Below are 115,343 nucleotides of genomic sequence, written 5' to 3'. Positions count from 1 at the left end.
CTTGCGAGTTGTGCCTGACGTGGCGATCTTGCGGCGCTGAATAGCCACTGCCATATTCTCCGCAGAAAGTGGAGGCTCCCATGATCAAGAAGGCCCTGCTTGGACTTTTCGGTGTATCCCTTTTGCTTTGCGTTTCATCGGTGCCGGCTTCCTCTGCCGCATTCAGGGCAGGAACGCTGACATGTATGAGCAACCCCCGGATTGGATTGATTATCGGTTCACGTCAGACGCTGCGATGCGTGTTCAGGGTACGAAATGCGTCACGGCAGTACATCTATGAGGGAACGGTGCGCCGTATCGGCCTGGATCTCGGGGTGACTCCGTCGAGCGCGCTGGTCTGGCGGGTCTTCGCCCGAAACTCACAGGTCGGCCGGGGTACGCTCCGTGGAAATTACGTCGGCGCGAGTGGCAGCGTGGCGTTTGGCCCGGGTCTGGGCGCGAATGTTCTGATTGGGGGATCTCGCAGGACTGTGATGCTCCAACCACTGTCGCTAGAGCGCCAGATCGGCGTGAGCCTTGCCGCGGGAATAGCGACGATGACGTTACGCTAGTGGTGGTGCCAGCTATCTTCATAGTTCCGTGGAGCCAAGCCAACGACATCACGCGATGCCGGATGGTGATCGGTCGGCGGTGGAAACCGCTAATTTAAATCCTGTCATTCAACTGATTTTTGTTGCCGGCGCAGTCGCAATTGTCGCTCGCTCGGAGGTCGCGGCATGGCGTGCAAGCGTGGTCGCCCTCTGCGGTGCAGTGTCTGTCCTTGAGTTTGCCGCGGTTGTTCGACGTTGAGCGGTGACGCTGGTGTCTTCAGGCGGTTGGTGCGGACATCGTCCCGAATTGCTTCAGAATCCAGTCTTTGACCACGTTCGACGGAATCGCGAGGGTCTGCAGTCGCGGAGAACGCAGCGCACAAGAAAATCACCCCTGAACCTGCCGCAGCAATAAAGCGCTTCATGATATCTCCTGTTGAGGATCGCTCCGAACGGAAACTCTTAAATGAGAAAGCTGCGCATCTCCATGCGGCCTAACGCAGCTGCCTGGTTTGTCAGATCTGCTAATCGTCGCTTAACCCAAGGCGCCGGCGAGCTGCTTCGATGTCCGATGTATCTTCGTCCGATGTGTCTTCGTGATCGGCAACCGGATCGCCTGGCGAAGCAGGCCGTGAAGACGCCGTTCGCGCAGGTCGACGCGTATCCGTCCGGAGCGACCAAAAAGCCATGACAAGGCCGATCACGAAGACCACAACCAGAATCAGAAAGAGTGCCGATTGCTTGATCCAGGAGATGGCGGGAACTGCCAGAGCCATCGAGAGGCCGAGAAATCCCATTTGCAGGGACATAAGGTTCAGCCCGGCGAGAAAGGTGCCGAGCGCCAGCAACATCAGAAGTACGAGACTTGTCGCAGGCGCAGGAAGGAGCTGTTGAACGCCCGCCAGCAGCATGATGTTCATCGTAACAAGAACCGCGATCCAGTGAAGCGCTTGCGTCCATACCAGTCGAACCCGGGCCTGCCTGTCATCGAGCTCGGTCCATTCGGTTACGACGCATACAACGCCAATTGCGAGGGCAAGGAACTCCCAATAGCCAATGAGCGGTTTGCCTGAAAAATTCGTATAGGCGACGCCCGCGATTGCGAGCGCGAGAATGGCAAGAAAGGGTAGCTGCCTGAGGACGATGCTTCTCGTTCTGAAGTGAAGGTCTTCAGTATGTCGACTCGGTGGCAGATCCAGTTCACTCATCGACGATCCAGTCGTAATTCTGTCCGCTGTCGCGAATTCCGAAACGGCGCGGCCTCCTTCAAAAAGCTAGCCTAAGCTTCTGCAAGGCCGCTGCGATATCGGATGATTACCTTAGTGGACTTAGGGGATTTCCCGATGAGCTCGCAGGTGCCAATTCGTTTCCCGCTTGGGTGAGGCGTCGCTGGACGCAACAAACGCGGCGCAATCGGCGTTCCCTAATCTGGATCCTGCATCTCGCCCTAGGGGAAACACCTGATTGTATTGGTGGCAGCGTCAATGATCTGCTGGGATTTCTTGGCTCGTCGGACGTTCCCTGCGACGGTCGCGCCGGCACGCTTCGTTGCTCGAAGACGATCGAGAAAGGCTTATGAGAAACGATTCGGCCGAAAGTACAGAGGTCGGGCGAATAGAAATGAAGCTTCGCAAGGTATCGCAGCTCTTCGATACGCTCGATCCGTCTCCGTTTCGCGAGACCGATCTCGCGCTACAGGCTGAGGACTACATCGTTGACCGCGCGCTGGAGTTTTCCGACCGTGTCCCAATTGAAATCGTCATCTATCTGCCGCCTGACGAACTCCGGAAAACGCATGTGTCTGATATCGCTGCCGCCGTCAGATACTACTTTGGCCTTCGAAGCCAGGCCGTCTCACGTGAACTGAGCGAGTTATTCAAGACCGGCCGGCTGTCACTCGTCGTCGGAATGGCGATCCTTTTCATTTGCCTCTTGCTCGGCTGGGTCTTCGCCCAGCGAATGACGGAGGGACCGTTTTCAAGGGTTCTGTCAGAGAGCTTTCTTATTCTGGGCTGGGTCGCGATCTGGAAGCCTTCGGAAATCTTTCTTTACGCCTGGCCACCCGTTGCAGCTCGCAGAAAACTCTTTGACCGGCTTTCCAGGGCGACTGTTCTGCTCGATGAGGACGACACCGTGTCGCCGATTGCAGAAGGTGCGAACGGATAGCCGGAACGATCTCGGAGGGACCCGGAAACGGTGCCCTCCTATTGCTGCGCCAATACCGGTCCTTCTTCATTCGACCGATCATCTTCGCGCGTCAGGTTCAATAGAAAAATGGGAACATCATCCAGTTCATCCGATCAGAAGCTCTCGCGCGGCGCGTTGATTGCGCTCGTGGTCGGCTCGATGGTCGGCTCCGGGATCTTTGCATTACCATCGGCATTCGGTCGCGCCACGGGCGGTCTCGGCGCCCTGATTGCCTGGTGCATCGCCGGCACCGGAATGCTGATGCTCGCTTTTGTCTTTCAGACGCTGTCCCGGCGTCGGCCCGATCTCGATACTGGCATTTTCGCCTATGCTGAAGCCGGGTTCGGCGACTATGCCGGCTTTGCATCTGCGGCCGGTTACTGGATCGGATGCTGCCTTGCCGATGTTGCGTGTCTTGTGCTGATCAAAGCGACACTGGGACAGTTCTTTCCGGTGTTTGGCGACGGCACCACACCCGTTGCGATCGTGGCCGCGTCGCTGCTGCTCTGGAGCGTTCACATCCTCATCCTTCGGGGTATCAAGGAAGCTGCTGCGCTCAATACGATTGCGACATTCGCGAAGATGATACCGATACTCCTGTTCATCGTCGTTGCTGCTTTTGCGTTCAAGGCCGACGTCTTCGCGCTCAATTTCTGGGGCGGTGAGGAGCCGAGCTTTGCCAGTGTGTCGAGCCAGGTTCGCAACACGATGCTCGTCACCGTATTCGTGTTCGTGGGGATCGAAGGAGCAAGCGTCTACTCGCGCTACGCAAAGGACCGCAACGATGTCGGGATCGCGACGGTTCTGGGTTTTCTTGGTGTGCTCGCTTTGCTTGTCCTGGTCACCATGCTGTCCTATGGAATTCTGCTACGCCCGGAGCTGGGCGCGCTCGCGACGCCCTCGATGGCAGGCGTATTGGAAGCGATCGTTGGATCCTGGGGCAAGATATTCATCAGCATCGGCCTGCTGATCTCCGTGCTTGGAAATTATCTGTCCTGGTCATTGCTCGCCGCCGAGGTTCTCCATTCCGCAGCCGTCAGCGGCACGATGCCGCGCTTCCTCACGCGCGAGAACGTCAACAAGGTACCCGCAGGCGCGCTGTGGCTTACCAACTGCCTTATTCAGCTGTTCCTGCTCGTCACCTATTTTGCTGAATATGCCTTCACGCTGGCATTGAAGATGACGAGTTCAATGACGCTCATTCCCTATCTGTTTGTCGCTGCATACGGACTTAAACTCGCATGGACCGGGGAAACATATCAGATAGAGCCGCGTAGCCGCGCTATCGACTGGGTGCGCGGTGCGCTTGCCACGATTTACGCGGCTGTGATGATTTACGCAGGCGGTCCCACCTTCCTGCTGCTTTCGGCGCTTCTCTATGCGCCGGTCACGATCCTGTTCGTGATCGCGCGGCGGGAGCAGAAAGCGACGGTCTTTGCATCTGCCGAAGGAATCCTGTTCGGAGCGATCCTCGTGGCAGCGGCCGCTGGCCTCTACAATCTTGCGATGGGCAATATTTCCATCTAGTCGGAGTTTCCCGCCTTTACCTAAGGTCAGGACCGTCGTTCAGGTTATCTCCCAGGCAGTCCTCCACATAGAGTCGAAGAACGGCGACGCGCCCGATCGCGAATAGGGGCATCGCAAGCGCAATTCCCAGGACGCCGAACAGAGAGCCGAGCAGGACAATGGCGACCAGCGTCCATGCGGGGGGCAGCTCCACCGCGCGCCGCTGAATGAGCGGGCCGATCACATAGCCCTCGATGGATTGAATAACGGTGTAGATCCCGATGGCCCAGATCACCATCGAGGGACCAAGCGGCATTGCGACCAATCCCACGGGGATACTGGCCAATATCGGGCCGAGATAAGGCACGAAGTTCGACAGACCGGCCTGCAGGCCGAGCAGAAAGGCGCTTGGAAGCCCGAGCAAATAAAGCGCCAGCCACACGCAGGCGGTCATCAGGACGATCCGGATCAGTTGTCCCATGAGCCATGAGCGCAGCACGGCGCCCATTTCATCCAGAACAGAGCGCATGCGCTCACGCGAGGAGGGTTTGACCAGCAATACGACGCCGTCGCGATAGGCCTGCGGATCGAGCGAAAAGAGAAGGCCGAGAAATATGATGACGAGCGTATTGGCAAGAAAGCTCGAGGCGGTCCCGACGGCCGATTGCGCGTGGCCAAAGAGCTTGTCGTGATCGGGAAACCAGCGGGAGAAGTCGCGCCCTCCGTCCGGGCCGAACAGATCCACGCCAAAAGCCAGCAGGCGTTGTTGCAGGATATCCAGTTGGGCGTCCATGACGCGCATCAGGATCCGGGCCTGCTCGGGGATTTTTCCAATCCCCCATATTGTGCCCAGCACGATCACTGCTGTCAGGATGACGATCACGATGGTTAGCCGCCACGCGCGCCCGATCGGAATGTATCGACCAAGCGACCGAGCGCAGGCATCGAGAAGTGATGCAAGCAGGATCGCCGCAAATATGATGAGAAGGCTGGACGATGCGCGCCAGGCGAGGAAGATGCCGCTGGCAACACCCAGAATAACGAGTGCTCCCCCGAGGGTCAGCCGCCGGCTGGCGTTAGCGCTTTCCGTCGGAAGATCCCGACTTCGAACGTCCTTGGCTAGGATGGCTTGATCCACTCTCGGCTCAGGCATGGTCCCCCACATTTCCTATGGCAGCTAGGGTCCAATCAGTTTCATGCGAATTGCATACCGGACCAATTCGGCAGTGGAGGAAACTCCAAGCTTGCGCATGGCGGATGCGCGGTGGGCTTCGACAGTTTTCACGCTGAGATTCAGTACCGTGCCGACGGACTTGTTGGTGTGTCCTTCGGCGATCAGCTGAACGACGTTTTGCTCGCGTAACGACAGCAGGACTTTCGATTTGTCCTTCTTGCTGGCCAGGTAGTCGTGAAGCAATTTTTCCACGACCACACCGGTGAAGTAAGGCCGGTGATTGAGTAATGCGTCGATCGCTGCAATGAGATGATGTCGCGCATCTGACTTTAACAAGAAGCCTCGTACCCCTGCCAGGAGGGATTCGGTGAGGATTTCATTGCTTTCATGCATTGTCAGGATGAGCACCTCCGTCCGGGGGTAATGCAACTTGATCTGACGGCTCACCTCCAGACCATTCAGGACGGGCATGGAATAGTCGACAATTGCTATATCGGGCTTCAACTCCCTGATCATGGCGACCGCAGCCCTGCCATCGCTCGCTTCTCCGCTCACGGCCCAGTCTGCACGGCTTTCGACGATCGCGCGCAATCCGGATCGCACGACTTCATGATCGTCTGCAATCAAGATCTGCTTCACAGTGCCGTTCCCATTCGTTGGAACCACTGGCCATATCCCAATTGACGAAAGCAGCTCGCTAGAACGACCGCCTCGAAATGATATGCGTCACGGCTGCCAAATCCGTGAAGGCCGTCGACCATGTTTGCGCAATCACGCTTCTACTAGATTGTTTCGTACGGCGTACCGAACCAGACCTGCAGTCGATTTTACGTTAAGCTTGCGCATCGCCGCAGCTCGGTGGGTCTCGGTCGTCTTGATACTCAAACTCAAGGTCTCGCTTACACGCTTGTTGCTGTAACCCTCGGCAACCAGTTTAACGATTGTCTTCTCGCGCGGCGATAGCGATCGGCTTGTGCCAATATTTCCGTCAGCCGATCCGACCATTGTGCCGCAAGTCTCGCCGGCATGAAACGATCTGTGATGCATTAGTGATTCAACGGCCGCCAGGAGCATTTTGTTGGCATCGGATTTTCGCAGGAATGCGCGAACGCCAACTTGAGATGCTTGTAGCTCGAGCGCGATCGAGTCGTGCATCGTGAATATAAGCACCTCTGTTGGAAGTTTGTACTCCTTCATCCGCCTCGCAACTTCGAGGCCGGTCATGAATGGCATCGAGTAATCAACGATAGCGACATCCGGCTGCTTCTCGATGGCGCAAGCGACTGCCTCTTTGCCATCGCGGGCCTCTGCAACAACCTCCCATCCTGGACGTCGTTCCAGAACTGCACGGATTCCGGCTCGCACCGCGTCATGATCATCGGCTATCATAATCTGCTTCATGGTCCTCAGTACTCCGATGTCATTTCCTTACAGGCGAAAAATACTTTCATCGAGAAGATCCAGCCCTTGGAGTTCATTGCCCTCGCTGAGCGTCAAATTGCTGCATCCGTTAGCTGACCTTTAGCCATGCGACGGTCGGATCTTCGCCGATCCTCGGGCGCTCTGGTGGATATCCACTGGCTTGTTTCCTTTGCGCGAGATGGCTCGTGGAATAGTCGCGTACACTGTGGTCCCGCTGCATGCCGCTGTGGATGACGAGTGGATCTCAAATATGCCTCCCATCTGATCCAGTCTCGCTCTCATGGCCGGAATTCCAACACCAAGCGGCACTGCTTTATGGCGATCTCTTGCCTGAGAAATCGGCATTCCGCAGCCGTTATCGCTAATCCGCAGCGTGACGTTGGTGTCTGTGGCCTTGATCGAGATATTCACCTGCGTCGCTTTCGCGTGCCTGAAGACGTTCGCGAGCGCTTCCTGGACAACTCTCAGCAATGAGCGCTGCGTTTCGTTAGGCAATGCATCGACCGCAGCATCGATCTTGAGACGCGTTTCCAGCGATGTTCGCGATGAAAGCCCCACCACAAACTCCTCGATCGCCGACTTCAATCCGCCGTCGAGCAAATTCTGGGGATGCAGGAGGTAGGTGAAAGCCCTGATTTCCCTAAGGGCCTCACCGATCGACGCGTCGATCTCATCACAAATGTTTATGGCGCTGCCGATGCCAGCGACGGCGCACCTCATTCGCATCATATTCAAACTCGCGGCCAGCAGATGCTGGCAAGTCGAATCGTGGAGGTCCGATGCAATCCGCTGCTGCATATCCTCTTGCAGCGCCAAAAGCTGGATACCAAGGCTTGATTTTCCAAGTTTTGATTTTGTTCGCACACTAGCAGTGCCGTCGAAAGTGTCGTGAGCCACGACCTTTGCCCGAACGTGAATTCGACACGAGTCGTCTACGTGAGCCTTGTGGGCCATCATGTAGTCCGATGCATCTTGGATCGAGTGGCGAGTAACCACTAAGGTTAAATGCCATCGTTCTCTTGCGCGAAGTTATCCTTACTAAATACCCTTGATTGAATCGGCGTCAAGTAAGATGTCGCCGATCGTCCGATGTGCGACTGACTATACTCAGTCTGAAAACACACGAAGTAACGATAGAAGTAATTTCAGTTAATTGCCGCGTTTGCTTTGCACAAGGAACCTTATCGTCTTCAACAGGGCGCATGAATCCCGCTACGGCTTGAGAGCGTCCAGCAGCGCGTCAGAGAATCGTTGGTACGATCAGTAGTTTCCCCGATACCGGGTAGATATCCGCAACTCCAGAATATTTCGAGTCATAGAAGAATTGGCGGGCAAGCGATCACGCAGGCAGAAGCCAGCTACCTGCTTTTGCAAGATGGTCGCGAATCTGGTGTGCAATTTTGCTCAGCGAGGGTTTCTTCATGCCTGCGTATGCGCGTCATGCCTACCTATGTCGAGTTACACGATATCGGACGATTATAATTATTCTAACAATTGTGCCGGCGTTTCTGCTGACGGCGTGCGGCAGAGAGTCTGATGAAGCCGCTCCTGTCGTGCGGCCCGTGCGTACGGTCACTGTTGCGAAGAGCATTGCGGGCGCGCCGCTTTCATTCACCGGCCGTATCGAAGCGGAAGACGAGGTGGCGCTGGCATTTCGCATCTCGGGCCGACTGATCGAAAACAACGGGAAAACCGGAGATCGGGTTCAGCCCGGTCAGGTCATCGCGCGGCTTGAATCCCAGAATGAGTTGAACACGTTGCGCCAGGCCCAGGCGGCAGTCGCGGCCGCGCAGGGGCAGCTGACCCAGGCACGCAACCATTTCGATCGTCAGCAGACGCTGCTTGCACAGGGCTGGACCACCCGCGTCAACTACGACCAGGCAACGCAGGCGCAACAAACCGCTCAATCGCAGGTCGATGCCGCCGAGGCGCAGCTCAAGACGGCGCATGATCTGGTGAGCTTTACCGAGCTGAAAGTGGACGCACCGGGCGTCATAACCGCTGTCGGACCTGGCGCCGGAGAAGTTGTCCAGGCCGGGCAAATGATTCTCAGGCTGGCGCGTCAGGATGGCCGCGACGCAGTCTTTGACGTACCTGCTCAATTTTTTCGATCGGCACCGAGCGATCCGCAAATAACCGTCAGCCTGACGGACGATCCCGCGGTGACGGCTCACGGTCGTGTCCGTGAGGTCGGCGCCCAGGCCGATCCCGTCACGCGCACCTTTGAAATCAAGGTTGGCCTGACGGATCCGCCGGCGGCCATGCGGCTTGGCGCGACCGTCGTGGGGCGCATGGAAATGGATGCCGCCCCCATGATCGAGATCCCGGCATCGGCATTGACGAGGGCCAATCAACAGCCCGCAGTCTGGATTGTCGATCCCGCGAGTCGCACGGTTTCGATCCGAAACGTGGACGTCTTGCGCTTCGAGCAGGCGCAGGTCGTGGTGTCTCAGGGACTCGACACGGGGGAGGTCGTCGTGACCGCGGGTGTGCAGGCGCTGCACCCCGGCCAGAAAATACGTCTTCTTGGGTCAGAGCAATGACCGGCTTCAACCTCTCCGAATGGGCACTTAAGCACCGTTCCCTGGTGGTTTATGTCATGATTGTTGCCGTTATCTTCGGTGTCCTGTCCTACTTCCGCCTCGGTCGCAGCGAGGACCCGTCATTCATCATCAAGACGATGATCGTTCAGGCGGCATGGCCCGGAGCAACGGTTGAGGAGACCATCAAACAGGTCACCGAGCGCCTCGAGCGCAAGCTGCAGGAAACACCGCATCTGGACTTCCTGCGCAGTTTCACGCGGGCAGGCGTCACCACAATCTTCGTCAACCTGCAGGGGAACGCGAACGCCAAACAAGTCTCCGACACCTGGTATCAGGTCCGCAAGAACATTGGCGACATCCGCCATACGCTGCCGGCGGGGGTGGTCGGACCCGGGTTTAACGATGATTTCGGCGATACGTTCGGAATTATCTATGGCTTCACGAGCGACGGTTTCACGCACCGCGCGCTTCGCGACTATGTGGAAGACGTCCGCTCGAAGCTTCTTCTAGTCCCCGACGTATCGAAGATCGAGTTGCTGGGAGCTCAGGACGAGCGGATCTTTGTTGAATTCTCGATGAAGGAACTGGCAAGCCTTGGCATCGACCGCACGGCACTGCTGTCCGCTCTCCAGACGCAAAATATCATAAGGCCAGCTGGCACGATTCAAACGGGCGACGAGACACTATCGCTTCGGGTGTCCGGTGCATTTCAGTCCGAGCAGGATGTTGCTGACATCAACTTCGTTGCTGGCGGGCGCATGATCCGCCTGAGTGACATCGCCCGGATTACGCGCGGCTATTCCGATCCGCCGCAGCCCTTGTTTCGCGTTAATGGCGAACCAGCCATCGGCCTGGCCATCTCGATGCGTGACGGCGGAGACATTCTCGCGCTCGGCAAGAGTCTCAAGCGGGCGATGGCTGCGATCACGGCGGATCTTCCGATTGGCATCGAACCGAAGCTCATCGCCGACCAAGCTGTCACGGTCGAGAGCGCCATCTCCGAATTCATGATGTCACTGCTGCAGGCAATTGCCATCATTCTCGTGGTGAGTTTTATCAGCCTCGGCGTGCGCCCGGGCCTGATCATTGCGCTGTCCATACCGCTGACACTCGCCATCGTGTTCCCGATCATGAAGCTTGCCGGAATCGACATGCAGCGCATATCGCTCGGCGCGCTCATTATCGCGCTCGCGCTCCTCGTCGATGATGCGATGACCACCACGGATGCCACCCTGAACCGGCTGGCTGAAGGCGACGACAAGGTTCAGGCTGCCAGCTTTGCCTTTCGCACCTACGCGTTCGCCATGCTGGCGGGAACACTGGTGACCATCGCGGGCTTCGTGCCTGTCGGCTTTGCCGCGAGTTCTGCGGGAGAATACACGTTCTCCCTCTTTGCCGTTGTCAGTATTGCGCTGATCGTCTCCTGGTTCGTTGCCGTGATCTTCGCTCCGCTGATGGGCGTTGTCATCCTCAAGCCGCCGAAGGAGCGCAAGACGGATGCCCCCGGCAGAGTTTTCAGGTGGTATCGCGGCTTTCTGATATTCGCCATGCGGGCGAGATGGCTGACCATCGCGCTCTCGCTGGTGCTTTTCTTCGGCTCGTTTCTTCTTCTCCCGTTCATCCCCCGGCAATTCTTCCCGTCGTCCGATCGTCCGGAATTGCTCGTCGATATCAGTCTGCCGCAAAACGCATCCATTTATGCCAGCCAGACAGCGGCACAGAGATTCGATGCTGCCCTGCAGGGTGATCCGGATGTTGCGCGCTGGAGCACCTATGTGGGCCGCGGTGCTATCCGGTTCTATCTTCCGCTCAATGTTCAGCTGCCAAATGATTTCTTTACCCAGTCAGTGGTCGTCGCAAAGGATGTCGCAGCGCGTGAACGCATCCGCGCAAAGCTGGAGACGCTTCTGGCGAATGATTTCCCCAATGCGATTACACGGGTCTCGCCTCTTGAGCTTGGGCCGCCGGTCGGCTGGCCCGTCCAATATCGCGTCAGTGGTCCTGACGCAGGCATGGTGCGCGAAATTGCGTTCAAGCTTGCTCAGGTCATCGCCGCCAATCCCCAGGCGAATGGTGTCAATTTCGACTGGATCGAGCCTGCAAGGCAGGTGCGTATTCGGGTCAATCAGGACAAGGCGCGTTTGCTGGGGCTGAGTTCTCAAGCCCTGGCAGGCGTGCTGAATACGGTCATCTCAGGCACCACGGTCACCCAGGTTCGCGATGATATCTATTTGATCGATATCGTTGCGCGCGCGGTCGATGACCAGCGCGTCTCGTTGCCCAACTTGCGCAATTTGCAAGTTCCGCTGCCAGGCGGGCAGACGGTTTCGCTCAGCCAGTTTGCAACCTTCGAATACGAGCAGGAATATCCCCTGATCTGGCGGCGCGACCGTGTCCCGACCCTGACGGTGCAGACGGATATCACTGCCGGTGCAATACCGGAATCCGTTGTCAATTCGCTGACGCCGGCCATTGCCGCGTTGTCGAAGACCATTCCAGCATCCTACAGGATCGTTGTTGGCGGAACGGTCGAAGAAAGTCAGAAATCGCAGGCATCGGTCATCGCCGTTGTGCCGGTGATGCTGCTGATCATGTTTACGGTCCTCATGATTCAGCTCCAGAGCTTTCAGCGGCTGTTTCTCGTCCTGAGCGTGGCGCCCCTTGGGCTCATCGGCGTGGTCGCCGCGCTTCTGCTGTCGGGCCGTCCGCTCGGGTTTGTCGCGATTCTGGGCATTCTCGCGCTGCTCGGCATGATTACAAAAAATGCGGTGATCCTGATCGGTCAGATCGACGCCGAACGCGATGAAGGGAAAAGCGTGTGGGACGCCGCGCTGGATGCCTCAAGCTCTCGTTTTCGCCCGATCATGCTGACGGCCGTATCGACCGTGCTCGGCATGATACCGATCGCCCCAACGGTGTTCTGGGGACCGATGGCTTTTGCGATCATGGGTGGGCTGTTGGTTGCGACGGTTCTCACTCTAATCTTTCTGCCCACATTGTATGTGGCATGGTTCGGCGGAAGAGAGAGGGCGCCGGAGCCGCTCCGATCGGCGCAAGCATAGTCAGATCGTATCTGTTTCACGCCGGACGCATCGGCACTTAGGGTAACTCCCCGTCTTCAACCTAGGGCATCACCCGATATCGTGGTGCATCCCGAATGTGCTCTTCTTTCCAGTAGTTGATGTTGGAAGGGGACGTCCGGTGCAGGACCTGATGTTGTTTACATCTGCCCGCGCCTTGCGCGCACCGGCGTGGCTCCTGCGCCAGCCCTATGAGGCTGCGCAACACAATCGGTGCGCGCGTCTTTCGCGGCCGAACTTTTCTCAAACCCGTCGATGCGTCTTGCAGGCTCCGGTCGCAGGTGGTCGCCTACATGTCCCATTTGCTGCAGGCCGACCGCTTCTGCACATGGGAGTGCTTTGGCCATGAGCAGTGCAGGTGACCAGAAATTGCCGCTTTGGACGCTCACGGCCATGGTGGTCGGCGGGATGGTCGGCGCTGGTGTGTTTTCGATACCGCGTAATTTTGCTCAGGCCACGGGCATCTATGGAGCGCTGATCGCGTGGGCCGTCGCCGGTGCCGGCATGCTGATGCTGGGATTTGTGTTTCAGACCCTGGCCAACCGCAAGCCGGATCTCGATGCGGGCGTCTACGCCTATGCGCGGGAGGGGTTCGGGCCCTATGTCGGCTTCTTCTCCGCCTTTGGCTACTGGGCCAGCGCCTGCGTCGGCAACGTCTCCTACTGGATTCTGATCAAGTCGACGCTCGGCGCGCTGTTCCCCGCGCTCGGTCAGGGTAACACGGTCACCGCCGTCGCAATATCATCGGTAGGCATCTGGGCGTTCCATTTCCTTGTGCTGCGCGGCGTCAAGGAGGCGGCAGCGATCAACAAGATCGTGACGATCGCTAAAGTCATTCCACTGCTGTTGTTCGTCGTCCTGGCGATCTTCTTCCTCAAGCCCGATGTGTTCGTCGGCAACCTCTGGGGCGGCGCAAGCGGGGACTACGGAAATCTTTTCGCGCAGATCAAGGCGACGATGCTGGTCACGGTCTTCGTGTTTCTTGGCATCGAAGGCGCCAGCAACTACTCCCGCTACGCACAGCGGCGCGAGGACGTCGGTATTGCGACCGTGACGGGATTTCTGGCCGTGTTGGCCTTGTTCGCGTCCGTGTCCATTCTTGCATATGGCATCCTCCCCCGCGAAGAACTGGCGCAACTGCGTCAACCCTCGGTTGGTGGCGTACTCGAAGCGGCCGTTGGTCATTGGGGTGCCGTTTTCATCGGCATCGGGGTGATTGTCTCGGTGCTCGGCGCCTATCTTGCCTGGACTCTGATGGCCGCCGAAGTCCTGTCGGTTGCGGCCAAGCGGCAGGACATGCCGGCTTTCCTGGCCCGCGAAAACGCAAACCAGGTTCCGTCAATGGCACTGCTGATGAGCAGTTTGCTCGTTCAGATCGTGCTCCTCGCCACGTTGTTTTCCGACGATGCCTTCACCTTCGCTCTGTCGCTGTGCAGTCACCTGTCGCTTATTCCGTACTTTCTCTCTGCGGCATTCGCGCTGATGCTGGTCTACCGCAAGGAGACTTACGAGACTGATCCGAGCGATCTTCGCAAGGACACGATCATCGCTGTTCTGGCGACAGCCTATACGATCTTCCTGCTGTTCGCCGGCGGTATGAAATTTCTGCTGCTCGGCTTCATCATCTACGCGCCCGGCACAATCCTGTATTTCATCACGCGGAGGGAGCTCAACAAGCAGCTCTTCACTCCCGCAGAATGGGTTCTGTTCGGCGTCGCCGTCGTCGGATGCGTTGTCGGCATCCACGGCCTCGCCACCGGCTACATCAGCATCTAGGAAATCGATGGGAGTTCATGATGGCCAGTGCAAAAAAAGTCCCGTTTGGTGTGCACTCCGAAGTCGGCCAGCTGCGCAAGGTCCTGGTCTGTGCCCCGGGCCTTGCCCATACACGCTTGACCCCGTCCAACTGCGACCAGTTGCTGTTTGACGATGTGCTCTGGGTCGATAATGCGAAGCGCGACCACTTCGATTTCGTCACCAAAATGCGGGACCGCGGCGTCGATGTCGTCGAGATGCATAACCTGCTCGCCGAGACCCTCGCAGTTCCGGAGGGCAAGGCCTGGATCCTCGATAATCAGGTGGTGCCGAACCAGGTCGGCCTTGGCTTCATCGACGAGCTCAAAAGCTACTTGTCCGGGCTGGATAACCGAAAGCTCGCGGAAACGCTGATCGGTGGCCTGTCGACTCATGACTTTCCCGAGGCCCATGGCGGCGCTGCACTCAGGATGGTGAAGGAGGCCGCGGGGGCGACTGAATACCTTCTCCCGCCGCTGCCGAACACACTCTACACGCGCGACACGACCTGCTGGATCTATGGCGGCGTCACCCTCAACGCGCTGTACTGGCCTGCGCGGCATGAGGAAACGATCCTCACCACAGCGATCTACAAGTTTCATCCCGATTTTGCCGGCAACGTCAATGTCTGGTGGGGCGACCCGACGGAGGACCATGGCCTGGCCACGCTGGAGGGGGGCGATGTGATGCCCATCGGCAAGGGGGTGGTGCTGATCGGCATGAGCGAACGCACCTCCCGTCAGGCCATCAGCCAACTTGCCGCGACCTTGTTCAAAAAGAAGGCCGCGGAGCGCGTGATCGTTGCGGCCATGCCGAAGATCCGTGCGGCCATGCATCTCGATACTGTTTTTACATTCGCCGACCGCGACTGCGTGTTGCTCGCGCCGGATTTCATGAGCCAGACCCGCACCTATTCCTATCGTCCGAGCGATCATCCGAGCGGCGTCGAACTGCATGCGGAGAAGAAGTCATTTGTCGGCGTCGTCGAGGAAGCACTGGGCCTCAAGAAGCTGCGCGTGGTCGAAGCCGGTGGCAGTGACTATCAGCGGGAGCGGACTCAATGGGACAGCGGTGCAAATCTCGTTTGCGCATCGCCGGGTGTCGTCTATGCTTACGATCGCAACACCTACACCAATACGCTGCTTCGCAAGGAAGGCATCGAGGTGATTACGATCGTCGGCGCGGAACTCGGTCGCGGCCGTGGTGGCGGTCACTGTATGACCTGTCCGATCATCCGCGATGCCGTGGATTACTGACGCAATCGGCCATTCTCCGCTCGGGGGAGCGAGATCGTGGGACTGTCATCATCGAAGCCGGAGCCATCGACCGACGGAGAGTAATTGTCTGGGGAGTGTGCAATGCGTGGATCCGGAATTGTCCTGGCAGCAACGAGCTTCCTTTATGCCAGCGGGGCAATCGCTGCCGACATAGATCTGACCGAGCTCAGAAAGGTCGAATACACGTCGATGAACCCGACATGGAGCGTTGTTGGATCCCTGTCGCCCACCTACACGGCCAATGCCCTGTTTTCGCGCGATGACCGGCGCGGGGATTTCTACTATGAGCCTGATGTCAGCCTGCGGCTGGACGGCAAACTTGCGCCGGACCTGACCTACCGTATTTTTGCACGTGCTCAGTTTGAGGCATTTTCCAGAGAGCATGACGGCAATGCCGCCATCGCGCGTCTGGGCGCGCGGCTGACGAAGAATCTGTATGGCTGGAGGATAAGCGCAACCTACGAAAACAGATATGACTACGATGGCGTCTTTCGCGATCTCGCCTTCACCTCCCACGATGTCACCGGTGCCATCGCGCGCGATTTCAGCTTCGACAATGTCACGCTCTCGCCGCTCCTCCAGCTCACTTATCGTTTCTCCGATCTCGCCGAGGCCAGGCGCTGGCGTGCCGATGCGCTGCTTGGCATCGAGGTCGAGCTGAATTCGAAATGGTCGATCGTCAGCACGCCTTTCATCGAAGCGTTCTGGTTTACAGACGGCTTGAACCGCGACCGGCAGGACCAGATCTATTCGGCGTCTCTCGGCCTGAAATACAACATCGCCAGCAACGTATCGCTCACCACGAACGTCATCTACGAGGCACGAAACTCAAACGTGGCGCTGCGTCACTATAGAGACTGGCTGATCGGCCCACGGCTCGATTTCGCGTTTTAGCGATCAGGACACAAGAGGGGATCATGCGGAATTCGATTGTGGCGGCAGGTACCGCTATTCTCTTCATCTGTACGGCGTTCGCCGCCAGTGCGGAGCCACGCGACTCCGTCGAGCGCGGCGACCGGATGGACCGGGATGCTTTGCGGGACGATGTGCGCATCGATCGTCTGAAGATTCCGCAGCACCCGATCGTCGTTGAGGAGCCGCAGCAACCCGTTTACAACACGAAGAGCAAGCAGAAATCAAAGCGGAGCTCGGACAGCAGTCGTTAGGGTGGCTTCAATGAATTTGATCAAGGCCGGCAATATTGGCGAGGCGAGTCCGGCGAGGTGGTCGGATGCCATCGGCAGTGCCGTGATCCGCGCTATCGGTTTCTTCGGCTTCTGGCTGGCGCTGACGCGCGGCGATCCCGGCGATGTGGGCCCCGGTCTGATTGCAGCTGCCGCAGCGACTTGGGCAAGCCTCAAGCTGCTGCCTGCCGAACAATGGGGCTTCCGTCCGGTCAAGTTTGCCGGATTCGTCCTGCACTTCCTCCGTCAGTCGATTGTCGCGGGAGCGGACGTTGCGCTGCGGGCGCTTCACTCACGACTGCCGCTGCAGCCAGGCTTCGTCACCTACCGGGCGCAGCAGCCGCCGGGCAGGAAGCGAAATACGTTTTGCGCGATCATGAGCCTGATGCCGGGCACGCTTCCGTGCGGGACCTCGATTGACGGCAGCCTGGCCGTTCATTGCCTCGATGTGACGCAGCCCGTCGTCGAACAATTGTCGATGGAGGAAACTCTGTGCATGCGGGCGCTCGGAGGCGCAAGATCCGATGCCTAGCCTGCTGTTGGGTGCTTCGGTCTTTGTGCTGCTGACGGTGGCGCTGGGCCTGTTCGCCATCCTTCGGCGATCGGCCGATGTGGACCGCCTGATGGCCGTCCAACTGCTGGGCACGGGAGGAGTCGCCATCCTCCTTCTGCTCGCGGTCGCAACCGAGACGCCGCCTGTCATGGATGTTGCTGTGATGCTCGCGCTGTTCGCGGCGTTTGCGGCCGTCGCATTCGTCAGAGACGCGTCCGCCGCGTCATCCGAAGCCAAAGGGGAGTGAGGCGCGCATGAGCTTCGTCATGGATATCCTGACCATTTGCGCGGTCTTCGCAGGAGCGCTGTTCTTCCTTGCGGGCACGGTGGGTCTATTGCGTTTCCCGGATACGCTGACGCGTCTGCACGCCCTGACCAAGGTTGACAATCTCGGTCTTGGCCTGATCGTTCTGGGCTTGCTGCCGCAGACGAGCAGCCTGCTGTTCGCGGTCAAATTGATGATCGTCTGGCTGCTCGTCCAGCTGTCCGGGGCGGTCGTCACCCAATTGATCGCCGGTGCGGTACGCCACCACGGAGCGGACGGATGAGCATCGCCTCCGTCTTCGATATTGCTCTCGTTGCGCTGATCCTGACGATCGGTGCTTCAGCCATCCTTGTGCGCACGGCATTCGCCGCAGTTGTCATGTTCGTCGTCTATGGGCTGCTTCTGTCCATGGCATGGGTCCGGCTCCACGCGGTCGATGTGGCGCTGACAGAGGCAGCGATCGGCGGCGGCATGACCGGCCTGTTGCTGCTCGGCGCCGTCGCGCGGTCCCGCTCCGTGAATGTCGATGGTCCGCGGATTTCGCGGCCGGCGCGCCTTGCCACCTGTGCAATGTGTGCGCTGGTCGTGGCGGTTCTTGCCATTCCCATTCTCCATCCGCCGGAGGCTATTCCGACACTCGCGCCCACCGTGATGGAAAACCTGCCGCCGAGTGGTCTCGGCAACCCCGTCGCCGGCGTGCTGTTCGTTTTCCGTGCGCTCGACACGCTGCTCGAAAAGGTGGTCCTGCTGCTCGCTTTGCTTGGGGTCTGGTCGCTGGCGCCGGATCGCGCCTGGGGCGGAACGCCGGGTCTGCAGATTTATGCAAAGCCCGATCCCACGCTGATCTTTCTGGCTCAGCTTTTGCCGCCGGTGGGAATCGTGTTCGGAATCTATATGTGCTGGGTCGGCGCGAAGGATCCTGGTGGCGCCTTTCAGGGTGGCACGGTGCTGGCTGCGATGTGGCTCCTTGTCATTGTCGCGGGATTGCAAAAAGCTCCTGCGATCGGTCGGCTCTGGCTACGTGTTCTGCTCGTCACCGGACCGGTGCTGTTCCTTGCCATTGGCCTTGCTGGATGGGTATTTGCCGACGCTTTTCTGGCTTACCCGGCAGGCTACGCCAAACCGCTGATTGTCGCCGTGGAAGCCGCTCTCACGCTGTCGATCGCTGTGGCGCTTGGCATGCTGGCCGCAGGACCGCCGGTACGGGCGCAGCAGCAATGAACGCGGCAACGCTGTTCGGCTTGTGTGGCGCAGCGCTGGTGGGCATCGGACTGTACGGGCTCATCACGAATCCCGAGCCGCTACGCAAGATCCTTGCATTCAATTTGCTCGGGAGCGGTGTGTTTCTGCTGTTCGGTGTGATCGCCAGGCGGGGGGCAGCGGCCGGGCTCGGCGGTGACCCGGTCCCCCAGGCGATGGTGATCACCGCGATTGTCGTCGCGTTCGCGGCGACGGCCATGGCTATCGCGCTGGTGCAGCGTCTTGGGGATGAGACCGCCCGCGCCTCGATCGGTTCCGACAGTTCTGAAACCGGCGAGGAAAAATCCTGATGCCGGCTGCAACGGCGCTTGGGGCGACAACTGCCGACGGGGCGCTTCTTGTTCTGGCCATCGTATTGCCGGTTGTCGGCATCCTGCTGTCGTTTGTCCTTGGCGGGCGGCACGCCGAAAGAATTGCCGCGTTTCTGTTGCCCGCCGGTCTCGGCGTGGCATGCATTGTCTTCCTGAAAGTATGGCAAAGCGAAACGTCGCTGAGCTACATTGTGGGTAATTGGCAGCCACCGCTCGGCATCACGCTGCGCGCCGACGGACTTTCAGTCGCGATGATGGTGGCCATGGCCATCGTGATCTGTCTCATCGGCGTGTTTGCGCATGCGAATTTCGACAGTCGCGCAGCGTCCGTTGAAACCCGCGCGCCGATGGTATTCTGGGTCATGCTCATGGCGATCTCGGGCGCGATGAACATGATCTTTCTCGGCGGCGATCTGTTCACACTCTACGTTGCGCTTGAGCTGCTGACTTTCGCTGCGGTGCCGCTGGTCTGTCTCGATGGTCGCGGGGAGACCTTGCAGGCAGCATTGCGCTATCTGCTCTTCGCGCTGCTGGGCTCGATCCTCTATCTGGTCGGAACGGCCTTGCTGTATGGCAGCTATGGGACCCTCGACATCGTCCTGATGTCGCAACGCGTGCAGATCGAGCCGGCGACGCTCGCTGCCGCGACGCTGATGACGGTGGGGCTGTTCGCCAAAACCGCGCTCTTTCCACTGCATCTCTGGCTTCCCCCGGCGCATGCCGGCGCACCGGCGGCGGCCAGCGCGGTTCTGTCAGCCGTCGTGGTGAAGGGATCGTTCTTTCTCATTGTGCGGCTCTGGTTCGACGCCGTGCCGGGACTCTTGAGTGTGGCTGCCGGTCAACTCATTGGGGTGCTCGGGGCGTCAGCAATTATCTGCGGCAACATTGTCGCGCTCCGACAGAAGCGGCTCAAGCTGCTGATCGCCTATTCGACGGTCGCGCAGATCGGCTATCTGTTTCTGATGTTTCCGCTCGCTGCCGACCCGTTGCATCTCCAGTATGGCGATGCCCTGACGGGCGGCATGCTCCAGGCCATCTCGCACGCCACCGCCAAGGCAGCCATGTTCATGGCTGCCGGACTTGTCTATGCCGCGCTTGGACATGACCAGATCTCGGAGCTTGGCGGGATCGCACGTGCGCTTCCCATGACGATGTTCGCCTTTGGCCTCGGTGGCCTATGCCTCATCGGGTTGCCGCCGACGGGTGGCTTTCTGGCAAAGTGGCTGTTGCTGGAGGCGACGATCGCAACGGCGCAGTGGTGGTGGGCAATCGTGATCGTCGCAGGAGGGCTGCTCACGAGCGCATATACCTTCATCGTGCTGTCGCGGGCGATGGGCCCACCAAGCGCGCCGCTGACATTGCACGCCGCGGTGCCGAAGTATCAGGAAGTGGCGGCGCTGGGGCTGGCATTGCTCTCGGTTCTGCTGGGGCTCGTGGCGCTCGGTCCGATCGATGTATTGCAAGTTGGTCGTCCGGAGGCGCCGATGGCTTGGCAGCGATGATAGAGGCATATCCCTTGCTGGCTTTCGCCTTGCTCTTTCCGCTCGGGATGCTGCTGGCTTGCCTCTGGCCAATGGCATTACTGCGAATGCCTTCGTATCTGGCGTTTGCTCCGATTCCTGCATTTGTGGCCGTGCTCCTTGTCTCCGACGATTCCCCGCTTGTCGTCGGCCCCGCCCGTCTGCATTTGACTTTCGCTCTTGATCTCCCCGGGGCGCTGCTGCTCGGCGTTGCTGCGCTGCTGTGGATCATGGCCGGTGCTTATGCGTCACCGTATCTGCAGGGCAGGCCGAATCGCGGGCGGTTCGCCGTGTGCTGGCTCACCGCACTGACGGGCTGCATCGGTGTATTTTTCGCTGCCGACATGGTGGGCTTCTATTTGTTCCTGGCGATGCTGACGCTTGGCGCCTGCGGCCTCATCATCCAGCACGAAACGGCTGATGCGTGGCGCGCCGGCGCGCTCTATATCGGCCTTGGATTGCTGGCGGAGACATTGCTGCTCATCGCCTTCGTGCTGCTCGCGATGGACATTCCCGGCGATGGGCTGTTAATCGGCGATGCCGCTGCCGCACTCCCGACGTCGCCGCACCGCGACCTCATCATCGGCCTGTTGATCGCAGGCTTTGGCATGAAGGCAGGCCTTGTTCCGTTTCATGTCTGGATGCCACGGGCCTATGCAGCAGCGCCGGCGCCGGCTGCCGCCGTTCTGAGTGGCGCAGCCGCCAAGGCAAGCATCCTCGGAATGATCCGCTTTCTCCCCCTCGATACGGCACTGCCCTATGCAGGAACGTTACTCGCAGCCACCGGCTTGTTCGCGGCGCTCTACGGGGTGGTCATTGGAATGACGCAACGCAGGCCCAAGATTGTGCTGGCCTATTCCAGCGTCAGCCAGATGGGTTTCATCGTGGCCGTCATTGGCATGGGCATGATCGCCGGAGATGGCCGCGCTGCACTAGCGGCGATCTTCTATTCTGCGAACCACGTTCTGGTCAAAGGCGCGCTGTTTCTCTCCGTCGGTGTGATCGCGGTGACCGGTCGCCGATATCTGTTGCCCATCCTTCTCCCTGTGGCGATCATCGCCGTCGGCCTTGGCGGCCTTCCGCTGACCGGCGGTGCCTTGGCAAAAATCGTGGTCGACGGACCGCTCGGGGACGGGGCCGCGAACACGGTTGCAACGCTGTCTGCTGTCGGCACGACGCTGCTCATGCTGCAATTCGTACGAGGCCTGGTGACGACGGCATCAACGGATTACGAGGCGACAGCGGCACCGAGCCTGTTCTGGCCATGGCTATCGACCGCCGTAGCGGCGCTCATCGTACCATGGGCGCTATTCCTCGCGGTCCCCGAAGGAATGTTGCCCAATCCTTTGGCGCCCGAACTGCTGTGGAAGGCCCTGTTTCCAGTTTTGCTGGGCGCCATATTGGCGGCAGTGCTGTCGCGCTGGGTGCGGCGGCTGCCACATATTCCCGAGGGAGATATTGTCGTCGTTCTGGACAGGTGTGTGAAGATCGCTCCAGCCTGGGGCAGGACCATCGAGCAAGCGGAAGGCACGCTTCGCCAATGGCATGTTGCGGGAATTTCACTGCTCGCACTGACACTGGCTCTCGGAGCGGCACTGTTGGCCCAGTGAGCATGCCGAAGATCGGCATCTCTAGGATGCGCCTGATCGCGTCAGGCTGACACCGCGGCCAAATTATTCATGCCGGCGACGACGCGCTGTCGAAGTTCAACACGCTGCCGGGACGATACGCCCAGAAGGTCTGCCGCACGCCAGATCAGATTCTCTTCAAATTCGTTGACCCGCTGATCCGCGTAAACGATCTCCCACATCAGTTGAACGATCCGTCGACGTCCATCGTCATCGAGCAGCTCATTGAGCTGCCGGGTAAAGCGATAAAGGTCGACCGCGCTACGGGCGACTGCATCTGCATCAACGAGAAGCTGAGCCGTAGCCGCGTCATCCAGCCCATAATGCGATCTGAAAATAGCGTGCAATCTGGCGCGCCTGATATCCGATAGCTCGCTATGGACGGTGGCAACGCGGATGAGCAATGCCGCGGTCACGATGAGAAGCTCTCTCTGCTCGACGTGTTTCCGTTGACTGGCGTCTTCGATCGCACGCGAGATGAACGCCTTGATTGATCCAAACATCACCCGACCATTCTCTTCAGAGACAACGACGACTGCGCTCTTGCGGCCGGCCATCCGGGCCTGCGATATCTGGGAAGTTTGAGCGGTCGCCTGAGCTGAAGATGGCGTTTGTCCATCGGCGCCGCCACTTTCTTACCGAATTTTAAAGTTTCCGGATTCGGCTAAAAGCGAGGCAAAGCAGCCGTAGTTGTGGCGCTCCGGCCTTTGCGTATGACCTGGAATTGTCCGTGGGGACAGGCGTTGCTGCGCGTACCTGAATCCAGATCAATGTTCCCCGGCAATCCGGGTACTCATCATGACCTCTTCAGGGTTTTTCCCGATTAACTATTGCGTGCTGACGGCTAGCCTCGTCCGGCAGAAGCCTGGTTATTTTGTCGCGGTTTCGAGAGGGAAGCAGATGTTCAGCATTCGCATATTGACGATGGCATGTGCCTTCCTGATCCCTCAGATGCTACCCGCACCAGCTCACGCGCAACAGCTTTTGCGCGTCGGTGGGCTGACATGCAGCACCGGTCCGAGGGTTGGGCTGGTTCTTGGCTCCCGCCAGGAGATGCAATGCGTCTTCCTGTCGAGCGTGGATGGGCGGCGATATAACTACAGGGGCACGATCAGGCGGGTTGGCCTCGATGTCGGCGTCACCCGTGGAGGAACGCTGTTTTGGGGTGTCTTTGCGCGAAACAGTAATATCGGCCGCGGCACATTGAGGGGCAGCTATGTCGGGGCAAGCGCAAATGTTGCCATCGGCCTGGGCCTTGGTGCCAACGTCCTGGTCGGCGGATCACGCCGTACGATCACGCTGCAGCCGCTCTCTGTCGAGGGTCAGATCGGACTGAATCTGGCACTGGGCATATCCAATCTCGTTCTTCGATAGTCGGCATTCATCACCGGTCATCGCTGGTATTGAATTGGGATTCCAGGGACACAGGTGATCGCGAGCGAATCTAGACATGGAGACCGATCATGCTGTTTCAGGGAGGCTTTACGTTCGCCAATTTCGTGGCCGACGTCTTTGCAGTGTTCATGTTTGTGCTGTGGTTCTGGCTCTTTATCGTTGTCACCGGTGATCTGTTTCGCCGCCACGACGTGTCCGGTATTGGCAAGGTATGCTGGGTGATCATGGTCATCGTCTTGCCCTATATCGGCATCTTCGCTTACCTGCTCGTGCACGGACGCAGTATGGCCGAGAGGGACGCAGAGCGAGCCAAGCAGGCGCGCAACGATTTACGCCAGATGGTGGGATTCAGCGCTGCCGATGAGATCGAGAAACTCGATCGCCTGAAATCGGCCGGATCTATTACAGAGGCGGAGTATACGCGCCTCAGAACCAGTCTGGTCCAATAGGTCCGATATCGCTTTACCGGGCGGGTTGGGCGGTCTTTGCGGGGGTGAGAATGCTCTCGCCGATCCGCCCGACCATATAGGGGAAGAACGGGTTTGATGACGCCCGCATCAGCGAGTCGAGGCTGGCGATCAGCACATTGCGTTCCCCGCGCGGCGCCAGGGTCCCGAGGTTCTCGCCAAAATCCTCGGACTTGTCCGGCTCCACCCCATAGAGGGAATCGCTGACCGGAAATGGCAGCGCCACGTGTGACAGCGAATAGAAGCCTCTTGGATAGTTCAGGCCGAGCGGGCGGGAATGCTCGGCGACAGTGCCGGCCTCGGTCACACGCTCGATCACGTCGTCATTGTTGTCACCGGAATTGGTAATGACGGCGAGGCGGTAGCGCCGCGGGCCGGCGGGTACGATGCGTGCCAGCGCGGTATCGGTGCTGGTGCGGAGCAGGGGGCCAAATCGCGCGGTGCGATTGACGTCGAACAGAACGAGTTCGCTCCCATTGGCCGGCAGATGGGCATAGAGGTCGGAGACGATGGCCCGGGTGCTCACCGTGAAATCCATCAGCGACTGGAATGTCAGTATGGGTGGAAACTGGTTCAGCCTGCCTTCACTCGCATAGCGCGCGAGCCGCCGTTGCAGGGCCCTGGTCAGGAGATGCGATTGGCGCGCGCCGTTCACCGGGAATGAATTGTACTTGAAGGGATTGAACTCTGGAACGATATCGAGCCATGCGGCCTTGGCGAAGGTGGGCAGAATGGCCGGAAATCCCGCGAGGCCGGCAAACCGTGCAAAGCTGGTGATGCCGACCATCGGCGAGATCAGTATCAGGCGGTCCGGTCGGGACAGTTTTTCGTCGTCGATGGCATCAAGCGCATACATGATGGCCAGTGCACCGCCATTGGAAAATCCCACCAGATGCAGCGGCACGGGCGAATCCATTCGCTTCTTCACTTCCCGCACAGCGAGCCGCGTGGCAGCCAACCAGTCTTCCCACACGACGTCGGTCAGCGCGGCCGGAACCGTGCCATGTGCCGGCAGCCTCGGAACGATCGCCAGGAAGCCCTGATCGCGATAGAAGCGCGCAATATGGCGTTGGCTGTAGGGGGAATCCGTCAGGCCATGAAGGAGCACGACCGCTCCGATCGGCTTGCCCTTCGGCTCCAGCACAAAGGATCGGTTGAAATCCTGCACGAAATGCGGGGGATAGACCGGGCTGCCTTCGAAATACCGATTGGGTGGCACACGTTCTGTCGCATCGAGCTTCTGCGATACCTCGCGCCGGACTTCGTCGAAAAGCTCCGCCTCGGCCGCCATGTATTGCGCCCAGTCGGCAGTATCCAGCTTGCTCGCATGGAGCTCATGCGGAACGTAGGTATGCCATGTCTCGAGTGGCAGTCCTCGCTGCGAATCGTAGATGCGGACAGCGAAGATCGTCATCAGCGCGATGCCGAAAAACGCCATCAGGATCTTTGCAAATCTGAAGATTCTGGCCCGCACGACCGAACCTCGCAAATGACGATGTAGTGCAGGATAGTCGGGAAAAACTGAGATGCGACGGGAGATATAGGGGAAAGCACCTGAGCGGGTATCGGGCTTTACCCTGATACTCGGCAACTTCTTCGGCGACGTCCCGATCCGCATAGACGGCGGCAGCCATATACGAAGCCGTTCAATGCGGAAAAATCTATCAAACGCGTTGGGGGAGAGCGATGCGGACTAAAAATGGTCCGTCTTGCGACTGTCGATCAGCTGGCCCGGCATCTGAAGATACGGTTGCCGTTCTCGTCCAGAACGAACACCAGATGGGACCTGCAAAGCGCGCCGGCCTTGCTCAATTCCGTAGCCAGGGCTCTAGCCTGCGTGATCGCGAGCGTCGGATTTGCAAGGCGGCTTCCGACCTCATCGGGAAAAACTTTCGGCCCGTCCAGGATATGGAAAAAGTATCGCATCGCGCTCCAATAATTCGGAAGGGCGGTGTGTCCCAGTGAATAATTAGTAAGGCGCTGGCACATGCGGTCGGCATTGGTTCCGTAACCGGATGGCGACGTACGGAGCCGCCGGGCGCGTCACGCGCACCGGCTAAGGGTTTTCCCCGATGGCTATGGTTCTGGATGTGCATTTCAAATCGGGACAGGTGAGGGGCGTCAATTGTCAGGGAGTTACGCATGCGCCGGATCTCAACCTTGCTCGTTCTACTCACGCTGTCTGCAGTGGTTCCGCTGGCGGATGCGCTTGCCCAAAGCGCAGCGGGGCGCGGCGCAGTGTCCGGTGCCATCATTGGCGGCGCTGTCGGCGGGCGACGCGGTGCGGCCATTGGTGCTGCCACCGGAGCGGTGGTGGGGAATCAGAGGCGGCATATGCACAGCCGGTATTACTGGCGCCATGGTCGTTGCTGGGTCCGGACATCGCACGGAAGATCCCACCCGGTATCGCATCGCTATTGCAGGTGAGCGATACGATTGCACCGTCGCGGCTACAATAACCATTCCAGCGCATCGCGATCTTTCGCTGTTGGCGCATGAGTAATTCCACGGCTCGGACTCAGGTCAACACCCGATATCGTCATGCAATCGCTTCCTCCATTATTTCGACGATTCAATAGGAGGATGCGATGCAGAACCTGAAGAAGCGTTTTTTATTGTCCCTGCTTGTTTCCACGATCGTGGCGAGCGCCAGCATGGTCTTCGTCACCACGCAGAGCGAGGCCAAGGGAAGGGCGTGGTGCGCCAAATCACAGTCGCGGGGCACCGATTGTAGTTATGACACGATCGACCAATGTCGTGCCGCGGTCAGCGGAACAGGTGCCTCCTGTCGCAAGCGCGTCCGTTAGGGCGTTGCGTCGTTTTGAATCGGCAGCCGTCGCCATGTCATCTGGCGACGGTACATTTATGCACAAACGAAGCGGCGGCCTCCCGGCAAGAGGGCTTCGTCAAACAGATCGTTGCTCTGGCGAGACGGAGCGGCGGATATAGTCCGCGTGTCTCAGCGTCTCGCGCTCTCTCTATTCCGCTGCGACTGCGACCTGACCCAGCCTGTCGAAGACGACGTCGCCACCGAGAATGGTGAGGTCGCAGCGGGTGTCTTTCTCGACTTCCTCGGGCGCGCAGGTGAAGACGTCGTGGCTGAGCACGGCGATATCGGCGAGCTGGCCCGGCACCAGGCGGCCGACGCGCTCTTCGGCGAACTGCGTATAGGCGCCGAAATAGGTGTAGGCGTGGATGGCTTCCGCCATCGACAGTTTCTGGCCTTCGCCCAGCAATGTGTGGCGGTTGGACATCCGCGTTGTCATTGTGAACAGGTTCTTGAACGGATCGGTGGTCGACACTGGCGCGTCCGAGCTTGCTGCCGGATGCAGACCGGCGTCGAACCACTTGCGCATGGGATAGGCGACGTTGGTGCGTGCCTGGCCGAGATTGGTGATGTAGAGGTCGCCGAATTCATACATGAAGACCGGCTGCGGCACCGGATCGATGCCCGCGGCGGCCATGCGTGCGATCTGGCTGTCGCTCAGGAAGCCGCAATGTTCGATGCGATGGCGGCGGCCGAGGATCGGATTGTCCGCCGTGCCTGCTTTCTCGATACCTGACAGCACCTGCTCGATGGCCGCATCGCCGATGGCATGGATGGCGAGCTGATAACCGAGGCCGTGATAATGCGCGAGATAGTCGTGCATTTCCTTGTCGGTGTAGCAGAAGATGCCGCGGTTATCGGGATCGCCGACCAGATAGGGTTCGCTCATCGCGGCGGTGAGGCCGCCGGCGCTGCCGTCGCCGAACACTTTCATCGCGCCATAGCGCAGCATGCCGACTTCGCGGCCGAAGCGATAGCCTGCGGCGTGTGCCTGATCGCCGATGCCGTCGGTGTTGCCGTAGATGCAGACCCAGGTGCGGATCGGCAGCGTGTTCGAATTGGCGAGATGCTCGTAGGCGTCGATCTCAGCCATGCCCGCGGTCATGCCGACCGCGGCGTCCATCACGCTGGTGAAGCCTTGCTCAAGCATGAATCGGCTGGCGCGGTCGATCGCATCGCGCAGGCGTTCGGCGCTCGGCTTCGGCGCGGCGTCGACGATCAGGCGCAGCGCGCGTTCGGCGAGCAGGCCGGTCAGCTTGTTGTCGCGGCGCTCGATCATGCCGCCGTCGGGCTGTGGCGTGTTGTGGCCGATGCCGGCCGCGCGCATCGCCTGCGTGTTGATCACGGCGACATGGCCGCAGGTGCGCTTGAGATAGACCGGATTGTTCGGCGCGACCTGATCGAGCTCTTCCGCGGTGGGATGACGCTTTTCCGCAAGCTCGTAATGGTCATAGCCGCGGCCATTGATCCATTCGCCGGGCTTGGCGGTCTTGGCCTTCTCGGCGACGCGGCGCAGGATTTCGCCGATGCTGTTGGCGCCGGTCTCCGGCCGCAGATTGATCTCGGTCATGGTCAGGCCGAGCGGCAACAGATGCATATGCGCATCGTTCAGGCCCGGGATGGCGGTGCGGCCGGCGAGTTCGACGATGCGCGTATCCGGGCCGGCAAGCTCGGCGATTGTCTCGGCTGAACCGGTCGCCAGCACGCGGCCCGATGCGATCGCGATGGCTTCGACAAAGCCCTCGTTGAGACCACAGAACACGCGTCCTCCGGTCAGGATGAGGCTTGGCTTTTCCATCTTAAGTCTACCTTTTATTCACGGGATCGAGTGCAGCGACGGGTACGCCAAAAATATTCAGCGGAGCAAGATCGCAGATTGTGCAGTGTGAGCCTGTAGACGGGGCAACGTGCCGCACATCGCGCTTTATGTTGAAGTTTTTCTCGCAGGTCAGGAATTAGACACCTGCCATGCGCGTCACGCAGCGACATTTGCGCGAGGCGCGCGTCGGTGTAGGATTCGCCTGATGTCTGGAGCCGGTGTGATGACGACCAATACTCAAGCTGCAACCCGTGCGACGGTCGAAATCCCGAGCATCCCCTGTGACGCCGAGGGACCGGTGTTTCGCGAGCCGTGGGAGGCCCAGGCCTTCGCCATGGCCGTGACGCTGCATGAGCGCGGCGTCTTCACCTGGACGGAATGGGCTGCGGCGCTCGCGGCCGAGATCAAGCGCGCGCAGGCCGGCGGTGATGCCGACACCGGCGAGACCTATTACCGGCACTGGCTGGCGACGCTGGAAAACCTGATCGCCGAGAAGGGCGTGACGACGGCGGATGCGCTGCATCGCTATCGCGACGCCTGGGACCACGCCGCCGATCGCACGCCGCATGGCCAGCCGATCGAACTGACCCCGGCGGATTTTACTTAGTTCCCTCGCCCCGCCGGGCGAAGCGAAGCTTCGCTAAGCGGGGAGAGGGTGGCGCGGACGAAATCCGCGACGGGTGAGGGGGAGTCTCCACACGCTCTGAGCTTGCGGAGACTCCCCCTCACCCAAAGCCTTCGCTGCGCTCAGGCTTCGACCTCTCCCCGCGAGCGGGGAGAGCGACTGTCTTTTTGGTCAAGCGTTTTGATGCTGCCATGGGGTCTTGTCTCGCAGGATAGCGTTGAGGATGGTGAGCAGCTTGCGGGCGACGGCGATGATAGCGACGAGCTTGGGCTTGCCGGCGGCGACGAGCTTGTCGCGGAACAGTTTGAGCTGCGGATTGAAGCGGGCGGCCACCATCGCTCCCATGAACAACACGCGGCGTACATTGGCCCGGCCGCCGCCGATGAAGCTCTTGCCGCGCCACTGGCCGGATTGCCGGGTCCATGGCGCCAAACCGGCGAGAGCCGCAATCTGACGACGATCGAGTGTGCCGAGCTCCGGCAGTTCGGCAATCAGGCTGCGCGCGATGGTCGGACCGATGCCGGGCACCGACGCCAGCAAGTCTTCTTTCTCGGCCCAGGCCGGCGATCCCCGCACGTGATCGCCGATGTCGTCGTCCAGTTCGGACAACTCCTTCTCCAGTGCCTTGTGGAGCCGGGCGATGCTCTTCTTCAGGCGCGGATTGCTGACGCGCCGCGCACGCTGGCCTTCCGCGGCCATCATCTCAACGATCTGGCGCCGACGCGCCACCAGATCGGCTAGCAGCCGCGTCGTGGCATCGGGAAGCGGCCGCAGTTGCGGTTTGGTCGCCTCGGTAAAATGCGCGATCACCATGGCATCGATCGGATCGGTCTTGGCGCGCTTGCCGAGGGCGTTGGCAAAGGCGCGCACCTGTGCCGGATTGACCACCACCACAGGCAGATCGGCGCCGGCCAATCCTGCGGCGACCACCGTCTCGAAGCCGCCGGTCGCCTCGATCGCCACCACCAGTGGCGGTCGCGCTTTCAGCCGCGCGATCAGATCATCGATCCCCGCACCATTGCGGGCAACCGCAAAACTCTCACCGCCCGGACGCATCGCCACGTCCAACCGATCTTTCGACACATCGATGCCAACATAAATCGCGTCCATCTGATCCCATCCTTGCGCAACCGGGCTTGCTGAGCGGCCCAAGCGACTGTTCGGGTTCGATGGAACGGCAAGCAAGGACCCGCGCTCTCCCACGGGCTTGGTGTCCCTCAGGTTACTCGGTCTCCCGCCTGCCACCGCTCCGCATAGCTTAGCAGAAACGGCGGGAGGCAAGTTACAAGGTGAAGCCCACGGTGCGCGCTGCGCACCACCGACCGCTTGTTTGGCATCTCCCGCAATCGCCTGGGCAATTCGATGATCCCTTCGTTGACGCTGGCCCCCGTGGCTGCCCGGCGTCGTCGGAGAAAAAGATGCTCGATACAACAAGAACAACCGGCGATTTGCAGGTGCTCGACGGCGCGCATCACGTCCATTCCTTCACCGATCCCGCCGTGATCGCCAGCGGCAAGACCCGCGTCGTGGTGCGCGGCGAGGGCTGTCAGATCTGGGACAGTGACGGGCGCAGATTCCTCGACGGCATGGCTGGGTTGTGGTGTGTCAATGTCGGCTATGGCCGGCAGGAACTGGTCGATGCCGCCACACGGCAGATGGCGGAGCTGCCATTCTACAGCAACCATTTCCAGTCGACGACGCCGGCCATGACGGAGCTCGCGCACAAGCTGTCGCAGCTGACGCCGGAGGGTCTCGACCACTTCCTGTTCACCTCGTCCGGCTCCGAGGCCAACGACACTATCGTCCGCATGGTGCGCTATTTCTGGAAGCTGCAGGGCAAGCCGGCAAAGCGCACCTTCATCAGCCGCACCATGGCCTATCACGGCAGCACGCTGGCAGCCGTGAGCCTGTGCGGAATGCCGCATATGCACGCCATGGACGGCGGCACGCTGCCCGGCTTCGCCCATATCCAGCATCCGCACTGGTACATGTTCGGTGGCGAGCTGACCAAGGAGGAATTCGGGCTGCAGGCCGCGCAGGCGCTCGAGCAGAAGATCCTCGAACTCGGGCCCGACAATGTCGCGGCCTTCATCGGCGAGCCCGTGCAGGGCGCTGGCGGGGTGATCGATCCGCCGTCGACCTACTGGCCGGAAATCCAGCGCATCTGCCGCAAATACGATGTGCTGCTGATTGCGGATGAAGTGATCTGCGGTTTCGGCCGCACCGGCGAATGGTTCGGCGCACAGACCTATGGTGTCACGCCGGACCTGATGACGCTGGCCAAGGGCCTGTCCTCCGGCTATCTGCCGATCGCCGCGGTGGCGATGAACAAGCGGGTGTTCGAGACCATCGGCGCCGCCGGGTTGCTCGCTCACGGCTATACCTATTCGGGCCATCCCGTCGCCTGCGCAGTGGCACTCGCCAATATCGACATCATTGAACGCGAAGGCCTGGTCGATCGTGTCCGCGACGATATCGGCCCCTATCTGCATCAGGCGCTGGCGCAATTCGAACAGCATCCGATCGTTGGCGAGGTGCGCGGCATCGGTACGCTGGCGGCGCTGCAACTGGTGAAGGACAAGGACACCCGTGAGATCTTCACGGTCGAGGATGGCGCCGGCATTTTCTGCCGCGAAGCCGCGTATAGCCACGGCCTGATCGTGCGCGCGGTCGGTCAGTCGATCGTGCTCAGCCCGTCGCTGGTCATCACCCATGCCGAGATCGACGAGATCATTGACAAGCTCAAGCGTGCACTCGACGAGACGGCCCGGCATTTCGGATTGTAAATACTCGGTATCATGATTTGGAGAACCGCATGAGGATGAGATCAGCTTTCGCCGCGATCGTTGCGGCCCTCGCTTTCGCAGGCCCGGCCGCCGCCGAGGAGCCGATCCGCGGCGGCACGATGCGTATCGTGATGACGGCGGATATCCGCACGCTCGACGCGTCGCGCAGCGACAATCTCACCGACCACGTCCTCAATCACATCTATGAACAGCTTGTCGCGCACAGGAACGACATGACCATCGGCCCCGCGGCGGCCGAGCGCTGGGACCTGTCGCCGGACGGCAAGACCTACAGCTTCAAGCTCCGCGATGGCATGGTCTATCACAACGGCGACAAGGTGAAGGCCGCCGACGTCAAATGGCTGTGGGACCGCCGCATGGCGGCCCCGAAGTCCGGTGCGCCATGGGTCTGCGCCGCAAGCTTCGACGGGTCGCGCGGCATGAAGGTCGAGTCGGTGGAAGCACCGGACGACGGAACGGTAGTTTTTACCCTCGACAAGCCGAACACGCTGTTCCTGGTGCGGCTCGCCGATATCGTCTGCAATTTCTGGATTGCCAGCCCGAAGAATGTCGACGCTGAGGGCAACTGGATTGCAGGATCGGCAATCGGTTCCGGCTCGTTCAAGCTGAAGGAATGGCGCAAGGAGCAATATGTTTCGCTGGAGCGCTTCGCAGACTATGTCGCGTCGAAGCAGAAGCGTGATGGCTTCGGCGGTGACCGCACCAGCTACTTCGACGAGGTCCGCTTCGTCGTCATCCCCGACAAGACCGCGGCGGAAACCGCGCTGCTCGCCGGGCAGGTCGACATCGTCACCTATCTTCAGGTCTCGCGCATCGAGGAGATGAAGAAGCGCGGCGCCATCGTGAAGACCGCGCCGGGCCTGTCGCTGTCGGCGATCCTGATCCAGACCACAGATCCCCTCATGTCGAATGTGAAGATCCGCCGCGCGCTGGCACATGCGATCGACTTCAAGGAAATGGCGGAGACCAAGCTGATGGGTCTTACCGAGTTCAATCCGTCGGGTGTTGCGGAATCCTCGGCCTATTTCGACAAGTCGTTCCAAGCCTGGCCGAAATACGATCCCGAAGCCGCGAAGAAGCTGCTGAAGGAAGCCGGCTACAAGGGCGAGCCGATCAAGATGCAGACCAACAAGCGCTATATCGGCATGTATGAGAATGCCGTCGTGGTGCAGGCCATGCTCAACGCCGCCGGCTTTAACGTGCAGCTCGATGTGATCGACTGGGCGGCGCAACTCGAGAACTGGATGAGCGGCAAGTTCCAGCTCCAGTCCTTCGGCTATTCCTCCCGCGCCGACCCGATGCTGATGTATGGTACCATCATCGGCAACAAGGCCAAGGCGCCGACCTCGCAATGGGATGATCCGGACGCGCAGGCGCTCTATCTCAAGGCGCTAAACGCCATCGGCTTTGACGAGCGCAAGGCGATCCTCAAGCAGCTCCACGCCAAAATGGCAGAGGAAGTGCCCATCCTCGGGCTTTACTACTATCCCGTAATCGAGGCGGTCTCGCCAAAACTCGTGAATTACGAGTCGTGGCCGCTCGAAAAACCGCGCGCCTGGGGTGTGTGGAAGAAGCCGTAACTGCCCGCAGCGTTACGGCAGACTTGAAGACCCGGGGCCGGCGATGGCCTCGGGTTTTTTCGTGGGGGGATACTTGGAGAAGTGGGAGGAGGGCCTGGAGATGGTGTGCACCGATCTCTCCCCACGTCATTGCCGGGCTTGACCCGGCAATCCATCTTTCAGGCGACGAGAGTGGCGTGTGGGGCAAAGATGGATACGCGGGTTGTCTAGCGAAGCTCGCTTCGCGCTGCCCGCGTATGACGGCCTGAGAAATCGGCGCTAGACGGCTGTTGCGGCCACCGCTCCCTCAAATCTCCGGTCCAGCAGCATCGCGGCATTCAGCAGCCGCTTCGTATAGTCATGCTGCGGCCGGTCGAAGATATCATCCCGGCTGCCGACCTCGACGATCTTGCCGTTCTGCATCACCGCCACACGGTCGGCCACCTGTTCGACGGCGCCGAGATCATGCGAGACGAACAAACATGCAAACCCGTAGCGGTCCTGCAACTCGCGGATCAGTTTCAGGATCTGCTTCTGCACGGTCATGTCGAGCGCCGAGACTGGCTCGTCGGCGACAACGAAAGCGGGCCGCCTTGCGATGGCGCGGGCGATGGCCACGCGCTGGCGCTGGCCGCCGGAGAGCTGGTGCGGCAGCCGGCGCAGGAAGTCCTGGGACAGGCCGACTTCGTCGAGCACCTCGCGCACGCGGGCATCGCGCGCCTTGCCGTCCATCGTGGTGTCGAGGCGCAGCGGCTCGCCCACGACATCTGCGATACGCTGGCGCGGATCGAGTGATGAATACGGATCCTGGAAGATGATCTGCATTTCCTCGCGCTGCAGCCGCGCCGCGCGGCCGCGCCAGGTCATGATCTGGCCGCCGCGGAAGGCGATGCTGCCGGAGGTTGGCGTGATCAAGCCGACAGTGGCGCGGCCGAGCGTGGTCTTGCCGGAGCCGGAGCCGCCGACCAGTGCCAGCGTCTCGCCCTCGCCGATGGCGAGATCGACGCCGTCGACGGCGCGCTTGGCCTCCGTGCGGCCGAACAGACGCGGGCGTCCCGCATAGTCGATCACCACGTCGCGCAATTCGACCAGCGGCTTGACTACGCGGACGCTGCGCAGCCCGCCGGCGCTTCGCCGCGGCAGTGCATCGACCAGCCGTTTGGTATAGTCGTGCTGCGGCGACGACAGCACATCCATACTGCGGCCCTGTTCGACGATCCGGCCCTTCAGCATCACCGCGACGTCGCGCACGTAATGCGAGACCATGCCGAGGTCGTGGCTGATGAGCAGCACCGCGGTGCCGTTTTCCTGCGTCAGCTCGACCATCAGGTCGAGCACATCGCGCTGCACCAGCGTGTCGAGCGCCGTGGTCGGCTCGTCCGCGATCAAAAGATCCGGCTTCAGCAGCATCACCGAGGCCAGCATGATGCGCTGGCGCATGCCGCCGGAGAATTCGTGCGGATAGGCATTGAGGCAGTGGACGGGATTGGGAATGCTGACGCGCTTCAGCATCGTGAGGCAGCGGTCGCGGATCTCGCCGCGCGAGAGGCGGCGATGATGCAGTTTGAGGCCTTCGGCCATCTGCCGGCCGATGGTCATCGACGGATTGAGCGATACCATCGGCTCCTGGAACACCATGCCGATATGCGCGCCGCGGATTTTGCGCAGCGCCGGCGGTGCGATGCCGACCAGTTCGGTGTGGCGGAACTTGATGCTGCTGCCCGGTGCGGCGATCAACGGCGTCGGCAACAGGCCGAGCACCGCGCGCGCGGCCATCGTCTTGCCGGAGCCGGATTCACCGACCAGCGCCAGCATGCTGCCGGGCATGATGGAGAAGCTGGCATCGTCGACGAGCTTGTTGCCGTCGGGGCCGACGGTCACGGTCAGATGCTCGGCGGCAATGACGGGCTGCGATGGATCGGGTTTCATCGTCATCGCATTACGCCTGCATCTTCGGGTCGAGCCAGTCGCGCAGCGCATCGCCCAGCATATTGATGCCGAGCAGCGTCAGCGAGATGCACAGGCCCGGCAAAATGAGGAGATACGGCGCCTGGGTGATGAACGGCCGGCCCGAGGCCAGCATGTTGCCCCAGCTCGGCGCCGGTGGCGGTACGCCGAGGCCGAGGAAGCTTAGCGCGCTCTCCGACAGGATCACCCAGCCGAACATCGTGGTGGCCAGTACCGTGATCGGTGCCATGCAGTTCGGCAGCACATGGCGCACCATGGTCACGAGTTCCGAATTGCCCATCACTCGCGATGCCTCGATGTATTCGCGTTCGCGCACCGACAGCACGCTGGCGCGTGCGACGCGCACCACGGCGGGCATATAGGCGACGCTGAGCGCCAGGATCAGCGCCTCGCGGCTGGCGCCCGAGATCGCCATGATGAACAGCGCCAGCAGCAGGCCTGGAAAGGCCAGCAGCGAGTCGTTGAGGATCATCAGGATGCGGTCGGTCCAGCCGCGCAGGAAGCCGGCGACGATGCCGAACAGCAGGCCGAGCGAGACGGCGATGGCAACGGTGGCGAGCGCGATCCAGCCGGTGGTGCGTGCGCCATAGATCAGGCGGCTCAGCACGTCACGGCCGAATTCGTCGGCGCCGAACAGATGCGATGCGGAAGGTGCTTTCAGCACGGCGCGCAGGTTGAGCTTGAGCGGATCATAGGGCGCCAGCATGGGGCCGAAGATGGCGAGCAGGGTCAGCAGCAGCACGAGGCCGCCGCCGATCAGGAGATTGGCGCGGCCGCGCGCGAGGCGGGGGTGATACCGCGTCATTGGGCGATCTTCGGGTCGAACAGCGGGTACAGCATGTCGACGACCAGATTGACGATGACATAGATGACGCTGATGAACAGGATGCAGCCCTGCACCACCGGATAGTCGCGGGCATAGATCGCCTCGACCAGCAGGCGGCCAAGGCCGGGAATGGTGAACACCGTCTCGGTGATGGCAATGCCGCCGAGCAGCCCGCCGAGAATCAGGCCGATCAATGTCCAGGTCGGCGCAAACGCATTACGGAACGCATGGCGCCACATCACCTCGGATTCGGACAGGCCCTTGGCGCGGGCATGGGTGATATATTCGAGCCGGGAGACCTCGATGGTGGAGGCGCGCGCCATGCGCACGATCGGGCCGAGTTCGACCATGATCAGCGTGAGCACCGGCATGAAGATGAACAGTACGCCCTGACGGAAATTCTCGCTCAGCGACACGTAGCCGATGACGGGAAACCATTCGAGCCACATGCCGAACACCAGCAGGATCATCAGGCCGAGCCAGAAGCTCGGGATCGACAACAAGAGCGTCGAGAGTGCGACGGTGCCGTAATCGGCAAACGTGCCCTGCCGCCAGGCCGCGAACATGCCAGCCGGCACCGCGATGAGCGCGGCAAACACCACGGCTGTGACGACGATGGTTGCGGACACCGCGAAGCGATCGAGCATCAGCGGCAGCACGTGTTCACCGGATGAGATCGACTTGCCGAAGTCGCCGGAAAAAATATGGCCGAGCCAGGTCAGATATTGCGACGGCAGCGCGCCGGACAGGCCCATCTCCCTACGCAGCGCCTCGACCTGTTTGGGCGTCGCTAGATCGCCGAGCATCACCGAAGCGGGATCGCCGGGGATCAGCCGCATGGCAAAAAAGATCGCCGCCGATACGATGATCAGTGTCGGCACCGCCTGCAGCAGACGTCCGAGCAGGAAGCGGCCCATCACGCTGCCTTTCGGTTATCGTGTGAGCGCATCGCGGATCGCATGCGCGGCGGCGACGGCCTCGCGGGCGCGGGGCACGCTGGTGACCTCGGGCCAGGTCGAGAGCTTGACGAAAGCAAATTCGGATTCCGGATCGATATAGATCAATTGCCCGAAGATGCCGCGTGCCAGCATGGCACGCCCCCGGGGGTCCTCGATCCACCATTTGTTGTGATAGGCGCCCTCGGGCAGCGTCTCGCGGAAAAAGCCCTGAAAAATCTCTGTGTTGCCGTTGTTGCGGGTCTCGTCGATCCACGCTTTCGGGATCACCTGACGATCGCCGGACCGTCCGCCATTGATGATCATCTGGGCGAAGCGGCCATAGTCGCGCAGGCTTGCGCAGAAGCCGCCATCGGCCAGCGCGAAGCCGCCGTGGTCGACAGTGAAATAGCCGTCCTCCTGCGCGCCCATCGGCGCCCATAATTCCCGACTGACCAATTCGGAGAGCGAAGTTGCGGTGGCACGTTCGAGGATGAAGCCGAGCACGTCGGTCTCGATGGAGCGATACTGGAACAGGGCGCCGTGCGGACGGTCCTGTTCGGTCAGCGTCAGGATCAGCTCCCACATGGTGCGCGGGTAGTCCGGCTGATCGTTGACGCGCCAGCCGCAGGCATAGCCGAGCTTGACCATATGCGAGCCGGGCGTGGTGTAGGATTCGTCGAACACGACGCCAGTGGTCATGTCGAGCACATGCTGCACCGTGGCGCCCGCATAGGCCGTGCGCGCGAGCTCGGGCAGATAGTGCGTCACCCGCGCCTTGGGATCGAGCACGCCACGGTCGGTGAGAATGCCGGCCACCATACCGACCATCGATTTCGCCACCGACATCGACAGGTGTTGGCTGTGCGGCTTCATATCGTTGAAGTAGCGCTCATAGACGATGGCGCCACGGTGCAGCACCAGCATGCCGTCGGTGGCGTTGTCCGTCAGAAAGCTCTCGAAACTGAGATCGCGGCCGTCAAAGCTGAAAGCAACCGTATCGAGCGCCTGCAAATTCTCGCGCATCGGCATTACCGGGCCCGGCCCGCGCCAGACCTGCGCGGTCGGCGTCATCTCGCGGATGTGCTGGAAGGTCCAACGATGCATCGGCGCCCGGCTCCAGCCGGAGCGTGGCAGCAGGGGGCCGCCGGGATGGAGCGGGTCGCGGTAGGGTGGCCGTTGAAACAGGTCGGTCAGCGTCGTGATCCCCATGCAGCGGCCGCCGCGCAGCGCGCGATGAGCCATCGTTAGACCTCACGAGGGTAACGCCATCAAGATGACCCGGAAGATGCCAATGAGGGGCATGGTGGTGCACCTGGCGCACCGTGCTAGACTGCCATCTTGCCGCAGCCCTGCCGACCTGCCTCTGCGCACACCGGCATGTCTCTTGCTTCGCTGAATGCTTGTCTCGTTGGGACGATCCGCTTGGCGGTCGTGCCGCCAACCGAATGTGGATGGATGATGAAGCCGGTCTCCAGTCCGGGCCCCAATCCTGTCGTGATGGACGACGCCGGAGCTGCGCCGGCCCCGGCGCTGAACCCGCCGTCGCGCAAGTCGATCCCGCCTTTCGAGGCGCTGCGTGCCTTCGATGCGGTGGCACGGCTCGGCGGCGTGCGCCGCGCGGCGCAGAGCCTCGGGCGCGATCACGCGGTGATCAGCCGGCATCTGCGCACGCTGGAATCATGGACCGGCACCAAGCTGATCGACCGGACCTCGTCGAGCATTTCGCTCACCGATGATGGTGTGCGCTATCACCGGCATATTGCGGCGGCGATGGATGCCATTGCCGATGCCACCATCGACCTGATGCGACGCGGCGACAATCATCGCCTGCTGATCTGGTGTGCACCGGGCTTCGCGTTGCACTGGATGTCGCGCAAGATCGGATTGTTCGAGAAGGCCAATCGCGACGTCGATATCGAGCTGCGCCCCACCGATCGCCGGCCGGATTTCGCCTCGCACGAGACGGATATCGATATCCGCTTCGAGTCGGTCTATGGCAATCCGCTACAGCTCGCGCCCGGCCTGCGCTGCATCGAGGCGGCGCGGGTGCCGATCGTCGCGGTGGCGAGCCCGGCCTACCTGGCCTCAATGCCAGCGATCGAGACGCCGCGCGATCTGCTCAGCCAGCGCCTGCTGCATGAAGAGGATTTCGACAGCTGGGCGCACTGGCTGGCGGCGCACGGTATCTATGACGAGCTCGACCTCGGCGGTCCTCGACTGTGGCAGGGCCACATGACGCTGGACGCTGCGATCCATGGCCGCGGCGTCGCGCTGTCCAACCATATGGTGGTTGCGCATGAGCTGGAATCCGGTCGCCTGGTCGAGATCGGAAAAGACAATGCGAGCTTTCAGCCTTATTCCGACGGCATCTATTACTTCATCACCCGCGCCGACCGCTGGGATGCGCCGCTGATCCGCCGCTATCGCAACTGGCTGATCGAGGCCATCGCGCAAGACTGGCCCGAGCTGAGCGTCGCGGCACAGGCGAAGCGGAGCTGGGTGGGGTAGAACAAGCGAGCGGCTCTTAACCTCTTCCCGCTTGCGGGGAGAGGTCGACTGGAACGCGCGAAGCGCGTGGAGGTCGGGTGAGGGGGACTATCCATTCGCTCTGAGCTTGCGGAGACTCCCCCTCACCCAAAGCCTTCGCTGCGCTCAGGCTTCGACCTCTCCCCGCGAGCGGGGAGAGCGACTGTCTTTTTGGTCAAGCGTTTTGATGCTGCCATGGGGTCTTGTCTCGCAGGATAGCGTTGAGGATGGTGAGCAGCTTGCGGGCGACGGCGATGATAGCGACGAGCTTGGGCTTGCCGGCGGCGACGAGCTTGTCGCGGAACAGTTTGAGCTGCGGATTGAAGCGGGCGGCCACCATCGCTCCCATGAACAACACGCGGCGTACATTGGCCCGGCCGCCGCCGATGAAGCTCTTGCCGCGCCACTGGCCGGATTGCCGGGTCCATGGCGCCAAACCGGCGAGAGCCGCAATCTGACGACGATCGAGCGTGCCGAGCTCCGGCAGTTCGGCAATCAGGCTGCGCGCGATGGTCGGACCGATGCCGGGCACCGACGCCAGCAAGTCTTCTTTCTCGGCCCAGGCCGGCGATCCCCGCACGTGATCGCCGATGTCGTCGTCCAGTTCGGACAACTCCTTCTCCAGTGCCTTGTGGAGCCGGGCGATGCTCTTCTTCAGGCGCGGATTGCTGACGCGCCGCGCACGCTGGCCTTCCGCGGCCATCATCTCAACGATCTGGCGCCGACGCGCCACCAGATCGGCTAGCAGCCGCGTCGTGGCATCGGGAAGCGGCCGCAGTTGCGGTTTGGTCGCCTCGGTAAAATGCGCGATCACCATGGCATCGATCGGATCGGTCTTGGCGCGCTTGCCGAGGGCGTTGGCAAAGGCGCGCACCTGTGCCGGATTGACCACCACCACAGGCAGATCGGCGCCGGCCAATCCTGCGGCGACCACCGTCTCGAAGCCGCCGGTCGCCTCGATCGCCACCACCAGTGGCGGTCGCGCTTTCAGCCGCGCGATCAGATCATCGATCCCCGCACCATTGCGGGCAACCGCAAAACTCTCACCGCCCGGACGCATCGCCACGTCCAACCGATCCTTCGACACATCGATGCCAACATAAATCGCGTCCATCTGATCCCATCCTTGCGCAACCGGGCTTGCTGAGCGGCCCAAGCGACTGTTCGGGTTCGATGGAACGGCAAGCAAGGACCCGCGCTCTCCCACGGGCTTGGTGTCCCTCAGGTTACTCGGTCTCCCGCCTGCCACCGCTCCGCATAGCTTAGCAGAAACGGCGGGAGGCAAGTTACAAGGTTAGAAAGTCCGCCACTCACTTCAGCGCCTTCACCACCGCATTGAAGAAATCATTGTCCAGGATCGGCGCGTTCAACGTGGTCGGCTTCGAGCGTGCGCTCAGCACCACGCAGATCACGCGCTGTTTCGGGTTGATGTACAGCATCTGGCCGAAAATACCGCGCGCGACGAAGGCGCCGTCATCGAGCGTGCCATCGGGCGCCGGCACGATCCACCACATATAGCCGTAATCGACGCGCTGGCCGTTGATCTGTCTGGAAGCGCCGGCCTCGCGGACCCAGCCTTCCGGCAGCACGCGTTCACCGTCGATCACGCCGTCGCCCAGAATGAAGCGGCCAAATCGTGCATAGTCGCGCAGGGTCGCGAACAGGCCGCTGCCGGCGACCTCTAACCCGCCCGGTGCTTCCAGCCACCAGGCGCCATCGGCTTCCATGCCGAGTCTGGACCAGATTTTCTCGGAGAGATAATGGCTCAGCCATTTGCCGGTGGCGGCCTTCACCAGCGCGCCGACCACATGGGTATCGCCGGTCGAATAGGTCCATTGCGTGCCGGGCGCCGCGGCGCGCGGGCGCTCCGCCATGTAACGCATGACGGCGCCGGGCTCCTGCCCGACCTGCAATGCGAGCATCTTGCGGCGTTCGGAATTCGCATCGGTCTGGTCGTCGCTCCAGCGCAGGCCCGACGTCATCTGCATCAGCGTCTTCACGCTGACGCCCTCATAGGCGGTGCCGGAAAACTCGGGAAGATACCTGGTCAGCGGATCGTCGACGCTCTGGATATAGCCGTCCTGGATGGCGGCGCCCACCAGCGTGGTACTGAAGGATTTCGCCATCGACATCGACAGCCAGCGCGTGGCGGCGTTGATGCCGAGGTCATAATGTTCGAGCAGGACCTCGTCGTTCTTCATCACCAGAAGGCCGGCGACACGGTTGCGCGAGACATAGTCGTAGATGTCGAAGGTGCCGGCGGTGGAGATGATGGGGAAATCCGGTAGCGCGCGATTGGCGTAAGTCAGCAGCCGCACCGGTGCGCCCGCCTTGATGGTGCGCGTCGCGAAATTCATCTCGGGCGTGACGAAGGTCCGCAGATGATCGATGGGCATCGATCGGCCGGCATAGGAACGGATGATCGCGTCGGTTGCGGTCTGGTTTGCGGTCTTGGGGCTGGTCGCGGAAGCTTGACGAATGGTGCTGTTGGCTTCGCCTGCACCCGGCGCCACATCTGTCACAGTCAAAGGGCTGTCCTGCATCTTCGGGCGCGTCGATGCGCTCAAGGATTTACTATGGCAGGGCAGAGGGACTGTCGAGGGTGCCAAGGTTGAAACGCGCGGTGCGCCGGGATCACCGGCGCGTGCCGCTGATCCCGGCATCACCGGCGCATTACGCTGATTTATGTCAAACCGGTCCGGTGTCCTGATGCGACAATCAGCGAACCGCCGTCGTGTTCGAGCTGGTGAGCGCGGTCGGCTGACCGGCCTTGATGACGCGGGCCGTCTGGGTGCCGTCGCTGGTACCCGTGCGGGCGGCGATGCCGAAACCTGCAACCGCGATGCCGGCAACCAGGGCGACAACGACGATCTTCAGATGCGTGCTGCGGTCTGCGCTGTGGATCGAGTGGTTCATGGCGGCCTCCTGCCGTCTACGCGGCTACTTGTTGCATGGAGGTGTAGTCCCGGCCGGTTTCCAGCCGATGGCGTCCGTGTAGAAAATTGTTTCGTGGAAGCGGAGATTTGTTTCATCGCGTAGCCGGATACTTACGAATGCGCCGGTTTTGGCGTCTTTGGCGGTATTTGCGTCACCCGTATTGTTCGATGCCGGGGAATGGCGACAAAGTCCGAAGCGTCTGGCCCCACGCCGTCATTTCGGGGCCTTTGTCTTTGCTCGTCATTCCGGGGCGTGCGTCGCCGGTGAAGCCGGCAGAGCGCGAACCCGGAATCCCGAAGTGTTCAGCGCAAAACATGTCGGGATTCCCCGCCACTCCAATTGGAGTGGCTGAGGTTCGCGATACGCCGCCTTCGGCGTCTCCTCGCGTCCCGGAATGACGAGTGTGTGGCCCGGCGGTGCCTAAACATTTTTTCCTATGTTTTATTGACAATATACCTATATAGGCTATATTCCCCCTTGTCCGGCCCCGATGAGAGGGGCGAGCGCGATCGTCACGTTCGCGGGGCTGGATGCGGTGGACGCCGGAGATGCGGCGTCACGCGGTTCATGGGGGAACGTCTGTCTTCGGGCAGGACAGATCTGCGCCAGCACTGCCACTGGCAAGGAGATGGCCAGCCCTGGGTGGAAAGACTCCCTGGACAGTGTGACGGACGACCAAATCGAAACGTGTCCGGCTTACTCGCTTGAGGCTCCCTTCCCATCGCCTTGGGACTTTAATTCGCGATCGGAGCGTTCGTCGAGGCAAAGTGCAAGCAACCGAAAAAACACCGCAGGCGGAACGCTGGGCAATCGCTCGTGCTTCCGAAAGTCCTGATGCATTACCCCTTGCGGAAGACCGCATTCGCATCAGGCCCAAGGGTGCATCGGGCACCCGGCGTTCCGCACGCCCTCTCACAGGGGGCGGGAAGGAATGCTTACACCTCGGACGCGCAAGCGCCGCGAGAATGCGAGCGTGTGTTTCCACGTCACCGAAGCAGGTACCGCCACCCTAATCGATTTAGGTAAGCACTCCTGCTTGTTATTGCGGAGGGCGGCCTTCAAAACTCCTCTTCGAAGGGCTCATGGGCAGACGAGGATCACATGATCATCAAGCCCAGCGCATCGTGGCACACCCGCTCGACCCTCAGCAGGTTGGCGCACATTCTCGAACGGACCGGACTCGCTTTGGTTGGGGCTGCCTGCGGGCTGTTCGTTGCCGAGGTCGGCCGCTTCATCGAGGTCATCGGTTCGGGTGAAGTCGTGTTCGCCATGATCATTTACGGGGCTACCGGCTTCTATCTCGGGATCGATCTGCCCCAGGTTCCTGCCGATTACCGCATGCATCTGCCCCTATGGCGCGGGCTGGGCAACAGTGCGGATATGGTGGAGCTGCTCACTGCGGCCGGTACCTTCATAACATCGGTGACGGCGATCACGTCAGTCTCCAGTATCATTCTGGGTGAAACCGTGCGCGCCAGGACGGCTGGCATCATCTGTTTGAGCTGGGCAATCGGCGCCACCATGCAGATCGCTGCCGGTATCATCGCGCGAATAGAGTTAGGCCGTGCCGTGAAAATGGCGAAGCTCGCGCTCTTCTCCCGGTGAAAGGTCAGGACAATCCCGGCTGACGGAGGTCGAACATGCCGCTCTATATGTATCAGGCTGCCTACACGCCGGAATCATGGGCCGCGCAAATGAAGAATCCGCAGAACCGCGTTGAATCCGTTGGACGGCAGACGACGGAGGCTGTCGGAGGACAATTGATCGGTGGTTGGTATTGCCTGGGCGAATATGACGTGATGCTGATCGCCGATGTGCCGGATATCGAGAGCATCGCCGCCATCGCCGTCGCGATTGCGGCGGGCGGCGCTATCAAGTCCAGCCAGACGACTGCATTGATGACCGGGGCGGAACTTGTGGCGGCCCTGAAGAAGTCGGAGTCCGTCATCAAGGGTTACAGGCCCGCGCGATAGACATCGGTGGCGTCGATCGCCCGCTATCGTCCCGGCGTCGCATTCACCAAAGCGAGGATTTCCGCGCCGTAATGCTCTAGCTTCTTGTCGCCGATCCCCGGGATTTCGCGGAGCTGGTCGAGCGTGGTGGGATGTTCGCTGGCGATGCCATCGATGGTGGCATCGTGTAGCACGACATAGGCCGGGACGTTGCGCTTCTTCGCGACTTCGGAACGCCAGGCGCGCAGCACGGCGAGCAGATCGGGATTGGCGTTGTCGCTGCGCGGTGCCGCGAGATCGCCGCGGCGGGATTTGCTGCGCGGGGCGCGGCCGGTGCCGCCGGTCTCCTCGCGAAACATCAGCTCGATCTCGCCCTTCAGCACGCCGCGCGCTTCTTCGGTGAGCTTAAGCGCATTGAACGCGTCCGCGTCCGCATAGAGAAAGCCGCGCGCCACCAGTTGCCGCATCACGGCGCGCCATTGTTTCTCGGTGAGTTCGCCGCCGATGCCGAATACCGACAGCTTGTCATGGCCGAACTGCTTGACCTTGTCGGTGAGGCGGCCGATCAGCACGTCCACCAGATGCATGGCGCCGAATTTCTGCCCGGTGCGATAGGCGCAGGACAACAGCTTCTGCGCGGCGACGCTGCCGTTCCAGACTTTCGGCGGCGAGAGGCAATTATCGCAATTGCCGCAGCGCGTGCCGGTAGTCTCTTCGCCGAAGTAACCCAAGAGCCGCGTGCGCCGGCAGTCAACGGTCTCGGCGAGGCCGACCAGCGCATCGAGCTTGCCGATCGAGACGCGCTTGAAGGTCTCCGACCCCGTAGACTCGTCGATCATGCGGCGCTGCTGCACGATGTCGGAGAGGCCATAGGCCATCCAGGCATTGGACGGCTTGCCGTCGCGGCCGGCGCGGCCGGTTTCCTGATAATAGGCCTCGATGCTCTTCGGCAGATCGAGATGGCAGACGAAGCGCACGTCGGGCTTGTCGATGCCCATGCCGAAGGCGACGGTGGCGACGATCACCACGCCGTCTTCATTGATGAAACGATCCTGATTGGTCTCACGCAGGCGTGCGTCGAGCCCGGCGTGATAGGGCAGCGCGAGGATGCCGGCCTTGTTCAATGCGGCGGCGGTGTCCTCGACCTTGGCACGCGACAGGCAATAGACCACGCCGGCCTCGCCGGAATGCCGGTCGCTGATGAAAGCCTGCAACTGCTTCTGTGCGTTGGTCTTGTCGACGATCTCGTATTTGATGTTGGGCCGGTCGAAGCTCGCCACGAAATTCGGTGCGTCTTCCAGGCGGAGGCGTTGCACGATCTCCTGCCGGGTCAGATCGTCGGCGGTTGCCGTCAGCGCAATGCGCGGAATGTTCGGGAACCGTTCGGCGATGACCGAGAGGCCGATATATTCGGGCCGGAAGTCGTGGCCCCATTGCGCCACGCAATGCGCCTCATCGATGGCGAACAGGGCGATCCTGGCGCGGCCGAGCATCGACAGGCACCGCGGCGTGACCAGACGTTCAGGTGCGACGTAGAGAAGGTCGAGTTCTCCGGCGAGCAATTGCCGCTCGACCTCGTTGGCTTCGTCCCAAGACAGGGTGGAATTCAGCACCGCCGCCTTGACGCCCGCCTCAAGCAGGCCGGCGACCTGATCGCGCATCAGCGCAATCAAGGGCGACACGACGATGCCGCAGCCCGGGCGTAGCAAGGATGGCAACTGGTAACACAGGGATTTGCCGCCGCCGGTCGGCATCAGCACCAGGCAATTGCCGCCATCGGTCACGTGGCGAACAATATCTTCCTGTGCACCGCGAAAACCCGGCAGGCCGAACACCGAATGCAGCACGGACAATGCGTCCGAGGTCTGGAACACGTCTGGCTGATTTTTCGATTGACGCGAGGCGCCGGCGGGAACGGACATGGCGCAGGTCTATTCCTGATTCGAGGGTCGCGTATATCCCGGGAAACGCGTCGTTCCCCCTGGAGAACGTGTCATTCCCCGGGGAATGCTTCATTCTCTTGGCATCGCGACGTTTCGCCTTGATCGCGCCGCTTTACCCCTGTCGATGATCCGTTCTAAGAGAATGAGTGCGCGACCGCGCCAGCGTCGCTGCAACCGGGCAAAAAGAAAAGCCGTATGCCATTCATTTTGCGAATCTTTTCTTGGCTTCTGAACCGTCGCCGCGGACCCAAGATCCACTGGCACGCGGCCAATGAGAATGCCGCGCGAAAAGTGCGCCGGAAATTCAAAAAGGGGCCAAAGTCCGCGATCCTGTCCCATGTCATCGCGCATCGGCCGTCCGTGACGCTGGTGGGGCGGCTGCCCGCGGTCGAAATCTGGAACCTGTCAGATCCGAAGCGTGTCGCGCTGCTCTATCTGCAGCATGGCCGCCGGTTGCGGCTGCCAGCGCCAAAGGCGTTGATGGACGATGCCGTGAAGCGGGCCCGCGCCGCGGAATAGTGGACGTGGTCCACGCGGGGCCACTTGTGCCGTGTGACGTCATGGGCTTGACGGGCCAGTTCCGAGCGGGGATGGTCGCGCCCGGGTCACTCCGTTCCACACTCAATGAAAGACTTCTGCATGATCAAGCGTCTCGGTCCCGGCAAGCGTCTCAGCCAGGCTTCCATCCATGGCAATACCGTCTATCTGGCCGGCCAGGTGCCCGATGAATATTCGGGTGACGTCAAGACGCAGACCAAGCAGGTGCTCGACAAGATCGATGCGCTCCTCAAGGAAGCCGGCACCGACAAGAACAACATCCTGAGCGCCACCGTCTGGCTGCCGAATATCAATGACCGCGATGCGATGAATACGGTGTGGGATGCCTGGGTGCCCGACGTTGGCCCCGCACGCGCCTGCGTCGAGTCGAAGCTCGCCGACCCTGCCATCAAGGTCGAGATCGCCGTCATCGCAGCGATTCCGTAAATCATGTCACCCGTTGCCATTGCGGTCGCCCCCAACGGCGGCCGCAAGGTCAAGGCCGACCATCCCGCCGTGCCGCTGACGCCGGCGGAGTTGGCGGTGACGGCTGCGCATTGCCTCGAGGCAGGCGCGGCGATGATCCATGCCCATGTGCGCAATGCCGACGGCAGTCACCTGCTCGATGCGGCGGCCTATCGGGACGCCATCGCGGCGATCCGCAGTGCAGTCGGCGACAGGCTCGTCATCCAGATTACCTCCGAGGCGCTCGGCAAATACACACCGGCGCAGCAGCGCGCGGTGGTGCAGGCAGTGAAGCCGGAAGCGGCGTCGCTGGCGCTGCGCGAACTGGTGCCCGATGCCAGCGAGGAGCAGGCCTTCGCCGATCTGCTCGGCTGGATGAAGCGCGAGCGCGTGACACCGCAAATCATTCTCTACGATGCGCAGGATGCTGCGCGGCTGGCCGAGTTTCGCAAGCGCGGGCTAGTGCCGTTCGAGAAGCTGCCAGTGTTGTTCGTGCTCGGCCGTTATACGGCGGGGCAGACGTCACACCCGGCCGATCTGCTACAGTTCGTCGTGCCCGGCGCGCCAACATTCGAACACTGGAGTGTCTGCGCCTTCGGTGCGCAGGAGACGGCCTGCGTCACCGCGGGCGCATTGCTGGGCGGCCATATCCGCGTCGGCTTCGAGAACAACGAATTGCTGCCGGATGGCTGCCGCGCCAAAGGCAATCAGGATCTGGTTGCGGCGGCGCGCCGCGCGATCGAGGCGGTTGGGCTGAAGGCGGCGACGGCGCATGAGCTCAGGGCCGCGACGGCGGACTAATCAAACCACGGCCATTCCGCGCCGCCGTCATGCGTGACGGCACCGCCGGGGGCTTGTCCGACCAGCTTGGCATATTTCGCCAGAGCACCGGCGCGGTGGCGCGGCGGGCGCTGGGTCCATGCGGCCTTGCGTGCGGCGAATTCGGCATCACTGATCATCAGATCCAGCCGCCGCGCCGGCGCGTCGATGCGGACCTTGTCACCATCGCGCACCAGCGCGAGTGGCCCGCCGATATAGGCTTCCGGCGAGACGTAGCCGATACACATGCCGCGTGTCGCGCCGGAGAAACGGCCGTCGGTGATCAGCGCGACCTTCTCGCCCATGCCCTGGCCGTAGATGAGCGCGGTGACACCGAGCATCTCGCGCATGCCGGGTCCGCCGACCGGACCCTCGTTGCGGATGATCAGCACATCGCCTTCCTTGTAGCTGCGGTCCTTCACCGCGGCGACGCAGCTCTCCTCGTCCTCGAACACGCGTGCCGTGCCTTCGAACACTGTCTTCTTCAGGCCGGCGACCTTGATCACCGCGCCATCGGGCGAGAGATTGCCCTTCAACACCGCGACGCCGCCATCCGGCTGGATCGGCTTTGCTGAACTGTAGATGATCTCGCCATCGGCCTTGTTGGCGTTGCCGTATTCTTCCGCGATGGTTCGGCCGGTGATGGTCAGGCACGAACCGTCGATATGGCCGCTCTCGACCAGTGCACGAATGACGACCGCCGTGCCGCCGATATCGTAGACATCCTTGGCCACATATTTGCCGCCCGGCCGCAGATTGCCGATCAGCGGCGTGCGCGCGAACACCTCGCCGACATCGTCGATGGTAAATTTGATGCCGGCCTCGTTGGCGATGGCCGGCAGATGCAGCGCTGCGTTTGTCGATCCACCGGTGGCGGCCACGATGGCGGCGCCGTTCTCCAGCGATTTGCGCGTAACGATGTCGCGCGGCAGCGGGCCATCGTTGCGCAGCATGTCCATCACCAGACGTCCGGCGCGCCGGGCGAACTGCGCGCGTTCGGCATAGACGCCGGGGATCATCGAGACATTGGGCATGGTGATCCCCAGTGCCTCGGAGACCATCGCCATTGTATTGGCGGTGAACTGGCCGGCGCAGGCGCCGATGGTCGGCAGACACGCGCGTTCGATGGCGTCCAGTTCCTGCTTGTCGATGTCGCCGGTCATGAAGGCGCCGACGGCTTCATAGGAATCCAGCGCGGTTAGCGTCTTGCCCTTGTGCAATCCCGGCAGTGCGCTGCCGCCATAGATGAAGATCGATGGCACGTTGCAGCGGACCATGCCCATGATGACGCCGGGCAGCGTCTTGTCGCAGCCGCCGAAGCCGATCAGCGCGTCGTAAGCGAGGCCGTGCATCACGGCTTCGATGGAGTCGGCGATGATCTCGCGCGACAGCAGCGAGAACTTCATGCCCTCATGGTTCATGCTGATGGCATCGGAGACCGAGATGGTCGAGAATTCGCGCGGCGTGCCGCCGGCTTCGGAAATACCGGTCTTGGCGGCGTCGACCTGAAAGTCATGGGTCATGTTGCAGGGCGTCTGCTCACCCTTCATCGACACCACGCCGATCATGGGTTTTGCGATCGCCTCGTCATCAAGGCCCATGGCGCGCATGAAAGCGCGGTGCGGGGCACGGTCGAGGCCGTCGGTGGTGACGCGGGATCGCAATTTCTTCATGGGACGTATCTTTCCGTTTCTTGGTCTTGTCGTTCAATGCAGTGAGGCCACGCCGCGGGGCGTGGCCTCAGGACATCATATAGTGAGATATCGCGTCTTGCTCTACTGGATCGGCGCCACGATGGTCGGGTGCTTGAACTGCATCGCGTCCATCTTCGGCAGCATGCCGGCCTCGGTGTAGATATCGAGCATCTTCTGCATGGCCGGGAAGTTCGGTGCTGCGCCGGGGTCGCGGGCGAAGTCGTTCTCCTTCAGCAGATAGGTCTCCAGTACCGGGATCGGCGCCTTCATGACTTCGTTGACGACCTTCAGCGTTTCCTCGCGGTTGGCCAGCGCTTTCTTCATGCCAAGGGTGATGTCGGCGACATAGGCCTTGGCGAGTTCGGGGTTCTTGTCGACGAAATCGGCGCGGCAGGCTTCAAGGATATGCACGATGTTCGGCATCGCTTCATTCAGCGAGAACAGCTTGCGTGTGCCGCCCTTGGCTTCCATGCGCGCGGCAAATGGCTGGTTCATGTTGATCGCGTCGACGCGACCCTGGCGCAGCGCATCCTCGGAAGCTGCGAAGCCGATCTCGATCAGCTTGACGTCCTTCTCGGGATCGACGCCGGCGCCCTTCAGCAGCATCTTGAACGGACCATAGGTGCCGCCGCCGATGACCGAAATGCCGACATTCTTGCCCTTGAGATCGGCGATGGTCTTGATCGGCGAGTCATCCTTCACGGCCCAGTAGACCGAGAAGCTGCCGGGCTTTTCCGACACGTGCTGCGCGACGATATAGGCCTTGAGGTTGCCGCCGTTGACGCCGTTGGCGAGCGACAGCACGCCCTGGGTGGCGCAATCCAGTGCGCCGGCGGCGAGCGCCTGCGTCATCGGCGAGGTGCCCTGAAACTGGGTCCATTCGATATTGTAGGTCTTGCCGAGATTGGTGAATTCGGTCGGGCGCTTCATCATCCAGTATTTGGATTCTTCGGCAGGAATGGTCCAGCCGACCTTGATGGTCGGAATCGTCTGCGCCTGCGCCACACCCGACACCGCTCCCGCCGCGAGAGCCGCAGCCACCAGCCACTTCGAAGAACCCAGCTTCATGCCCGCTCACTCCGTTTGATGATGGCCAGACCCGGCCAAAAGAAAAGCCCCACTGTCTTGAAGCCTTTCATGCTTCAAATATTCTGGCAAGCGAGGTCCGTGCCCAACATTCATTCGTGCTGTGGCGCAACAATTGGCAGTTGTGCAGGCGTTGATATCATCGTTGCTGCGGCTGCGGACGCAGCGTAGATAGCTCGCAGATGCGAGCAGCGTGGCTCGGCGGTAGAAGGACAACGGCGTCAAAATGGTGGATTCAGCGGGCGGCAAAGAGAAGCTCGGTTACCTCGGCCTCGGCCTGATGGGACTGCCGATGACCAAGCGGTTGCTCGGCGCCGGTTACGATGTGGCTGTCTGGAATCGCTCGCCCGGCAAGGCCATTGCGCTGGTAGAGGCCGGTGCGAAAGTCGCCGCCAGCCCACGTGATGTCGTCGCCCATGCGAGCATTATCTTCATGTGCCTCACCGATGCATCGGCGGTAGAGGAAGTGGTGTTTGGCGACAACGGCCTGTCCGGCACCGACGGCAATGGCAAGCTGGTCGTCGATTTCTCCTCGATCCATCCGGATAAGACGAAGTCCATCGCGGCGCGGCTGAGGGCGGCGAACGGCATGGGCTGGATTGATGCGCCGGTGTCGGGCGGCACCAAGGGCGCTGAGGAAGCCACGCTGGCCATCATGTCCGGCGGCGAGGCCGCCGATGTCGAACGTATCAGGCCCTATATTCTGGCGATGGCGCGCAACTTCACGCATATGGGGCCGACCGGCGCCGGGCAGATGACCAAACTCTGCAACCAGGTGATCGTCGGCTGCGCCATGGCGGTGCTGGCCGAAGCGACGCGCCTCGCGGTGAATGCCGGTATCGACGCCAAGCGCCTGCCGGAAGCGCTCGCGGGCGGCTTTGCAGATTCGATCCCGCTGCAACTGTTCGTGCCGCGCATGGCACAGGGCATTCACTCGCCGCCGCTCGGCCACATCCATACGATGCTCAAGGACCTCGATACGGTCGTCGCCGTGGCGCAGGACACATCGACGCCGGTGCCGATGGCTGCGCTCGCGGCGCAGATCTTCCGCATGGGCAAGGCGGTGCGCGGCGCCGATGCCGACGCGCTGGAGATCTACAAGCTGTCGGCGCCCAAAGAGTGAAGATCAAGGAATGAAGGTTCTGGTGATTGGCGCGGCCGGCATGATCGGCCGCAAGCTGTGTGAGCGGCTGCTGAAGGACGGTCATGTCGGCGGTGGGGAAATCGGCGATCTGGTGATGGCCGATGCGACCCCTAGCGATCTGGTCGGCGCGCGCAGCATCATGGTCGATCTCGCAAAGCCGGATGCGCCCGCAGCCCTGCTGGCGTCAAAGCCCGACCTGATCTTCCATCTTGCTGCGGTCGTGTCCGGCGAAGCCGAGCAGAATTTCGACAAAGGCTACGCGGTCAATCTCGACGGCACGCGCAATCTGTTCGAGGCGATCCGCGCGATGGGGGGTGGTTATCGCCCTCGCATCGTCTACACCTCGTCAATCGCGACCTTCGGCGCGCCCTATAACGGGCCGATCGCCGAAGATTTTTTTCATACGCCGCTGTCGAGCTACGGGACGCAGAAGGCGATTTGTGAATTGCTGCTGGCGGATTATACGCGGCGCGGCTTCTTCGACGGCATCGGAATTCGCCTGCCGAATATCTGCGTACGGCCGGGCAAGCCCAATGCGGCAGCGTCGGGTTTCTTCTCCAATATCATTCGCGAGCCGCTGGCCGGGCGTGAGGCGGTGCTGCCGGTAACCGACGATGTAGGTCAGACCCATGCCAGTCCGCGCGCAACGACGGAATTCCTGCTTCATGGTGCGACGCTCGACAGCGCCAAGCTCGGCGCACGCCGCACGGTAATGATGCCCGGCGTGCGGGCATCGGTCGCCGACATGATCGCGGCGCTACGCCGCGTGGGAGGTGACAGTGTTGTGACACGCATCAAGCATGTACCAGATCCCGCTGTCATGGCGATGGTTGCGGGATGGCCCACGATGTTCGATACCAAACGTGCACTGGCGCTGGGTTTCCAGGCGGAACAGAGTTTCGATTCCATCATTCATGCTCATATCGAGGATGACCTCGATGGCGTCTTTGTGCGTTAGCGGTTAAGGACAATCATGGCGCGCGATATCATCATGGCGGCGGGAGGCATTGTCGTGCAGCGGGGCGAGACGCCGCTGTTTGCCGTGGTCTGCCTGCGCAAGCGCGGCGACTGGGTGCTTCCGAAAGGCAAGCTCGACAATGGCGAGACGCCGCGTGATGCGGCCGAGCGCGAGGTACTGGAAGAGACCGGCCATGCCGCGTCGGTGCATGACTATCTCGGCGCGCTGGCCTATCCGCTCGGCGAACGGACCAAGGTCGTGCATTTCTGGCATATGGAGGCCGCGCCCGCGCCGTCACGCAAGCTGATGAAGGATATCAGCGAAGTCGCGTGGCTGCCCTTCGACGCCGCGCTGGCGCGGCTGACGCGCAGCCATGAACATGCGTTCCTCGCGCAGGTCGGGCCCATGGCGCTGGCGGCAGCGAGGACGGAACGGGTCGTTGACGGTGAGCCGGTGCGGCCAATTGCCGTGGGGCCTGTTAGCGTGCGACGTGACACGGGGTTCTTCGCGAAGATCCGGAACTGGCTGAACGGGTAAGTTCTCTCGTTGTAGCGATGGCTCAGTGGCTGAAGCGACGGCTCAGTGCGTGTTGGTTGCGTCGTCGAAGCGCAGCACATTGCCGAACGGGTCGGTGATCTTCGGCGCCTTATCCGTCGGGCTCGGGCGCGCGAAGCGGGCCTGCTTGTCGTTCAGCTCCTTTGCAAAAGCCGCGATACTGCTGCCACGGATATAGACCACGCTACCCGGCGTACCGTCGCCATAGTGTTCGCTGAGATGCAGCTTCACGCCGCCGCGCGACACCTGCATGTAGAGCGGGAAGTCCGGCCCGTAACGATGTTCCCAGTCGATCGCAAAGCCGAGGAAGTCGACATAGAACTCCTTCGCTTTAGCAATGTCATAGATGCGCAGAACCGGAATTGCCGGTTCGAAAGTGACGTCGGTCATCGCTGTCTCCCGCTCGTGGCGTAGGGGAGATTATCGCAGCGAAGTGGTCATTGACTAGATCGTGCGGCTAGGCGCCGCGCATGATCACGCCGTACCAGCCGAGACCTTTGTAAGTCTCATAGCCCGGTGTGGCATGGAAGGCGACGAGGCCGCCCGAACGGTCGTGATAGAAGCCGCTGCGGCGGCCGTTCAAGGCCAGCGGGATGCGTTCGGTGAGCAGGCCCTGGCCGTCGGACGAGGCGATGACGCGCAGGTTCGAATCCACCAGCAGTACGCGCGTCTTGTCGTCGTCGACGCGAACGCCTTCGACGATGGCGCGCGCCTGGGCTTCCCAGTCGAAATGAATCGCGAGCACGCCGATGGCGCGGCCATTGGCCTTGCCGCCTTCGCGCACGCTGGCGCAATAGGTCGCGACCTGCGCATTGTTCAGGAGCGGCTGGCGCTCGACGTCGCCTGCCGTGTAGTCGTCGCCGGAGCGCAGCGTACGGGCATCGCGAAACCAGGCAGTGCCGGCGATATTCTGGCCCGTGACATTGAAACGATCGCCACGGCCGCTGGCGATGACATTGCCTTGCATGTCGCACAGCCAGAGATCGAGATAGACGGTGTAGGCGCCGAGGATCACGGCAAGTCGCTCGGAGACATGAGCGACGGTGGCATCGCTCGGTGCGGCTGCGCAATCGACGACGGCCGAGTCGGTCGCCCACCAGCGGACGTCGCAGGTGCGCTCATAGAGATTGCGGTCGATCAGTTCGATGGCATTCAGCGACAGGTCGACCATGCGTTCGCCGCGCGAGCGCTCGGTCATCTTCTCGATCGACGCCATCAGGCTGCCGGTCCGCGCGGTGAGCTGGGATTCCAGATCGCGCGCGATGGTCTCGACCTGCTGGCCGACATTGCGCACTTCCTGCGCGACGACGGCGAAGCCTGCGCCCTGCGCGCCGGCGCGCGAGCTTTCGATCAGCGCGTTCAGCGCCAGCATCTTCATCTGGTTGGTGATGTGCTGGATCGACCGGGTTTTCTCGCAGGCGATCTCGTTGACCTCGGCGGTCAACCGCCCGATCAGCGCGGAGATATCGGAGCTATCGTCGTTCTCTTCGGTTGCATTGGCATGCGCAGAATGACTGCTGCGGTTCATTGCCAAGACCATCGTCGTATCCCCGTTGACAGCAATCAGTTACCTCCCGGTTATCGCCCGATCATGGTTAATCGTGGCTTAATTTTCCGTGTGCCGGGTTCCGCCGACTTGCACGAATAAGCGGCAGGAGTGCGCAACAGGCACTATCTCATTGCGTCTGGTCATGCGCGGCCGCATCCGCAGGACGTTCGGTGCCCCCTAGCGGTACAAATTAGGGCGTCATTAGTGATGCTTATGCACGCGCCCCCGATTGCTCTGACGAACAACGCGATATCAACCACACGCGTGCAGGCTCAAGGCTTCATAGGCCGAGCCATTGTGATGAGCGTTCTCGAAGACCTAACCGGTGCGACCACGTCGGAACTGTCCGACGAATTGATCTTCCAGATCGCCTCGGCGTCCAGCCCCGAGCAGCGCAAATACGCGGCTGACCTGTTCCGGTATTTCGCCAAACAGCTCGAATTCGAATCTTATCGGCGCGGGCAGCAGAGCATGGCCGTTCCACAGCTTCCGTCGCCGGCCATGATTATCGACGCGACGCCCGAACAGGACGAAGCGCCCACGATCCAGCCGTCGGATGACCCTGGCGATGACCCGTCCGTCGGCCTGATCCCGCCGGTGAGCTGGCAGGATTGACGGCGGCGCGACAGTTTTACGTCAGATCCGTTGCTTCCTACCGATTGGCTTAACCATTCGCAGGCCAAATGAGTCGCGAGTGATTCGAGCGTTGCAATCGTGAAGAGCGGGCGTGCCAGTGAGTGTAGTTATCCCTTTCCCCATGCGTGTAGCGGCCCCCCAGGCCGATGAGTGTGAAATCGATCTGCTGAGCGCCGTCGATCTGGCGATCCGCGATCTCCGCGAAATCTCCCAGACCGCGAACGACATCGCGCAGGCGCGTGCGCGTGAATGCCTGGCCATGCTGGAAAGCGCCTATCACGGTGCGCTGCAGGGCTGACGCATTCTGAGTGCGCCGACAGGAGATCAGCGATGCTGTTTCTGGTGATCTCGAATCCGCGCGCCGATCGTCCGTCCGACATGGCGGCCGCGCGTCAGAGCTTCTGGCCGTGGATGGCGGGGTATCAGGCGTCGGGCATCTGCCAGCACATCTATCCCCGCGTCGGCCGCGGTGTGGTCGCGGTGTTCAAGGTCGGGAGTAACGACGTGCTGCATCGTATCCTCAACGAATGGGCCGATATCATTCCGGCTCAGTTCGAGGTCCATCCGCTGGTCGATCTCGATGCGACCACGGCTCTGCTCGCATCGCAGGTCGCCGCTTCAAAGTAGCGTCGCGAGTTTCAGTTCCCGATCAGCCTTTTCGCGCGGAAACCATCGGTTCGCACCATGGACTCGGCAAATCCGCGTCGCTATATGCGTGATCTCTCCCTTACCAGTATCGGGCACTTTTCATGACGACCACTGACACCGCTGCACCCGTTTCCCAGCCGTTCCAGGCCGAAGTCGCCGAATTGCTGAACCTGATGGTTCACTCGGTCTATTCCGAGACCGACATCTTCCTGCGCGAACTGGTCTCCAACGCATCGGATGCCTGCGACAAGCTGCGCTATGAGGCGATCGCCAATCCGCAGCTGATCCCCGACGGCCAGTCGCCCAACATCACCATCATTCCGGACAAGGCGGCCGGTACGCTGTCGATCGTCGATACCGGCATCGGCATGGATCGCCAGGAACTGATCGACAACCTAGGGACCATCGCGAAATCTGGGACCAAGTCATTCCTGTCGCGGCTCACCGAAGCCAAGGACGGCTCCAACCTGATCGGCCAGTTCGGCGTCGGTTTCTATGCAGCTTTCATGGTTGCTGAGAAGATTGTGGTCACCAGCCACCGGGCCGGCACCCATGACGCCTTCACCTGGACCTCGACCGGCGGTGCGGGTTTCGAGATCGGCCAGGTCGCTGATGGCATGAGCGTGCCGACCGGCACGTCGATCGTGCTGCATCTGAAAGACGACGCGAAGAAATATCTCGAAACTTACGAGATCGAGCGCATTGTCGGCGCCTATTCGGACAACATCCAGTTTCCGATCATGCTCAAGGACGGCGATGCCGAGCCGCGCCAGATCAATTCGGCCAGCGCGTTGTGGCAGCGCTCCAAGTCCGAACTGACGCCGGAGGATTACAGCGCGGCTTACAAGTCTATCGCGCATGCCTATGACGAACAGGCGATGACGCTGCATTACCGTGCCGAGGGCCGCTATTCCTATGCGGTGCTGCTGTTCGCGCCATCGCAGAAGCCCTTCGACCTGTTTGAGCCGAACCGCAAGGGCCATGTGAAGCTCTATGTGCGTCGCGTCTTCATCACCGATGATGCGGACCTGTTGCCGTCCTATCTGCGCTTCATCCGCGGCGTCATCGATGCCGAGGATCTGCCGCTGAACCTCTCCCGGGAGATGTTGCAGAACAATCCGCAGCTCGCGCAAATCAGGAAGGCCGTGGCGACCCGCGTGATCGGCGAGCTGGAGACGCTGAGCGAGAAGGATGCCGAGACCTTCACCAAGATCTGGGACGCCTTCGGCCCGGTGATCAAGGAAGGCATCTATGAGGATTTCGAGCGTCGCGAGAAGCTGCTGGCGCTGTCGCGCTTCACGACGACCACGGGCGAGAAGCGTTCGCTGAAGGATTATGTCGCCGACCTGAAGCCGAACCAGACCGAGATCTATTATCTTGCCGGCGACAGCCTCGATCGCCTGAAGTCAAATCCGAAGCTGGAAGCCGCCAAGTCGCGTGGCATCGAAGTACTGCTGCTGACCGACGCGGTCGATGCGTTCTGGAGTTCGACGCCGCTGGATTTCGACGGCAAGCCGCTGAAGTCGCTGAGCCAGGGCGAGGTTAATCTTGATCTGATCCCGCGCATTGATGAAGATGCGACCAAGGACGAGCCGAAGACCGAGACCGATGAGGCGGCGACCATCGCCGTCATCAAGGATGCGCTCGGCGATCGCGTCTCCGACGTGAAGGTCTCGACGCGCCTGACCACATCGGCGTCGTGCCTTGTCGCTGGCGGCGCCGGCCCGGATCGCGAGCTCGAGCGCATGCTGGCGATGCAGAATCGCGGCAGCGTCACCAAGCCGATTCTCGAGATCAATCTGCGCCATCCGCTGGTGGCGAAGATCGCCGGTGCCGACAAGGCGGCGGGCGGCGAAGCGTCCGACATCGCGTTCCTGCTGCTCGAGCAGGCGCGGATCCTCGACGGCGAATTGCCGGAAGATCCGGCCGCGTTTGCGAGCCGTCTCAACCGGTTGGTGCTGCGCGGTTTGTGATCGCCGACCGTTCACGGCGCGGGGCATTCGTCCCCGCGCTTTTGATGCCAAGGAACTCCACCCATGAGCACTGTCTTCGAGAAACTCATCGCGAAATATGCCGAGCGCGGCGATTTCGAGCGCCTGCAGGGTTATCGGGACGATCGTCTGGCCATCCTGAAGAGCATTCAGGATGGGACATACGAGAAGATGCACCTGATTTCCGACGCCGATCCTGTCTCGATGGTCGCGGAGATCGAGCGGGAACTCGCCTGTATCGACGCCGCGCTAAAAAAGCGGATGCAGTGACCGCGCGCGTGCGTTGCAGCAATCGTCGTTGGGCGTGGTCTTGAACTAACGCAAAGCTGATCTGCACATTTCGGCTAAGTCGAAAGATTATCTGGTTCGTCCCGAGCTTCTCACATAGCGTGCGCCCAAATTGAAAACCTGGGAGGCATTGATGAAATTCGGACTGTTGTCGACGGCTGCGCTGTGCGGTCTTTTCCTGGCCGCTCCGGCCTCGGCGCAAGGCGTCAAGATCGGCATTCTCAACGATCAGTCCGGTGTCTATGCCGATTACGGCGGCAAATATTCGGTCGAAGCCGCCAAGATGGCGATCGAGGATTTCGGCGGCGAGGTGCTCGGCAAGAAGATCGAACTGGTCACCGCGGATCACCAGAACAAGCCTGATCTCGCCGTCTCGATCGCGCGGCGCTGGTATGACGTCGAAGGCGTCGACATGATCACTGAATTGACCACCTCGTCGGTGGCGCTCGCGGTGCAGGAGCTTTCCAATCAGGAGAAGAAGATCGACATCGTGGTCGGCGCGGCCTCGTCGCGCGTTACCGGCGATGCCTGCACGCCCTATGGCTTCCACTGGTCGTTCGATACACGCGCCTTGGGTGTTGGCACCGGCGGCGCGCTGACCGAAGCTGGCGGCGATACCTGGTTCTTTCTCACGGCGGACTATGCCTTCGGCTATTCGCTGGAGAAGGACACCGGCGATATCGTCAAGGCAAAGGGCGGCAAGGTGCTCGGCGCCGTTCGCCATCCGCTGAACTCGTCTGACTTCTCGTCCTTCCTGCTGCAGGCGCAGGCGTCCAAGGCCAAGGTCATCGGCCTTGCCAATGCCGGTCTCGACACCACCAACGCCGTGAAGCAGGCGGCTGAATTCGGCATCGTCGCCGGCGGCCAGAAGCTTGCCGGCCTCCTGCTGACGCTGGCCGAAGTGAACGGCCTCGGACTGCAGGCCGCGCAAGGCCTGGTGCTGACGGAATCTTTCTACTGGGACCGCGATGACAAATCGCGTGAGTTCGCCGATCGCTTCTTCAAGCGCACCCAGCGCATGCCGAACATGATCCAGGCCGGCACCTATTCGTCGACGCTGTCTTATCTGAAGGCAGTCAAGGCGGCAGGCACCAAGGACTCCGAAGCTGTCGCGAAGAAGCTGAAGGAACTTCCGGTCGATGACGCCTTCGCTCAGGGCGGCAAAGTGCTCGCCAATGGCCGCATGGTGAAGGACCTCTATCTGTTCGAGGTCAAGAAGCCGTCGGAATCGAAGAAGCCATGGGATTACTACAAGCAGCTCGCCGTGGTGCCCGGCGACAAGGCCTATCCGACCGCAGCCGAGAGCGGCTGCCCGCTGACGAAGTAAGCTTCGCTTCCTTAACCTTGTAACTTGCCTCCCGCCGTTTCTGCTAAGCTATGCGGAGCGGTGGCAGGCGGGAGACCGAGTAACCTGAGGGACACCAAGCCCGTGGGAGAGCGCGGGTCCTTGCTTGCCGTTCCATCGAACCCGAACAGTCGCTTGGGCCGCTCAGCAAGCCCGGTTGCGCAAGGATGGGATCAGATGGACGCGATTTATGTTGGCATCGATGTGTCGAAGGATCGGTTGGACGTGGCGATGCGTCCGGGCGGTGAGAGTTTTGCGGTTGCCCGCAATGGTGCGGGGATCGATGATCTGATCGCGCGGCTGAAAGCGCGACCGCCACTGGTGGTGGCGATCGAGGCGACCGGCGGCTTCGAGACGGTGGTCGCCGCAGGATTGGCCGGCGCCGATCTGCCTGTGGTGGTGGTCAATCCGGCACAGGTGCGCGCCTTTGCCAACGCCCTCGGCAAGCGCGCCAAGACCGATCCGATCGATGCCATGGTGATCGCGCATTTTACCGAGGCGACCAAACCGCAACTGCGGCCGCTTCCCGATGCCACGACGCGGCTGCTAGCCGATCTGGTGGCGCGTCGGCGCCAGATCGTTGAGATGATGGCCGCGGAAGGCCAGCGTGCGCGGCGCGTCAGCAATCCGCGCCTGAAGAAGAGCATCGCCCGGCTCCACAAGGCACTGGAGAAGGAGTTGTCCGAACTGGACGACGACATCGGCGATCACGTGCGGGGATCGCCGGCCTGGGCCGAGAAAGAAGACTTGCTGGCGTCGGTGCCCGGCATCGGTCCGACCATCGCGCGCAGCCTGATTGCCGAACTGCCGGAGCTCGGCACACTCGATCGTCGTCAGATTGCGGCTCTCGCCGGTTTGGCGCCATGGACCCGGCAATCCGGCCAGTGGCGCGGCAAGAGCTTCATCGGCGGCGGCCGGGCCAATGTACGCCGCGTGTTGTTCATGGGAGCGATGGTGGCCGCCCGCTTCAATCCGCAGCTCAAACTGTTCCGCGACAAGCTCGTCGCCGCCGGCAAGCCCAAGCTCGTCGCTATCATCGCCGTCGCCCGCAAGCTGCTCACCATCCTCAACGCCATCCTGCGAGACAAGACCCCATGGCAGCATCAAAACGCTTGACCAAAAAGACAGTCGCTCTCCCCGCTCGCGGGGAGAGGTCGGAGTCGACGCGAAGCGACGGCTCCGGGTGAGGGGCAAGGTACGGCGTTCGCCGCAAGCTCGTATTCGCGGGTCGGATGATGATGCGATCAGAGAGTTGGGTGATCGGGTAGGCAGTGTGCCATGCCCCTCACCCGACCGTCTTCGCTGCGCTTCGCCGGTCGACCTCTCCCCGCAAAGGGCGGGGAGAGGTTAGGTAACAGCCTCAATATCCCGTCATCTCAAGATAACCCACGCCGCTGTGGCTCCCGGTGAAGCTCACCGGCCCTTCCCAATAGGGGAAGCTCGTCGTCATCCAGCTCCTGGCATTCAGCGGCGAGGTCGCGATCTGTAATCCGCGCGATGCGATCGATACCTTCCATGACGTCGGGATCCTGCGGCCGGCGATCTCCGTCATGACTGTCGGCGTCATATCTATGGCGCCTGGGGCAAGCTGTTCGGATTTTCCGTCCGCGGTGATCCAGTTGCCGGCAAAATAATGCGCGCCATCTTTCTGCCTGAGACGAAACAGCATCAGCTTTGCATTATCGGGCAGATGCAGCGAGAACCAGTCCCAGCCGGTCTGGTCGGAAGCCAGCGGCTGGCTGGAATATTCCCTGTCCATCCAGGCGCGGCCGGTGACGGCAATCTCCTTGCCGTCGATGGTCAGCACGCCCGATGCGGTGAAATAGGGCTGGCTGTAGTAATACGACGCTTGCCCACGTTCCGACTTGCGGCTGAAGCCGTTGTCGCCCTGCAGCACCAGCGGCTGCTGCGCAGTGAGTCGGAGCCGGTAGCTGAAATCCGCTGACGAAGCGGACACGTCGAGCGGCGCAATCGACACGTCGTCGAAGTTCTCAAGCCCACGGATCTCCCACGCATCGATCCATGCCCGGAACGGCGTCGCCGTCACGCCGGCCTGACCGATGCCGCCGCGGGCAAAGGTTTCTGTCGCATGATGTGACTTTGCAGATGTCACCGCCGCATGACCCATCCAGATCTGCGGCGTCGCCCAGCCATCGTCTGGCGCGCCCGCCGCCATCGCCTGACGAAACAGCGTCCACTGCGCGCCATAGGCATTCCCTGATGCGTCCGTGAGATTGGCGGTGAGGTACCACCATTCGATGCGATAATCCGGATGCGGGCCGTGATCAGCCGGAAAAGCGAGAGGACGCTCCGGAACGACAGCCGCAAAACCTTCGGCGTCGCGGCCGAGGCCGGCAAAGCCTTGGGCGAATGCGCGTGAACCGCCGAGGCCGAGCAATGCGACGGCGCCGATCAAACTGCGACGCGTGATGAGGCTAGCGCTCATTGGCGAACACTTTCACCAGCGTGGCCGGTTGCATGCGCAGCAGCTTCAAGATCGGTAGCAGAGCTGCGAGCAGCGAGGCCAACATGGCAACGCCGAGCAACTGGACCAGTTGCAGCGGAAACACATGGAACGGAAGTCGCCAGCCGAAGGCCTTCACATTGACGACGGCAATAAGACACCAGGCCACCAGCAGCCCGAGCGGCAGCGCCAGCAGTGAGGTAATCAAGGCAACAGACAGCGTCTTCAACAGCTCGATCCCGGCCAGCCGACGGCGCGTGATGCCGATGGCCCAGAGCGGCGCCAGTTGCGGCAGACGCGAATTGCTCAATGTGAGCAGGCTGGTGAGCAAGGCGACGCCTGCGACGCCGAGCGTGAAGGCATTGAGCGCGGCCGTCACCGCGAAAGTGCGGTTGAAGATCGCCAATGACTCCGTTTTCACCGTCGTCTGGTCGGCGAGGTTGCGGCCGTCGAGACCGAAGCGCGTGCGGATGGCGTCGATCAGCGCGGGCACGGCCGCAGGTGCGACGCGCAGGCCCATGCGGGTCTGCGAAATATCAGGGAAATGTTTGACCAGTGCATCAATGTTGACGCCGATCTGGCCTTTTGGATTGCCGTAATCCGCATACACGGCGACGACGTCCATCGGCCATGTACCGGTCGGCGTCGGCACGTCCAGACGATCGCCGGGTTTGAGCTTCATGCGTAGCGAGAGTTGTTCGCTGATGAGCGCGCCGTCGCCGCTGCGCACGCGATCCCATGCGTCGCTGGTAGAATCCAGCAGCGGCCATTGATCGCGATAGGTGGCGTGATCGGCGAAGCCGAGCAACTCGATCGGCGCACCATTGAACTGCACGTCGGTGCGGCTGCCCGGCAGAACTGCCTGCACGTCGGGGCGCGTCTTTAGCCAGGTCTTGATCTCGCTCGCCTGCTTCTCGCTCGCCGCGTTCAGATAGATCTCCGAGGCCAGCCGCCCGTCGAGCCATCCCGTGAAGGTCCGGCTGAAACTCTCCACCATGGTGCCGACGCCGACATTGACGGCGAGCGCCAGCAGCAGCGCCATCAGCGCCAGCGACAGGCCGGAGAGCTGCAACCGGCTGTCGGCCCAGAACCATGTGACGAGCGGCCGTCGCGTGCTGCGTTCGCCGCCGGCGAGGACGATACCGAGGATAACCGGCAATGCGAGCGCTGCGCCGAGCAGCAATGCAGCAAGCACGAAGAAGCCGGCAATCAGTGAATCGCCAAACCAGAGCACAAGTCCGGCAGCGATGAACACGAGCAATGCGCCCATGCCTTGCAGCCGCAGCCAGCGATGCTGTGCCTGTTGCCAGGCATAGGGCTGTGCGGTGGCGAGCAAGGGGAGGCGGATAGCTTTCAGCAGGCTCGATGTCGCCGCCAGCAGTGCGCCGATGATGGAAATCGCGAGGCCAGCGAACCACCATTCGAGCTTCAGTGTGAGTTGCCCCGGGATCTGCGCGCCATAGAGCCCGCGCAGGCTGGCCGCAACATCGGGCAGCAGCGATGCTGCGATGAAGTATCCGCAGACGAGACCGATGGCGCCGGCGATCAGCGCGATGCTGACAAGCTCCAGCACCAGCACGCTGTTGAGCTGCCGCGCCGAGACGCCACAGGCGCGCAGCGTGCGCAGCATGGGCAGTCGTTGCTCGAAGCCGAGGCCGATGGCCGAATTGACGATGAACAGCCCGACGAAGAAGGATAGCAGGCCGAAGGCGGTGAGATTGAGATGGAAACTATCGGTGAGACGTTCGAGGTCGGTCTCCGCATCGGGCTGCACCAACCGCAACCGATCGCCGGCGACGCTCCCCAGCGATGTACGCGGACCCTTGGCGCTGCCGATCAGCAGGCGTGAAATCTGGTCCGGCATCTTCAGCAGTTTCTGTGCGATGCCGATATCGACCACCAGCACGCCGGGCGCGAGTTGCGGCTGCAGTTTCAGCGGCGGCAGCAGGGCTCCGTCATTGAGCGCAGGCGTCGCACCCTCAGTAAGACCGAGGCTCGCCAGTGTTTCCGGCGCAATCAGCGCCTGACCGGGCGGCGTGAGAAACGCCTGTGCGCCGGTCTTGCCGATATCCGCCGCGGCGCTGGCTTCGACCGGCATGGTCACCGGCTCGATGCCGAGCAGGCGCACGGAGCGACCGCCGATTTGTATGCGGCCTTCTACGACAGGCGAGACCGGCCAGCCCGCGCGGCGCAGATCGACAAAGAGCTGTTGCGAAAACGCGCTGCCATTGGTTGCCACCAGCATCGGCGTGCGCGTCCCGCCGAAGGCTACAGCGGCACGGTCATAGCTGGTGCGGGCTTGTTGATTGAGCGCCTGCACGCCGCTCCATAATGCGGTCGCGGCGATCAGGCCGATCAGGAGCGTCGCGAACTGCATCGGATGCCGGCGCCAGTGGCTGAGCAGTACCGCAAGGATCCAGAGCGCGCGTCTCACGCGATCAATCCCGCATGAAGATGGATGCGGCGATCCAGCGTGGCCGCGAGACGCTCGCTATGGGTTACCATCAGGAAGCCGCAGCCGGTTCGTGCCACGAGATCGCGCGCCAGTCTCAGAACGTCGTCGGCGGTGTCTTCGTCGAGATTGCCGGTCGGTTCATCCGCGAGGAGAAGCAGCGGCTTCGAGGCCAGTGCGCGACCGATGGCGACGCGCTGTTGCTGGCCGCCGGAGAGTTGTTCGGGATAGCGCTTGAGCAGCGCGCCGAGGCCAAGCCGCTCGGTGAGTTCGCTCTGCCAGTCCGCGTCATGCTTTCCGGCGATGCGCGACTGGAACGCCAGATTGTCGGCGACCGACAGCGACGGGATCAGGTTGAACTGCTGGAACACGAGGCCGAGCCGGTCGCGGCGCAAGGCGGCGCGCGCCGAGTCGTTCAAACCGGTGACAGTGATGTCGCCGAGTCGGATCTCGCCGCTGTCCGCCTCATCGAGGCCGGCGATCAGATGCAGCAGCGTGCTCTTGCCGCTGCCGGATTCGCCGGTCAGCGCCACGCTCTCGCCGGCGGCAACGCCGAGATCGACACCGCGCAGAACGGCGACCTGTTCCTGGGCTGAACGATAGGATTTGGTGAGATGGCGAACCGTAAGCATGCTGCGCCAGCATAGCAGAAGCACATCGCCTGCGCGATGACGCCAGCGTTACCGCTTGCGCTCCGACACCAGCGCCAGCAGCACCGTCGCCGCCATGAAGCAGGCGGAGGCGCCGAACACCCAATGCGGCAAGGCGTGGTCCATGAACCAGCCGAACAGGATGGGGCTGATGATGCCGCCGAAATTGAAGCCGGTGGAGACGATGCCGAAGGCGCGGCCGGCAGCGCCGGGAGGGGCAGCCTCGCGCACCAGCATGTCGCGCGACGGCGTCAGCACGCCGCCGAGGAAGCCAGCGGTGGTCATGGCCGCGACGATCACCGGCGTCGGCAGTGTGAACACTGCGATGGCGCAGATGATGGCGGCATTAATCGTGAAACACACCGCGGCGACGCGGCTGTGGTGTCTGGTCCGATCGGCCAGCCAGCCGCCAGCAAGCACACCGACGGCGCTGGCGGCGAGGAAAGCGGTGAGCGCGATATTCGCCGATGACAGCGATGTGCCGTAGCCGTTCATCAGGGCGACGATGCCGAAGCTGTTGATGCCGTTCTGCGACAGCGACAGCAGCGTAAAGAACAGCGTCAGCATCAGGATCGCCGAGGTCATCATGCTGACCTTGGGCGCCTCCGCATTTTTGGCGTCATCGCCATCAGCCATTGCGCCGGCATCGGGAATGCCGACCACGATCAGCATCAGTGCAATCGCCACGCCGATGGCGCCCGCGACGATCAGCGCGCCCTGGCCACCGATACCGACCAGCAGTGCCGCCATCAGGGGAGGCGCGACCGCGCCGCCGACGAAGCCGGCAAAGGTATGGATCGAGAATGCACGGCCCATCTTCGACTCGTCCATATGCGCGGCGAGGATGGCGTAGTCGGCCGGATGATAGACGCTGTTGGCGAGGCCGAGCAGCGCGGCGCAGACGATCAGGGCGGGATAGCTCAGCAACAGGCCGAGCGCGATCAGAGCACAGCCGCCGAGCATGACGCCGAGGATCAGGATCTTGCGTGCGCCGATGCGGTCGACGAGATAGCCAATCGGCGCCTGAGTGAGGCCGGAGACGACAGCGAAAGTGGTGAGGGCGAAGCCGAGTTCGATATAGCCGACGCCGAGCCGGTCCTTCAGGAACGGGAACAGCATTGGCAGTACGAAGATGTGGAAGTGGCTGACCCAATGCGCAGTGGAAATCGCCGTCAGCGTCCGCGTCGCCGAAGGGACGTGGTCACGCGCGGCGAGATGCGAGGTCGAGGCCGGAATATCGACCATATGCGTTTCCACCCAAGGCGGCTGACGGCCGCTTTTTGCAGCCTCGAAAAGGTGCGCTATGCCTACGTTCTCAGCAGGTTAATGTCTATTAGCGCTGCGACATGCAGGTGTTGCGGCCCGTGCAGGGCGGCAGCGAGAAACGCGACCACGGCCCGGGAATGCGACATGATTGAGCATGATGACGAGCAGCCCGAATTTTAAGCCGCTGCGGATCTTGCTGTCGGAAGGCACCAGCACCTCCGCGCGGGAGGCTGTCACCGTGCTCGGCCTCGCCGGCCATGTGGTAGATGTCTGCGATCCCGCCGCTGCCGGGCTGGCGCGGTTCTCGCGATTTATCCGCACATATCACCGCTGCCCGGGAATGAGGGACGATCCCTCGGGCTTCCTGCGGTTCATAGAAGGCCTGCTGGCGACAGGCGACTATGACGTGCTGCTGCCGATCCACGAACAGGGCTTCCTGTTCGCCAGGGCGCAGGAGCGGCTGAGGCCGCTGGCCGGCCTGGCCTTGCCGTCCTTCGCAAGTTACCGGGCGGCGCATAGCAAGGCCGGTTTCAGCCGTATGCTGAGCGAGCTCGGATTGCCGCAGCCCGAGACGCAGATCGTCGCCGGCGCTGATGCGCTTCGTGCTGCAGTTCGTTTTCCCAGCGTCATCAAGACTGCGATCGGCACTGCGAGCCGCGGCATCTGGATGGCGCGCAATGATGCTGACCTTGCGCAGGCCGTGAGAGAAATTGAGACCAGCAACGGCTTTGCCGGCGAGCTGCTGGTGCAGGCTCACGCCGCGGGCGCGACCGAGAAGGCGCAGGGTGTGTTCTGCCGCGGCGAACTCGTCGGCTTTCACGCCACTCGGCAGATCATGGAGGGTGCCGGCGGCGGCGATGCCATCAAGCGCAGCGTGCGGCGCGATCGTGTGCGTGACGATCTCGCGGCCATCGGCCGGCATCTCGCCTGGCACGGCGCGCTGTCGATCGACTTCATCATGCCGGACGATGACAGTGGGCCATTCTATATCGACTGCAATCCGCGGCTGGTGGAGTCGATGGCGGCGTATCTCGCCGGCGTCGATCTGGTCGATCTGCTGCTGCGCGTCTCGCTGGGCGAGACCCCGGCGGTCGCGCGGGCAACGCGCGAGGGCGTCGTCACGCATCAGGCCATGCAGGTGTTGCTCGGCAGCGCGCAGCGCGGCAGCACGAGGCGCGACCTGCTGCGCATCTGCCGCGATATCTGGTGTCGCCGCGGCGACTATGCCGGCAGTACCGAAGAGCTCACGCCGGTGCGCACCGACTGGCTCAGCGCCGTGCCATTGGTCATGACCGCGCTGTTGCTGTTGATGTCTCCGGGGCTGTCGCATGCGCTGGCGAAACGCGGTTGGGGCCAGCATCTGCTCAATGCCGGGACGGTTGCAGCCATCGAAAGCGAGAGGTTTAGTTTCATCCGGCCGCGTTAGAGTTGAATAGTTGCGGCAGATGCGGCCGGCTCCCTCTCCCCGCTCTGCGCGGGGAGAGGTAAGAGGCGTTTGATGTGTATCAATGTGTGCCGCGCGGATCCGGTTATCCCAAAGTGCCCCGCACCCCTGCGAGGCCAAAGAAACCGGGATGCGCATGACAAAGCTGATGGCTGCATCGTCGTTCGCTGCGCCTTGTGCGAATGCGGCTGCGCAGCCGGGCGGCTTCCTGTCTCATCTGGGCGCCGCCGATCTGCGCCAGTTGATGGCCCTGGGCGAGCGGGTGCCCTACACTTCGCAGGATGTCCTGTTCACGCAGGGAGCGTCGGCCGGCAAATGCTTCAGCGTGGTCGAGGGTGTGGTCGGCATCTACAGGACCGAATGCGATAATCGTCGCCAGATCATAAGTTTTGCGCTGCCGGGCGACGTCCTCGAGATCGCAACGCAGGGGCATCATGAAGTGTCCGCCGCTGCAATCGGTCCTGCAGTGGTGTGGGAAATCCTGCGTGAGAAATTCGCGCAATTCGCCAGTCACCGGCCCTATGTGCTGAATGAGATCGTCGCGCTGGTGGCGGCCGAGATCGCCGACGCACATGACAAGATGTTCTCACTGGGCCGCCGTGCAGCGGAAGAGAAGCTCATCGTGTTCCTGACATGCTGGCGCGACCGGCTGGCACGGCTCGGCCGCGATGTCGATCCGCTTCCGGTGCCGATGAGCCGACGCGATATCGCCGATCATCTCGGCCTCACCGTCGAGACCGTGTGCCGGACGCTGGCCAAGCTCGAACGCCGCGGCGCGATCGAGATTCTGTCGGGCCGCATCCGGCTGCTGGACACCGAATCCGTCGCGGCTCCTGCTCTCGCCTGACGCATCATGCCGCGCGTGCGCGAGCTTCCCCCGACTTTGATTTCAATCAATTCACTGAGCGCGCCGCCGTGATTGATGGGTGCGTGCTCGGGAAAGAATCATCATGACGAACCAGACTGACAGCGTGAAGTGGATGACGATCGGCGAGGCCGGTCTGACCGTGATCCTCGCGGCCACCGTATTTCTCTCCATCATCGCAGCGGCCAAGGCGGAAGATGCGGCCTATGCCTTTCACGTGACGCTGGCCGGCTTCGCCAGCCTGGCCTCCGTGTTCGTTATCCTCAATCGCTATTTCGAGCGCGGCGCATTGCCGCCGCAGGAGATCGACGGGCGGCCGAATTACAATTTCGGGCCGATCAAGTTCGCCGCTGTGGCCTCGGTGTTCTGGGGCATCGCCGGCTTCACGGTGGGTCTGCTGATCGCCATGCAGCTCGCATGGCCGGACCTGAACTTCAATCTGCCCTGGACCTCCTTCGGCCGGCTGCGGCCGCTGCATACCTCGGCGGTGGTCTTCGCCTTCGGCGGCAACGTGCTGATCGCGACCTCGTTCTTCGTGGTGCAGAAGACCTGCCGTACGCGTTTGGCCGGCGACCTCGCGCCGTGGTTCGTGGTGCTCGGTTATAATTTCTTTATCGTCATTGCCGGCACCGGCTATCTCCTGGGCGTCACGCAATCCAAGGAATATGCCGAACCGGAATGGTATGCCGATCTCTGGCTGACCATCGTCTGGGTGACTTATCTGCTGGTGTTCCTGATGACGCTCGTGAAGCGCAAGGAGCCGCATATCTTCGTCGCCAACTGGTTCTATCTCGCCTTCATCATCACCATCGCGGTGCTGCATCTCGGCAATAACCCTGCGCTGCCCGTCTCGGTCTTCGGCTCCAAGTCCTATGTCGCCTGGGCCGGCGTGCAGGATGCCATGTTCCAGTGGTGGTACGGCCACAACGCAGTGGGCTTCTTCCTCACCGCCGGCTTTCTCGCCATCATGTACTACTTCATCCCGAAGCGCGCCGAGCGGCCGGTCTATTCCTATCGGCTGTCGATCGTGCACTTCTGGGCGATCATCTTCCTCTATATCTGGGCCGGTCCGCATCACCTGCACTATTCGGCGCTGCCCGACTGGACGCAGACGCTCGGTATGACCTTCTCGATCATGCTGTGGATGCCCTCCTGGGGCGGCATGATCAACGGCCTCATGACGCTGTCCGGAGCATGGGACAAGCTGCGCACCGATCCAGTGCTGCGCATGCTGGTGGTGTCGGTGGCGTTCTACGGCATGGCGACCTTCGAAGGTCCGCTGATGTCGATCAAGGTGGTCAACTCGCTCAGCCACTATACCGACTGGACCATCGGTCACGTGCATTCCGGCGCGCTCGGCTGGGTCGGCTTCGTCTCCTTTGGCGCGCTCTACTGCCTGGTGCCGTGGCTGTGGAATCGCAAACAGCTCTACAGCCTGAAGCTGGTCGAGTGGCACTTCTGGATCGCGACACTCGGCATCGTTCTGTACATCTCGGCGATGTGGGTGTCGGGCATCCTGCAGGGTCTGATGTGGCGTGCCTACACGTCGCTGGGCTTCCTCGAATATTCCTTCATCGAAAGCGTCGAAGCGATGCACCCGTTCTACATCATCCGTGCAGCGGGCGGCGGGCTGTTCCTGATCGGTGCGCTGATCATGGCCTGGAATTTGTGGATGACCGTGCGCGTCGGCGAAGCGGAAGAGGGCGCGCTGTCGAGCCCTGGCGCCACGTTGCAGCCGGCTGAGTGAGGATCAATCATGTCGTTCTGGAGTCGGCACCAAATCTTCGAGAAGAACTCGATCGTCTTGATCGTGGGTATCATTCTCGTCATCGCCATCGGTGGCATTGTCGAGATCGCGCCACTGTTCTATCTCAAGAGCACCATCGAGGCCGTCGAGGGCATGCGGCCCTATACACCGCTCGAACTCGCCGGGCGCAACGTCTATGTCCGCGAGGGCTGCTATCTCTGTCATTCGCAGATGGTCCGGCCGCTGCGTGACGAGGTCGAACGCTATGGGCACTATTCGCTCGCGGCGGAGAGCATGTATGACCATCCGTTCCAGTGGGGCTCGAAGCGCACGGGGCCGGATCTGGCCCGCGTCGGTGCCAAGTATTCCGATGAATGGCACGTCACGCATCTGAGCAATCCGCGCGCCATCGTGCCGCAATCGGTGATGCCGTCCTACAAGTTCCTGGCCGAGACGCCTGTCAGCACCGAGAACATCGCCGATCATCTGAGCACCAACCGTGCGGTGGGTGTGCCCTATACGGATGATCAGATCGCCAATGCGGTGGCAGACCTGAAGACCCAAGCCGATCCCGACAATGGCGATACCGACGCGCTGCTCAAGCGCTATCCGAAATCGGTGGCGCGTAACTTCGACGGCAAGCCGGGTCTGCCCACCGAGATGGATGCACTGGTCGCCTATCTGCAGATGCTGGGCACGCTGGTCGATTTCAAACTCTACAACGAAAAAGCAAACCTCCGCTGAGGAGATGGAAGCATGCGCGCAATCCTGACCGTCGAGAACTTCGCGTCGAACCTCGTCCTCACATTCTGGACGCCGGTCTTCGTCGGAATCTTCATCGCAATTCTGACCTACGCATTGTGGCCCCGCAACAAGGCGATGTTTGACGCAGCTGCGCGTCAGCCCTTGCGAGAGGATTGATCAGATCATGAGCGATCACGAAGGTGAATTCGACAAGGCCACCGGCAAGACCACCACAGGTCACTCCTGGGATGGTATCAAGGAACTCAACACGCCACTGCCGCGCTGGTGGGTGATGACCTTCTATCTCACCATCGTGTGGGCGATCGGCTATTGGGTCGTGTATCCGTCATGGCCGCTGGTGCAGAGCTACGCGACGGGCGTCATGGGCTATTCGTCACGCGCGGATGTCGCCGTCGATCTTGCAAATCTTGAGAAGATCCGCGGAGGCAAGATGGCGGTGCTCGGCGCTGCACCGCTCGCGGAAATCGAGAAGGATCCGGCGCTGCTGGCACTGGGGCGCGCCAGAGGCCGTGTGGTGTTCGGCGACAATTGCGCGCCGTGTCACGGCACTGGTGCGACCGGTGCCAAGGGCTTCCCGAACCTGAACGATGACGACTGGCTGTGGGGCGGTACGCTGGAGCAGATCGAGAAGACAATCCAGTTCGGCGCGCGTTCCGCCCATGCGGAATCGCACGAAGGATCGATGCTGGCCTTTGGCCGCGACGGCATGTTGAAGAAGCCGGAGATCGAGACTGTTGCGAACTACGTGCGCTCACTGTCGGGATTGCCGACGGCCAAGGGTTACGACGCCAATGCCGGCCAGAAGCTGTTCGCCGACAACTGCGCCTCGTGTCACGGCGACGCCGGCAAGGGAAATCCCGACATGGGGGCGCCGAACCTGACCGACAATATCTGGCTCTACGGTTCGGACGAGGCGACCATCGTCGATACCATCACCAATGGCCGCAACGGCGTGATGCCGGCCTGGATCGGCCGTCTCGATCCGGCGACCATCAAGGCACTGACGATCTATGTCCATTCGCTGGGGGGTGGACAATAAGTCATAGCGCGTGCGGGCAATCCCGCTCGCGCGTTTGACGTACATCAATTGCACCGCACTGGCGAAGTCTAGGGTCATTCCAAGGACGAGAGTGACCTCCATGAACAAGCCTGTTACGCCCCAGGAATTTGGCTACGGCCCGCTCTATGCGGCGCAGAAGAAGGTCTATCCGCAGAAGGTCTCCGGCACGTATCGCAACGTCAAATGGGCGCTGATGGCGGTCTGCCTTGGAATCTATTATCTGCTGCCCTTCGTGCGTTGGAACCGCGGCCCCGGTGCCCCCGATCAGGCTGTGCTGGTCGATCTGCCGAACAGCCGCTTCTATTTCTTTTTCATCGAGCTGTGGCCGCAGGAAGTTTATTTCTTCACCGGCCTGCTGATCCTTGCCGCCCTTACGCTGTTCCTGATGAATGCCGTCGGTGGTCGCGTCTGGTGCGGCTATCTCTGTCCGCAGACAGTCTGGACCGATTTGTTCTTTGCCGTCGAGCGGTTGATCGAAGGTGATCGTCGCGAGCGGATGAAGAAGGAGGCCGAAGGGCTCACGCTGCAGCGTGTCGTCGAGCTGACGATGAAGCATTCGATCTGGCTTCTGATCGCGTGGTGGACCGGCGGCGCCTGGGTGCTCTATTTCAACGATGCGCCGACACTGGTGCGCGAACTCGTGACGTTCCAGGCGCCGGCGCTGGCTTATATCTGGATCGCGATCTTGACCGCGACGACCTATACGCTGGCCGGCTGGATGCGCGAGCAGGTCTGTCTCTATATGTGCCCGTGGCCGCGCATCCAGGCGGCGCTGACCGACGAGTGGGCGCTCAACGTTACCTACAAGACCGATCGCGGAGAGCAGCGTACCTCGTTGAAGAAGGCCAACGAGTTGCGCGCGCTCGGCCAGCCCGCAGGCGACTGCATCGACTGCTATCAATGCGTGAACGTCTGCCCCGTCGGTATCGATATCCGCAATGGCTTGCAGATGGATTGCATCCAGTGCGGGTTGTGTATCGACGCCTGCGACGGCGTGATGAGCAAGATCGGCCGGCCGACCCGGCTGATCGGCTACGACACGGACATCAACATTGCGAGGCGCAAGGTGGGCAAGTCCGAAATCTATCGCGTCATCCGGCCCCGCACGATCGTCTATGCAGGCCTCATCGCCGTCGTCGGTGCCGTCATGCTCTATGCGCTGCTGACCCGTTCGCTGCTCGACATCAATGTGCTGCATGATCGTAATCCGGTCGCTGTGCGCCTCAGCGACGGTTCGATCCGCAATGCCTATACGGTGCGCCTCTTGAACAAGCGTGGCGCCGGCCGCGTGGTCACGCTCGACGTCAACGGGCTGGCAAATGCCACAGTGCATGTGGTTGGCATGGATGCCGCGTCTTCGGGCCGCCCGGAGATCGTGCTGGGCCGTGACCAGACCACGGAACTGCGTGTGCTGGTGACGGCGCCGGCCGCGAGCAATCCCGACAAGTCGATGCCGCTTGTGATACGGGTCACCGATGCCGCCCATGGTGACATGGCGTCAGCGATCGATCATTTCGTTGCACCGTGAAGGAGAACAACATGAGCGCCTCCGTTGCCGCGCCTCGTCCGATCACTGGCCGGTTCGTTCTGATCTGCCTGGTCTTGTTTTTCGGCATGATCATCGGCGTCAACGTCGTCATGATGAAATTTGCGCTGGAGACGCTGCCTGGCGTCGAGGTGGACAGTCCCTATACCGCGAGCCTCGCTTACGGCAACGAGATTGAGGCTGCGCGCGGCCAGAGCAGTCGCGGCTGGAAGGTCAGCGCGCATGTCGAGCGCGATGCTGCAGGTGATGCCGCCGTCCGCGTCGAAGCGCGCGATCGCAACGGCAATCCGATCACGGGGCTGAGTTTCACCGGTCGGCTGGAGCGGCCGGCCGATCGTCGCGCGGACCGGCCGGTTGAGCTCGTCGGGGCTGGCGGTGTGCTGTATCGTGGCAAGGTCGCCGAACTTGCGCCGGGACTGTGGGATCTGGTGCTTGAAGGCGAGGCCGGCGGACAGCGCATGTTCCTGTCGAAAAACCGCCTCGTGCTGAAATAGGTCCAACCATGCAGTCCCTTGTCGTCCTCGTGCCGCTTGCGCTCGCGCTTGGATTACTCGGCCTGTGGGCCTTCATGTGGTCGCTGAAAAGCGGACAGTATGAGGATCTGGAAGGTGCGGGATGGCGCGCGATTCTCGATGAGGATCCGCCGGCGACGAAGCCTGGCGATCCGGCCTGAGGCCGTCTGCCGTTCATTTTCTCACCGTTACAACTTTATCGTCATGCCTTTGCCGCGTGTTGCCCCTGCAGCGCGCCTGCTGGCGTCTGCTGCGCACCGGGCGCATAATGGCGGGAACGGATTTTGCACGCGTCCGGCCGGTTAAGACCGGCGCAAGGCGCCGCAGCAGAGAGAAATGAAGCACTATGTATGATGTGATCGTCGTCGGTGGTGGATCTGCCGGCGCTGCCGTGGCTGCTAGGCTTTCCGAAAACCCCGCCACGCGTGTGCTGCTGTTAGAGGCCGGACTCGACTGGCGCGCGGCCGATGCGCCGTGGGAAGTGACCACGGCGAACCCGATTCCGATCATTCACCAGCGCGAATTCCAGGAAAAGTGGCAGTGGCCACAACTGCATTCGCGCCGCGTCGCCGGGCAGGACCAGCGCTTCTATTGGCGCGGCAAGGGCCTCGGCGGTTCGTCGATGATGAACGGCCAGATCGCGATCCGCGGCGTCGCCGACGCATTTGACGAATGGGCGTCGCTGGGGTGCACCGGCTGGTCGGCCAAGGAGATCATGCCGCTATTCTCGGTGATTGAGGACGATCTGGAATTCGGCGACAGGCCCGGTCATGGCCGTGGCGGTCCGCTGCCGGTCTATCGCGCGCCGCCTGAGACATGGGGGCCGATCGACAAGGGCCTGCGCGATGCAGCGCTGGCCTCAGGCTACGCGTGGTGCGACGACGTCAACGGGCCGGATGGCGAAGGCGTCGCCTGCTATCCGATCAACAGCCGCAATCTGCGCCGTATTTCCACCAATGAGGGCTATCTGGAGCCTGCACGCGGCCGCGCGAATCTCGAAATCCGCGGTCATGCGCTGGTCGACAGCGTTGTGATCAAGGACGGTCAGGCGACCGGTGTGATCGTGCACTTCGAGGGGCAGGGCACGCAGGAAATCAGCGCGCGCGAGATCGTGCTATGCGGTGGCTCGATCCACAGTCCGGCGATCCTGCTGCGTTCGGGCGTCGGCCCGGCGGACGAGCTGAAGGACATGGGCATCGCTGTGGAATGCGATCTGCCCGTCGGCCGGAATTTCTTCGACCACCCGCTGTTTCGCACGACGATCAAGCTGCAGGACGCCGTCGCGCCGGAAGACAACGACACCCGTCACACCAATTGCTGTGTCACCTATTCGTCGGGCCTTGCCGACGGCGGCAAGCGCGACATGATCCTGATCGCGTTCAATCATCGCGGCATCGGCAATCCCGGTGCCATCGGCGCCGGCCTGTTCAACGCCTTCTCGCGCGGTACGCTGAAGCTTGCATCGACCGATGCGTCGATCGACCCGATCGTCGAGGAGAACATGCTGGCTGACCCCCGCGACATGCTGCGGATGGTCGATGCAGTGAAGCGGCTTGCTGTGATCACCACGCAGCCGGCGCTCGCCGGCATCGCCGACTGGATTCGCCTCACCGATACCGACATGACGTTGCCGCAGGCAGCGGCGTTGCCGACGCGCGAGCTTGAAGCCGTGCTGCGCCGTGACACCGGCGATATCCAGCACGCCGCCGGCACCTGCCGCATGACGGGCTTCAAGGACACCGGTGGCGTGGTCAATCCGGATGGGACCGTGAAGGGCCTCAAGGGCCTGCGTGTTGCCGATGCGTCGATCATGCCGTCAGATTGCCGTGCCAACACCCACTTCACCACGGTGGTGATCGGCGAAGCCATTGCGCGCATGATGATGCGCAGGTCGAATGTAGCGTCGCCCGCCGTGGCGATGGCGAAGTAAGAACGCGCAACGCAAGCGCTCAAGAGTGACCGAAGGACAATTCATGTTGAACACTACCGAAACCCAGATCATCGACTGGCTCGCGTCCCAGAAGCAGCCGATGATCGACCTGCTGCGCGACGTCGTGAACATCGATTCCGGCTCTTTCGACAAGGAAGGCGTCGATGCCGTCGGCGCTCGTTTCGAACAGCACTTCGCCGAATACGGCATCGAAACCTGGCGCGAGCCTCATGATGTCTATGGCGATGCCGTGCATGGGCTGATCACCAAACCCGGCAGCAACGAAAAGCCGGTCCTGCTGATGGGCCATCGCGATACGGTGTTTCCCAAGGGCGAAGTTGCCAAGCGTCCCTTCACCATTAAAGGCAACCTGGCCCATGGCCCGGGCGTTGCGGACATGAAGGCCGGCGTCGTCATCAACGTGTTCGTGGCCGCAGCGCTGAAGAAATTCGATGCCGCTCCGTGCCCGATCAAGCTGCTGATCACCGGCGATGAAGAGATCGCGTCGCGCTCGTCGCGGCCGATCATCGAGCGCGAGGGTCGTGCGGCCCGTGCTGTCTATAATTCGGAACCGGGGCGTCCGACCGGCAATATCACCACCGGCCGCAAGGGCGGCGTGTTCATGCGTTTCGAGGTGTTCGGCAAGGCCGCGCATTCCGGCAACAACTTCTCGGTTGGTATCAGCGCCATTGGCGAGCTCGCGCACAAGATCGTGCAGATTCATGCACTGACCGACATGGACAAGGGCATCACGCTGAATGTCGGCCTCGTATCGGGCGGCCAGTCGGTCAACACCACGGCGCCGCATGCCGAAGGCGAGATCGACTTCCGTTACATCGACCCCGCCGATCGCGCGACCATCATGGGCGCCATCGAAAAAATCATTGCGACGTCGACCGTGCCGGGCACGACGGCGAAGCTGCACATCAACGGCGAATTCCTGCCGCTGGTGCAGGACGCCGCCGCCAAGGCGATGTTCGAAGCCTATCAGGCGGCCGCTGTCGACTCGGGCCTCACCACGCTGACCGGCGAATTTGCCGGCGGCTGCGCAGATTCCGGTTTCACCGCCAGCGTCGGCACGCCGACGCTCTGCGGTCTTGGCCCGGTCGGCGGCAATGTCCATACCGATCTGGAGTGGCTGGATATCGAGAGTATCGTTCCGCGTGCACAGACACTGGCGCGGGCGATCCTGCGCACGGAGATCTGACGACGGGAGACGCCGCGTGGCATGGTTCTGGCACGGCGATGGTTGCTGACAACGCCTTTGTTTGAAGAGACACTCGCCTGACCATGACATCATCTTCTCCCATTACTTCGGCTCCCACCTATCTCGAATCCGATGTTCTTGTGATCGGCGCCGGCGGCGCCGGCATGTATGCGGCGCTGGAAGCAGCGAAGGCTGGCGCGTCAGTCATCCTCGCCGATCGCAGCCTGATCGGGCGCGGCGGTGCCACGGTCATGGCGCAGATGACGGTGGCAGCGGCGCTGGGCGAGCAGACGCCAGATCACTGGGAACATCATTTCGCCGACACGCTCGCCGCCGGCCGCGGGCTGTGCGACGAACGTCTTGCGGCGTTGCTCTGCGAAGATGGCCCGCAGCGGCTGCGCGAAATGGATGCCTGGAAGGTCGGCTGGGCGCGCGAGGACGGACATATCAAACAGGCGCAGGCGCCGGGGCATGATCGGCCACGCTGCGCCTATGTGGATTTTCTCTCGACGGGCCCCGCGGTGTCGAAGACGTTGCGCACGCAACTGAACAATGCGAGCGGTATTCGTCGCATCGGCGATCTCACCATTGTCGATATCGCGCTGCGTGACGGCGAAGCCTGCGGTGCCACGGCGCTGCATCTGCCGACCGGGCAGGCGGTGACGCTGGCCGCGAAAGCGGTGGTGATTGCGACCGGTGGATTGACCGGGCTCTATCGGCGCAACAGCGCGTCGTCGAATATGGGCGGCGACGGCTATGCGCTGGCCTTGCGCGCGGGCGCCGAATTGATCGACATGGAATTCGTGCAGTTCTTCCCGATCGGTCATCTGGCACCGCGCCTTGTTGGGATGGATCCGATCATGTGGGACCCGTTCCGCTACAAGCTCGGCGGCAAGCTGCTCAATTCCGAGATGCGCGAATTCGAAGAGGACTATGCAACGCGTGACAAGCGCAGCGACGGCACCTATGTGCTAACGCGTGATCTCGCCACCTATGCGATTACCAAGGAGGTCGAAGCCGGCCGCGGCAGCCCCGCCGGCGGCGCCTATCTGAGCTTCCAACATGTGCCTGAGGCCGAGATCCGCAAGGCGTTCGGGCCGGTGGTGGATCGGCTCGCCGAAAACGGCATCGATCTGGCGCAGCGCCCGGTCGAGGTTGCCCCGATCGCGCATTATCATATGGGCGGCATCCGCGTGGACGAGATGATGGCGACCGGCGTGCCCGGGCTGTTCGCTTGCGGTGAAGCGGTCGGCGGCGCCAATGGCGCCAACCGGTTGTCGGGCAATGCGATCACCGAAGCCTTCGTGTTCGGCGCGCGGGCAGGCCGTAGCGCCGCGGAGCGCGCAAAGCAGAATGCGTCGATGTGGTCAGCCGATGCCGCGAAGCCGGTAATCGATCTGCTGCGCAGTGCCAGCAAACGTGATGCGCCAAATCCCGCAGCGGTGATCGTGAAGCTGCAGGCCGTGATGGCCGATGATGTCGGTCCGTTCCGCATCGATGCGAAATTGCGTTCGGCGATATCAGCCATCGCGCAATTGAAGGCCGATATCGGCGATACGCCGTTCGCGTCAGCGGAAAGCTTCGATCCCGTGCTGGCCGACTGGCTCGACCTGCGCAACATGCTCGCCGTCGCGCAATCCATCGCTGTCCCCGCACTCGCACGCACCGAAAGTCGCGGCGCCCATCAGCGCGACGATCATCTCGGTCTCGACGATGCATGGAGTGTCAACCAGGTCGTGGCACTGTCGGGCAGCGACATGACCCTGCGCAAGGTCGTGCCCACCACCGGAAAGGCTGCCGCATGAAGGCGACACTCAGCATTCAGCGCGGCGCACTCGGCACAACGCCGCATCAGGACACGTTCGACATTCCCTTTGAACACGGCCAGTCCATTCTCGATGGCTTGCGTGCCATCAGGCGCAGCATGGATCCTTCGCTGGCGTTTCGCTTCTCCTGCATCAATGCGAATGCGTGCAAGGAATGCATGATGCTGATCGACGGCAAGGTCGATTACGCCTGCACGGTTCGGCTCAAAGAGGGAATGACGACGCTGGCGCCGCTGCCGAAAAAGGCGCTGATCCGCGATCTCGTCACCGAAATCGCACCGCCTGATGAACGGCTGATGCTGCGGTCCTGAATAATTGTCTGCCTGCTCGGCGGTCAGGCTGATTAATTTATAGTCGTTCTAATTTGGGAAGAGCCCTCTCGGCGACCTTTAATCCGATAGATCAGCGGCTCCGTCGCGGCTGCTGTTCGCTGCGACAATGCGCTGCATCATGGCAATAAACGCTGTCTGTTCCGTCTTGGTGAGGTTGCCGAGCGTGGCGCGGTGCGCCTCGCGTGCGGCGGTTTCGATCTTGTCGAGCAGGGCTGCACCGGCCGGTGTGAGCCGACAGACGCGGGCGCGGCGGTCGTCGTCGCTGACCGGGCGCTCGACCAGCCTGCGTGCTTCGAGTCGCTTCAGCGCGCCCGTCGTCGTCGTGCGATCCAGAGCAATATCAGCGGCTAAGCTGGTTTGATCGGCCGTTCCGCGCGCCGCCAATGCGGACAGCAGGCTGTACTGGAGTGGCGTCATCTCGAAGGCACTGCAGGCTTCCTGGAACAGCGCGACATGGATCTGGTGTAGCCGTCTGATCAAAAATCCCGGTCGCTGGGCCAGCGGCCAGGGCTTGTGGACGGGCTTGTCACGGCGTGGCTTGGCCTGGGGCAACGCAGTCTCTCCTTGTGTCGGCTACGGCTCGTATGGTGCGAGCGCGTTGAAAAACTACCGCATCGCAATGTTTATGGCACGGACTTTGCTTTTGTAAAATACGAAGTATGCTTCGTATTTTGGTGAGCCTCTAAAGAGGAGCCGCCAAAGCGTAAGGAGATCGCCATGTCTGTTACCGCCTCGTTCGACCTGCTGCTGCGCGGTGGTCGCGTTATCGACCCTGCTGCCGGCGTGGACGGCATCAAGGATGTCGCCATTCGCAATGGCAAGATCGCCGCCGTGCAGTCCGACATTCTGCCGACCAGCGCGAAGGAAGTCGTCGATGTCACCGGCAAGCTGGTACTGCCGGGCTTGATCGATACCCACGCACACGTCTTTCAATACGTCAGCGGTCGTTTCGGCATGCAGCCCGACATGGTCGGCGTGCAGTCCGGGGTCACGACGCTGATCGATCAGGGCGGCCCGTCCTGCATGACGCTACCCGGTTTTCGCCACTTCATCGCCGAGCCCGCGAAGTCACGCGTCTACGCGTTTCTCTCTGCCTATCTCGTCGGCGGTCTCGAAGGCCACTTCTATCCCAACCTCTACAGCCCGGATGGCGTCGATATCGACGCGACCGTGAAATCGGCAGTGGCCAATCGCGATCTCGTTCGCGGCATCAAGGCCCATGCGGAAATCGGCGGCTTCGCGCGCTGGGGCATTCGCGTGATGGAAATGGCGGCCGAAATCGGCAAGCGCGCGGAATTGCCGGTGTATGTGCATTTCGGCCAGCTCTGGGGCCTGCCGGAATCGGGCAATAACGGCGAAGACGTCGATACGATTCTGGAGCGTGTGATCCCGCTGCTCAAGGAAGGCGATGTTCTGGCGCATCCGTTCACGCGGCATCCCGGCGGTTTCGTCAATCGCGAAGGTGAAGTGCATCCGGTGATCCAGGCCGCGATTGATCGCGGCCTCAAGATCGATGTCGGTCATGGCAGCCACTTTTCCTATCGCCTCGCCAAGAAGGCGATTGCCGCCGGCATCGTGCCGAACACACTCGGCGCCGACATTCACGGTTACAACACCGAGGTGCCCGCGCCTGCCGGTACGCCGGACGAGCACGAGGATGACGAGAACCATCCGTTCAAGGGGCAAGCCAAGTTCAGCCTGGTGCAGGCGATGAGCTCGATGATTTCGCTCGGCCTCACGCTCGAACAGGTGGTGCCGATGGTGACGTCGAACCCGGCCAAGATGATCGGCCTGTCCGACAAGATCGGCTCGCTCAAGGTCGGCATGGATGCCGATGTCTCGGTGCTCGTCGAAAAGCCCGGTCGTTACATCCTGCGCGACAACGAGAATACCGAGGTGATTGCGAACGGCTTGCTGCAGCCGGCCTTCTGCCTGCGCGCGGGCACCCGCTTCGATCCGATCGCTCCGATCCTTCCTCAGGCCGTTGCGGCCTGAGCTTTGCAAGCCAGTTCGCTAGTCAATCCGGAAGGCGCCGGGAGTTCGTCGATGCGCAATGAGCGAGATATCTCGCCCGCCGCCCCTGCTTCAAAGCAGGGCGTGGGCGCGCGCGTGCCGCGCAAGGAGGACGATCGCCTCATGCGTGGGCGCGGGCAGTTCGTCGGCGATATCAGGCTGGCGGGATTGCAGGACGTTGCTTTCGTCCGCAGTCCGCTGGCGCATGCGCGAATTCGCGCGATCCATATTCCCGAACGCCACCGCGATGTGGTGTTCACGTCCGCCGATCTTGTCGGCATCAAGCCGATCCGGGCGATCACCGGCCTTGCCGGCTTCAAGCCCTCCGATCAGCCGATCCTGGCGACCGATAAAATTCGTCAGGTCGGCGAACTCGTCGCCATGTGTGTCGCCCCGACGCGTGCCGAGGCCGAGGATATTGCGGCCTCCGTCACGCTCGATCTCGAAGAGCTGCCCGCCGTCTACGATATGCTCAAGGCGCGTGAGGCCGGCTCGCCTCTGGTGCATGAACACTGGGGCGACAACGTCTTTCTCGAAAGCTTCTTCGAACTCGATATTTCCAGCGCTCTCGATGCGCCGATCAAGGTGACGCGCGAGATCTCGACCGCGCGACAATGCATGTCGCCGCTGGAAGGTCGGGGTGTCATCGCCACGTTCGATCATCGTCTCGATCAGCTCACGCTCTATACCGGCAGTCAGATGCCGCACATTGTGCGCAACGGTCTGTCCGACTGCCTTGAGATGGATCAAGGACAGATCAGGATCGTCTCGCCGGATGTCGGTGGCGGCTTCGGTCACAAGGGCATCTTGCTGCCGGAGGAAGTCTGCCTGTCATGGCTCACCATGAAGCGCGGCTTCCCGGTGCGCTGGATCGAGGATCGCCGCGAGCATCTCGTCGCGAGTTCGAACTGCCGCGAGCATCACTACAAGATCACCGTCTATGCCGATCGCGACGGCACGCTGCGCGGCATCGACTGCGAAGCCACGGTCGATTCCGGCGCCTATTCGTCTTACCCGTTCTCGGCCTGCCTCGAAGCCGCGCAGGTGGTCAGCATCTTGCCCGGCCCTTATCAGATGCCAGCCTATCGCTGCCGCACCTATTCGGTGGCCACCAACAAGTGTCCGATCCTGCCCTATCGCGGCGTCGCCCGAACCGGCGTGTGTTTTGCGCTGGAACTGATGCTCGATCTCGTCGCGGCGGAAGCAGGGCTTGAGCCCGGCGACGTCAGGCTGCGCAATCTGGTGCGGCCGGAGCAGATGCCGTTCGACAACATCACCAAGAAGCATTTCGACAGTGGCGACTATCCCGAAGCCTTGCGTCGCGCGGTGGCGCAGATCGATATCGATGGCATCCGTGCGCGGCAGCGCAAGGGCGAGGATGACGGCCGGCTGATCGGTGTCGGTCTCTCGATCTATTGCGAGCAAGCCGCACATGGCACCTCGGTCTATTCCGGCTGGGGCATTCCTATGGTGCCCGGCCATGAACAGGCCACCGCGCGACTGACGCCGGATGGTGGACTCGAACTGAAGGTCGGGGTGCATTCGCACGGTCAGGGTCTGGAGACGACGCTGTCACAAGTCGCATTCGAGATGCTCGGTGTCGATGTCGCAAAGATTCGTGTGGTGCATGGCGACACGGCGATGACGCCCTATTCGACCGGCACCTGGGGCTCGCGCTGCATGGTGATGGCCGGCGGCGCGGTGGCGACGGCGTGCCACGAACTCGGCGAGCGCGCCAAGAAGATCGGCGCCAAGCTGCTGCAGGTCGACGAAGCCAATGTGGTGCTGGTGGATGGCGAGATCCGTGGGCCCAATGGCAGCGTCACGCTGAAGGAAATCGCGCACACCTGGTATCGGCGGCCGCAGGATCTGCCCGGCGATGTCGATCCCGGCGGGTTGGAGGCGACCTCCGGCTACAAGCCGCAGCGTGACAGTGGCACGTTCAGCTATGCCGCCCATGCGGTCACCGTCGCCGTCGATCCTGATTTGGGCGATGTGGAAATTCTCGATTACGTCATCGTCGAAGACGGCGGCGTGCTGGTCAATCCGATGATTGTCGACGGCCAGATCTATGGCGGTCTCGCGCAGGGCATCGGCACAGCGTTGTATGAGGAGATGCCGTTCGATCGCGCCGGTCAGCCGCTCAATACGACATTGGCCGATTATCTGCTGCCCGGTCCGACCGAAGTGCCGATGCCGTGGCTCGATCACATGGAAACGCCGTCGCCTTACACAAAGTTCGGCGTTAAGGGCATCGGCGAAGGTGGGGCCATCGCGCCGCCGGCGGCGATAGGCAATGCGGTGAACGATGCGCTGCGCGGTCTCGGCGTCGAGATGCTGCAGTCGCCGATCACGCCGCGCCGTGTGCTCGAAGGCATTCTCGCGGCGCGCGATGCGAAGAGGACCGCCGCATGAAGCCGGCACCCTTCGCCTATGAGCGCCCGCGCGATATCGCCTCGGCCTTAGCCGCAATGGCTGGCGACGGCGTGGTCAAGATCATGGCCGGAGGCCAGTCGCTGGGGCCGATGTTGAATCTGCGTCTGGTGGCGCCTGACACAATCGTGGACATCACCGGGCTCGCCGAATTGAAGCATGTGGAAGTCGCCGGCGATGAGCTGGTGATCGGCGCCTGCGTCACCCATGCCGATATCGAGGATGGCCGCATTCCCGACGTCACCCGCGGCGCGATGCAACGCGTGGCCTCCGCCATCGCCTATCGCGCGGTGCGCAACCGCGGCACCGTCGGTGGTTCGCTCAGCCATGCCGATCCGTCCGCGGACTGGGTCTCCACTTTCGCCGCACTTGGCGCAACGCTGTCGCTGCGTAGTGCAAGCGGAGCGCGGCGTGTTGCGATGAAGGATTTCATGCTGGGTGCGCTGGAAAGCGTGCTGCAGCCCGGCGAGATGCTGGAAGCCGTGCGCGTGCCAGTGATGTCTTCCTCCGCGCGCTGGGGCTATGTGAAGAGCTGCCGCAAGACGGGCGAGTTCGCCCATGCCATTGGCGCGGTGCTGATCAATCCAGAAGCTGGCAAGGCACGTATCGTCATTGGCGCAGTCGAAGCCGCGCCGATCATCGTTGAGAATGCCGAAGAACTGTTCGGCGGGCGTATCACCAGCGATTTCAAGTCGCGCTTCGACGCGCGCGTCGCCGACACCCTGCTGTCGAAGGCCGGCATGGCCGATGCCGCCGATCGGCATATTCACGTCACCATTCTGCGCCGTGCTGTTGCGGAGGCCGCGGCATGAACTCGGTCGAACTCACCGTCAACACCCGTGCCGTGAAGAAGGATGTCGAGCCGCGCACGAGTCTCGCCGACCTGATGCGCGACACGCTCGATCTCACCGGCACGCATCTCGGCTGCGAACATGGCGTCTGTGGTGCCTGCACCATCCTGGTCGATGGCATACCGACGCGCTCCTGCATCACTTATGCGGTGGCATGCGATGGCGCCGATGTCACCACCATCGAAGGTCTTGATGATGACGAGATTGCCACGGAGCTGCGCGCCGCCTTTACCCGCGAACACGCGTTGCAATGCGGCTACTGCACGCCGGGCATGCTGGTCTCGGCGCGCGATCTGGTGAAGCGCCTGCCGGATGCCGACGAGAAGCAGATCCGCATCGGTATGTCAGGCAATCTCTGCCGCTGCACCGGCTACGTCGGTATCGTCCGTGCCGTGCAGTCGGTCATCACCGAGCGCCGCGCGCGCGATATCGCGCCGGAGCCGGATGGCGGGCGCAAGGTGCTGGGACCGGCAGGGTCAGGGCACAAAGCCTGTGTCAGCTCTCAGAAGCTGATGCCCGCGCAGCCTGCTGTATCCGAACCGGCTGCCGCCGTCGCACTGCTGGACATTCCAGACTTCACGCCATCGACCACGCTCGAGCAGCAATTCACTGTCGCGCATGCACCTGCAAAAGTCTTTGCACTGTTCGATGACATCGCGGCCGTCGCCTCGTGCCTGCCGGGCGCCACGCTGGTCGGCACGCCCAGACCCGAGCGTGTCGAAGGCGCGATCCGCGTCAAGATCGGGCCGATCTCGGCCAACTTCAACGGCGCCGCCCGCGTTGAGCGCAACGAGGCCGATCTCGCCGGCCGCATTCTCGGCATAGGCAGCGACCAGCGCAGCCGCTCCACGACCCAGGGCGAAATCCGTTACCGGCTGGTGCCGCAGGATGACGGCGCGGCGACGCGTGTGGAGCTTTCCATCGGCTACAGCCTCACCGGCATGCTGGCACAGGTCGGTCGCAGCGGGCTGGTGCGCGATCTCGCGGCGCGGCTGGTCGCGGAATTCGCCGGCAATCTCGATCGCCGCCTGTCGGGCGATGTGACATCGGCGCCGTCAGCGGCAGCCGATCTGAATGGTGTTTCGCTGATCCTTGGTCTCCTGCGTGAGCGCGCGACGAATGTCTTTCGCCGCCTCACCGGGCGCGGAGGATGAGCGTGAGAGAGATCGACGTTCGCGCGGACATGCGAGCGGCGGGGTTTGGACTGCGCAAGTTTCATCAGCGTAACACTGGAGGACCACATGATACGGACCATCAAAGCCGCCTCGGCGACCGCCCTGGCCATTGCTTTCCTGAGCAGCGCTGCGACTGCGCAAACCATCAAGATCGGCGTCAATGAGCCACTGACCGGCGCGTTCGCCGCATCGGGCACCTATGTCGTCAACGGCGCCAAGATCGCTGCAGACGAAATCAATGCGAAGGGCGGCCTGCTCGGCAAGAAGATCGAGCTCGTCATCGAAGACAACAAGAGCAACCCAACGGAAGCTGCTGCCGTCGCCGAGAAGCTGATCACGCGCGACAAGACGCCAGTCATGCTGGGCGCCTGGGGCTCCAGCCTCACCCTCGCGGTAATGCCGAAACTGGTCGAATACGAAACCGCGATGGTCGTCGAGACCTCCTCGGCCAGCAAGATCACCACCTCGGGCAATCCTTACGTGTTCCGCATCTCGCCGCCGTCCTTCGTCGAGGCCGCTGCGTTCAAGAACATCGTCGACAAGCTGGCGCTCAAGAAGGTCGACTTCCTCGTCATCAACAATGACTGGGGCCGTGGGACCGCCGAGGACTTCAGCAAGATGATGAAGGAAAAGGGCATCAGCATCGGTCTGGTCGAGACCATGGACCAGTCGGCGCAGGACATGAGCGCGCAGCTAGCCAAGATCAAGGCAACGGATTCCGAGACCGTGATCATCACCGCGGCGGTGGACCAGCTCACTTTGATCTTCAAGCAGGCGGCAGCGCTTGGTCTGAAGAAGCGGATCATCACCACCGGCGGCTCGCAGAATCCCGATCAGATCATCGCCCAGGCCGGTGCCGCCGCGAACGATACCATGCATCTGACGACTTTCCTGCCCTGGATGCCGGAAAAGACGCCCAACCCGGAAGCCACGACCTATTTCATCAATGAGTGGAAGAAGCGCGGCTTCGATTTCGCCGGTTGCACCGAGAGCTTCCGCGGCTATGACGGCATCCGCACCATTGCGGCCGCCATCGAGAAGGCCGGCAAGGCCGAGCCGGCGGCGATCAAGGACGCGCTCTGGAAGATCGACGTCAAGGGACTGAACGGCGACATCATCTTCAAGAAGTCGGGTCCTGCAGGTCAGGAGAGCGGCCAGAGCTTCCCGAACGTCTATCTGGTCGAGATTTCCGGCGGCAAGATCGTGATGAAGGATCTCTGAAGCTTCCGCGCTCCGGCCATGAGCTCCCTCGCCCCGCGCTTGCGGGGAGAGGGCCGGGGTGAGGGGCTACTTCAAGGTGGAATACTGGCTCCCCCTCACCCGGATTACTCGCTTCGCTCGCAATCCGACCTCTCCCCGCAAGCGGGGAGAGGTTAGTCAACCACTGAGATTGGATTACCCGTGGACCAGCTTCTCCAACACCTCGTCAATATGCTCGTGCTCGGCGGCACCTATGCGCTGCTCGGCATCGGGCTGACGCTGATCTTCGGCATCATGAACGTGGTGAATTTCACCCACGGCATCCTCTACACGTTCGGTGCCTATATGATGTTCATTGTCGTGCATCAGCTTGGCCTGAATTTCTTTGTCGCGCTGCCGGTGGCGATCGTCGCCGGCTGGCTGCTGGGCGCCGTCATCGAGATCACGCTGCTGCGGCCGCTGCGCGGCGCGGACATCGACACCACCATGTTGGTGATGATCGGCGCCTGGATCGCGATGCAGTCCGGCGCGCTGTGGATCTGGGGCGGCGTCGCCAAGTCCATCGACAATCCGTTTCCCGATGCGCCACTGGTGATCGGACCTGTGTCCGTGTCCTGGCTTCGCCTGTTTGTGCTGCTCGCCGCCGCGCTGCTGATCGTGCTCGCCTACTCGCTGATTAACCTCACGAAACTCGGCAAGGCGATGCGCGCGACCTTCCAGGATTCCGATACCGCCGCACTGATGGGTGTCAATGTCAGCCTGATCTACACCTCGACCTTTGCCATCGGATCGAGCCTTGCCGCCGCCGCCGGTGCATTGCTCGGTCCGGTCTATGTCGTGTTCCCGCAGATGGGCGATCTCGCCGCGGTGAAGGCCTTCGCCATCGTCATTCTTGGCGGCCTCGGCAATATCACTGGCGCCGTGATTGGCGGCTTCATTCTCGCTTTGGCGGAAGAGCTCGGCGCCGGCTATGTGTCGTCGGGCTATCGCGACGCCATGGGCTTCCTGATCATCATCATGGTGCTGATATTCAAGCCGACAGGATTGTTCGCACGGGCGGAGCGCGTCGGATGAAGCAGATCGTTGCGCTCCTTTGTCTCGCCTTCTTCGCTTCCGTGCCGATGTGGCTGACGGATCCGTATCTGCTCAACGCGCTGATCACCACCGGCATCTTCATCATCGGCGCCATGAGCCTCAATCTGCTGCTCGGCTTTACCGGCCAGCTCAGTCTTGGCCATATCGCCTTCTTCGGCATCGGCGCCTATGTCAGCGCGCTGACATCGCTCGGCTTCGACGTCCCGATCTATGGCGATTTCCACATAGTCCACGTGCCGTGGCCGCCGATTGCAGGTTTCGTGCTTGCGGTTATCATCTCGGGCTTCTGCGGCTATCTGGTTGGACGCCTGTCCTTCAGCGTGCGCGGCGCCTATTTCGTGATTGTCACGATCTCGTTCGCCGAAGTTGTCAGGCTGGTGGCGCTGAACTGGGTCGAGCTCACGCAGGGCCCGCTGGCGCTGACCAATATTCCGTCGATCACCATCGGTCTGCCGGGGCTTGGCTATCTCGCGCTGAAGACCAAGTTTCACAATTACTATCTAGTGCTCGCTGTCGCCGCGATTTCGTATTTCCTGATCTCGCGCCTCGTTCATTCGCATTACGGCCGCGCAATGCGCGGGCTGATGGAGAACGAGACGCTCGCGGTTGCCGTTGGCATCGATGTCACCAAGACGCTGACCTTGGCCGCCGTGATCTCTGCCGGTATCGCCGGCGCGGCGGGAAGCCTTTACGCGCATTACATCCGCATCATCGATCCCGACGTCTTCGCCTTCATCTCGACGGTGACCATGGTGATCATGGTGGTGTCGGGCGGCAAGGGCTCGCTGGCCGGGCCCGTCGTCGGTGGCGTGATCTTCGGTCTGCTGCCTGTGTTCCTGCGGCCGATCATGCCGCCGGAAGCGCAGTGGATCACCTATGGCGTGGTGCTCATCGTCATCCTGTTCGTCATGCCGCGCGGCATCGTGCCGTCGCTCGCCGCGAAACTCGGTTTGGCCCGTGCCGGCGGAACCAGACGGGCGTCCATCGCCGTCTCCGAGCGTACCGCAGAGGAGCGCGCCTGATGACCGAGACAGTCCTCAGCATCGAACACGTCGCGGTCCATTTCGGTGGCCTCGTCGCGATCTCGGACATGAACTTCCATGTCAACAAAGGTGAGATCGTCAGCCTGATCGGGCCGAACGGCGCCGGTAAAACCACGGCCTTCAACGTCATGACCGGCTTCCTCACGCCTACCAAAGGCGCGGTGAACTATTGCGGCGCGGACCTCAAGGGCAAGAAACCGCATGAAATCGCGGATCTCGGGCTGATCCGCACCTTTCAACGCACCAGCGTGTTCCCCAATGACACCGTCTACGACAATGTGCTGATGGGTCTACATCGTCAGGGTAAAGTTGGTCTCGCCGAAGCCATTCTCGGCCTGCCGCGCGCGCGCGCATCGGAGAAGGCGCAGCGCGCCCGTGCCGCCGAACTGGTGCGCTGGATCGGGCTGGAAGCGCGTGCCGATGATCTTGCGGGCTCGCTGTCCTACGGCGAGCAGCGTCTCGTCGGCGTCGCACTGGCGCTCGCCGCGCAGCCGAAGATGCTGCTGCTGGACGAGCCTGTGTCCGGCATGAACGCGTCGGAGACGCATACTTTCGTGCAGCTGATCCGCAACATTCGGGATCGCGGCGTCACGATCCTCTTGGTGGAGCACGACATGCCGATGGTGATGAGCGTGTCGGATCGCATCGTCGTGCTGAATTACGGCCGCATCATCGCCGAAGGACCGCCCGATGAAATCCGCAAGAATCCAGCAGTGATCGAAGCCTATCTCGGTCAGAGCGCGAAGGATGTGGTCAAGGAGGTCGCAGTCCATGCTTGAGATTCGTGACATGGTTTGCGCCTATGGCCAGATCTCGGCCCTCAAGGGCATTTCGCTTTCGGTCAAGGCTGGCCAGCTTGTGGCGCTGATCGGCGCCAACGGCGCCGGCAAGAGCACGACGCTGCGGGCGATCTCGGGGCTCGTGCCATCGCGCTCTGGCAGTCTGCATTTCGACGGCGAGGACATCACCGGTATTGGCGCGCAGCGGGTGCTCACCAAGGGCATAGCGCATTGCCCGGAAGGCCGTCGCGTCTTTCCGCATATGACGGTGGCCGAAAATCTCGACATGGGCGCCTATCTGCGCTCGGACACGAACGAAGTCGCTGCGGACCGCGACCGCATCTACGGCGAGTTCCCGCGTCTCGCCGAACGCCGCAAACAGGCCGCTGGCACGCTCTCCGGCGGCGAGCAGCAGATGCTGGCGATCGGCCGTGCGCTGATGTCGCGGCCGCGCCTGGTTATGTTCGATGAGCCGTCGCTTGGTCTCGCGCCCAATATCGTCGAGCGTACCTTTGCGATCATTCGCGCGATCCGCGACGCCGGCACGACTGTTTTGCTCGTTGAGCAGAACGCCTTCGCCGCGCTCGAGATGTGCGATCATGCCTATCTGCTGGAGTCCGGCCGCGTCGTGCTGTCCGGCGCAGGAGCGGAGCTGATCGAGAACGAGCATGTGCGACGGGCCTATCTTGGCGGATGACGACAATCCCGCCCGATGGGTCGCGGTCTGCTCACGCGAGCGCCTGACCGAACAGACGATCGTCTGCGTCAACGTGGCTGGCTTCGGTGTTCTCATCGTGCAGGATGGCGAGACGATCTACGCCTGCGAGCGCGCCTGTCCGCATGAGCAGGCCGATCTCAGCCTTGGCCGCGTCGCCGATCGCCGGCTGCACTGTCCGCGTCATCTGGCCTGGTTCGATCTGGCAGACGGCAGCATGTCGCCGGGCTGGCCCAGCAGGGGTTTACGACGCTATCCGGTGCGCGAAAGGGGTGCACAAATCTGGGTCGATGCACAGGCCGTCGTCCCGAAGTAACAAGCCTTCGCGAAAGTTACGCGGCATCGGGTCTGGATGCAGAATTCGTTGGCGCTGCAGCATTCAATTGGTGCAGTTGCGGTATAATAATCATGCTTGCCCCCTCGTAAAGCGCGGATAATACTGCTGAAAAGTCGGACTCCTGAGTGTGTCTGGCAGTACACAAATGGGCGCAAGACCCATGCTTCTCGTCGATCTTCCAAGCGATCTCCGTCAAGGGCCAGGGATGTGACCATTATCGATTTCGGCAGGGCCATCCCATCGTCGCAGGGGCGCGGCTGGCAGCAATGGCCCGGCCATGAAGACTTTTCGCTGCAATTCCTGCGCGTGCTGCGCGCGGCGCAGGAAGGCGGAAGTACTGTTTCGGAATGTTTCCTGGCGGCGGAGCGCATCAATCCGCGCGATGACGAGAGCTGGTATCGCGAATGGCATAGCGCGGCTGATATCAACCGTGACCGCGCCGCGGAGGCGCTGGCCAGCGGCCGCATCCCGACGGCGCTGAGCAATTGGCTGCGCGCAGCCAACTACTATCGCACTGCTCAGGTCATGCTCGCTTGCAGCGATCCGCGGCAAGGCGCCGCCATCGCACTGATGCAGGATTGCGCCCGACTTTACGTGCAGCATGCAACGCCTGCCGGCGAGGTCGTCGAGATCCCGTGGCGGGACGGTATGTTGCAGGGATACTTCGTTCCTGCGCCGTGCGCGACACGGCCGCTGCCGGTCGTTCTCTGCGTCGTCGGGCAGGGCCACTACAAGGAAGAGCATCTGCACAGGGTGCCCAGCTACGCGCTGGACCGCGGTCTCTCGCTGTTGCTCGTCGATTTGCCCGGTCAATCCTATAGCCAGGAGATGATCGGGTCGCCTTGTCGGTATGAGGTCGAAACGGCGATCAGCGGCTGGGTCGATTTCCTGGCCGACCGCAGCGATATCGATCAGGAGCGAATTGCGATCTTCGGAGACGGCCTCGGAGCTGCCTTTGCGACGCGCGGCGCCAATCTCGACGACCGCTTTGCGGCAGCTGTTTGCGATGCCGGAATCTGGGAGCTTCACGAGCGCGCGTTTATTGCCAGCCGCATTTCAGGCCGCGCAGGTCTGGGCTGTCCGAGTGAAATCGAGGGCTTCAACAGCAGCAGCGTTGCCGCCAATATCAAATGCCCGGTCCTAGTTGCGATGGGCGAGCGCGACTGGCTCGATGTCGATCACGTCACGGAATGTTGCCGCGTCATGAAACAAAACGGCCTCGACATCGAACTGAAGATCTTCCGCGCGTCGGAAACGGTGGCCCCGCCCGCCCAGATCGATATTCCGACAGTGGGCAACGAGTTCATTTTCGACTGGATTGTCGATCGTCTGGACTCACGAACGAAGTAGGGCGCGGCGGGGTCGATTGATCCGCCACTCACCCGGCGATGGTCAGCTCTCGACTTCCAGCATCAGTGTCGCTTTTTCGAGGCGACTCTTGAGCCGGGACATGTGCTGTCCGATCTCCTTCAAGGCCTGCTCGTCGAAATCGCTGAGAATGAAATCCCCGAGCGACTCTCTACGAGCTGATAGCGCGGAGATCTTCTTGCTGGCCTTTTCGGACAGCGACATCAGTACGACGCGGGCATCCTCGCGGGACGCAACGCGCCGCATGAAGCCATTCTTCTCGAGCATTTTGGATTGGGTGGTGACGAAGGAGGGGTCGACGTGGAGCATGGCGGAGACGTCCTTGACAGGCACGCCGTTGCCGCGATCGAGGTCGCTGACGGCCATCAGGATCATCCATTGCGGTCCGCTGATGCCGAGCTCCTTGGCCCAGAACTGGCGGATTCCCTCAAGATGAACGTTGATCGAAGCGATGTCCCAGATGAACTGGCGGATGATCTCCTGATTCTGGCCGGTCACCCAAATCGAAAGCTCATTTTCGTTCCAGCCCGCAGATCCCCCACGCATAGTCACCACTGCCCCGCCGGCCATTCCATCGTCCCACACTTCTCAGAATTCTATAATTGTATCAGTGAATTGTGACGTGCAAACCACGATTTCGTGTGTTGCCGGGAAACCACACTGCATCGCGATAAAGTTACCTGAGTTCATAAAGTATTTTGCTTCTAGGAATTGCGCAGGCATTCTCAGTTCCGGCGATGGGGAAACCCTCAGTCGTCCCGTTGAAGTAGTTCGCTTGAGTGCCTCGCGTTATGCGGGTGTTTCCGAAAGCGCGAAGTATTTGAGCGGTTAGTTTGGGGACTTGGGGGACTAAATCTTCGGGCGTTCGCGCCTGGCAGATCCGGAACCTTCCCTTTTGGACAACTTGGAGGTTTAACATGACGATGATTAAGAGCCTTATCCTCGGCTCGGCGGCGGGTCTGATCGCCATCGGCGGAGCTCAGGCAGCCGATCTTCCGGTGAAGGCCAAGGCAGTGGAATACGTGAAGATCTGCTCGCTCTACGGCGCAGGCTTCTACTACATCCCGGGCACCGACACCTGCATCAAGATCGGCGGCGCGATTCGTTTGGACGTGGCTTTCAACGGTAACGTCTACGACAACCCGTTCTGGCAGGGCGGCGCTGGTGGCGCTGGCGTCTGGACCAAGGACTATTTTGTCACGCGTGAGCGCGTGAACACCACGCTCGACACTCGCACCGCGACCGAATACGGCGTTCTCCGCACGTATTCGAACATCCAGTTCGACTTCTCGCAGGGTCGTGAGTCGATCGCTGGTGGCTTCGTCGAAGTCGACTACGCGTTCATCCAGTTCGCAGGCTTCACCCTCGGTAAGGCCGTCTCGCAGTTCGATCCCCAGTGGGCGCTCGCCAAGCCGACGATCTCGTCGGGCTTCAACGCCGGTTCGAACAACGCGACCGGTATCCCGCAGCTCGCCTACACCGCCTCCTTCGGCAACGGCGTGTCGGGCACGATCTCGATTGAGAACGCTTCGCCCTACCGCAACGCCGGTCTGTACAACGTTGCCAATCCGCTCCTCGCTCCGTTTGGCGCCAACACCGCCGCGGCCTACGGTGCGGCCTCGAACACCTTCGTTGGCAATGCCTACGGCGGCAACCACATTCCTGATATCGTCGGCAACGTTCGCCTCGATCAGGCTTGGGGCACGCTGCACTTCGCTGCCGCCATGCACACCATCACCCCTGGCTTCTATGGCGCCAACGAATCCTTCGGTCATCCGGATGACTCGTACGGCTTCGCAGTCAGCGGCGCGGTCGAGTTCAAGAACCTGCCCACCGGCGCAGGCGACAGCTTGAAGCTTGAAGCGTCGTACGGCAAGGGTGCAGCCAAGTACGTGTTCGGTGGCACCACCGACGTGAACGGCGGCGGTCGCTATGCCAAGGTCACCGGCAACACCCTCGGCTTCGGCTACGTCCTCGACGGCGTGTACGGTCCGGGTGGCTCGATTCAGCAGAGCTCGGCCTGGGAAGTCAGCGGGTTCTATGAGCACTACTGGACCCCGGCTTGGCGCACGTCGCTGTTCGGCAACTACAGCCACATCTCGTACGGTGATGCTGGCAACGCTTTGCTCGCCGCAACCTTCGCTCCTGGTGGCGCAACTCGCTCAGCGACCGTTCTTCTGAACCAGACCGGCGGAAACTTCGACCTGGGCCTTGCCCAGATCGGCACCCGCACGGCCTGGACCCCGGTTCAGAACCTGACCCTGTCGGCTGAATTCATCTACAGCCGTATGGAGACGAACCTGCAGGGTACCTTCACCGGTGCCGTCACCGGTAAGCCGCTGCAGACCTACAACCTGGGCAACCAGAACGCGTACAACGGTGCAGTTCAGATCCTGCGCTCCTTCTAATTCTGATCGTCTCACGACGACCAGTCTTTGAAACAAAGACCCCCGGCAGGAAACTGTCGGGGGTTTTTTGCTTTTACGGGGCGCTCGGGCCGGTCTTCTCAGCTCGGCAGGCGTTCTCGACGCCGCGGAGTCGGGCGTCTATACCGGACGGCGTTGCCCCCGGCCATACAAGCCGCAAAGCCCGAACTCCGCAGGATCATGGCGTCTCCAGCTGAACTGTTTCAAAACGCATTCGCTGCCTTCCAGCAGGGCCACCTCCAGGAGGCCGAGCGCGGGTTCAGCAAGTTCTTGCGCAAGAATCCGAAGCATTTCCCGGCGCTGAATATTCTCGCTATTGTCCTGGTCGCGCTGAAGCGCCATGCGGAAGCCGAGCCGTATCTGAAAGCGGCTTTGCGCATCAATGCGACATCGGATGCTACATTCTACAATTACGGCCTGGTGCTGAAGGCGCTGAACCGGCCGGACGAGGCGCTGCAGCGTTTCACCGAAGCGCTGGCGCTCAATCCCGGCAATGCCGAAACCCTGAACAATCGCGGGACCGTCCTGAATGATCTGCGCGATTATCCGGCTGCGCTGGCGGATTTCGATCGCGCGCTGGCGCTCAATCCCCGCTACGCCGCAGCATTCTTCAACAAGAGCAAGTCGCTGGCGGAGTTGAAGCGCTATGACGAGGCGCTCGCAGCCTGCGAGTCGGCGCTCGCCTTGCAGCCAGATCTGGCGGAAGCGTGGTTTGGCCGCGGCTACATCTTTGGCCAGATGCGGATGCCGGCTGAAGCGGTGGAGGCCTATGGCCGCGCGTGCCAGCTCAATCCAGACATGCCGCTGCTGAAAGGCAATCTGCTACATCAGAAGATGCTGGTCTGCGACTGGCATGACGCGAATGCGCTGATTGCCGAGATCGGGGCTGATCTCATAGCCGGCAAACTGGCCGCCGAGCCGTTTGGCTGGCAGGGCGTTGCGACCTCGGAACGTAGTCTGCAGCGCTGCGCCGAGCTGACCAACGCCTCGCGTTTTCCCATGCAAGCTCCACCGCTGCGTGCTTCCGCGACCGGGCCGAATGCAAAAATTCGCGTCGGATATCTGTCCGGTGAATTTCGTCAGCAGGCGACCTCGCTGCTGCTGGTCGGTGTGCTGGAGCAGCACGACAAAAGCGCGTTCGAGATTTTCGCCATCGACAACGGGTATGACGACGGCAGCGACATCAGGCGACGCATCGCTGGCGCCGTGGATGGGATCGTCGATATCTCCACACTGAACGATCCGCAGGCGGTGGCCGCCATTCGCGCACAGCGCATCGACATCCTCGTCAATCTCAACGGCTATTTCGGCGAGCAGCGCACCGGAGTGTTCGCGCGCAGGGCGGCGCCGGTGCAGGTCAATTATCTCGGCTTTCCCGGCACGCTCGGCGCGGGCTTCATGGACTACATCCTCGCCGACCAATATGTGCTGCCGGCCGAGCACCGCCAATTCTACAGCGAGAAAGTCGCCTGGCTGCCGCATTGCTATCAGGCCAATGACGATCGCCGGGAGATATCGACGCGTGCATTCACGCGTGCCGAGGTCGGTTTGCCTGTGCAGGGCTTCGTGTTCTGTTGCTTCAACAACGCCTACAAGATTACGCCCGATGTCTTCGACAGCTGGACGCGGATTCTCTCAGCTGTTGACAGTAGCGTTCTCTGGCTGCTGGAGGACAGCGCTGCGGCTGTGGCGAATCTGCGCCGCGAAGCGGAATTGCGGGGCATCGACCCCGCGCGTCTGGTCTTTGCCGCGCGCATGTCGCCGGCTGAGCACCTGGCGCGACATCGTTGTGCGGATCTCTTTCTCGATACGTTGCCGTACAACGCGCATACGACCGCGAGCGACGCATTATGGGCTGGATTGCCGTTGCTGACGTGTCGTGGAGGAACCTTTGCAGGGCGCGTTGCTGCGAGCCTTCTGCAAAATCTGGGTGTGTCGGAGTTGATTGTGGCGAATTGTAATGACTATGAGTGCATGGCGATCGAACTGGCGGAAAATCCCGAGCGGTTGTCGTCGATCCGGGAGAAGTTATCGGCCAATCGTCTGAAGATGCCGGTCTTCGACACCCGGCGTCTGGCGCGTGATATCGAAATGGCATTTCGCAAGATGGCCGAGCGGGCCCGGGCAGGGCTGGCGCCAGCCCACATCATGTTTTCCGCTAACGATAGCGGCCAATAATATATTTGATTGAGCAAATCAGGTATTGCGCTCAACATTCTGGCTCATGTAATATTTTCGTGCGCAGCCGGCAAATTTTTTGACGGCCCTAAGTCTTCGAGGAGACTCGCGCACTCTGTTGTAAATCTCCGAAACCACCGGCAATGCCCTGCCGGTGGTTTTTCGGCTTTTTGGGGCCAATTTCGAGTGGCCCGGCTGGTATTCCATGATTATTGCTAACGCGGACAGGGCGCGGGAACTGTGTCATGGCGGCACGCCCTTGAATCAGTCCAACCCCCTCTGAAAACGACAGAATTGCTGCTGACCGGATCGGCAGCATGAGATGGAATTGGTCGCAGAGGCGTCCAAATTATGACCTGTTGCCCATCGTTGCATATCAGGACTGACGAGCTATCTGACCGAAATTGCTAGAGATTTCTTGCTTTTTGAGCAAGTTGTGGCTAAAAGCCGCTCATCGTGGAGAGTATGAATAATGGCGCATAACTACGCAATTAATGAGGACGTTCACCACCAGCTGCAGGGGCCGCAGGGCCGTTCCACCATCAAGGAACGCAGCATCTACACCATCACATCTCGCCTTCCGATCGAAGCCGATGGTCGCCCGCGTTACCGGATCAAGAGCAAGTCCGAGAATATCGAGCGCGTCGTGACCGAAGAGCAGATCAGCCGCCTAGGTTGATCTCGGATCAGCCTTCTGGCTGATCGTACTTGCCGTTTGCTGTCGTCGCCGGGGCCTTGGACCCCGCGACGAAGCAGACCGCCGCAAAGATCCCAACCAGATTCTATCTTGAAGCGGGAAGCTTGGCCGGGGCTGATCTCTGTCTGCGTTGCTGCGATGGTTGCGGCAAGGCGGCTCCGCACCATATGCTTTGCCCCGAGGGCGGACACCGAAGGCCACACACGCGATCGTCGCGCCGTACCTCGGCAAAAATGATGTGGTCGGAGCGGGGCGTCCCTTGATCGAAAAACTCGAACTGCTGTTGTCGCTGGCGAAGGAACGGCATTTCGGCCGCGCCGCGGAAGCTTGCGGCGTGACGCAGCCCACCATGTCCACCAGCCTCAAGCAGCTCGAGGACATGCTCGGCGTGATGTTGGTGCAGCGCGGCTCGCGCTTCCAGGGCTTTACGCCGGAAGGCGAACGCGCGCTCGATTGGGCACGCCGCATCGTCGGCGATGCTCGCGCGATGAAGCAGGAAATCAACGGCCTCAAGGACAGTCTGTCCGGCGAGATCCGCATCGCCGCAATTCCTACGGTGCTCGGCATGGTCGCCTCACTGACGACGCCGTTTCGTGCGCGGCATCCCGATGTGCGGTTTCGCATCGTGTCCTGCACCTCCACGGCCGTGCTCGGTCTGCTCGAAAATCTCGAAGTCGATGCGGGCCTGACCTACATCGAGAACGAACCGCTCGGCAAAGTGCGTTCGATCCCGCTTTATAAAGAAAGCTACCGGCTGCTGACCTCGCCGGACAGCATGTTCGGCGATCGCAAGAGTGTCACCTGGTCCGAAGTCGGCCAGGTGCCGCTATGCCTGCTGACCCCCGACATGCAGAACCGGCGCATCATCGATCGTGCCCTGAAGTCGGTCGGCGCCGAGGCGATGCCGATGCTGACGTCGAACTCGATTATCGTGCTCTATACCCATGTGAAGACCGGCCGCTGGGCCAGCGTGATGCCGGCCAAGTTGGCGGAGACGCTGGGTCTGACCGCCAATGACTCGGTCCGTATGATCCCGATCGTCGATCCCGTGGTGAATTATGGCGTCGGCCTCGTGGTGCCCCAGCGCGATCCCATGACCCCGCTGGTGGCGACTCTGGTGCAGATCGCCCGGGAGGTGGCGCCGTCGCTGGAGGCGTAAGATCCTCGTTTCTGGCACTGTAATTGCTGCGTTGCAACCAAGCTAACCATTTCAAATTCATCGATTTCGCCGGGTGTCGATACCGTTTCCGTATCGCAGCATGAGACAGCTTTATTGATCTTTGGATCGATTCCAATTTTGATTGGTTTCCAGTCATAAGATCAATCGAGTACCGGGATGAACGCAGCCTACGAGCCCAATGCTTATGAGTCTTGGAGTGCCGACCGAGGCACCGAGATCATCGAGAGCCTGTCCCATGTGGAAGGCGGCGTGATCGTGATCCTGCATGCGATGCAGGAAGCCTTCGGTTATGTGCCGGAGCCGGCAATCCCGATGATCGCGCTGGCGCGCAACCTGTCGCGCGCCGAGGTCCATGGCGTGTTCACTTTCTATCACGACTTCCGCCACGAGCCGGCTGGCAAGCACGTGCTGAAAATCTGCCGCGCGGAAGCCTGCCAGGCGGCCGGCGGCGACGCGCTGGCGGCGCGCGCGGAAGCGAAATTGGGTGTAAAGTTTGGAAACACGACGGCGGATCAGCGCGTTACACTGGAGCCGATCTATTGCCTCGGGCTCTGCGCCACGGCGCCATCGGCGATGCTGGATGGCCGCCTGGTTGGCCGCCTCGATGAGAAGCGCATCGATGCGCTGGTCGCGGAGGCACAGCGATGACATCTTCTGATAAAACTCTGAAGATTTACATTCCGCGCGATGCGGCTGCCGTTTCCGTCGGGGCCGATGAACTCGTGACCGCCTTCGAGGCCCAGGCCGCGACGCGCAAGCTCGCAATCGAAATCATTCGCCCCGGTTCGCGCGGATTGCTGTGGCTGGAGCCGATGATCGAAGTCGCGACGCCGGAAGGTCGCGTTGCCTTCGGACCGGTCGAAGAGAAAGACGTTGCGTCGGTGCTCGATGCGATGGTCGCAAACGGCCAGCACGCACTGCGTCTTGGTGTCGCGGAGGAGATTCCGTGGCTCAAGAAGCAGACGCGTCTGACCTTTGTGCGCTGCGGCGTCGTCGATCCCCGGTCGGTCGAGGATTACATCGCGCATGGCGGCTACAAGGGCCTCGTCCGAGCGCTGACGCTGGATAGCGCTGGCATCATCGCCGACGTCACCACGTCCGGCCTGCGTGGCCGCGGCGGCGCCGGCTTCCCGACCGGCATCAAGTGGAAGACGGTGGCCGATACCAAGGCCGATCGCAAATTCATCGTCTGCAATGCGGACGAGGGCGACAGCGGCACCTTCGCCGACCGCATGATCATGGAAGGCGATCCCTTTGTGGTGATCGAGGGCATGACCATTGCCGGCATCGCGGTGGGCGCCACCAAGGGCTACATCTATATCCGTTCGGAATATCCGCATGCCGTCGAGGCGATGAATGAGGGTATCGCTGCCGCCAAGCGCGCCGGTTATCTCGGCGACAAGATCCGCGGCTCGGCGCACGCATTCGATCTCGAAGTCCGCGTCGGCGCCGGCGCCTATGTCTGCGGCGAAGAGACCTCGCTGCTGGAGAGTCTCGAAGGTCGCCGTGGCATCGTCCGCGCGAAGCCGCCGCTGCCGGCCCATAAAGGCCTGTTCGGCAAGCCGACGGTCATCAACAACGTGCTCTCATTTGCGGCGATACCGTTCATTCTCGACAACGGCGCAAAGGCCTATGCGGATTACGGCATGGGCCGCTCGCGCGGCACGATGCCGATCCAGCTCGCGGGTAACGTCAAGTTCGGCGGCCTCTTCGAAGTCGCTTTCGGCATCACGCTGGGTGAGTTGATCGACGATATCGGCGGCGGCACGTTTACCGGCAAGCCGGTTCGCGCAGTGCAGGTCGGCGGCCCGCTCGGTGCCTACTTCCCGCGCGAATTGTTCGACACGCCGTTCGACTACGAGGCTTTCGCCAAGCGCGACGGCCTGATCGGCCATGGCGGCATCGTGGTGTTCGACGACACCGTCGATATGTCGAAGCAGGCGCGCTTTGCGATGGAATTCTGCGCCATCGAATCCTGCGGCAAATGCACGCCATGCCGCATCGGCTCCACCCGCGGCGTCGAGACCATCGACAAGATTCGCCGCGGTGAACGCGTCGCCGAGAACATCGCCGTGCTGCAGGACCTCAGCAACACCATGAAGTTCGGCTCGCTCTGCGCGCTGGGCGGCTTCACGCCGTATCCGGTGATGAGTGCGCTGAAACATTTCCCCGGAGATTTCGGCCCGGTGCCCACGCGCCTTCAGGCCGCAGAGTAAAGGAGCAACACATGTCGCTCGTTCACGAAATCGATTTTGGTACGCCGCGCTCGAAGTCCGAAAAGATGGTCACGCTGACCATCGACGGGCAGAGCGTCTCGGTGCCCGAGGGCACCTCGATCATGCGCGCCGCCATGGAGATGGGCACGCAGATTCCGAAACTCTGCGCCACCGACATGGTGGATGCCTTCGGCTCCTGCCGCCTCTGTCTCGTCGAGATCGAAGGCCGCGCCGGCACGCCGGCCTCCTGCACCACGCCGGCCATGGACGGCCTCGTGGTTCATACCCAGAATGCGCGGCTCGCGGCGCTGCGCAAGGGCGTGATGGAGCTCTATATCTCCGACCATCCGCTCGACTGTCTCACCTGCGCTGCCAATGGCGACTGCGAATTGCAGGACATGGCCGGCGCGGTCGGCCTGCGCGACGTGCGTTACGGTTATGACGGCGAGAACCATGTGTTCGCCAAGTCTGGCCCGAAGCACAATCACAATTCGCCGGAAGCCTGCGAAAACGATCACTGGATGGCGAAGGACGAGTCGAATCCGTACTTCACCTATGACCCCTCCAAGTGCATCGTCTGCTCGCGCTGCGTCCGCGCCTGCGAAGAAGTACAGGGCACTTTCGCGCTGACGATCTCCGGCCGCGGCTTCGAGAGCCGCGTCTCGCCGGGCATGAGCGAGAGCTTCCTGGGTTCGGAATGCGTGTCGTGCGGCGCCTGCGTGCAGGCCTGCCCGACCGCGACGCTGACCGAGAAGGCCGTGATTGAGATCGGCCAGCCTGAGCACTCCGCTGTGACCACCTGCGCCTATTGCGGCGTCGGCTGTACCTTCAAAGCGGAAATGCGCGGCGAGGAGCTGGTGCGCATGGTGCCGTACAAGGACGGCAAGGCCAATCGCGGCCATTCCTGCGTCAAGGGCCGTTTCGCCTGGGGCTATGCGAACCACAAGGAGCGCATCCTCAATCCGATGATCCGCGAGAAGATCACCGATCCATGGCAGGAAGTGTCATGGGATGAGGCCTTCAATTTCGCGGCCAAGAAGTTCAAGGGCATCCAGGCCAAATACGGCAAGGACTCGATCGGCGGCATCACCTCGTCACGCTGCACCAATGAAGAAGTATTCGTGGTGCAGAAGCTGATCCGCGCGGGCTTCGGCAACAACAATGTCGATACTTGCGCGCGTGTCTGCCATTCGCCGACCGGCTACGGCCTGTCCTCGACCTTCGGCACCTCGGCCGGCACGCAGGATTTCGACTCGGTGGAAGACACCGACGTCGTGATGATCATTGGTGCGAACCCGACCGATGGCCATCCGGTGTTTGCGTCGCGCCTGAAGAAGCGTTTGCGCGCCGGCGCCAAGCTGATCGTGGTCGATCCGCGCCAAACCGATATCGTGCGCTCGGCCCATATCGAGGCACAGCACCATCTGCCCCTGATGCCCGGCACCAATGTCGCCGTGCTCACCGCGCTGGCGCATGTGATCGTCACCGAAGGCCTCGCTGACGAAACCTTCATCCGCGAGCGCTGTGACTGGAGCGAGTTCGAAGACTGGGCGGCCTTTGTCGCGCAGCCGAACCACAGCCCCGAAGCCACAGCCATCATGACCGGCGTCGATCCGAAGGAGCTGCGCGCCGCGGCCCGTTTGTTCGCCACCGGTGGCAACGGTGCGATCTATTACGGTCTCGGCGTCACCGAGCACAGCCAGGGTTCGACCACCGTAATCGCGATCGCCAACCTCGCGATGGCGACCGGCAATATCGGCCGTCCGGGCGTCGGCGTGAATCCGCTGCGTGGCCAGAACAACGTGCAGGGCTCTTGCGACATGGGCTCGTTCCCGCACGAGCTGCCGGGCTATCGCCACATCTCGGGCGATGCGGTGCGCGAGCAGTTCGAAGCGATGTGGAACGTCAAGCTCAACAGTGAGCCGGGCCTGCGCATCCCCAACATGTTCGATGCCGCCACCGAAGGTACCTTCATGGGCCTCTACGTGCAGGGCGAAGACATCCTGCAGTCCGATCCCAACACCAAGCATGTGGTGGCCGCGCTGTCGGCGATGGAATGTGTCATCGTTCATGATCTCTTCCTGAACGAGACCGCAAACTACGCCCACGTGTTCTTCCCGGGCTCCACCTTCCTGGAGAAGAACGGCACTTTCACCAATGCCGAACGTCGCATTCAGCGCGTCCGCAAGGTGATGTCGCCGAAAAATGGTCTTGAGGATTGGGAAGTGACCTTGGGATTCGCCAAGGCACTCGGCTATGAGATGTCCTACAATCACCCCTCGGAGATCATGGACGAAATCGCGGCGCTGACGCCGACTTTCGCCGGCGTCTCCTATGCGAAGTTGGAGGAGGTTGGTTCGGTGCAGTGGCCGTGTAACGAGAAGCAGCCTCTGGGCACCCCGATCATGCATATGGATGGCTTCGTGCGCGGCAAGGGCAAGTTCATGCTCACCGAATACATCGCCACCGACGAGCGTACCGGGCCGCGCTTTCCGCTACTGCTCACCACCGGCCGTATTCTCAGCCAGTACAATGTCGGCGCGCAGACACGGCGCACCGACAATGTGGTCTGGCATGAAGAGGATCGTCTGGAGCTGCATCCGCATGACGCCGAACTGCGTGGCATCCGCGACGGCGACTGGGTGAAGCTGCAGAGCCGCGCCGGCGAGACGACGTTGCGTGCGCTGCTAACCGAGCGTATGGCGCCGGGCGTGGTCTATACGACCTTCCATCACCCGACCACGCAGGCCAACGTCATCACCACCGAGTTCTCGGACTGGGCCACCAATTGCCCGGAATACAAGGTGACGGCGGTGCAGATCTCGCCCTCGAACGGTCCGTCCGAGTGGCAGAAGGAATATGACGAACAGGCCCGCCAGTCGCGCCGGATTGCCATGCCTGTCGTGGAAGCGGCGGAGTAGGTCTGGAAACCAGAGATGCACGATCCGGTTCGCTCAGTCCCCCGCAAGATCTGGCGCCAGTCCGGCGTTAGCGAGGGGCTGCGCGCGGTGCCGGAAGAGACCGCGCTGGCGATCACCTATAATGGCGGCACCTATGCCGTCATGATGGGGACGCCGCAGGACTATCGCGACTTCGCCTATGGCTTCAGCCTGAGCGAAGGCGTGGTCACCTCGATCGACGAGATCGAGAGTTTCGAGGCCGTTGAATTCGACGATGGCGTTGAGCTGCGCATGTGGCTCGCAGGCGAGAAGGCCGAGAGCATTAGCGCGCGGCGCCGGCAGATCGCCGGGCCGACGGGCTGCGGTCTGTGCGGCATCGACTCGATCTCGGAAGCCGTTAAGCCGGCGGCCATCGTCGCGCCCGGCGGTGTATTCTCCTTCGACCAGATCATGGCGGCGATGGAGACGCTGTCGCCGCTGCAGAAGGTCAACATCCAGACCCGTGCCGTGCACGCCGCGGCGTTCTGGACGCCGGCCGACGGCATCGTCGCGTTGCGTGAGGATGTCGGCCGTCATAATGCGCTCGACAAGCTGGCCGGCGCGCTGGCGCAGGCCAAGGTCGATGCAGGGCAGGGCATGGTGCTGCTGACCAGCCGCGTCTCTGTCGAGATGGTGCAGAAGACCGCCGCCATCGGCGCGCCGCTCATGGTGTCGGTCTCGGCGCCCACCGCACTGGCCATCCGCATGGCGGAAGCCGCAGGCATTACGTTGGCCGCGATCGCGCGCAGCGACGGGTTCGAAGTTTTCACACATCAGCACCGCGTGCGTCAGCACGGCGCCACCGCGGATGCATCAGGGCAAGAGCATGGACACCCACATATCGACGTCGCCTGACCGGCTGATCTATATGGCCAACCAGATCGGCGACTTCTTCAACAGCCAGGGCCACGATCACGCCGTGGCCGGCATTGCCGAGCACATCAAGAAGTTCTGGGATCCGCGCATGCGGAAGAAGATCTTCGAACATCTGGATGCGGGCGGCGCCGGGCTGAAGCCGAACGTCCTCGAGGCGATCGCGTCGCTGAAGAAGTAGGACCAGCCCACACTCGTCATTCCGGGGCGGGGGGCGCGTTTTCGTGCGCGCGAACCCGGAAGCTGGGCATGGCTTGGCGCGTTGGAGACTCCCATGCTGAGATTCCGGGTTCGCGATCGCCGAGTGGCGCTCGCGCCCCGGAATGACGGCGTTGAGGACTACGGCAAAGCCTAACCCGCTTCCTTCGGCGTCTGCGGTTTCAGCGCCAGCGCATGTACCGTTCCCGCAAGTTCCGCCGCCAGCAGTTCGTTGATCATGCGATGGCGGTCGATCCGGCTCTTCCCTTCGAAGGCCTCCGACACAATATTGACCCTGAAGTGGGTTTCACCCTCCGGGCGGTGGCCCATGTGACCGGCATGCAGATGCGATTCATCTGAAACGTCGAGGCTGAGGGGCGCGAAAGCCTCTGTCAGCTTCTTTGTGATGTTATCTTTCATGGTCATGATGGCCGGCTTAGCGGTTCGCCCCACTCATGGTCAATCACGATGTGGCGACCATATTGGTGCGGCGCAGGGCGCCGAATGAGGTAATCGGAATGTCAAGACTTGAAGCTTTTTGCATTGCGTTGTCATAGTCAGCCATGCCCATCGACTCATCCAAATTCTTCGACAGCATCCGTATCAAGCCGAACAAGCTGAGCGCGAAGCAGCAGGCCGCTGCGCGCGAAGAAGCTATTATGTGCGAGTGGCCCGAGTGCAAGAACAAGGGTCCGCACCGCGCGCCCAAGGGCCGTGCGCAGGACAAGGAATACTGGCACTTCTGCCTGAACCATGTCCGCGAATACAATCAGGGCTACAACTTCTTCCAGGGCATGGCCCCGGACGCGGTCGCCAAGTACCAGAAGGACGCGCTGACCGGCCATCGTCCGACCTGGAAGATGGGCGCCAACGGCTCTGCGGACAAAACCAAGGCCGGGCAGCCCGACCTCGACGGCGCGATCGATCCGTTTGCCATGTTCAACGAGATGAACGGCATGGGTATGGGGCGCGGCCGGGCCCGCAAGCCGCAGCAGCCGATCAAGGAAGAAACCCGCAAGATCTTCAATGCCGAGCGCAAGGCGCTGCAAGTCATGGGTCTCGGCCCCAGCGCGACGCTGGACGACGTCAAGGCGCAGTACAAAGCGCTGGTGAAGCAGCACCACCCCGACGCCAATGGCGGCGACCGCTCCACCGAGGACCGGTTGATCGAAATCATCAAGGCTTACAATTACTTGAAGACCGTGGTCCGGGGCTCCTGAGGCGCTCCGAGATTGTCCACGCCCTTGCCAATGTTCGTCGTGCCCGGCCAGCGCGAAGCGAGCTTCGCTGGATGTGCCGGGGCATCCACGTCTTTGGCGGCGAGTGAACAAAGACGTAGGTGGCCGGGACAAGCCCGGCCATGAGGGTCGAGAGCGCTGCCAAACTATTAAGCATAACCCATCGCCGCCTGCTTAATTCGCCTTCCCGCCAGATACCGCCGCAATTCCGCCCGGCCTGAGATCTTCAATCTCTGTTGACCATCGCCGGAACGGAACCTGTTGCTCACGGCCAGTTGCCTTGCGAGCAAGGGGCCTTAAGGCTAATATTTGCGTACGAATAAGGGCTCATTTGTCTTTATTCCTTGGGGTGTCGACGTCCCGTCGGCTGCGGAGCTTGGCTTTGAAACATCGCTCGCTTGTTCGCGCGCTGCTGACGTCGGTCGTGCTTGCGACAGGCGTGGTGCTGGCCGGCTGCAACGGCGAAGACATGTCGCTCGCCAGCAATGCCAAGGCGAACCAGCCCGTTCCGCCCAAGCTCGTCGCCGAGATGACTGAAAAGGACATGGACCTGCAGTCGCCGATGCTGGTCCGTGTGTTCAAGCAGGAAGCCGAACTCGAAGTCTGGAAGCAGAATCGCTCCGGCCAGTTTGCGTTGCTGAAGACCTATCCGATCTGCCGCTGGTCCGGCGATCTCGGCCCGAAGGTCAAGGAAGGCGATCGCCAGGCACCGGAAGGTTTCTATGCGATCACGCCGGCGCAGATGAATCCGCGCTCGTCCTACTATCTCTCCTTCAATACCGGTTTCCCCAACGCCTTTGACAAGGCGCTGGGACGCACCGGTTCGCAGCTGATGGTGCATGGCGATTGCTCGTCGCGGGGCTGTTTCGCCATGACCGACGAACAGATCGCCGAGATCTATTCGCTGGGCCGTGAATCCTTCTTCGGCGGACAGCGCTCGTTCCAGTTCGCGGCGTTTCCGTTCAAGATGACGCCGGTCAACATGGCCAAGCATCGCAATAACCCGAACATGCCGTTCTGGAAGATGATCAAGCAGGGCTATGATCATTTCGAAGTGACGCGGCAGGAGCCGAAGGTCGAGTTCTGCGAGAACAAGTATGTGTTCGATCCGGCCGCGCCTGCGGGATCGACCAAGCCGCTGGTGTTCAATGCCTCGGCCAAGTGCCCAGTCTATCAGATCCCGTCCGAGATCGCCGATGCCGTCAGCGCCAAGCAGGCGCAGGATGATGCGAAGATTGCCGAACTGGTTGCCAAGGGCACGCCGGTAGCGCAGCGCCGTCCCGATATCGACGGCGGCATGAACCGCGTCTTCGCCTCCAAGTTGCCCGATGGCGCCACCGGCCTGTCGGATCCGGAGCCGCCGGGCGTGCAGACCGCCGCCTATTCGCGCGCACCGGGCACGATCCCGCCGCACGTCAATCCGCCGAAGGCCAATGCTGCGGGCTCGACGTCCTATTCGGCGTCGCTGTTTGCAGCATCGGAAGAACCCGTCGTCGCCGTGCCCTCCACGCGTGTTGCGTCGGCCTCGTCGGACGGCGGCTTCTTCAGTAATCTCGCCAAGAAGGTCGGTATCGGCGGCTCGGAAACGACCGCGACCGCAACTACGGCGCCAGCCGCTCCCGTGCCGACACCGGCCGCGAAGCCGAAGGCCCTCGCCAGCAAGGCCGCCCCGTCGGCTGCTCCTGCGACGCCTGCTTCTGTAGCTGCAGCGAAGCCGGCCGCTGCACCCGCACCGCTCGTCGCCACCCCACGCCCGCCGCTCAAGCCGACGCTGTCAGCCGAACCATCCACGCCAGCCTCCGGCAGCGGCGCCGGCACAGCCGCGCTGTCAGGCGCAGCCCCGGTCGTGTCCGCGAATTCGTTCACGGACCGCTTCTCGGCGATGCGCTGAGGCGCGCTCGATTTTTCATCCGCTCGATTCGCGCGAATCTGACGATTTTGTTGTCAGCTTTTTCCGTGCTGAAATCCTGACAGGCGACGTCAGATCCAGTCGAGACGATTGCGATGGAAGATCGTCAAAGATACTTCGCGCGCAAATTACGGGCTGAGCCCACCAATGCCGAGCGTGTTCTATGGCCGCGGCTTCGCCATGACATCGCGCTCGCAGGTTCGCATTTCAGGCGTCAGGCGCCGATTGGCTCATTCATCGTCGATTTCGCGAGCCGAAAGGCGAAGCTCGTGATCGAGCTGGATGGTGGCCAGCACGACTGGCAGCGGGAGGCTGATGTGAAGCGCACGGCGTATATCGAGAGGCGCGGCTACCGCGTGTTGCGGTTCTGGAATCACGACGTTTTGGAGAATATCGACGGAGTGCTTCAGGCCATTCAGAGCGTGGTGACCCCCATCCCCGACCCTTCCCCGCAAGGGGGAAGGGAGCACTAATAGCGTCGCCAACTTACTGCGAATTTGAGCAGTGCAGAGCGCGGGACATCTCAAAGACTGTGGTGATCGCTTTCGCCTGAGCCGAACGCTGTGACTCCCTTCCCCCTTGCGGGGAAGGGTCGGGGATGGGGGTGCCGCAGGCGATGAACTATCCGTTCAAACCAACAGCAGCCCCGCTCGCCCAACTCGGCTTACGCATACCGCCCGTGGCAGTGCTTGAACTTCTTGCCGGAGCCGCACGGACAGTCCTCGTTGCGGCCGACCTTGCCCCAGGTGTCCTGGTTGTTCGGATCGCGGGCGACGGCGGGCTGTTGCTGGCCCATCGGTGCCAGCGCTGCATTGGCGAAGGCCATTTCGTCTTCGCCGGTGTTGTAGTCGAGCTTGTGGGCTTCCATGACAGGCAGTTCGGGCTGCACGTCCGGCGGCACGATTTCGACGCGCATCAATTGCGCGGTGACGGCTTCGCGCAGATTGGAAATCATGGCCTCGAACAGGTTGAAGGCTTCCGCCTTGTATTCCTGCAGCGGATCGCGCTGGCCGTAGCCGCGCAGGCCGATGACCTGACGCAGGTGATCCAGCATCACCAGATGCTCGCGCCACAGATGATCCAGCGTCTGCAACAGGATCGTCTTCTCGACGTAACGCATCACGTCGGGGCCCCACTGGGCGACCTTCGCGGCCATGTGCTCGTCGGCCTTCTGCTCGATACGGTTGAGCAGCTCCTCGTCGGCGATGCCTTCTTCCTTGGCCCATTCGTCCACCGGAAGATCGAGGTCGAGCACGCGCTTGAGCTCTTCCTTCAGGCCGGCCACATCCCACTGCTCGGCATACTGGTTTTCCGGCACGTGCTTGGTGACGAGGTCCTCGACGAAGGCGCGGCGCATATCGTTGACGGTCTCGGCGACGCTATCGTTCTGCATCAGGTCGACGCGCTGCTCGAAGATCACCTTGCGCTGGTCGTTCTGCACGTCGTCATATTTCAGCAGGTTCTTGCGGATGTCGAAGTTGCGCGCCTCGACCTTCTGCTGGGCTTTCTCGAGCGCCTTGTTGATCCACGGATGGATGATCGCTTCGCCTTCCTTCAGGCCGAGCCGCGTCAGCATCGTATCCAGACGATCCGAGCCGAAGATGCGCATCAGGTCGTCTTCCAGCGACAGGAAGAACTTGGACCGGCCAGGGTCGCCCTGACGGCCGGAGCGGCCGCGGAGCTGGTTGTCGATGCGGCGTGACTCATGGCGCTCGGAGCCCATGATGTAGAGGCCGCCGGGCTTCTCGACGGTCTTGGCCGGCTTGCTGCCCTTGGCGGGCTCGATCTCGACCACTTCCTTGGCGTTCAGCACGATTTCGCGGAAGCGCTCGATCTCGGCCTTGATCTCGGCGATCTTGGCAACCTTCTCGGCTTCGTCGGCGATATCGGCCGTTTCGATCTGCGCGCGCATCTCGACCGAGCCGCCGAGTTTGATGTCGGTACCGCGGCCGGCCATGTTGGTGGCGATGGTGATGGCGCCGGGGACGCCGGCTTCGGCGACGATATAGGCCTCTTGCTCGTGGAAGCGCGCATTCAGCACCGCGAACAGTTTCGCCGGCTTGCCGGAACGCGCGGCCGCATAGAGCTTGTCCATCGCCTTCGGCTTGGTGAAGTCGATCAGCTTGTAGCCGTTCTTGAGCAGATACTCGCCAAGCACTTCCGATTTTTCGATCGACGCGGTGCCGACCAGCACCGGCTGCATCCGCGCATTGGCGCGCTCGATCTCGGCGAGGATGGCGGCGTGCTTCTCGTCCTGGGTGCGATAGACCTCATCGTCCTCGTCCATGCGGCCGATGCCGACGTTGGTGGGCACTTCGACGACTTCGAGCTTGTAGATGTCGAACAGCTCATCCGCTTCGGTCAGAGCCGTACCGGTCATGCCGGCCAGTTTCTTGTACATGCGGAAGTAGTTCTGGAACGTGATCGAGGCCAGCGTCTGGTTTTCCGGCTGGACCGTCACATGTTCCTTGGCTTCCAGCGCCTGGTGCAGGCCTTCCGAATAGCGGCGGCCCTGCATCATGCGGCCGGTGAACTCGTCGATGATGATCACTTCGTCGTCGCGGACGATGTAGTCCTTGTCGCGGTTGAACAGTGAGTGGGCGCGCAGCGCCTGATTGATGTGATGCACGACGGAGACGTTCTCGACGTCATACAGCGTCTCGCCCTTGAGCTGGCCGGCATCGCGCAGCAGGGTTTCGATCTTCTCCATGCCGGCTTCGGTCAGCGTCACGGTGCGCTGCTTCTCGTCGACTTCGAAGTCGATGACCTTTTCAAGCTTCGGCAGGAAGGTGTCGATGGTGTTGTAGAATTCCGAGCGGTCGTCGAGCGGGCCGGAGATGATCAGCGGCGTACGCGCTTCGTCGATCAGGATCGAGTCGACTTCGTCGACGATGGCATAGAAGTGCTTGCGCTGGACCATGTCCTCCAGCCGGTACTTCATGTTGTCGCGCAGATAGTCGAAGCCGTATTCGTTGTTGGTGCCGTAGGTGATGTCGCAGGCATAGGCCGCCTGGCGCTCGGCATCGTCGAGGCCGTGAACGATCACGCCGGTGGTGAGGCCCAGGAAGCTGTAGATCTGGCCCATCCAGCCGCTGTCGCGCTTGGCCAGATAGTCGTTGACGGTCACGACATGCACGCCCTGGCCGGCGAGGGCGTTCAGATAGACGGCGAGGGTGGCGACCAGCGTCTTGCCTTCGCCGGTCTTCATCTCGGCGATGTCGCCCTCATGCAGCACCATACCGCCGATCAGCTGCACGTCGAAGTGACGCTGGCCGAGGGTGCGCTTGGCGGCTTCGCGGACGGTGGCGAAAGCGGGAACGAGGAGATCGTCGAGAGTCTTGCCGGCTTCGAGTTGTGCCTTGAACTCGGCGGTGCGCGCTTTGAGCGCATCGTCCGACAGCGCTGCGACCTCAGGTTCCAGCGCGTTGATCGCGGCAACACGCGATTGATATCCCTTGACGCGGCGGTCGTTGGCAGAGCCGAAGAACTTGCGGGCGAGCGCGCCGATCATCACGAAATCCTGTCTTTAGCAATGCGGCCCGAAGGCCGTGGAATGGTGCAGCGGTCGCCCAGCCTCGTCATATCCAAAGTCTGTGGCGGATTGCTGTCTGGACCCCGGTGCGGAGCGCCAAAAAAGCAAGACCCCGGGAGATGAGTGGGAGCAGGGCAATCAGGGGTTCAATGACCACGGCGCGGCCGAAATCGCGCCTTCGCCACCGGCCCGGTCGGGGAGAGATATGGCCCGTATGGGGGGTTGTCAACGGCGCGAACCTCTCAAGGATTTCATCATTTTGACAGAGTTTTCGCGTTGCCAAGACGGTACGTTTGGGAGAGTGTCCGCCGTCCCCAACAGGCTCTTATCCGAGATAAGGATTTTCCATGACCTTCGTATCGCTCGCCCTGACGCCGGGCCTGCGCCCGGGCCGCACCCTGGCTGCCCTGACCGGCGCCGTTGCGGTGGCCTTTCTCACCAGTTTCCCGGTTTACGCGCAGGATGCCAATCCGGTCCTCGCCAAGGTCAACGGCCAGGAAATCCGCCAGAGCGACGTCACCATTGCCGAGGAAGAGCTCGGCCCGAGCCTCGCCCAAATGGATCCCGCGACCCGGAAGGACAATGTGCTGTCGTTCCTGATCGACATGAAGATCGTCGCCAAGGCGGCCGAGGACAAGAAGATCGCCGATCGTGAGGATTTCAAGTCCAAGCTGGCCTTCGCCCGTAACCGTCTGCTCATGGACAACCTGTTGGCCGTCGAGGGCAAGGAAGCCCTGACCGACGACAACATGAAGAAGGTCTATGAGGACGCGGCCAAGCAGATCACCGGCGAAGCCGAAGTCCATGCCCGCCACATCCTGGTGGAGAGTGAGGCCGAGGCCAAGACGGTCGCCGACGAGCTGAAGAAGGGCGCCGATTTCGCCGAACTCGCCAAGAAGAAGTCGAAGGATCCGGGCGCGGCCGATGGCGGCGATCTGGGTTTCTTCACCAAGGATCAGATGGTGCCGGAATTCTCCGCCGTTGCCTTCGCGCTGGAGCCGGGCAAGATCTCGGACCCCGTGAAGTCGCAGTTCGGCTGGCACATCATCAAGGTTGAGGAAAAGCGCAACCGCAAGGCGCCGGAATTCGACCAGGTGAAGCCGCAGATCGAACAGTATGTCGTGCGCAAGGCGCAGGCTGACTACGTCACCAAGCTGCGTGAAGGTGCGAAGGTTGAGCGTATCGATCAGGCCGCCGCAACGCCTGCTCCGGCGGCACCCGCCGCGCCTGCTGCCAAGGACGCGCCGAAGCCGGCCGACAGCAAGATGGCTCCGGCGAAGAAGTAATTCTGGACTCGAAAAGCCCGCCCTCTGTCGAGAGGGCGGGCTTTTTGCTGCCTGTAACACATACGCTGTCATGGCCGGGACAAGCCCGGGCATGACGGAGTTTTAGTTGCCGGGCTCGGCAGATAATCCCCGGCCGAGCCGACAACGTCTATGCCGGCACGGTCACCCGATAGCGCGGCGCTGGCGTCGCATGACCGAATTTGGTCGAGAGGGCGCGGCGATCTGCTTCGAAGCGGGTCCAGTTCGCGCCGTCCTGCAGGCCCGGAATGGTGACGCGTTCACCCTGGTCGAGGCCAGCCAATGCAGCATCGACCATGTCGTCGGCGCGCATCACGATGGCCTGATCCATATTCTGGTGCGGGAAGCCCGCGATGTCCCAGAACTCCGTGGCCGTTGCACCCGGCAACACTGCCTGCACGCGGATGCCCTTGTCGGCCAGTTCATGCACCAGCGAATGGCTGAAACTGAGCACATAGGCCTTGCTGGCTCCGTAGACGCCATTGAGCATCTCCGCGGCAATGCCGACGATCGACGAGATGTTGATGATCGTGCCTTTGTTGCGCGCGACGAAGCCGGGCACGGCGGCATAGGTCAGCCGTGTCAGCGCGGTGATGTTCAGCGTGATCATGTCTTCCATTTTGTCGACATCGGCATTGAGCAACGGTGCCACCGCGCCGACTCCGGCATTGTTGACCAGCATCGTAATGCTCGCATCGTCGCGCAGCGCGGCTTCGACCTTTGCCAGATCAGCCTTGTTGCCGAGATCGGCGGCCAGCGTGCGGACCGATCGTCCGGTCTCGCTGGTCAGTCGCTTGGCGAGGGCCGCCAGGCGGTCCTGGTTCCGCGCCACCAGAATGAGATCGTAGCCGCGCTTGGCCAGCCGGTCCGCATAAACGGCGCCAATGCCCGTCGAGGCGCCCGTAATCAGTGCCGTGCCCTGATGTGAATTCGTCATTGTCGTTCTCCTGAATGCTCTCGGCCGTAGCGGCCGTGTCAGGAAACCTAGTCTTGCGCGGAAGTGTCTTAAATGTCATATAAACGGCGTTTTAGGACGCCTT

107 protein-coding genes are annotated in these 115,343 nt (G+C 61.9%); 76 read left to right on the top strand and 31 right to left on the bottom strand.

Annotated features, from left to right (window positions below):
• The first annotated feature begins 80 nt into the window (after positions 1-80).
• On the top strand, positions 81-551 hold the full coding sequence (locus tag SFY93_RS01865; protein WP_320445863.1) for a DUF992 domain-containing protein: 471 nt from the start codon (positions 81-83) through the stop codon (positions 549-551).
• A gap of 503 nt (positions 552-1,054) precedes the next feature.
• Here the strand turns inward: SFY93_RS01865 and SFY93_RS01860 are convergent.
• On the bottom strand, positions 1,055-1,738 hold the full coding sequence (locus SFY93_RS01860) for a hypothetical protein (RefSeq protein WP_320445862.1): 684 nt from the start codon (positions 1,736-1,738) through the stop codon (positions 1,055-1,057).
• A gap of 412 nt (positions 1,739-2,150) precedes the next feature.
• Here SFY93_RS01860 and SFY93_RS01855 point away from each other — a divergent pair, with 412 nt between their 5' ends.
• Entirely contained in the window at positions 2,151-2,696 is a 546-nt protein-coding gene (locus SFY93_RS01855; RefSeq protein WP_320445861.1) for a hypothetical protein, read from the top strand.
• A 108-nt stretch (positions 2,697-2,804) separates the two neighbouring features.
• Complete coding sequence (locus tag SFY93_RS01850) at positions 2,805-4,244, top strand: basic amino acid/polyamine antiporter (RefSeq protein ID WP_320445860.1); 1,440 nt, start codon at positions 2,805-2,807, stop codon at positions 4,242-4,244.
• Between the two features lie 16 nt (positions 4,245-4,260).
• Here the strand turns inward: SFY93_RS01850 and SFY93_RS01845 are convergent, their stop codons facing one another.
• From SFY93_RS01845 to SFY93_RS01830, 4 genes are all read right to left on the bottom strand, one after another.
• A complete protein-coding gene (locus SFY93_RS01845) occupies positions 4,261-5,361 on the bottom strand; it encodes an AI-2E family transporter (protein ID WP_320445859.1) in 1,101 nt (366 codons plus the stop codon).
• A 39-nt stretch (positions 5,362-5,400) separates the two neighbouring features.
• Positions 5,401-6,036 carry a response regulator transcription factor gene (locus tag SFY93_RS01840; RefSeq protein ID WP_093757590.1) on the bottom strand — a complete coding sequence of 212 codons (636 nt, stop codon included), beginning with the start codon at positions 6,034-6,036 and terminating at the stop codon, positions 5,401-5,403.
• Between the two features lie 132 nt (positions 6,037-6,168).
• A complete protein-coding gene (locus tag SFY93_RS01835; RefSeq protein ID WP_320445858.1) occupies positions 6,169-6,798 on the bottom strand; it encodes a response regulator in 630 nt (209 codons plus the stop codon).
• Positions 6,799-6,918: 120 nt separating this feature from the next.
• Positions 6,919-7,716 (bottom strand): sensor histidine kinase, encoded by a 798-nt coding sequence (locus SFY93_RS01830; RefSeq protein ID WP_320445857.1) that lies wholly within the window; start codon positions 7,714-7,716, stop codon positions 6,919-6,921.
• 524 nt (positions 7,717-8,240) lie between these two features.
• On the opposite strand from SFY93_RS01830, the gene SFY93_RS01825 reads away from it, so the two are divergent.
• The 13 genes from SFY93_RS01825 to SFY93_RS01765 all read left to right on the top strand — a co-directional run bounded on the left by SFY93_RS01825 (position 8,241) and on the right by SFY93_RS01765 (position 22,216).
• Positions 8,241-9,362 (top strand): efflux RND transporter periplasmic adaptor subunit, encoded by a 1,122-nt coding sequence (locus tag SFY93_RS01825; RefSeq protein ID WP_320445856.1) that lies wholly within the window; start codon positions 8,241-8,243, stop codon positions 9,360-9,362.
• Positions 9,359-12,424, top strand: a complete 3,066-nt coding sequence (locus SFY93_RS01820; protein ID WP_320445855.1) for an efflux RND transporter permease subunit — start codon at positions 9,359-9,361, stop codon at positions 12,422-12,424. Before SFY93_RS01825 ends, SFY93_RS01820 begins: the two co-directional genes overlap by 4 nt.
• Positions 12,425-12,787: 363 nt before the next feature.
• Positions 12,788-14,218, top strand: a complete 1,431-nt coding sequence (locus SFY93_RS01815; RefSeq protein WP_320445854.1) for a basic amino acid/polyamine antiporter — start codon at positions 12,788-12,790, stop codon at positions 14,216-14,218.
• Positions 14,219-14,238: 20 nt separating this feature from the next.
• Positions 14,239-15,492, top strand: a complete 1,254-nt coding sequence (gene arcA / locus SFY93_RS01810) for an arginine deiminase (protein ID WP_320445853.1) — start codon at positions 14,239-14,241, stop codon at positions 15,490-15,492.
• 102 nt (positions 15,493-15,594) lie between these two features.
• Positions 15,595-16,407, top strand: coding sequence for an outer membrane beta-barrel protein (locus tag SFY93_RS01805; protein WP_320445852.1), 813 nt, complete (start codon positions 15,595-15,597; stop codon positions 16,405-16,407).
• Between the two features lie 38 nt (positions 16,408-16,445).
• Positions 16,446-16,679 (top strand): hypothetical protein, encoded by a 234-nt coding sequence (locus SFY93_RS01800; RefSeq protein WP_320445851.1) that lies wholly within the window; start codon positions 16,446-16,448, stop codon positions 16,677-16,679.
• A gap of 10 nt (positions 16,680-16,689) precedes the next feature.
• Positions 16,690-17,229, top strand: coding sequence for a Na+/H+ antiporter subunit E (locus SFY93_RS01795; protein WP_320445850.1), 540 nt, complete (start codon positions 16,690-16,692; stop codon positions 17,227-17,229).
• On the top strand, positions 17,222-17,497 hold the full coding sequence (locus SFY93_RS01790; protein WP_320445849.1) for an MrpF/PhaF family protein: 276 nt from the start codon (positions 17,222-17,224) through the stop codon (positions 17,495-17,497). The genes SFY93_RS01795 and SFY93_RS01790 overlap by 8 nt, the downstream gene beginning before the upstream one ends.
• 7 nt (positions 17,498-17,504) lie before the next feature.
• The gene (locus tag SFY93_RS01785) at positions 17,505-17,798 is read left to right on the top strand and encodes a cation:proton antiporter (RefSeq protein ID WP_320445848.1); all 294 of its coding nucleotides are present in this window, start codon (positions 17,505-17,507) and stop codon (positions 17,796-17,798) included.
• Positions 17,795-18,736, top strand: coding sequence for an MnhB domain-containing protein (locus SFY93_RS01780; protein WP_320445847.1), 942 nt, complete (start codon positions 17,795-17,797; stop codon positions 18,734-18,736). The genes SFY93_RS01785 and SFY93_RS01780 overlap by 4 nt, the downstream gene beginning before the upstream one ends.
• Complete coding sequence (locus tag SFY93_RS01775; RefSeq protein WP_320445846.1) at positions 18,733-19,065, top strand: NADH-quinone oxidoreductase subunit K; 333 nt, start codon at positions 18,733-18,735, stop codon at positions 19,063-19,065. Before SFY93_RS01780 ends, SFY93_RS01775 begins: the two co-directional genes overlap by 4 nt.
• Complete coding sequence (locus SFY93_RS01770) at positions 19,065-20,588, top strand: complex I subunit 5 family protein (RefSeq protein WP_320445845.1); 1,524 nt, start codon at positions 19,065-19,067, stop codon at positions 20,586-20,588. Before SFY93_RS01775 ends, SFY93_RS01770 begins: the two co-directional genes overlap by 1 nt.
• 86 nt (positions 20,589-20,674) lie before the next feature.
• On the top strand, positions 20,675-22,216 hold the full coding sequence (locus SFY93_RS01765; protein ID WP_320445844.1) for a proton-conducting transporter transmembrane domain-containing protein: 1,542 nt from the start codon (positions 20,675-20,677) through the stop codon (positions 22,214-22,216).
• Positions 22,217-22,257: 41 nt separating this feature from the next.
• Here the strand turns inward: SFY93_RS01765 and SFY93_RS01760 are convergent, their stop codons facing one another.
• Entirely contained in the window at positions 22,258-22,791 is a 534-nt protein-coding gene (locus tag SFY93_RS01760; RefSeq protein WP_320445843.1) for a tellurite resistance TerB family protein, read from the bottom strand.
• A gap of 241 nt (positions 22,792-23,032) precedes the next feature.
• On the opposite strand from SFY93_RS01760, the gene SFY93_RS01755 reads away from it, so the two are divergent.
• Positions 23,033-23,608: a DUF992 domain-containing protein gene (locus SFY93_RS01755; protein ID WP_320445842.1), complete on the top strand. Its 576-nt coding sequence runs from the start codon at positions 23,033-23,035 to the stop codon at positions 23,606-23,608.
• A gap of 89 nt (positions 23,609-23,697) precedes the next feature.
• Positions 23,698-24,078 carry an SHOCT domain-containing protein gene (locus tag SFY93_RS01750; protein WP_320445841.1) on the top strand — a complete coding sequence of 127 codons (381 nt, stop codon included), beginning with the start codon at positions 23,698-23,700 and terminating at the stop codon, positions 24,076-24,078.
• Positions 24,079-24,091: 13 nt separating this feature from the next.
• Here the strand turns inward: SFY93_RS01750 and SFY93_RS01745 are convergent, their stop codons facing one another.
• Positions 24,092-25,534 (bottom strand): alpha/beta hydrolase, encoded by a 1,443-nt coding sequence (locus tag SFY93_RS01745; protein WP_320447665.1) that lies wholly within the window; start codon positions 25,532-25,534, stop codon positions 24,092-24,094.
• A gap of 284 nt (positions 25,535-25,818) precedes the next feature.
• Positions 25,819-26,022: a DUF6894 family protein gene (locus SFY93_RS29640; protein WP_414717038.1), complete on the bottom strand. Its 204-nt coding sequence runs from the start codon at positions 26,020-26,022 to the stop codon at positions 25,819-25,821.
• A gap of 216 nt (positions 26,023-26,238) precedes the next feature.
• Between SFY93_RS29640 and SFY93_RS01740 the strand changes: the two genes are divergently transcribed.
• Entirely contained in the window at positions 26,239-26,523 is a 285-nt protein-coding gene (locus tag SFY93_RS01740; RefSeq protein WP_320445840.1) for a YMGG-like glycine zipper-containing protein, read from the top strand.
• 161 nt (positions 26,524-26,684) lie between these two features.
• Entirely contained in the window at positions 26,685-26,903 is a 219-nt protein-coding gene (locus SFY93_RS01735; RefSeq protein ID WP_089263548.1) for a DUF3551 domain-containing protein, read from the top strand.
• 171 nt (positions 26,904-27,074) lie between these two features.
• On the opposite strand, the gene SFY93_RS01730 is transcribed toward SFY93_RS01735, so the two are convergent.
• A complete protein-coding gene (locus SFY93_RS01730; RefSeq protein ID WP_320445839.1) occupies positions 27,075-28,721 on the bottom strand; it encodes an amidohydrolase in 1,647 nt (548 codons plus the stop codon).
• 244 nt (positions 28,722-28,965) lie between these two features.
• Here SFY93_RS01730 and SFY93_RS01725 point away from each other — a divergent pair, with 244 nt between their 5' ends.
• Positions 28,966-29,349: a nitrile hydratase accessory protein gene (locus SFY93_RS01725; protein WP_320445838.1), complete on the top strand. Its 384-nt coding sequence runs from the start codon at positions 28,966-28,968 to the stop codon at positions 29,347-29,349.
• Positions 29,350-29,538: 189 nt separating this feature from the next.
• Here SFY93_RS01725 and SFY93_RS01720 read toward each other — a convergent pair whose 3' ends face one another.
• Positions 29,539-30,477, bottom strand: a complete 939-nt coding sequence (locus SFY93_RS01720) for an IS110 family RNA-guided transposase (RefSeq protein WP_320444434.1) — start codon at positions 30,475-30,477, stop codon at positions 29,539-29,541.
• 308 nt (positions 30,478-30,785) lie between these two features.
• Between SFY93_RS01720 and SFY93_RS01715 the strand changes: the two genes are divergently transcribed.
• Together SFY93_RS01715 and SFY93_RS01710 are read left to right on the top strand one after the other, a co-directional pair.
• The gene (locus tag SFY93_RS01715; protein ID WP_320445837.1) at positions 30,786-32,153 is read left to right on the top strand and encodes an aspartate aminotransferase family protein; all 1,368 of its coding nucleotides are present in this window, start codon (positions 30,786-30,788) and stop codon (positions 32,151-32,153) included.
• Between the two features lie 29 nt (positions 32,154-32,182).
• A complete protein-coding gene (locus SFY93_RS01710) occupies positions 32,183-33,754 on the top strand; it encodes an ABC transporter substrate-binding protein (RefSeq protein ID WP_320445836.1) in 1,572 nt (523 codons plus the stop codon).
• A 258-nt stretch (positions 33,755-34,012) separates the two neighbouring features.
• On the opposite strand, the gene SFY93_RS01705 is transcribed toward SFY93_RS01710, so the two are convergent.
• Genes SFY93_RS01705 through SFY93_RS01690 form a run of 4 tightly spaced genes read right to left on the bottom strand, consistent with a single transcriptional unit; the run spans position 34,013 to position 38,707 of the window.
• Positions 34,013-35,668, bottom strand: coding sequence for a dipeptide ABC transporter ATP-binding protein (locus SFY93_RS01705; RefSeq protein WP_320445835.1), 1,656 nt, complete (start codon positions 35,666-35,668; stop codon positions 34,013-34,015).
• 4 nt (positions 35,669-35,672) lie between these two features.
• A complete protein-coding gene (locus tag SFY93_RS01700; protein WP_320445834.1) occupies positions 35,673-36,506 on the bottom strand; it encodes an ABC transporter permease in 834 nt (277 codons plus the stop codon).
• Positions 36,503-37,444, bottom strand: coding sequence for an ABC transporter permease (locus tag SFY93_RS01695; protein WP_320447664.1), 942 nt, complete (start codon positions 37,442-37,444; stop codon positions 36,503-36,505). The genes SFY93_RS01700 and SFY93_RS01695 overlap by 4 nt, the downstream gene beginning before the upstream one ends.
• 15 nt (positions 37,445-37,459) lie before the next feature.
• A complete protein-coding gene (locus tag SFY93_RS01690; RefSeq protein ID WP_320445833.1) occupies positions 37,460-38,707 on the bottom strand; it encodes a serine hydrolase domain-containing protein in 1,248 nt (415 codons plus the stop codon).
• A gap of 216 nt (positions 38,708-38,923) precedes the next feature.
• Here SFY93_RS01690 and SFY93_RS01685 point away from each other — a divergent pair, with 216 nt between their 5' ends.
• Positions 38,924-39,973 (top strand): LysR substrate-binding domain-containing protein, encoded by a 1,050-nt coding sequence (locus SFY93_RS01685; RefSeq protein WP_320445832.1) that lies wholly within the window; start codon positions 38,924-38,926, stop codon positions 39,971-39,973.
• A gap of 193 nt (positions 39,974-40,166) precedes the next feature.
• On the opposite strand, the gene SFY93_RS01680 is transcribed toward SFY93_RS01685, so the two are convergent.
• The 3 genes from SFY93_RS01680 to SFY93_RS01670 all read right to left on the bottom strand — a co-directional run bounded on the left by SFY93_RS01680 (position 40,167) and on the right by SFY93_RS01670 (position 42,907).
• A complete protein-coding gene (locus SFY93_RS01680; protein WP_320444434.1) occupies positions 40,167-41,105 on the bottom strand; it encodes an IS110 family RNA-guided transposase in 939 nt (312 codons plus the stop codon).
• A gap of 196 nt (positions 41,106-41,301) precedes the next feature.
• Entirely contained in the window at positions 41,302-42,513 is a 1,212-nt protein-coding gene (locus SFY93_RS01675) for a serine hydrolase domain-containing protein (protein WP_320447663.1), read from the bottom strand.
• A 196-nt stretch (positions 42,514-42,709) separates the two neighbouring features.
• Positions 42,710-42,907, bottom strand: coding sequence for a hypothetical protein (locus SFY93_RS01670; RefSeq protein ID WP_089263559.1), 198 nt, complete (start codon positions 42,905-42,907; stop codon positions 42,710-42,712).
• Positions 42,908-44,029: 1,122 nt separating this feature from the next.
• Here SFY93_RS01670 and SFY93_RS01665 point away from each other — a divergent pair.
• A complete protein-coding gene (locus tag SFY93_RS01665) occupies positions 44,030-44,533 on the top strand; it encodes a hypothetical protein (RefSeq protein WP_320445831.1) in 504 nt (167 codons plus the stop codon).
• Between the two features lie 35 nt (positions 44,534-44,568).
• On the top strand, positions 44,569-44,901 hold the full coding sequence (locus tag SFY93_RS01660; RefSeq protein ID WP_320445830.1) for a GYD domain-containing protein: 333 nt from the start codon (positions 44,569-44,571) through the stop codon (positions 44,899-44,901).
• A gap of 23 nt (positions 44,902-44,924) precedes the next feature.
• Here the strand turns inward: SFY93_RS01660 and recQ are convergent, their stop codons facing one another.
• Entirely contained in the window at positions 44,925-46,802 is a 1,878-nt protein-coding gene (gene recQ, locus SFY93_RS01655; RefSeq protein ID WP_320445829.1) for a DNA helicase RecQ, read from the bottom strand.
• Positions 46,803-47,114: 312 nt separating this feature from the next.
• On the opposite strand from recQ, the gene SFY93_RS01650 reads away from it, so the two are divergent.
• The 3 genes from SFY93_RS01650 to SFY93_RS01640 all read left to right on the top strand — a co-directional run bounded on the left by SFY93_RS01650 (position 47,115) and on the right by SFY93_RS01640 (position 48,626).
• On the top strand, positions 47,115-47,342 hold the full coding sequence (locus SFY93_RS01650) for a hypothetical protein (RefSeq protein WP_147421582.1): 228 nt from the start codon (positions 47,115-47,117) through the stop codon (positions 47,340-47,342).
• Between the two features lie 120 nt (positions 47,343-47,462).
• Positions 47,463-47,807, top strand: coding sequence for a RidA family protein (locus tag SFY93_RS01645; RefSeq protein WP_089267869.1), 345 nt, complete (start codon positions 47,463-47,465; stop codon positions 47,805-47,807).
• A 3-nt stretch (positions 47,808-47,810) separates the two neighbouring features.
• Complete coding sequence (locus SFY93_RS01640) at positions 47,811-48,626, top strand: beta-keto acid cleavage family enzyme (protein WP_320445828.1); 816 nt, start codon at positions 47,811-47,813, stop codon at positions 48,624-48,626.
• Here the strand turns inward: SFY93_RS01640 and ilvD are convergent.
• Both ilvD and SFY93_RS01630 read right to left on the bottom strand, forming a co-directional pair.
• Entirely contained in the window at positions 48,623-50,317 is a 1,695-nt protein-coding gene (gene ilvD, locus SFY93_RS01635) for a dihydroxy-acid dehydratase (protein ID WP_320445827.1), read from the bottom strand. The two genes, SFY93_RS01640 and ilvD, sit on opposite strands and share 4 nt — an antisense overlap.
• A 102-nt stretch (positions 50,318-50,419) precedes the next feature.
• A complete protein-coding gene (locus SFY93_RS01630; RefSeq protein ID WP_120287446.1) occupies positions 50,420-51,406 on the bottom strand; it encodes an ABC transporter substrate-binding protein in 987 nt (328 codons plus the stop codon).
• Between the two features lie 244 nt (positions 51,407-51,650).
• Here SFY93_RS01630 and SFY93_RS01625 point away from each other — a divergent pair, with 244 nt between their 5' ends.
• Genes SFY93_RS01625 through SFY93_RS01615 form a run of 3 tightly spaced genes read left to right on the top strand, consistent with a single transcriptional unit; the run spans position 51,651 to position 54,063 of the window.
• Complete coding sequence (locus tag SFY93_RS01625; protein ID WP_320445826.1) at positions 51,651-52,547, top strand: NAD(P)-dependent oxidoreductase; 897 nt, start codon at positions 51,651-51,653, stop codon at positions 52,545-52,547.
• A gap of 10 nt (positions 52,548-52,557) precedes the next feature.
• The gene (gene denD, locus SFY93_RS01620; protein ID WP_320445825.1) at positions 52,558-53,526 is read left to right on the top strand and encodes a D-erythronate dehydrogenase; all 969 of its coding nucleotides are present in this window, start codon (positions 52,558-52,560) and stop codon (positions 53,524-53,526) included.
• Between the two features lie 15 nt (positions 53,527-53,541).
• Positions 53,542-54,063, top strand: a complete 522-nt coding sequence (locus tag SFY93_RS01615; RefSeq protein ID WP_320445824.1) for an NUDIX hydrolase — start codon at positions 53,542-53,544, stop codon at positions 54,061-54,063.
• A 42-nt stretch (positions 54,064-54,105) separates the two neighbouring features.
• On the opposite strand, the gene SFY93_RS01610 is transcribed toward SFY93_RS01615, so the two are convergent.
• Entirely contained in the window at positions 54,106-54,471 is a 366-nt protein-coding gene (locus tag SFY93_RS01610) for a glyoxalase superfamily protein (protein WP_116659957.1), read from the bottom strand.
• 67 nt (positions 54,472-54,538) lie between these two features.
• Entirely contained in the window at positions 54,539-55,609 is a 1,071-nt protein-coding gene (locus SFY93_RS01605; RefSeq protein WP_244528141.1) for a methyl-accepting chemotaxis protein, read from the bottom strand.
• Positions 55,610-55,930: 321 nt separating this feature from the next.
• On the opposite strand from SFY93_RS01605, the gene SFY93_RS01600 reads away from it, so the two are divergent.
• The 7 genes from SFY93_RS01600 (at position 55,931) to SFY93_RS01570 (ending at position 61,654) form a co-directional block, all read left to right on the top strand.
• On the top strand, positions 55,931-56,245 hold the full coding sequence (locus tag SFY93_RS01600; RefSeq protein WP_089267817.1) for a hypothetical protein: 315 nt from the start codon (positions 55,931-55,933) through the stop codon (positions 56,243-56,245).
• A gap of 142 nt (positions 56,246-56,387) precedes the next feature.
• Positions 56,388-56,564, top strand: coding sequence for a hypothetical protein (locus SFY93_RS01595; RefSeq protein ID WP_210269243.1), 177 nt, complete (start codon positions 56,388-56,390; stop codon positions 56,562-56,564).
• 32 nt (positions 56,565-56,596) lie between these two features.
• On the top strand, positions 56,597-56,893 hold the full coding sequence (locus SFY93_RS01590; RefSeq protein WP_320445823.1) for a DUF3303 family protein: 297 nt from the start codon (positions 56,597-56,599) through the stop codon (positions 56,891-56,893).
• Positions 56,894-57,015: 122 nt separating this feature from the next.
• Positions 57,016-58,887 carry a molecular chaperone HtpG gene (htpG, locus tag SFY93_RS01585; RefSeq protein WP_320445822.1) on the top strand — a complete coding sequence of 624 codons (1,872 nt, stop codon included), beginning with the start codon at positions 57,016-57,018 and terminating at the stop codon, positions 58,885-58,887.
• A 63-nt stretch (positions 58,888-58,950) separates the two neighbouring features.
• A complete protein-coding gene (locus SFY93_RS01580) occupies positions 58,951-59,175 on the top strand; it encodes a hypothetical protein (protein ID WP_120287440.1) in 225 nt (74 codons plus the stop codon).
• 151 nt (positions 59,176-59,326) lie between these two features.
• Complete coding sequence (locus SFY93_RS01575; protein ID WP_089267812.1) at positions 59,327-60,520, top strand: ABC transporter substrate-binding protein; 1,194 nt, start codon at positions 59,327-59,329, stop codon at positions 60,518-60,520.
• A 195-nt stretch (positions 60,521-60,715) separates the two neighbouring features.
• A complete protein-coding gene (locus tag SFY93_RS01570) occupies positions 60,716-61,654 on the top strand; it encodes an IS110 family RNA-guided transposase (RefSeq protein ID WP_320444434.1) in 939 nt (312 codons plus the stop codon).
• Between the two features lie 244 nt (positions 61,655-61,898).
• Here the strand turns inward: SFY93_RS01570 and SFY93_RS01565 are convergent, their stop codons facing one another.
• The 4 genes from SFY93_RS01565 to SFY93_RS01550 are packed head-to-tail and all read right to left on the bottom strand — an operon-like array spanning position 61,899 to position 67,349.
• Positions 61,899-62,984: a lipocalin-like domain-containing protein gene (locus SFY93_RS01565; protein ID WP_320445821.1), complete on the bottom strand. Its 1,086-nt coding sequence runs from the start codon at positions 62,982-62,984 to the stop codon at positions 61,899-61,901.
• Positions 62,974-65,436, bottom strand: a complete 2,463-nt coding sequence (locus tag SFY93_RS01560; RefSeq protein ID WP_320445820.1) for an FtsX-like permease family protein — start codon at positions 65,434-65,436, stop codon at positions 62,974-62,976. Before SFY93_RS01560 ends, SFY93_RS01565 begins: the two co-directional genes overlap by 11 nt.
• Complete coding sequence (locus SFY93_RS01555) at positions 65,433-66,086, bottom strand: ABC transporter ATP-binding protein (protein WP_320445819.1); 654 nt, start codon at positions 66,084-66,086, stop codon at positions 65,433-65,435. Before SFY93_RS01555 ends, SFY93_RS01560 begins: the two co-directional genes overlap by 4 nt.
• Before the next feature lie 48 nt (positions 66,087-66,134).
• Entirely contained in the window at positions 66,135-67,349 is a 1,215-nt protein-coding gene (locus SFY93_RS01550; RefSeq protein ID WP_320445818.1) for an MFS transporter, read from the bottom strand.
• A 175-nt stretch (positions 67,350-67,524) separates the two neighbouring features.
• On the opposite strand from SFY93_RS01550, the gene SFY93_RS01545 reads away from it, so the two are divergent.
• From SFY93_RS01545 to SFY93_RS01485, 13 genes are all read left to right on the top strand, one after another.
• Entirely contained in the window at positions 67,525-68,796 is a 1,272-nt protein-coding gene (locus SFY93_RS01545) for a hypothetical protein (protein ID WP_320445817.1), read from the top strand.
• A gap of 148 nt (positions 68,797-68,944) precedes the next feature.
• Complete coding sequence (locus SFY93_RS01540) at positions 68,945-69,661, top strand: Crp/Fnr family transcriptional regulator (RefSeq protein ID WP_320445816.1); 717 nt, start codon at positions 68,945-68,947, stop codon at positions 69,659-69,661.
• Between the two features lie 133 nt (positions 69,662-69,794).
• Positions 69,795-71,426 (top strand): cytochrome-c oxidase, cbb3-type subunit I, encoded by a 1,632-nt coding sequence (gene ccoN, locus SFY93_RS01535; RefSeq protein ID WP_089267867.1) that lies wholly within the window; start codon positions 69,795-69,797, stop codon positions 71,424-71,426.
• Between the two features lie 9 nt (positions 71,427-71,435).
• Complete coding sequence (gene ccoO / locus SFY93_RS01530; RefSeq protein ID WP_320445815.1) at positions 71,436-72,170, top strand: cytochrome-c oxidase, cbb3-type subunit II; 735 nt, start codon at positions 71,436-71,438, stop codon at positions 72,168-72,170.
• A gap of 12 nt (positions 72,171-72,182) precedes the next feature.
• A complete protein-coding gene (locus tag SFY93_RS01525; protein ID WP_068729582.1) occupies positions 72,183-72,347 on the top strand; it encodes a cbb3-type cytochrome oxidase subunit 3 in 165 nt (54 codons plus the stop codon).
• 7 nt (positions 72,348-72,354) lie between these two features.
• Positions 72,355-73,230 (top strand): cytochrome-c oxidase, cbb3-type subunit III, encoded by an 876-nt coding sequence (ccoP, locus tag SFY93_RS01520; protein WP_320445814.1) that lies wholly within the window; start codon positions 72,355-72,357, stop codon positions 73,228-73,230.
• 100 nt (positions 73,231-73,330) lie between these two features.
• A complete protein-coding gene (ccoG, locus tag SFY93_RS01515; RefSeq protein WP_320445813.1) occupies positions 73,331-74,779 on the top strand; it encodes a cytochrome c oxidase accessory protein CcoG in 1,449 nt (482 codons plus the stop codon).
• 11 nt (positions 74,780-74,790) lie between these two features.
• A complete protein-coding gene (locus SFY93_RS01510) occupies positions 74,791-75,291 on the top strand; it encodes a FixH family protein (RefSeq protein ID WP_320445812.1) in 501 nt (166 codons plus the stop codon).
• An 8-nt stretch (positions 75,292-75,299) separates the two neighbouring features.
• On the top strand, positions 75,300-75,470 hold the full coding sequence (gene ccoS / locus SFY93_RS01505) for a cbb3-type cytochrome oxidase assembly protein CcoS (protein ID WP_320445811.1): 171 nt from the start codon (positions 75,300-75,302) through the stop codon (positions 75,468-75,470).
• 185 nt (positions 75,471-75,655) lie between these two features.
• Entirely contained in the window at positions 75,656-77,239 is a 1,584-nt protein-coding gene (locus SFY93_RS01500) for a GMC family oxidoreductase (RefSeq protein ID WP_320445810.1), read from the top strand.
• 43 nt (positions 77,240-77,282) lie between these two features.
• Positions 77,283-78,446 carry a M20 family metallopeptidase gene (locus SFY93_RS01495; protein WP_320445809.1) on the top strand — a complete coding sequence of 388 codons (1,164 nt, stop codon included), beginning with the start codon at positions 77,283-77,285 and terminating at the stop codon, positions 78,444-78,446.
• Between the two features lie 83 nt (positions 78,447-78,529).
• Positions 78,530-80,251, top strand: a complete 1,722-nt coding sequence (locus SFY93_RS01490) for an FAD-binding protein (protein WP_320445808.1) — start codon at positions 78,530-78,532, stop codon at positions 80,249-80,251.
• Positions 80,248-80,583, top strand: a complete 336-nt coding sequence (locus tag SFY93_RS01485) for a 2Fe-2S iron-sulfur cluster-binding protein (RefSeq protein WP_320445807.1) — start codon at positions 80,248-80,250, stop codon at positions 80,581-80,583. The genes SFY93_RS01490 and SFY93_RS01485 overlap by 4 nt, the downstream gene beginning before the upstream one ends.
• Positions 80,584-80,661: 78 nt before the next feature.
• Here the strand turns inward: SFY93_RS01485 and SFY93_RS01480 are convergent, their stop codons facing one another.
• Positions 80,662-81,156: a MarR family winged helix-turn-helix transcriptional regulator gene (locus SFY93_RS01480; RefSeq protein WP_320445806.1), complete on the bottom strand. Its 495-nt coding sequence runs from the start codon at positions 81,154-81,156 to the stop codon at positions 80,662-80,664.
• A gap of 165 nt (positions 81,157-81,321) precedes the next feature.
• On the opposite strand from SFY93_RS01480, the gene SFY93_RS01475 reads away from it, so the two are divergent.
• The 11 genes from SFY93_RS01475 to SFY93_RS01425 all read left to right on the top strand — a co-directional run bounded on the left by SFY93_RS01475 (position 81,322) and on the right by SFY93_RS01425 (position 93,595).
• Positions 81,322-82,599 (top strand): amidohydrolase/deacetylase family metallohydrolase, encoded by a 1,278-nt coding sequence (locus SFY93_RS01475; protein ID WP_320445805.1) that lies wholly within the window; start codon positions 81,322-81,324, stop codon positions 82,597-82,599.
• A gap of 51 nt (positions 82,600-82,650) precedes the next feature.
• Positions 82,651-85,032 carry a xanthine dehydrogenase family protein molybdopterin-binding subunit gene (locus SFY93_RS01470; RefSeq protein ID WP_320445804.1) on the top strand — a complete coding sequence of 794 codons (2,382 nt, stop codon included), beginning with the start codon at positions 82,651-82,653 and terminating at the stop codon, positions 85,030-85,032.
• Positions 85,029-85,862, top strand: coding sequence for an FAD binding domain-containing protein (locus tag SFY93_RS01465; RefSeq protein ID WP_320445803.1), 834 nt, complete (start codon positions 85,029-85,031; stop codon positions 85,860-85,862). Before SFY93_RS01470 ends, SFY93_RS01465 begins: the two co-directional genes overlap by 4 nt.
• Complete coding sequence (locus SFY93_RS01460; protein ID WP_320445802.1) at positions 85,859-87,055, top strand: xanthine dehydrogenase family Fe-S subunit; 1,197 nt, start codon at positions 85,859-85,861, stop codon at positions 87,053-87,055. The genes SFY93_RS01465 and SFY93_RS01460 overlap by 4 nt, the downstream gene beginning before the upstream one ends.
• 87 nt (positions 87,056-87,142) lie before the next feature.
• On the top strand, positions 87,143-88,297 hold the full coding sequence (locus SFY93_RS01455; protein ID WP_320445801.1) for an ABC transporter substrate-binding protein: 1,155 nt from the start codon (positions 87,143-87,145) through the stop codon (positions 88,295-88,297).
• A 180-nt stretch (positions 88,298-88,477) separates the two neighbouring features.
• Positions 88,478-89,350 carry a branched-chain amino acid ABC transporter permease gene (locus SFY93_RS01450; RefSeq protein ID WP_320445800.1) on the top strand — a complete coding sequence of 291 codons (873 nt, stop codon included), beginning with the start codon at positions 88,478-88,480 and terminating at the stop codon, positions 89,348-89,350.
• Positions 89,347-90,393 (top strand): branched-chain amino acid ABC transporter permease, encoded by a 1,047-nt coding sequence (locus SFY93_RS01445; protein WP_320445799.1) that lies wholly within the window; start codon positions 89,347-89,349, stop codon positions 90,391-90,393. The genes SFY93_RS01450 and SFY93_RS01445 overlap by 4 nt, the downstream gene beginning before the upstream one ends.
• On the top strand, positions 90,393-91,193 hold the full coding sequence (locus tag SFY93_RS01440; RefSeq protein WP_320445798.1) for an ABC transporter ATP-binding protein: 801 nt from the start codon (positions 90,393-90,395) through the stop codon (positions 91,191-91,193). Before SFY93_RS01445 ends, SFY93_RS01440 begins: the two co-directional genes overlap by 1 nt.
• Complete coding sequence (locus SFY93_RS01435; protein WP_320445797.1) at positions 91,186-91,890, top strand: ABC transporter ATP-binding protein; 705 nt, start codon at positions 91,186-91,188, stop codon at positions 91,888-91,890. Before SFY93_RS01440 ends, SFY93_RS01435 begins: the two co-directional genes overlap by 8 nt.
• Positions 91,880-92,224: a Rieske (2Fe-2S) protein gene (locus tag SFY93_RS01430; RefSeq protein WP_320445796.1), complete on the top strand. Its 345-nt coding sequence runs from the start codon at positions 91,880-91,882 to the stop codon at positions 92,222-92,224. Before SFY93_RS01435 ends, SFY93_RS01430 begins: the two co-directional genes overlap by 11 nt.
• Positions 92,225-92,320: 96 nt before the next feature.
• Positions 92,321-93,595: an alpha/beta hydrolase family protein gene (locus SFY93_RS01425; RefSeq protein ID WP_320445795.1), complete on the top strand. Its 1,275-nt coding sequence runs from the start codon at positions 92,321-92,323 to the stop codon at positions 93,593-93,595.
• A 42-nt stretch (positions 93,596-93,637) separates the two neighbouring features.
• Here SFY93_RS01425 and SFY93_RS01420 read toward each other — a convergent pair whose 3' ends face one another.
• Positions 93,638-94,111, bottom strand: coding sequence for a MarR family winged helix-turn-helix transcriptional regulator (locus SFY93_RS01420; RefSeq protein ID WP_244558562.1), 474 nt, complete (start codon positions 94,109-94,111; stop codon positions 93,638-93,640).
• Positions 94,112-94,530: 419 nt separating this feature from the next.
• Between SFY93_RS01420 and SFY93_RS01415 the strand changes: the two genes are divergently transcribed.
• The 9 genes from SFY93_RS01415 (at position 94,531) to SFY93_RS01375 (ending at position 106,303) form a co-directional block, all read left to right on the top strand.
• A complete protein-coding gene (locus SFY93_RS01415) occupies positions 94,531-96,021 on the top strand; it encodes a porin (RefSeq protein ID WP_320445794.1) in 1,491 nt (496 codons plus the stop codon).
• Positions 96,022-96,219: 198 nt separating this feature from the next.
• Positions 96,220-98,217 carry an O-linked N-acetylglucosamine transferase, SPINDLY family protein gene (locus SFY93_RS01410; RefSeq protein ID WP_320445793.1) on the top strand — a complete coding sequence of 666 codons (1,998 nt, stop codon included), beginning with the start codon at positions 96,220-96,222 and terminating at the stop codon, positions 98,215-98,217.
• A gap of 472 nt (positions 98,218-98,689) precedes the next feature.
• On the top strand, positions 98,690-98,896 hold the full coding sequence (locus SFY93_RS01405; protein ID WP_068729538.1) for a hypothetical protein: 207 nt from the start codon (positions 98,690-98,692) through the stop codon (positions 98,894-98,896).
• A gap of 277 nt (positions 98,897-99,173) precedes the next feature.
• Complete coding sequence (locus tag SFY93_RS01400; RefSeq protein ID WP_068729536.1) at positions 99,174-100,073, top strand: LysR family transcriptional regulator; 900 nt, start codon at positions 99,174-99,176, stop codon at positions 100,071-100,073.
• Positions 100,074-100,250: 177 nt separating this feature from the next.
• Positions 100,251-100,742, top strand: a complete 492-nt coding sequence (locus SFY93_RS01395) for a formate dehydrogenase subunit gamma (RefSeq protein WP_068729534.1) — start codon at positions 100,251-100,253, stop codon at positions 100,740-100,742.
• Positions 100,739-102,310 (top strand): formate dehydrogenase beta subunit, encoded by a 1,572-nt coding sequence (locus tag SFY93_RS01390; RefSeq protein WP_320445792.1) that lies wholly within the window; start codon positions 100,739-100,741, stop codon positions 102,308-102,310. Before SFY93_RS01395 ends, SFY93_RS01390 begins: the two co-directional genes overlap by 4 nt.
• 11 nt (positions 102,311-102,321) lie before the next feature.
• The gene (gene fdhF, locus SFY93_RS01385) at positions 102,322-105,231 is read left to right on the top strand and encodes a formate dehydrogenase subunit alpha (RefSeq protein WP_320445791.1); all 2,910 of its coding nucleotides are present in this window, start codon (positions 102,322-102,324) and stop codon (positions 105,229-105,231) included.
• Between the two features lie 15 nt (positions 105,232-105,246).
• Entirely contained in the window at positions 105,247-106,104 is an 858-nt protein-coding gene (gene fdhD, locus SFY93_RS01380; RefSeq protein WP_320445790.1) for a formate dehydrogenase accessory sulfurtransferase FdhD, read from the top strand.
• Complete coding sequence (locus SFY93_RS01375) at positions 106,076-106,303, top strand: formate dehydrogenase subunit delta (protein WP_320445789.1); 228 nt, start codon at positions 106,076-106,078, stop codon at positions 106,301-106,303. The genes fdhD and SFY93_RS01375 overlap by 29 nt, the downstream gene beginning before the upstream one ends.
• A gap of 170 nt (positions 106,304-106,473) precedes the next feature.
• Here SFY93_RS01375 and SFY93_RS01370 read toward each other — a convergent pair whose 3' ends face one another.
• Complete coding sequence (locus SFY93_RS01370; protein ID WP_089267781.1) at positions 106,474-106,746, bottom strand: BolA family protein; 273 nt, start codon at positions 106,744-106,746, stop codon at positions 106,474-106,476.
• 137 nt (positions 106,747-106,883) lie between these two features.
• On the opposite strand from SFY93_RS01370, the gene SFY93_RS01365 reads away from it, so the two are divergent.
• The 3 genes from SFY93_RS01365 to SFY93_RS01355 all read left to right on the top strand — a co-directional run bounded on the left by SFY93_RS01365 (position 106,884) and on the right by SFY93_RS01355 (position 109,940).
• Positions 106,884-107,540 (top strand): J domain-containing protein, encoded by a 657-nt coding sequence (locus SFY93_RS01365; protein WP_089267780.1) that lies wholly within the window; start codon positions 106,884-106,886, stop codon positions 107,538-107,540.
• A gap of 400 nt (positions 107,541-107,940) precedes the next feature.
• Complete coding sequence (locus SFY93_RS01360) at positions 107,941-109,449, top strand: L,D-transpeptidase family protein (protein WP_320445788.1); 1,509 nt, start codon at positions 107,941-107,943, stop codon at positions 109,447-109,449.
• Positions 109,450-109,562: 113 nt separating this feature from the next.
• Positions 109,563-109,940, top strand: a complete 378-nt coding sequence (locus tag SFY93_RS01355; RefSeq protein WP_320445787.1) for an endonuclease domain-containing protein — start codon at positions 109,563-109,565, stop codon at positions 109,938-109,940.
• 191 nt (positions 109,941-110,131) lie between these two features.
• Here the strand turns inward: SFY93_RS01355 and secA are convergent, their stop codons facing one another.
• Positions 110,132-112,978, bottom strand: coding sequence for a preprotein translocase subunit SecA (secA, locus tag SFY93_RS01350; protein ID WP_320445786.1), 2,847 nt, complete (start codon positions 112,976-112,978; stop codon positions 110,132-110,134).
• Between the two features lie 368 nt (positions 112,979-113,346).
• Between secA and SFY93_RS01345 the strand changes: the two genes are divergently transcribed.
• Entirely contained in the window at positions 113,347-114,285 is a 939-nt protein-coding gene (locus SFY93_RS01345) for a peptidylprolyl isomerase (RefSeq protein WP_089267776.1), read from the top strand.
• Between the two features lie 148 nt (positions 114,286-114,433).
• Here the strand turns inward: SFY93_RS01345 and SFY93_RS01340 are convergent, their stop codons facing one another.
• Entirely contained in the window at positions 114,434-115,240 is an 807-nt protein-coding gene (locus SFY93_RS01340) for an SDR family NAD(P)-dependent oxidoreductase (protein ID WP_309942307.1), read from the bottom strand.
• Positions 115,241-115,343 lie beyond the last annotated feature (103 nt).

Origin of the sequence: Tardiphaga sp. 42S5, assembly GCF_034044155.1 — a bacterium.
GTDB lineage: Bacteria > Pseudomonadota > Alphaproteobacteria > Rhizobiales > Xanthobacteraceae > Tardiphaga > Tardiphaga robiniae.
Note: the sequence above shows the minus strand (reverse complement) of the source record. Positions and strands in the feature narration are given on the sequence as shown.

Bases quoted from the DNA above. Each gene is read 5' to 3' on its own strand.
- SFY93_RS01865 (WP_320445863.1), top strand. From the start codon at position 81: ATGATCAAGAAGGCCCTGCTTGGACTTTTCGGTGTATCCCTTTTGCTT.
- SFY93_RS01860 (WP_320445862.1), bottom strand. From the start codon at position 1,738: ATGAGTGAACTGGATCTGCCACCGAGTCGACATACTGAAGACCTTCAC.
- SFY93_RS01855 (WP_320445861.1), top strand. From the start codon at position 2,151: ATGAAGCTTCGCAAGGTATCGCAGCTCTTCGATACGCTCGATCCGTCT.
- SFY93_RS01850 (WP_320445860.1), top strand. From the start codon at position 2,805: ATGGGAACATCATCCAGTTCATCCGATCAGAAGCTCTCGCGCGGCGCG.
- SFY93_RS01835 (WP_320445858.1), bottom strand. From the start codon at position 6,798: ATGAAGCAGATTATGATAGCCGATGATCATGACGCGGTGCGAGCCGGA.
- SFY93_RS01825 (WP_320445856.1), top strand. From the start codon at position 8,241: ATGCCTGCGTATGCGCGTCATGCCTACCTATGTCGAGTTACACGATAT.
- SFY93_RS01820 (WP_320445855.1), top strand. From the start codon at position 9,359: ATGACCGGCTTCAACCTCTCCGAATGGGCACTTAAGCACCGTTCCCTG.
- SFY93_RS01815 (WP_320445854.1), top strand. From the start codon at position 12,788: ATGAGCAGTGCAGGTGACCAGAAATTGCCGCTTTGGACGCTCACGGCC.
- arcA (WP_320445853.1), top strand. From the start codon at position 14,239: ATGGCCAGTGCAAAAAAAGTCCCGTTTGGTGTGCACTCCGAAGTCGGC.
- SFY93_RS01805 (WP_320445852.1), top strand. From the start codon at position 15,595: ATGCGTGGATCCGGAATTGTCCTGGCAGCAACGAGCTTCCTTTATGCC.
- SFY93_RS01795 (WP_320445850.1), top strand. From the start codon at position 16,690: ATGAATTTGATCAAGGCCGGCAATATTGGCGAGGCGAGTCCGGCGAGG.
- SFY93_RS01790 (WP_320445849.1), top strand. From the start codon at position 17,222: ATGCCTAGCCTGCTGTTGGGTGCTTCGGTCTTTGTGCTGCTGACGGTG.
- SFY93_RS01785 (WP_320445848.1), top strand. From the start codon at position 17,505: ATGAGCTTCGTCATGGATATCCTGACCATTTGCGCGGTCTTCGCAGGA.
- SFY93_RS01780 (WP_320445847.1), top strand. From the start codon at position 17,795: ATGAGCATCGCCTCCGTCTTCGATATTGCTCTCGTTGCGCTGATCCTG.
- SFY93_RS01775 (WP_320445846.1), top strand. From the start codon at position 18,733: ATGAACGCGGCAACGCTGTTCGGCTTGTGTGGCGCAGCGCTGGTGGGC.
- SFY93_RS01770 (WP_320445845.1), top strand. From the start codon at position 19,065: ATGCCGGCTGCAACGGCGCTTGGGGCGACAACTGCCGACGGGGCGCTT.
- SFY93_RS01765 (WP_320445844.1), top strand. From the start codon at position 20,675: ATGCCTTCGTATCTGGCGTTTGCTCCGATTCCTGCATTTGTGGCCGTG.
- SFY93_RS01760 (WP_320445843.1), bottom strand. From the start codon at position 22,791: ATGGCCGGCCGCAAGAGCGCAGTCGTCGTTGTCTCTGAAGAGAATGGT.
- SFY93_RS01755 (WP_320445842.1), top strand. From the start codon at position 23,033: ATGACCTCTTCAGGGTTTTTCCCGATTAACTATTGCGTGCTGACGGCT.
- SFY93_RS01750 (WP_320445841.1), top strand. From the start codon at position 23,698: ATGCTGTTTCAGGGAGGCTTTACGTTCGCCAATTTCGTGGCCGACGTC.
- SFY93_RS01745 (WP_320447665.1), bottom strand. From the start codon at position 25,534: ATGGCGTTTTTCGGCATCGCGCTGATGACGATCTTCGCTGTCCGCATC.
- SFY93_RS29640 (WP_414717038.1), bottom strand. From the start codon at position 26,022: ATGCGATACTTTTTCCATATCCTGGACGGGCCGAAAGTTTTTCCCGAT.
- SFY93_RS01740 (WP_320445840.1), top strand. From the start codon at position 26,239: ATGCGCCGGATCTCAACCTTGCTCGTTCTACTCACGCTGTCTGCAGTG.
- SFY93_RS01735 (WP_089263548.1), top strand. From the start codon at position 26,685: ATGCAGAACCTGAAGAAGCGTTTTTTATTGTCCCTGCTTGTTTCCACG.
- SFY93_RS01730 (WP_320445839.1), bottom strand. From the start codon at position 28,721: ATGGAAAAGCCAAGCCTCATCCTGACCGGAGGACGCGTGTTCTGTGGT.
- SFY93_RS01725 (WP_320445838.1), top strand. From the start codon at position 28,966: ATGACGACCAATACTCAAGCTGCAACCCGTGCGACGGTCGAAATCCCG.
- SFY93_RS01720 (WP_320444434.1), bottom strand. From the start codon at position 30,477: ATGGACGCGATTTATGTTGGCATCGATGTGTCGAAAGATCGGTTGGAC.
- SFY93_RS01715 (WP_320445837.1), top strand. From the start codon at position 30,786: ATGCTCGATACAACAAGAACAACCGGCGATTTGCAGGTGCTCGACGGC.
- SFY93_RS01710 (WP_320445836.1), top strand. From the start codon at position 32,183: ATGAGGATGAGATCAGCTTTCGCCGCGATCGTTGCGGCCCTCGCTTTC.
- SFY93_RS01705 (WP_320445835.1), bottom strand. From the start codon at position 35,668: ATGACGATGAAACCCGATCCATCGCAGCCCGTCATTGCCGCCGAGCAT.
- SFY93_RS01700 (WP_320445834.1), bottom strand. From the start codon at position 36,506: ATGACGCGGTATCACCCCCGCCTCGCGCGCGGCCGCGCCAATCTCCTG.
- SFY93_RS01695 (WP_320447664.1), bottom strand. From the start codon at position 37,444: ATGGGCCGCTTCCTGCTCGGACGTCTGCTGCAGGCGGTGCCGACACTG.
- SFY93_RS01690 (WP_320445833.1), bottom strand. From the start codon at position 38,707: ATGGCTCATCGCGCGCTGCGCGGCGGCCGCTGCATGGGGATCACGACG.
- SFY93_RS01685 (WP_320445832.1), top strand. From the start codon at position 38,924: ATGAAGCCGGTCTCCAGTCCGGGCCCCAATCCTGTCGTGATGGACGAC.
- SFY93_RS01680 (WP_320444434.1), bottom strand. From the start codon at position 41,105: ATGGACGCGATTTATGTTGGCATCGATGTGTCGAAGGATCGGTTGGAC.
- SFY93_RS01670 (WP_089263559.1), bottom strand. From the start codon at position 42,907: ATGAACCACTCGATCCACAGCGCAGACCGCAGCACGCATCTGAAGATC.
- SFY93_RS01665 (WP_320445831.1), top strand. From the start codon at position 44,030: ATGATCATCAAGCCCAGCGCATCGTGGCACACCCGCTCGACCCTCAGC.
- SFY93_RS01660 (WP_320445830.1), top strand. From the start codon at position 44,569: ATGCCGCTCTATATGTATCAGGCTGCCTACACGCCGGAATCATGGGCC.
- recQ (WP_320445829.1), bottom strand. From the start codon at position 46,802: ATGTCCGTTCCCGCCGGCGCCTCGCGTCAATCGAAAAATCAGCCAGAC.
- SFY93_RS01645 (WP_089267869.1), top strand. From the start codon at position 47,463: ATGATCAAGCGTCTCGGTCCCGGCAAGCGTCTCAGCCAGGCTTCCATC.
- SFY93_RS01640 (WP_320445828.1), top strand. From the start codon at position 47,811: ATGTCACCCGTTGCCATTGCGGTCGCCCCCAACGGCGGCCGCAAGGTC.
- ilvD (WP_320445827.1), bottom strand. From the start codon at position 50,317: ATGAAGAAATTGCGATCCCGCGTCACCACCGACGGCCTCGACCGTGCC.
- SFY93_RS01630 (WP_120287446.1), bottom strand. From the start codon at position 51,406: ATGAAGCTGGGTTCTTCGAAGTGGCTGGTGGCTGCGGCTCTCGCGGCG.
- SFY93_RS01625 (WP_320445826.1), top strand. From the start codon at position 51,651: ATGGTGGATTCAGCGGGCGGCAAAGAGAAGCTCGGTTACCTCGGCCTC.
- denD (WP_320445825.1), top strand. From the start codon at position 52,558: ATGAAGGTTCTGGTGATTGGCGCGGCCGGCATGATCGGCCGCAAGCTG.
- SFY93_RS01615 (WP_320445824.1), top strand. From the start codon at position 53,542: ATGGCGCGCGATATCATCATGGCGGCGGGAGGCATTGTCGTGCAGCGG.
- SFY93_RS01610 (WP_116659957.1), bottom strand. From the start codon at position 54,471: ATGACCGACGTCACTTTCGAACCGGCAATTCCGGTTCTGCGCATCTAT.
- SFY93_RS01605 (WP_244528141.1), bottom strand. From the start codon at position 55,609: ATGAACCGCAGCAGTCATTCTGCGCATGCCAATGCAACCGAAGAGAAC.
- SFY93_RS01600 (WP_089267817.1), top strand. From the start codon at position 55,931: ATGAGCGTTCTCGAAGACCTAACCGGTGCGACCACGTCGGAACTGTCC.
- SFY93_RS01595 (WP_210269243.1), top strand. From the start codon at position 56,388: ATGCGTGTAGCGGCCCCCCAGGCCGATGAGTGTGAAATCGATCTGCTG.
- SFY93_RS01590 (WP_320445823.1), top strand. From the start codon at position 56,597: ATGCTGTTTCTGGTGATCTCGAATCCGCGCGCCGATCGTCCGTCCGAC.
- htpG (WP_320445822.1), top strand. From the start codon at position 57,016: ATGACGACCACTGACACCGCTGCACCCGTTTCCCAGCCGTTCCAGGCC.
- SFY93_RS01580 (WP_120287440.1), top strand. From the start codon at position 58,951: ATGAGCACTGTCTTCGAGAAACTCATCGCGAAATATGCCGAGCGCGGC.
- SFY93_RS01575 (WP_089267812.1), top strand. From the start codon at position 59,327: ATGAAATTCGGACTGTTGTCGACGGCTGCGCTGTGCGGTCTTTTCCTG.
- SFY93_RS01570 (WP_320444434.1), top strand. From the start codon at position 60,716: ATGGACGCGATTTATGTTGGCATCGATGTGTCGAAGGATCGGTTGGAC.
- SFY93_RS01565 (WP_320445821.1), bottom strand. From the start codon at position 62,984: ATGAGCGCTAGCCTCATCACGCGTCGCAGTTTGATCGGCGCCGTCGCA.
- SFY93_RS01555 (WP_320445819.1), bottom strand. From the start codon at position 66,086: ATGCTTACGGTTCGCCATCTCACCAAATCCTATCGTTCAGCCCAGGAA.
- SFY93_RS01550 (WP_320445818.1), bottom strand. From the start codon at position 67,349: ATGGTCGATATTCCGGCCTCGACCTCGCATCTCGCCGCGCGTGACCAC.
- SFY93_RS01545 (WP_320445817.1), top strand. From the start codon at position 67,525: ATGATGACGAGCAGCCCGAATTTTAAGCCGCTGCGGATCTTGCTGTCG.
- SFY93_RS01540 (WP_320445816.1), top strand. From the start codon at position 68,945: ATGCGCATGACAAAGCTGATGGCTGCATCGTCGTTCGCTGCGCCTTGT.
- ccoN (WP_089267867.1), top strand. From the start codon at position 69,795: ATGACGATCGGCGAGGCCGGTCTGACCGTGATCCTCGCGGCCACCGTA.
- ccoO (WP_320445815.1), top strand. From the start codon at position 71,436: ATGTCGTTCTGGAGTCGGCACCAAATCTTCGAGAAGAACTCGATCGTC.
- SFY93_RS01525 (WP_068729582.1), top strand. From the start codon at position 72,183: ATGCGCGCAATCCTGACCGTCGAGAACTTCGCGTCGAACCTCGTCCTC.
- ccoP (WP_320445814.1), top strand. From the start codon at position 72,355: ATGAGCGATCACGAAGGTGAATTCGACAAGGCCACCGGCAAGACCACC.
- ccoG (WP_320445813.1), top strand. From the start codon at position 73,331: ATGAACAAGCCTGTTACGCCCCAGGAATTTGGCTACGGCCCGCTCTAT.
- SFY93_RS01510 (WP_320445812.1), top strand. From the start codon at position 74,791: ATGAGCGCCTCCGTTGCCGCGCCTCGTCCGATCACTGGCCGGTTCGTT.
- ccoS (WP_320445811.1), top strand. From the start codon at position 75,300: ATGCAGTCCCTTGTCGTCCTCGTGCCGCTTGCGCTCGCGCTTGGATTA.
- SFY93_RS01500 (WP_320445810.1), top strand. From the start codon at position 75,656: ATGTATGATGTGATCGTCGTCGGTGGTGGATCTGCCGGCGCTGCCGTG.
- SFY93_RS01495 (WP_320445809.1), top strand. From the start codon at position 77,283: ATGTTGAACACTACCGAAACCCAGATCATCGACTGGCTCGCGTCCCAG.
- SFY93_RS01490 (WP_320445808.1), top strand. From the start codon at position 78,530: ATGACATCATCTTCTCCCATTACTTCGGCTCCCACCTATCTCGAATCC.
- SFY93_RS01485 (WP_320445807.1), top strand. From the start codon at position 80,248: ATGAAGGCGACACTCAGCATTCAGCGCGGCGCACTCGGCACAACGCCG.
- SFY93_RS01475 (WP_320445805.1), top strand. From the start codon at position 81,322: ATGTCTGTTACCGCCTCGTTCGACCTGCTGCTGCGCGGTGGTCGCGTT.
- SFY93_RS01470 (WP_320445804.1), top strand. From the start codon at position 82,651: ATGCGCAATGAGCGAGATATCTCGCCCGCCGCCCCTGCTTCAAAGCAG.
- SFY93_RS01465 (WP_320445803.1), top strand. From the start codon at position 85,029: ATGAAGCCGGCACCCTTCGCCTATGAGCGCCCGCGCGATATCGCCTCG.
- SFY93_RS01460 (WP_320445802.1), top strand. From the start codon at position 85,859: ATGAACTCGGTCGAACTCACCGTCAACACCCGTGCCGTGAAGAAGGAT.
- SFY93_RS01455 (WP_320445801.1), top strand. From the start codon at position 87,143: ATGATACGGACCATCAAAGCCGCCTCGGCGACCGCCCTGGCCATTGCT.
- SFY93_RS01445 (WP_320445799.1), top strand. From the start codon at position 89,347: ATGAAGCAGATCGTTGCGCTCCTTTGTCTCGCCTTCTTCGCTTCCGTG.
- SFY93_RS01440 (WP_320445798.1), top strand. From the start codon at position 90,393: ATGACCGAGACAGTCCTCAGCATCGAACACGTCGCGGTCCATTTCGGT.
- SFY93_RS01435 (WP_320445797.1), top strand. From the start codon at position 91,186: ATGCTTGAGATTCGTGACATGGTTTGCGCCTATGGCCAGATCTCGGCC.
- SFY93_RS01415 (WP_320445794.1), top strand. From the start codon at position 94,531: ATGACGATGATTAAGAGCCTTATCCTCGGCTCGGCGGCGGGTCTGATC.
- SFY93_RS01410 (WP_320445793.1), top strand. From the start codon at position 96,220: ATGGCGTCTCCAGCTGAACTGTTTCAAAACGCATTCGCTGCCTTCCAG.
- SFY93_RS01405 (WP_068729538.1), top strand. From the start codon at position 98,690: ATGGCGCATAACTACGCAATTAATGAGGACGTTCACCACCAGCTGCAG.
- SFY93_RS01395 (WP_068729534.1), top strand. From the start codon at position 100,251: ATGAACGCAGCCTACGAGCCCAATGCTTATGAGTCTTGGAGTGCCGAC.
- SFY93_RS01390 (WP_320445792.1), top strand. From the start codon at position 100,739: ATGACATCTTCTGATAAAACTCTGAAGATTTACATTCCGCGCGATGCG.
- fdhF (WP_320445791.1), top strand. From the start codon at position 102,322: ATGTCGCTCGTTCACGAAATCGATTTTGGTACGCCGCGCTCGAAGTCC.
- fdhD (WP_320445790.1), top strand. From the start codon at position 105,247: ATGCACGATCCGGTTCGCTCAGTCCCCCGCAAGATCTGGCGCCAGTCC.
- SFY93_RS01375 (WP_320445789.1), top strand. From the start codon at position 106,076: ATGGACACCCACATATCGACGTCGCCTGACCGGCTGATCTATATGGCC.
- SFY93_RS01370 (WP_089267781.1), bottom strand. From the start codon at position 106,746: ATGACCATGAAAGATAACATCACAAAGAAGCTGACAGAGGCTTTCGCG.
- SFY93_RS01365 (WP_089267780.1), top strand. From the start codon at position 106,884: ATGCCCATCGACTCATCCAAATTCTTCGACAGCATCCGTATCAAGCCG.
- SFY93_RS01355 (WP_320445787.1), top strand. From the start codon at position 109,563: ATGGAAGATCGTCAAAGATACTTCGCGCGCAAATTACGGGCTGAGCCC.
- secA (WP_320445786.1), bottom strand. From the start codon at position 112,978: ATGATCGGCGCGCTCGCCCGCAAGTTCTTCGGCTCTGCCAACGACCGC.
- SFY93_RS01345 (WP_089267776.1), top strand. From the start codon at position 113,347: ATGACCTTCGTATCGCTCGCCCTGACGCCGGGCCTGCGCCCGGGCCGC.
- SFY93_RS01340 (WP_309942307.1), bottom strand. From the start codon at position 115,240: ATGACGAATTCACATCAGGGCACGGCACTGATTACGGGCGCCTCGACG.